At 55.0% G+C, this 86,754-nt stretch carries 67 protein-coding genes and 1 pseudogene; 25 read left to right on the top strand and 43 right to left on the bottom strand.

Going from position 1 to position 86,754, the window contains the following annotated elements:
• Positions 1–2,296 (bottom strand): Ig-like domain-containing protein (locus ABLU67_RS27715; RefSeq protein ID WP_348852618.1); only part of this gene is annotated, 2,296 nt, incomplete at its 3' end.
• Positions 2,297–2,898: 602 nt separating this feature from the next.
• Positions 2,899–3,312: a CoA-binding protein gene (locus ABLU67_RS27710; RefSeq protein WP_014228669.1), complete on the bottom strand. Its 414-nt coding sequence runs from the start codon at positions 3,310–3,312 to the stop codon at positions 2,899–2,901.
• A 154-nt stretch (positions 3,313–3,466) separates the two neighbouring features.
• On the opposite strand from ABLU67_RS27710, the gene mgsA reads away from it, so the two are divergent.
• Entirely contained in the window at positions 3,467–3,925 is a 459-nt protein-coding gene (mgsA, locus tag ABLU67_RS27705) for a methylglyoxal synthase (RefSeq protein WP_014228668.1), read from the top strand.
• A gap of 28 nt (positions 3,926–3,953) precedes the next feature.
• Here mgsA and helD read toward each other — a convergent pair whose 3' ends face one another.
• On the bottom strand, positions 3,954–6,008 hold the full coding sequence (gene helD, locus ABLU67_RS27700) for a DNA helicase IV (protein ID WP_032695058.1): 2,055 nt from the start codon (positions 6,006–6,008) through the stop codon (positions 3,954–3,956).
• Between the two features lie 122 nt (positions 6,009–6,130).
• Between helD and ABLU67_RS27695 the strand changes: the two genes are divergently transcribed.
• Together ABLU67_RS27695 and yccS are read left to right on the top strand one after the other, a co-directional pair.
• A complete protein-coding gene (locus tag ABLU67_RS27695; RefSeq protein ID WP_004849527.1) occupies positions 6,131–6,577 on the top strand; it encodes a YccF domain-containing protein in 447 nt (148 codons plus the stop codon).
• 17 nt (positions 6,578–6,594) lie between these two features.
• Positions 6,595–8,730, top strand: a complete 2,136-nt coding sequence (gene yccS / locus ABLU67_RS27690; RefSeq protein ID WP_046878166.1) for a YccS family putative transporter — start codon at positions 6,595–6,597, stop codon at positions 8,728–8,730.
• Here the strand turns inward: yccS and ABLU67_RS27685 are convergent.
• Complete coding sequence (locus ABLU67_RS27685; protein WP_046878167.1) at positions 8,718–9,341, bottom strand: TfoX/Sxy family DNA transformation protein; 624 nt, start codon at positions 9,339–9,341, stop codon at positions 8,718–8,720. The two genes, yccS and ABLU67_RS27685, sit on opposite strands and share 13 nt — an antisense overlap.
• 462 nt (positions 9,342–9,803) lie before the next feature.
• Here ABLU67_RS27685 and sulA point away from each other — a divergent pair, with 462 nt between their 5' ends.
• A complete protein-coding gene (gene sulA, locus ABLU67_RS27680; protein ID WP_032720963.1) occupies positions 9,804–10,313 on the top strand; it encodes an SOS-induced cell division inhibitor SulA in 510 nt (169 codons plus the stop codon).
• 353 nt (positions 10,314–10,666) lie between these two features.
• Entirely contained in the window at positions 10,667–11,737 is a 1,071-nt protein-coding gene (gene ompA / locus ABLU67_RS27675) for a porin OmpA (protein ID WP_004849520.1), read from the top strand.
• 103 nt (positions 11,738–11,840) lie between these two features.
• Here the strand turns inward: ompA and matP are convergent, their stop codons facing one another.
• Complete coding sequence (matP, locus tag ABLU67_RS27670; protein ID WP_014228663.1) at positions 11,841–12,293, bottom strand: macrodomain Ter protein MatP; 453 nt, start codon at positions 12,291–12,293, stop codon at positions 11,841–11,843.
• 185 nt (positions 12,294–12,478) lie between these two features.
• Between matP and ABLU67_RS27665 the strand changes: the two genes are divergently transcribed.
• Both ABLU67_RS27665 and fabA read left to right on the top strand, forming a co-directional pair.
• A complete protein-coding gene (locus ABLU67_RS27665) occupies positions 12,479–14,236 on the top strand; it encodes a Lon protease family protein (RefSeq protein ID WP_049082164.1) in 1,758 nt (585 codons plus the stop codon).
• A gap of 69 nt (positions 14,237–14,305) precedes the next feature.
• Positions 14,306–14,824, top strand: a complete 519-nt coding sequence (gene fabA, locus ABLU67_RS27660; protein ID WP_004849514.1) for a bifunctional 3-hydroxydecanoyl-ACP dehydratase/trans-2-decenoyl-ACP isomerase — start codon at positions 14,306–14,308, stop codon at positions 14,822–14,824.
• 64 nt (positions 14,825–14,888) lie between these two features.
• Here the strand turns inward: fabA and rmf are convergent, their stop codons facing one another.
• The 6 genes from rmf to rlmKL form a co-directional block, all read right to left on the bottom strand.
• A complete protein-coding gene (gene rmf, locus ABLU67_RS27655) occupies positions 14,889–15,056 on the bottom strand; it encodes a ribosome modulation factor (protein ID WP_004100764.1) in 168 nt (55 codons plus the stop codon).
• Positions 15,057–15,311: 255 nt separating this feature from the next.
• The gene (gene pqiC, locus ABLU67_RS27650) at positions 15,312–15,875 is read right to left on the bottom strand and encodes a membrane integrity-associated transporter subunit PqiC (protein WP_064377398.1); all 564 of its coding nucleotides are present in this window, start codon (positions 15,873–15,875) and stop codon (positions 15,312–15,314) included.
• Positions 15,875–17,512, bottom strand: coding sequence for an intermembrane transport protein PqiB (gene pqiB, locus ABLU67_RS27645; protein ID WP_025107496.1), 1,638 nt, complete (start codon positions 17,510–17,512; stop codon positions 15,875–15,877). The genes pqiC and pqiB overlap by 1 nt, the downstream gene beginning before the upstream one ends.
• Positions 17,502–18,770 (bottom strand): membrane integrity-associated transporter subunit PqiA, encoded by a 1,269-nt coding sequence (pqiA, locus tag ABLU67_RS27640; protein ID WP_049079884.1) that lies wholly within the window; start codon positions 18,768–18,770, stop codon positions 17,502–17,504. The genes pqiB and pqiA overlap by 11 nt, the downstream gene beginning before the upstream one ends.
• A gap of 14 nt (positions 18,771–18,784) precedes the next feature.
• Positions 18,785–20,692, bottom strand: a complete 1,908-nt coding sequence (locus tag ABLU67_RS27635) for an ABC transporter ATP-binding protein (RefSeq protein ID WP_004849507.1) — start codon at positions 20,690–20,692, stop codon at positions 18,785–18,787.
• Positions 20,693–20,704: 12 nt separating this feature from the next.
• Positions 20,705–22,810 carry a bifunctional 23S rRNA (guanine(2069)-N(7))-methyltransferase RlmK/23S rRNA (guanine(2445)-N(2))-methyltransferase RlmL gene (gene rlmKL, locus ABLU67_RS27630; protein WP_348852617.1) on the bottom strand — a complete coding sequence of 702 codons (2,106 nt, stop codon included), beginning with the start codon at positions 22,808–22,810 and terminating at the stop codon, positions 20,705–20,707.
• 98 nt (positions 22,811–22,908) lie between these two features.
• On the opposite strand from rlmKL, the gene ABLU67_RS27625 reads away from it, so the two are divergent.
• The gene (locus ABLU67_RS27625; RefSeq protein WP_348852616.1) at positions 22,909–24,018 is read left to right on the top strand and encodes a YcbX family protein; all 1,110 of its coding nucleotides are present in this window, start codon (positions 22,909–22,911) and stop codon (positions 24,016–24,018) included.
• Here ABLU67_RS27625 and zapC read toward each other — a convergent pair.
• Together zapC and pyrD are read right to left on the bottom strand one after the other, a co-directional pair.
• Positions 24,015–24,557 (bottom strand): cell division protein ZapC, encoded by a 543-nt coding sequence (gene zapC / locus ABLU67_RS27620; protein WP_004849504.1) that lies wholly within the window; start codon positions 24,555–24,557, stop codon positions 24,015–24,017. The two genes, ABLU67_RS27625 and zapC, sit on opposite strands and share 4 nt — an antisense overlap.
• Positions 24,558–24,725: 168 nt before the next feature.
• The gene (gene pyrD / locus ABLU67_RS27615; protein WP_004130996.1) at positions 24,726–25,736 is read right to left on the bottom strand and encodes a quinone-dependent dihydroorotate dehydrogenase; all 1,011 of its coding nucleotides are present in this window, start codon (positions 25,734–25,736) and stop codon (positions 24,726–24,728) included.
• Positions 25,737–25,984: 248 nt separating this feature from the next.
• Between pyrD and ssuE the strand changes: the two genes are divergently transcribed.
• From ssuE to ssuB, 3 genes are read left to right on the top strand one after another with little or no spacing between them, the layout of a single operon-like run.
• Positions 25,985–26,560, top strand: coding sequence for an NADPH-dependent FMN reductase (gene ssuE, locus ABLU67_RS27610; RefSeq protein WP_009653287.1), 576 nt, complete (start codon positions 25,985–25,987; stop codon positions 26,558–26,560).
• 56 nt (positions 26,561–26,616) lie between these two features.
• Positions 26,617–27,408 carry an aliphatic sulfonate ABC transporter permease SsuC gene (gene ssuC, locus ABLU67_RS27605; RefSeq protein ID WP_004849501.1) on the top strand — a complete coding sequence of 264 codons (792 nt, stop codon included), beginning with the start codon at positions 26,617–26,619 and terminating at the stop codon, positions 27,406–27,408.
• Entirely contained in the window at positions 27,405–28,178 is a 774-nt protein-coding gene (gene ssuB, locus ABLU67_RS27600; protein ID WP_014837971.1) for an aliphatic sulfonates ABC transporter ATP-binding protein, read from the top strand. The genes ssuC and ssuB overlap by 4 nt, the downstream gene beginning before the upstream one ends.
• A gap of 65 nt (positions 28,179–28,243) precedes the next feature.
• On the opposite strand, the gene pepN is transcribed toward ssuB, so the two are convergent.
• A complete protein-coding gene (gene pepN / locus ABLU67_RS27595) occupies positions 28,244–30,859 on the bottom strand; it encodes an aminopeptidase N (protein ID WP_014228655.1) in 2,616 nt (871 codons plus the stop codon).
• A gap of 327 nt (positions 30,860–31,186) precedes the next feature.
• Here pepN and pncB point away from each other — a divergent pair, with 327 nt between their 5' ends.
• The 4 genes from pncB to ABLU67_RS27575 all read left to right on the top strand — a co-directional run bounded on the left by pncB (position 31,187) and on the right by ABLU67_RS27575 (position 37,148).
• Positions 31,187–32,389 carry a nicotinate phosphoribosyltransferase gene (gene pncB / locus ABLU67_RS27590; RefSeq protein WP_025107499.1) on the top strand — a complete coding sequence of 401 codons (1,203 nt, stop codon included), beginning with the start codon at positions 31,187–31,189 and terminating at the stop codon, positions 32,387–32,389.
• A gap of 303 nt (positions 32,390–32,692) precedes the next feature.
• Positions 32,693–34,093 carry an asparagine--tRNA ligase gene (gene asnS, locus ABLU67_RS27585; RefSeq protein WP_004849497.1) on the top strand — a complete coding sequence of 467 codons (1,401 nt, stop codon included), beginning with the start codon at positions 32,693–32,695 and terminating at the stop codon, positions 34,091–34,093.
• A 591-nt stretch (positions 34,094–34,684) separates the two neighbouring features.
• A complete protein-coding gene (locus ABLU67_RS27580; protein WP_014228653.1) occupies positions 34,685–35,770 on the top strand; it encodes a porin in 1,086 nt (361 codons plus the stop codon).
• Positions 35,771–35,957: 187 nt separating this feature from the next.
• Complete coding sequence (locus ABLU67_RS27575) at positions 35,958–37,148, top strand: amino acid aminotransferase (protein ID WP_009653304.1); 1,191 nt, start codon at positions 35,958–35,960, stop codon at positions 37,146–37,148.
• Positions 37,149–37,207: 59 nt separating this feature from the next.
• Here the strand turns inward: ABLU67_RS27575 and ABLU67_RS27570 are convergent, their stop codons facing one another.
• The 7 genes and pseudogenes from ABLU67_RS27570 to cmoM all read right to left on the bottom strand — a co-directional run bounded on the left by ABLU67_RS27570 (position 37,208) and on the right by cmoM (position 47,936).
• Positions 37,208–37,855 (bottom strand): MBL fold metallo-hydrolase, encoded by a 648-nt coding sequence (locus ABLU67_RS27570; protein ID WP_196545791.1) that lies wholly within the window; start codon positions 37,853–37,855, stop codon positions 37,208–37,210.
• A gap of 13 nt (positions 37,856–37,868) precedes the next feature.
• A complete protein-coding gene (locus ABLU67_RS27565; RefSeq protein ID WP_004130967.1) occupies positions 37,869–38,420 on the bottom strand; it encodes a YcbK family protein in 552 nt (183 codons plus the stop codon).
• A gap of 300 nt (positions 38,421–38,720) precedes the next feature.
• Positions 38,721–40,514 carry a L,D-transpeptidase gene (gene ldtD, locus ABLU67_RS27560; RefSeq protein WP_200913736.1) on the bottom strand — a complete coding sequence of 598 codons (1,794 nt, stop codon included), beginning with the start codon at positions 40,512–40,514 and terminating at the stop codon, positions 38,721–38,723.
• A 183-nt stretch (positions 40,515–40,697) separates the two neighbouring features.
• The gene (gene mukB / locus ABLU67_RS27555; protein ID WP_048261061.1) at positions 40,698–45,146 is read right to left on the bottom strand and encodes a chromosome partition protein MukB; all 4,449 of its coding nucleotides are present in this window, start codon (positions 45,144–45,146) and stop codon (positions 40,698–40,700) included.
• Positions 45,146–45,850, bottom strand: coding sequence for a chromosome partition protein MukE (gene mukE, locus ABLU67_RS27550; RefSeq protein ID WP_004100725.1), 705 nt, complete (start codon positions 45,848–45,850; stop codon positions 45,146–45,148). Before mukE ends, mukB begins: the two co-directional genes overlap by 1 nt.
• A complete protein-coding gene (mukF, locus tag ABLU67_RS27545) occupies positions 45,831–47,153 on the bottom strand; it encodes a chromosome partition protein MukF (protein WP_014228648.1) in 1,323 nt (440 codons plus the stop codon). The genes mukE and mukF overlap by 20 nt, the downstream gene beginning before the upstream one ends.
• Positions 47,150–47,936, bottom strand: a pseudogene (gene cmoM / locus ABLU67_RS27540) (tRNA uridine 5-oxyacetic acid(34) methyltransferase CmoM). Before cmoM ends, mukF begins: the two are co-directional and overlap by 4 nt.
• A 121-nt stretch (positions 47,937–48,057) precedes the next feature.
• On the opposite strand from cmoM, the gene elyC reads away from it, so the two are divergent.
• A complete protein-coding gene (gene elyC / locus ABLU67_RS27535; RefSeq protein WP_032748912.1) occupies positions 48,058–48,837 on the top strand; it encodes an envelope biogenesis factor ElyC in 780 nt (259 codons plus the stop codon).
• Here elyC and ABLU67_RS27530 read toward each other — a convergent pair.
• From ABLU67_RS27530 to ABLU67_RS27470, 13 genes are all read right to left on the bottom strand, one after another.
• Positions 48,814–49,707 carry a YcbJ family phosphotransferase gene (locus ABLU67_RS27530; RefSeq protein WP_014228646.1) on the bottom strand — a complete coding sequence of 298 codons (894 nt, stop codon included), beginning with the start codon at positions 49,705–49,707 and terminating at the stop codon, positions 48,814–48,816. The genes elyC and ABLU67_RS27530 overlap by 24 nt on opposite strands.
• A 141-nt stretch (positions 49,708–49,848) precedes the next feature.
• Positions 49,849–50,595 carry a 3-deoxy-manno-octulosonate cytidylyltransferase gene (gene kdsB / locus ABLU67_RS27525; RefSeq protein WP_200913738.1) on the bottom strand — a complete coding sequence of 249 codons (747 nt, stop codon included), beginning with the start codon at positions 50,593–50,595 and terminating at the stop codon, positions 49,849–49,851.
• The gene (ycaR, locus tag ABLU67_RS27520; protein ID WP_004130952.1) at positions 50,592–50,774 is read right to left on the bottom strand and encodes a protein YcaR; all 183 of its coding nucleotides are present in this window, start codon (positions 50,772–50,774) and stop codon (positions 50,592–50,594) included. The genes kdsB and ycaR overlap by 4 nt, the downstream gene beginning before the upstream one ends.
• 52 nt (positions 50,775–50,826) lie before the next feature.
• Positions 50,827–52,056, bottom strand: a complete 1,230-nt coding sequence (locus ABLU67_RS27515; protein WP_187228818.1) for a winged helix-turn-helix domain-containing protein — start codon at positions 52,054–52,056, stop codon at positions 50,827–50,829.
• A gap of 45 nt (positions 52,057–52,101) precedes the next feature.
• A complete protein-coding gene (lpxK, locus tag ABLU67_RS27510) occupies positions 52,102–53,082 on the bottom strand; it encodes a tetraacyldisaccharide 4'-kinase (RefSeq protein WP_025107505.1) in 981 nt (326 codons plus the stop codon).
• A complete protein-coding gene (gene msbA, locus ABLU67_RS27505; RefSeq protein WP_004849478.1) occupies positions 53,079–54,827 on the bottom strand; it encodes a lipid A ABC transporter ATP-binding protein/permease MsbA in 1,749 nt (582 codons plus the stop codon). The genes lpxK and msbA overlap by 4 nt, the downstream gene beginning before the upstream one ends.
• 45 nt (positions 54,828–54,872) lie before the next feature.
• Complete coding sequence (locus ABLU67_RS27500; protein WP_348852615.1) at positions 54,873–57,128, bottom strand: ComEC family protein; 2,256 nt, start codon at positions 57,126–57,128, stop codon at positions 54,873–54,875.
• Positions 57,129–57,343: 215 nt separating this feature from the next.
• A complete protein-coding gene (gene ihfB / locus ABLU67_RS27495; RefSeq protein ID WP_004100704.1) occupies positions 57,344–57,631 on the bottom strand; it encodes an integration host factor subunit beta in 288 nt (95 codons plus the stop codon).
• 150 nt (positions 57,632–57,781) lie between these two features.
• Positions 57,782–59,455, bottom strand: a complete 1,674-nt coding sequence (rpsA, locus tag ABLU67_RS27490; protein WP_004100702.1) for a 30S ribosomal protein S1 — start codon at positions 59,453–59,455, stop codon at positions 57,782–57,784.
• Positions 59,456–59,592: 137 nt separating this feature from the next.
• Positions 59,593–60,276 carry a (d)CMP kinase gene (cmk, locus tag ABLU67_RS27485; protein ID WP_004849475.1) on the bottom strand — a complete coding sequence of 228 codons (684 nt, stop codon included), beginning with the start codon at positions 60,274–60,276 and terminating at the stop codon, positions 59,593–59,595.
• Positions 60,277–60,568: 292 nt separating this feature from the next.
• The gene (gene aroA, locus ABLU67_RS27480) at positions 60,569–61,852 is read right to left on the bottom strand and encodes a 3-phosphoshikimate 1-carboxyvinyltransferase (RefSeq protein WP_004849473.1); all 1,284 of its coding nucleotides are present in this window, start codon (positions 61,850–61,852) and stop codon (positions 60,569–60,571) included.
• Between the two features lie 73 nt (positions 61,853–61,925).
• Complete coding sequence (gene serC / locus ABLU67_RS27475; protein WP_004849472.1) at positions 61,926–63,014, bottom strand: 3-phosphoserine/phosphohydroxythreonine transaminase; 1,089 nt, start codon at positions 63,012–63,014, stop codon at positions 61,926–61,928.
• Between the two features lie 186 nt (positions 63,015–63,200).
• On the bottom strand, positions 63,201–63,893 hold the full coding sequence (locus ABLU67_RS27470) for a DUF421 domain-containing protein (protein ID WP_014228639.1): 693 nt from the start codon (positions 63,891–63,893) through the stop codon (positions 63,201–63,203).
• Between the two features lie 114 nt (positions 63,894–64,007).
• On the opposite strand from ABLU67_RS27470, the gene ycaO reads away from it, so the two are divergent.
• From ycaO to pflA, 4 genes are all read left to right on the top strand, one after another.
• The gene (gene ycaO / locus ABLU67_RS27465; RefSeq protein ID WP_014228638.1) at positions 64,008–65,768 is read left to right on the top strand and encodes a 30S ribosomal protein S12 methylthiotransferase accessory factor YcaO; all 1,761 of its coding nucleotides are present in this window, start codon (positions 64,008–64,010) and stop codon (positions 65,766–65,768) included.
• 385 nt (positions 65,769–66,153) lie between these two features.
• The gene (gene focA, locus ABLU67_RS27460) at positions 66,154–67,011 is read left to right on the top strand and encodes a formate transporter FocA (RefSeq protein WP_348852614.1); all 858 of its coding nucleotides are present in this window, start codon (positions 66,154–66,156) and stop codon (positions 67,009–67,011) included.
• A gap of 51 nt (positions 67,012–67,062) precedes the next feature.
• On the top strand, positions 67,063–69,345 hold the full coding sequence (gene pflB, locus ABLU67_RS27455; RefSeq protein ID WP_014228637.1) for a formate C-acetyltransferase: 2,283 nt from the start codon (positions 67,063–67,065) through the stop codon (positions 69,343–69,345).
• 203 nt (positions 69,346–69,548) lie between these two features.
• On the top strand, positions 69,549–70,289 hold the full coding sequence (gene pflA, locus ABLU67_RS27450) for a pyruvate formate lyase 1-activating protein (RefSeq protein ID WP_004871674.1): 741 nt from the start codon (positions 69,549–69,551) through the stop codon (positions 70,287–70,289).
• Positions 70,290–70,343: 54 nt separating this feature from the next.
• Here pflA and ABLU67_RS27445 read toward each other — a convergent pair whose 3' ends face one another.
• Positions 70,344–71,201: a MurR/RpiR family transcriptional regulator gene (locus tag ABLU67_RS27445; RefSeq protein WP_014837957.1), complete on the bottom strand. Its 858-nt coding sequence runs from the start codon at positions 71,199–71,201 to the stop codon at positions 70,344–70,346.
• 122 nt (positions 71,202–71,323) lie between these two features.
• Here ABLU67_RS27445 and ABLU67_RS27440 point away from each other — a divergent pair, with 122 nt between their 5' ends.
• The 5 genes from ABLU67_RS27440 to ABLU67_RS27420 are packed head-to-tail and all read left to right on the top strand — an operon-like array spanning position 71,324 to position 75,094.
• Positions 71,324–71,599, top strand: coding sequence for a PTS sugar transporter subunit IIB (locus ABLU67_RS27440; protein ID WP_014228635.1), 276 nt, complete (start codon positions 71,324–71,326; stop codon positions 71,597–71,599).
• A gap of 17 nt (positions 71,600–71,616) precedes the next feature.
• Complete coding sequence (locus ABLU67_RS27435) at positions 71,617–72,882, top strand: PTS ascorbate transporter subunit IIC (protein WP_014228634.1); 1,266 nt, start codon at positions 71,617–71,619, stop codon at positions 72,880–72,882.
• Between the two features lie 12 nt (positions 72,883–72,894).
• The gene (locus ABLU67_RS27430; protein WP_348852613.1) at positions 72,895–73,692 is read left to right on the top strand and encodes a transketolase; all 798 of its coding nucleotides are present in this window, start codon (positions 72,895–72,897) and stop codon (positions 73,690–73,692) included.
• Positions 73,692–74,603: a transketolase C-terminal domain-containing protein gene (locus tag ABLU67_RS27425; RefSeq protein ID WP_025107510.1), complete on the top strand. Its 912-nt coding sequence runs from the start codon at positions 73,692–73,694 to the stop codon at positions 74,601–74,603. Before ABLU67_RS27430 ends, ABLU67_RS27425 begins: the two co-directional genes overlap by 1 nt.
• Before the next feature lie 53 nt (positions 74,604–74,656).
• A complete protein-coding gene (locus ABLU67_RS27420; RefSeq protein ID WP_048261072.1) occupies positions 74,657–75,094 on the top strand; it encodes a PTS sugar transporter subunit IIA in 438 nt (145 codons plus the stop codon).
• A 39-nt stretch (positions 75,095–75,133) separates the two neighbouring features.
• Here ABLU67_RS27420 and ABLU67_RS27415 read toward each other — a convergent pair whose 3' ends face one another.
• The 8 genes from ABLU67_RS27415 to ftsK form a co-directional block, all read right to left on the bottom strand.
• The gene (locus tag ABLU67_RS27415) at positions 75,134–76,282 is read right to left on the bottom strand and encodes an MFS transporter (protein WP_009653261.1); all 1,149 of its coding nucleotides are present in this window, start codon (positions 76,280–76,282) and stop codon (positions 75,134–75,136) included.
• A 274-nt stretch (positions 76,283–76,556) separates the two neighbouring features.
• On the bottom strand, positions 76,557–77,420 hold the full coding sequence (locus ABLU67_RS27410; RefSeq protein ID WP_025107512.1) for a dimethyl sulfoxide reductase anchor subunit family protein: 864 nt from the start codon (positions 77,418–77,420) through the stop codon (positions 76,557–76,559).
• A gap of 1 nt (position 77,421) precedes the next feature.
• On the bottom strand, positions 77,422–78,039 hold the full coding sequence (locus tag ABLU67_RS27405) for a DMSO/selenate family reductase complex B subunit (RefSeq protein WP_009653301.1): 618 nt from the start codon (positions 78,037–78,039) through the stop codon (positions 77,422–77,424).
• A gap of 10 nt (positions 78,040–78,049) precedes the next feature.
• A complete protein-coding gene (gene dmsA / locus ABLU67_RS27400; protein WP_348852612.1) occupies positions 78,050–80,488 on the bottom strand; it encodes a dimethylsulfoxide reductase subunit A in 2,439 nt (812 codons plus the stop codon).
• Between the two features lie 200 nt (positions 80,489–80,688).
• Positions 80,689–81,981: a serine--tRNA ligase gene (gene serS, locus ABLU67_RS27395; protein WP_009653254.1), complete on the bottom strand. Its 1,293-nt coding sequence runs from the start codon at positions 81,979–81,981 to the stop codon at positions 80,689–80,691.
• A 91-nt stretch (positions 81,982–82,072) separates the two neighbouring features.
• On the bottom strand, positions 82,073–83,416 hold the full coding sequence (gene rarA / locus ABLU67_RS27390; protein WP_004849446.1) for a replication-associated recombination protein RarA: 1,344 nt from the start codon (positions 83,414–83,416) through the stop codon (positions 82,073–82,075).
• Between the two features lie 8 nt (positions 83,417–83,424).
• Positions 83,425–84,036, bottom strand: coding sequence for an outer membrane lipoprotein chaperone LolA (lolA, locus tag ABLU67_RS27385; RefSeq protein ID WP_004130911.1), 612 nt, complete (start codon positions 84,034–84,036; stop codon positions 83,425–83,427).
• A 121-nt stretch (positions 84,037–84,157) separates the two neighbouring features.
• The coding region (ftsK, locus tag ABLU67_RS27380) for a DNA translocase FtsK (RefSeq protein WP_348852611.1) at positions 84,158–86,754 on the bottom strand (2,597 nt) is incomplete at its 5' end.

Below are 86,754 nucleotides of genomic sequence, written 5' to 3'. Positions count from 1 at the left end.
CCGAATCGCTGTCAGAATCCGAATCACTGTCGGAATCGGCATCGCTGTCAGAGTCCGAATCGCTGTCCGAATCCGAATCACTGTCAGAGTCGGAATCGCTGTCGGAATCCGAGTCGCTGTCCGAGTCGGAGTCGCTGTCTGAATCCGAATCACTGTCACTATCCGAATCACTGTCGGAGTCGGAATCGCTGTCGGAGTCGGAATCGCTGTCCGAGTCCGAATCACTGTCAGAGTCGGAATCGCTGTCGGAATCAGAGTCGCTGTCAGAGTCGGAGTCGCTGTCGGAATCCGAGTCGCTGTCCGAGTCGGAGTCGGAATCGCTATCTGAATCCGAGTCGCTGTCGGAATCGGCATCGCTGTCTGAATCCGAGTCGCTGTCAGAGTCAGCATCGCTGTCTGAATCCGAGTCGCTGTCGGAATCGGAGTCGCTGTCCGAGTCGGAGTCACTGTCGGAGTCAGAATCGCTGTCCGAGTCAGCATCGCTGTCAGAGTCCGAGTCGCTGTCGGAGTCGGAATCACTGTCAGAATCCGAATCGCTGTCGGAATCCGAGTCGCTGTCAGAGTCCGAATCGCTGTCTGAATCCGAGTCACTGTCGGAGTCGGAGTCAGAATCGCTGTCAGAATCTGAGTCGCTGTCGGAATCCGAGTCGGAGTCACTGTCAGAGTCGGAGTCACTGTCTGAATCCGAGTCGCTGTCGGAGTCGGTGTCATCGCTAAGATCGACAGTTAATATAAATATCGGGGATCGTTCGCTGACGTTGCCGGCCAGATCGGTCACCGTGGTGCTCAGGCTATGGGATCCTTCAGCCAGGGCGTCAGGAGTAAAGCTCCAGCGTCCGTCCTCGTCCGCAATCGCGGTGCCCAGTACGGTATCACCGTCATAAATTGTGATCGTGGCGCCCGCTTCCGCCGTACCGCTCAAGGTTGGTGTATCATCATCCGTCACGCTACCGCTGTTCAGTGTACCCGTGTCTTCTCCTGCATTATCAGTTACCTGCAGATCGCTAACCGGGTTCACTATAGTGTCTACCGTCAGTTCAAACGCCGGCGAACGTTCGCTGACGTTCCCGGCTTTGTCCGTTACCGTAGTGCTCAGGCTGTGGGCGCCTTCCTCCAGACTAGCTGGCGTGAAGCTCCAGCGTCCATCCTCGCCGGCAACCACTGTGCCCAGCACGGTGTCGCAGTCATAGATCGTCACCGTGGATCCCGCTTCCGCCGTGCCGTTCAGGGTGGGCGTCGCATCGTTAGTCAGATCCCCGCTCTGCAGCTGGCCGGTGTGCTCTGCAACATTGTCGGTTACCTGCGGAATGCTGGCTGCCGGCGCAGTGGTATCGATGGTCAGTTCAAACGCCGGCGAACGCTCGCTGACGTTGCCGGCTTTGTCCGTCACCGTCGCGCTCAGGCTATGGGAACCCTCGCTCAGCTCCGGTAACGTGAAGCTCCAGTTGCCATTTTCATCCGCGACGACAGAACCCAGTTTGGTATCGCCGTCATAAATCGTTATCGTTGCCCCAGCCTCTGCTGTCCCTTTAATCTCCGGGGTCGTATCGTCAGTGACATCACCAGAATGCAGCACACCGGTGATGGGGCCCACATTGTCAATGACCGCTATGTTCTGTGCCGCGGTAGGTAGCTCGGTATCAGTATCGGAGTCACTGTCAGCATCAGAATCACTATCCGCGTCGCTGTCAGCATCCGAATCACTATCTGAATCTGAATCCGAGTCGGAATCACTGTCAGAATCGGAATCACTATCTGAATCAGAATCACTGTCTGAATCAGAGTCGCTATCGCTGTCAGTATCCGTATCACTGTCGGAGTCTGAATCACTGTCAGCATCAGAATCGCTTTCAGAAACCGAAGAGTGGTGGTCTTTGTTTGAGGTGCCGGCGAACATTGCCGCAATACCCAGCAAAGCCGCGCCAGCCATAACCCAACCGGCAATACTTTGTCCCGCGCCACCGGTCGCGATGACTTCTGAAAGATCGCTAATCAGCGAATAGTGTGCCCCATCGGTACCCGCACCTTCTAGCCACCATAGCGCGCCGGTCTCATCATCCATAAGAACCAAATCACTGTGCTGTCCATGCTCATCCACAACGAAAAAGTTTTTAATTGTAACGGTGTCACCGTTTTGGAGTTTTAGAACAAGATCATTACCTTGTCGGGTATATGAACGAATATCCTCACGCTTAACGTGCAGGAGGACCACTGACTGCGTATTGAGATTAACTTGATTGCCATCGACGGTGTATTCAGCACCAGTTTCTTTCACTGTCACATTTATATTTTTCATCAGGTTGCACCCTTGAGATGAAGACGCAGTCAGAGGTATGAGATAATTCTTAATTATGCATCTTATTAGATATACCACTTAACGGAGTCCCGCAAGGTGAAAGCAAAATAATCCAATTACATTCTGTAATAAATTAAATTACTTAAATTACAACAACTTAAAATAATAAACTTACATTTTGAGATGTTAATATAGACCATAAGAAAAATGATTGCTCACGGTTATTACAATGAAGATAAAATCATGGATAATACATTTCTTATATCACCAAACCTCCATTTTAACGCTACGCCAAAAATATCTGTGATATTAGTCATATAAATGACATGAGAAAAAACAATTATTTTTTTAAACTTTAAAATATTTTATAAGGATTCCCCATATATTTTCTATGGTTTATTTATAAGAAATAAATTATCCTCGCGAGGAAATTTTAAGTAATAAGGGAGATAAAACCTGGACGATATCCGTTAAATCCACAAAGACAATGGGTTTTATTTTAAAATAAAGAAACGTTTCGATGTAGTTTTAATTAAAATATTGACCATAAATAACTTAATCAATATTGATAATAAAAAACCCCGCCAGGCGGGGTTTTAGGTTTAACGGGCTAATCCTAATCGCGGGATCTCTATCGCCGGACAGCGATCCATCACCACGTTTAGACCGGCGTCTCGGGCGAGAACAGCCGCCTGTTCATTGATTACCCCCAGCTGTAGCCATAGCGTTTTCGCACCGATAGCCACTGCCTCCTGGGCGACGCCCCAGGCCGCTTCTGAGTTACGGAAAACATCGACCATATCCACTTTTTCCGGCACGTCAGCAAGCGTGGCATACCCTTTTTGCCCCAGCAGCGTGGTACCCGCAACCTTAGGAGAAACGGGAATGACGTGATACCCCTGCTCCAGAAGATACTTCATCACCCGATAGCTTGGGCGGTCAGGTTTGTCACTTGCCCCCACCAGGGCGATAGTCCGTGTCGAGGTCAAAATACCTGCGATATCGTTTTCTTTCATCATCATCCTCCTGCTATTTAGCCCAAGTGTATGCTAATCCGGATGAACCCGCATGAGTCCTGACCTGCAGATGCGTCAAATTTTTTCATCCCGACGCTTGCAGCAACAGTCACTTCCAGTAATCTGTCTACAGGCCAAAATGTGGAATGAAATGATGGAACTAACAACACGTACCTTGCCAGCACGCAAGCATATTGCGCTGGTTGCTCACGATCACTGTAAAGATATGCTGATGAAGTGGGTCGAGCGCCACCAGCCATTGCTGGCGCAACACACGCTCTCGGCGACAGGAACGACCGGAAATCTGGTGTCACGCGCAACCGGGCTGGAGGTGCATGCGATGCTGAGTGGTCCCATGGGCGGCGACCAGCAGGTGGGTGCGCTGATTTCAGAAGGTAAAATCGATGTATTGATTTTTTTCTGGGATCCGCTAAATGCCGTGCCGCATGACCCGGATGTTAAAGCGTTATTACGTTTGGCGACGGTATGGAATATTCCCGTCGCCACCAATGTCTCAACCGCCGACTTTATTATCCAGTCCCCGCACTTCAGCGACCCCGTTGATATCCTGATCCCTGATTATCAGCGCTACCTTGCAGAGCGTCTGAAATAAGCCCCGCTGGCGGCCACGCCGCCAGCCATCATGGCTTTCTTGCTACCGGCACATCCAGCGCCTCTAGCATTTCAACAAACGGCGAAGGTTGCTCTTTATTAAACAACAGCCATACGCGCAGGCGGGCGCGGGTGATGGCGACATACAGCAAACGCCTCTCTTCGGCATCGGGGAAATCCTCCGGCTGCGGTAAGAGCGCCTGCTCCATAATCGACTCACGCGCCGGTGCAGGAAACGCATCATCCCCCTCCTGAAGGCCAAGAATTATGACGTAATCAGCTTGTTGTCCTTTGCTGGCATGAATAGTCATAAAATCGAGCTGCAGATGCGGCCAGCGCGTGGCGGCTTTCTCCAGCGCCGCCGGCTTCAAATGATGATAGCGCGCTAGCAATAAAATCCGCTGCTCTCGTTTGACATAGCCGCTCATTTTATCAAGCAGATCGTCGAGTTTGTCCTCCGCCAATAACGTCACCGCTTTTTTGTCCCCTGCGACCAGGCTGTTTAGTGGTTTCGTTAACTGGTGCGGATTTTGCTGGATAAACCCGTTGGCTATCTCGCCTATCCGGCTATTAAATCGGTACGTCGTATCCAGCGCACAGCAATCCCCTTCGCCAAAATAGTGATTAAAGGCCGTTGTTAAAGAGAGCTGAGCACCGCTGAAACGGTAGATGGCCTGCCAGTCATCGCCAACGGCAAACAGCGTCGTCTGCGTGTTTTGCCGACGTAACGCGGCGAGTAGGGATGCCCGCTGCGGGGAGATATCCTGAAACTCATCCACCAGAATATGCTTCCACGGGCTGACGAACCGCCCTTTATCCAGAATATTGATCGCCTGATGAATCAGGCCGGAGAAATCGACGGCGTTTTCATCTTTTAACGCCGTTTTCCACGCTTTTAGCAGAGGGGCCATCAGCTTAACGCGCTTGCCAAAAAGGTCGCGTACCTCTTCAGGGGCCCCGGCAATCATCTCAGCCTGCGAGCCGCCATGCATACGCATCAAGCTAACCCAGCGGTCAAGGCGGCTGGCAACACGACGTTGCAGCTTTTTGTCCTGCCAGAAATCCCCTTCAGGGATCTGCCACCCCATTTCCTCCTCCAGCCACAATCGCCAGCCTTTCGCCTGCGCTTTTTTCTCCTGGCACTGCTGCTGCCAGCTCTGTACTAAAAGTTTTTGCCGTGCAGCGCTGTCGCTCTCCAGCTTGCTGATCGTCGGGGCTTTTTTACTGCCCTGCTGGATAATGTGCAGGGCAAGGGAGTGAAAAGTACGCGCAGAGATCTCTTCAGTGCCCAGGCGCTCGCGGATGCGCTCATCCATCTCCTGCGCGGCTTGCCGACCAAACGCCAGTAGCAGAATTTGCTCAGCCGCCGCCTCGCCACGGGTCAATAACCAGCCTGCGCGCGCCACTAACACGGAAGTTTTACCGCTTCCGGCACCCGCCAGAACTAATAACGAACGCTCGCCGTTTACGACTGCGCGTGCCTGAGCCGGATTCAACGGCGATGATTCCACTGCGGCAAAAAATCCGCGGTATTGCTCCAGCATGGATTCCGTAAAAGTTTGGTTATGCTCGAGCCTGGCTTTTTCCGTATTACTCAACCAACTCTGGCATTGCCGCCATAGCTCGCGGCAGTTATCAAAAGCATCAAGACGGACTGTCGGCACTGGTAATCCGCTCAGCGCATGGCGTATTTTGCGCTGAATATCGCTTACCTGCTGACGCGTCAACCATTTACCTTCCGCGCTGGAACGCGCCACTTCCGCCAGCTGCTGGCGAAGTACATCAGCGGCAATATCGCTCATTTCCGCGCTCCACTGCTGCCAGAGCGTGTTCAGATGATGGTAAAAACGCTGGGTTTCACTCCATTCGGTACCGTGCAAACGCACAACTTTCTCGCCCGGTAGGGTAAACTCCAGCTCCCCCCAAACCAGCCCACGCTTGCAATGAATTGATAATAACTGATTGAAAGGTATAAGATATTCATGGCTATCACCGGAAACCTTTACTCCGGCATTAAGAAGTTGCACCCTGTCATAAGGATGCTGAGCCATACGCTTGCCCAATGTTGTCGCTCTAAGTTCCATATAATGTCGAATTTCAATCAGGTTGGATGTTTTTAAGTTTAACCGCCAGCGACCGGGTGCTCCAGCGTAAAAAACGCTACAATGGCCGTGCCTTATTATCCACCGTATTAAGCAGAGGGTTTATGCGTACCGTTCTGAATATTTTAAACTTTATCCTTGGCGGATTCGCCACCACGCTCGGCTGGCTTCTGGCGACGCTGGTCAGCATTGTGCTGATCTTTACCCTGCCTCTCACCCGCTCCTGCTGGGAGATAACAAAACTCTCTCTTTTTCCCTATGGGAATGAGGCCGTTCATGTCGACGAACTCGATCCTCAGGGAAAGAACAGCCTGCTAAACGCGGGTGGGACACTATTGAATATTTTATGGTTTATTTTCTTTGGCTGGTGGCTGTGCCTGATGCATATCTTTTGTGGTATCGCCCAATGCCTGACTATCATTGGCATCCCGGTTGGTATCGCCAATTTTAAAATCGCCGCTATTGCTTTATGGCCAGTAGGCCGACGAGTCGTCTCCGTCGAGACCGCTCGCGCCGCGCGTGAAGCCAATGCGCGTCGCCGCTTTCAGTAATTGAATGGAATAGAGAAATGCTCACCCCCCTGCTACGCCGCTATACATGGAACAGTGCCTGGTTATATAACATCAGGATATTTATCGCACTCTGCGGCACGACCGCATTTCCCTGGTGGCTTGGCGAAGTAAAACTCACGATTCCTCTAACACTCGGGGTGGTGGCAGCGGCGCTGACCGACCTTGATGACCGCCTGACAGGACGTCTGCGTAATCTGGCCATTACCCTCGTGTGCTTTTTTATTGCTTCAGCCTCAGTGGAACTCCTTTTTCCCTGGCCGTGGTTATTTGCGGCGGGATTAACCGTTTCAACAATCGGTTTTATTTTGCTCGGCGGCCTGGGCCAACGCTATGCCACCATCGCCTTTGGTGCTTTGTTAATCGCCATCTATACCATGCTGGGCGTTACGCTTTACAGCCACTGGTATCTTCAGCCGCTGTTTTTGCTGGCTGGCGCGGTGTGGTACAACTTACTTACCCTCTCCGGACATCTGATTTTCCCTATCCGTCCTCTTCAGGACAATCTGGCACGCAGCTACGAGCAGTTAGCTCACTATCTGGAGCTTAAATCACGCCTGTTCGATCCGGATATTGAAGATGAAAGCCAGGCTCCGCTGTATGACCTGGCGATAGCCAATGGCCAGCTTGTGGCCACGCTGAATCAGACGAAAGTTTCCCTGCTGACTCGCCTGCGCGGCGATCGCGGGCAGCGCGGAACGCGTCGCACTTTGCAGTATTACTTCGTGGCGCAGGACATCCACGAACGCGCAAGCTCATCGCATATTCAATACCAAACGCTGCGCGATCATTTTCGCTACAGTGACGTGATGTTCCGCTTCCAGCGTATGCTGTCAATGCAGGCGCAGGCCTGCCAGAAACTGTCTCGTGCCATCCTGCTACGCGAACCCTACCTTCATGACACTCACTTTGAGCGCGCTTTTATGCATCTTGACGCCGCGCTCGATCGCGTAAAAGCCAGCGGCGCGCCGGCAGAACAGATTAAGGCGTTGGGATTTTTGCTTAATAACTTACGCGCCATTGACGCCCAGCTGGCGACAATTGAATCCGTCCAGACGACTGTACAGTCCAGTCACAACACGGAAAACCTGTTAGCCGACGACCAACCCGGCAGTTTCAGCGATATCTGGCTGCGCCTGCGCAGTAATATGACCCCAGAGTCAGCTCTGTTTCGCCATGCGGTTCGAATGTCATTAGTCCTGTGCGCAGGTTATGCATTTATCCAGTTAACCGGACTGAACCACGGTTACTGGATATTGCTGACCAGCCTGTTCGTATGCCAGCCAAACTATAACGCCACTCGTCACCGGCTGGCGTTAAGGATAATCGGTACGCTCATCGGCGTAGCGATAGGCCTGCCGGTGCTGCTTCTCGTCCCTTCCGTCGAAGGCCAGTTGCTTTTAATTGTCCTGACCGGCGTGCTGTTCTTCGCGTTCCGTAATGTACAGTACGCCCATGCGACCATGTTCATTACCCTTCTGGTTTTGCTGTGCTTTAACCTCCTGGGGGAAGGTTTTGAAGTCGCCCTACCGCGTATATTTGATACGCTGATCGGCTGCGCTATCGCCTGGGCCGCAGTCAGCTTTATTTGGCCAGACTGGAAATTCCGCAACCTGCCCCGAGTACTTGAACAAGCAATCAATGCCAACTGCCGATATTTAGACGCCATACTCGAGCAATATCATCAGGGGCGCGACAACCGTCTTGCCTATCGTATTGCGCGAAGAGCGGCGCACAGCAGGGACGGTGAGCTGGCATCCGTTGTATCAAACTTATCAACAGAACCCAGAGCGGGCTCGCAAATGCGGGAAACCGCTTTTCGGTTGTTATGCCTGAACCACACTTTTACCAGCTATATCTCCGCCCTGGGCGCACACAGGGAAAAGCTGACAACGCCAGATATCCTGGCGCTGCTGGACGATGCCGTTTGTTATGTTGATGACGCGCTGCACCACTCACCGGCCGATGAACAGCGGGTACAGCAAGCTCTAACAAGCCTGCAAACCCGGATACAGCATCTTGAACCTCGTGCCGATAGCAAAGAGCCGTTAGTGCTTCAACAAATCGGGCTGCTACTGGCGCTGCTGCCAGAGATTTGCCGGCTACAGCGACAGGTTGAGATTCAACCTGAATAGCTCTCACTCTCCCGCATCTGTTCCGTTGCCCACTTCTCAAGCTCCTGACGCTGCTGCGTCGGGAGCGTGGCCGCGTGGACGCCTTCAATAGCCCCCTGTAAGGAATAAAGAATATTCACCGTTAGCGCTTTATTTATTTTTCGTAACCTCAACCAGGCTTCTTTGGCCCCAATCTTACGCAGCATCAATTCATCCGTAATGCCTGAATTAATCAGCTGTAGTTCCATATGAAAACTGATATTTGGCAAATTTTTTAATCTTCCGGAATGTCGCTGCCGATGTTTTTCATGACGCGCGCTCTGTAATGACAGCGCCGATAAATGAAAAAGCATTTTGCTATCCCGCCAAAGTTCCTCATCAATATGATAATACTTCAGCGCGACCAGACGACCATTCTTCTGCATCTTCAACAGCGGGTTTTTATGCGCCACGCGGTACTCCGCGCTCTGCTCGCAAACCCGAAGATAGATCTCTCCCTCAGCCATCATGGCAAACACGGTATTATCTATCGCCAGGCTATAGCCACCAAATAAGGGCCGACAGCTTATTTTTCCTAATGGAGACAAACATGCCCGAAACTGATGGATCCTAAGACATATAAGTTTCTTCATGATTATTCCTTTGTTAATCATGTAAATAAGACATAAATGTGCTAACGGATCCGTTAAAAGAGAAAATAAGTGACTTCTCTTCATGCGGCAACATGAATTATCTGTTCATTTTAATCAGCGTGTTTTTTTGCGAGCCGCTTTCAGAAAATAGTCATTTGATGAAGTTAAACGCGGGAAAGATAAAATGCTTAATTAATATTCATCACAGTAGCGTACAGAGAGCAGGGCATCCCTGTTCGCTCATAGACCGTTAATGCCATCATTTATGAGAAGAATTTAGCCAGCAAGAAAGCGCGACAACCATGAATTCACATTGTGTACGCGCGGACATCCGATGCGACCGGTTCGGGTTCACTCCCGGCGACGTACAAATTTCATCCAGCAACAGAGAAAATAGGGTTGATCTTTCACCCGGCCGCATATACTGTATATGCATACAGTAACCCACAGGCGGGATAGACTATGTTTACATCAGCTCACGCAAATCGTTCACCACTGACTTCTACTTCAGTACGTCGTCGCTCTCATGACGCTGCCGAACAGCCAGCTAATGGGCTGATCAGTGAAATAGTCTATCGAGAAGACCAGCCCATGATGACGCAGCTGCTATTGCTTCCTTTATTACAACAGCTTGGCCAGCAATCGCGCTGGCAGCTCTGGCTGACGCCACAACAGAAGCTGAGTCGTGAATGGGTGCAGTCGTCCGGTTTGCCGCTGTCGAAGGTGATGCAGATCAGCCAGCTCTCCCCCGCTAACACCCTGGAATCCATGGTTCGCTCACTGCGCACGGGAAATTATAGCGTCGTTATTGGCTGGCTATCAGAAGAACTGAGCATTGAGGAACATGAACGCCTGGTTGCCGCTGCAGAAGAGGGTCACGCGATGGGCTTTATCATGCGCCCGGTAAGAAATACCGCTCAGCCTGGCAGACAACTTTCTGGGCTAAAAATTCACTCAAACCTGTATCATTAACCGAGTTTAGGATTAATCCTGGAATTTTTTTTGCCCTGGCGCGAGATGGGCTTTCTTGAACGGCATTTTTGTTAAAATGCTTGTCTGATGCGGCTTCGCGACTTTTTTTGCCTCGATTAAGTTCAACCGTATTGGTTAAACATAGCGTACACAACCCTTTTTTTTCATATGCCTGACGGAGTTCACACTTGTAAGTTTCGAACTAAGTTGTAGACTTTACATCGCCAGGGGTGATCGGCTTACGCTGCATGTATCAGCATAGTTAACAACAAGTCACGCCCCGGGTGAAGGATTTAACCGTGAGGTCTTCTGAACCTTCATGGCGAATTTTGGATGATAATGAGGCGCAAAAAATGAAAAAGACAGCTATCGCGATTGCAGTGGCACTGGCTGGCTTCGCTACCGTAGCGCAGGCCGCTCCGAAAGATAACACCTGGTACGCAGGTGCTAAACTGGGCTGGTCCCAGTATCACGACACCGGTTTCTACGGTAACGGTTTCCAGGGCAACAACGGCCCGACCCGTAACGATCAGCTGGGTGCTGGTGCGTTTGGTGGTTACCAGGTTAACCCGTACCTCGGTTTTGAAATGGGTTACGACTGGCTGGGCCGTATGGCTTACAAAGGCAGCGTTGACAACGGCGCTTTCAAAGCTCAGGGCGTTCAGCTGACTGCTAAACTGGGTTACCCGATCACTGACGATCTGGATATCTATACCCGTCTGGGTGGTATGGTTTGGCGCGCTGACTCCAAAGGTAACTACGCTTCTACCGGCGTTTCCCGTAGCGAACACGACACTGGCGTCTCCCCGGTATTCGCGGGCGGCTTAGAGTGGGCTGTTACTCGTGACATCGCAACCCGTCTGGAATACCAGTGGGTTAACAACATCGGCGACGCTGGCACCGTTGGTACCCGTCCTGATAACGGCATGCTGAGCCTGGGCGTATCCTACCGCTTCGGTCAGGACGACGTTGCTCCGGTTGTAGCTCCGGCGCCGGCTCCGGCTCCAGAAGTGACTACCAAGCACTTCACCCTGAAGTCTGACGTTCTGTTCAACTTCAACAAATCTACTCTGAAACCAGAAGGCCAGCAGGCTCTGGATCAGCTGTACACCCAGCTGAGCAACATGGACCCGAAAGACGGTTCCGCAGTTGTTCTGGGCTACACCGACCGTATCGGTTCTGATGCCTACAACCAGCAGCTGTCTGAGAAACGTGCTCAGTCCGTTGTTGATTACCTGGTATCCAAAGGTATCCCGGCTAGCAAAATCTCTGCTCGCGGTATGGGCGAATCCAACCCGGTTACTGGCAACACCTGTGACAACGTGAAAGCTCGCGCAGCTCTGATCGACTGCCTGGCGCCGGACCGTCGTGTAGAAATCGAAGTTAAAGGCTACAAAGACGTTGTAACTCAGCCGCAGGCTTAAGTTATCTCGTTAATAAAAAACCCCGCGATGCGGGGTTTTTTTTTACCTTAAATTCCGCTATCAAAAAGCAGCAACGCACCGATATATCCCGATGCTTGCATCACTACTCTTTACCTAACAGTACCTGCAAATCATGCTTCAGGCTGGACATCTTGCTGGCATACTTCTCTTTATGCTCAGCATCCTCAATCAACTGCACAATGGTTTCAGAAAGCGTTTTACCCCGTCTTTGCGCCAGACCTGCCAGACGCTGCCAGACCATGAACTCCAGATCGATAGACTTTTTACGCGTATGCTGATGCTCCGCGTTAAAATGACGCTTACGTCGGGCGCGGATAGTCTGCTTCATGCGGTTCACCAGCGCCGGATTGATATGCTGCTCAATCCAGGTATTCACCAGCACGGGTTCATTTTCGAGCGTCAGTAATAAATCGACGGCGGCTTGCGCAGCGCTGGCTTCAATGTAGCGGGTAATAAGCTCACCTTCCCGGTGCTTTTTTACCAGATAAGTCCATTTCCAGCCGCTTTCAAGATTTTCCAGTTGTTGATATTTCATTGCGATCTCAATGTGACCGTGTAACTCATTTCAGGATATCAGTTTTTTCCTGATGTGCTGAGAATAAATGATCTTTCGTGATGTTGGTAGATTCGTTATCACCGCGACAATCGCAATCCCTCGTGTGCTCGGACGCCGCATAATGTATAATCGCGCGTTTTACATCTGACTAAAAAACAGCGACTTTGACCATTACGAAACTTACCCGAAACGACCTCGCTCCTGATACGGAAAGTTATCAGGCGCTGTTTGCACAAGCCGACTTAGCTCACGCAGAGGCATCGCTCTCAGGCGAACTGCAACCCCGACTCTTCTATGGCCTGGAGCAGCTTCTGGTCACTCCAGCCATTTCGCCGTTTATGCTGGTTAAAATTCCGGAAGAGCCGGAGTACCTGCAGTGGCTGGCTAACGAAACCCGTACTTTACACCAACCGGCACAAACGCTCTGTGGCGTTCGCTATCAGGTTGATGGCGGAAAAATCTCGCTCTCCCCGGCGCAAACGGCTGAAGATAATTTCGCCAGCGTTGCGCCGGTTGAAGCCGCGGACTGGATCGAAGCAGAGCAGCTTTTTGGCTGCGTGCGCCAGTTTAATGGTGAAATCACGTTACAACCCGGTCTGGTCCATCGCGCTAACGGCGGGGTATTAATTCTCTCCCTCCGTGCATTACTGGCTCAGCCCCTGCTGTGGATGCGGCTAAAAAATATGGTAACCCGCCAGCGTTTTGACTGGTTATCATTCGATGAGTCTCGCCCTCTTCCGGTCAGCATTCCCTCTATGCCCCTGAGTTTGAAAGTTATCCTGGTCGGCGAGCGGGAATCTCTTGCTGATTTTCAGGAGATGGAACCCGAGCTTTCTGCGCAGGCTATCTACAGCGAATATGAAGATAATCTGCAAATCGCTGACGCCGATACGCTGAAGCAGTGGTGCCAGTGGGTCTGGCAAAATGCTCAGCTGCTCGAACTACCGGGGCTGTCAGCTAACGCCTGGCCGCTGCTGATCCAGGAAGGTGCGCGTTATACAGGCGATCAGGAAACCTTGCCGCTGTGCGTGCTCTGGATTGCTCGCCAGCTTCGCGAAGCCGCCGCGTTCTGTGAAGGTGAAGAGATTAGCGCTGAAGAGATGCAAACCATGCTGGAGCGTCGTTTGTGGCGCGAAGGCTACCTTGCTGAACGCATCCAGGATGAAATACTGCAGGAGCAAATCCTGATCGAGACCGAAGGCGAATGCGTCGGACAAATCAACGCACTCTCCGTCATTGAGTTTCCGGGCCATCCGCGTGCGTTTGGCGAGCCTTCACGTATTAGCTGCGTCGTACATATCGGCGACGGCGAATTTATTGACGTTGAGCGTAAGGCCGAGCTCGGTGGCAACATTCATGCAAAAGGCATGATGATCATGCAGGCGTTTCTGATGTCCGAGCTGGAGCTCGAACAACAGCTCCCCTTCACCGCCTCCCTGACCTTCGAGCAGTCCTACAGCGAAGTGGATGGCGATAGCGCCTCCATGGCCGAACTGTGCGCGCTGATCAGCTCGCTGGCCAATGTGCCGATTAATCAGAGCATCGCCATTACCGGTTCTGTCGATCAGTTTGGTCGCGTACAGCCGGTTGGCGGGCTTAACGAGAAAATTGAGGGCTTCTTTGCTATTTGCCAGCAGCGTGGGCTGACCGGTAAACAGGGAGTCATCATTCCCTCCGCCAACGTTCGTCACCTGAGCCTGGCGCAGGAACTGCAACAGGCCGTTGCGGATGAGCAGTTCTTTATCTGGGCAGTCGATGACGTGACGGAAGCGCTGCCCATTCTGACCCAGCTACTCTGGGACGGCGAAGGACAAACGTTACGGCAAACCATTCAGGAACGTATTGCGCAGGCGACACAGCAAGAGAGTCGTCATCGCTTTCCGTGGCCGCTACGCTGGTTAGGCGGTTCAGGTTCGAACTGATCGGACTTGTTCAGCGTACACGTGTTAGCTATCCTGCGTCCCGAACTCAAAATAAGGCTTACTGAAAACATGGTAGATAAACGCGAATCCTATACAAAAGAAGACCTTCTTGCCTCTGGTCGTGGTGAACTCTTTGGCGCCAAAGGCCCACAGCTGCCGGCGCCAAGTATGCTGATGATGGACCGCGTCATCAAAATGACCGAAACCGGTGGTAACTATGACAAAGGTTATGTTGAGGCAGAACTCGATATTAACCCGGACCTGTGGTTCTTCGGTTGCCATTTCATTGGTGACCCGGTGATGCCGGGCTGTCTGGGCCTGGATGCCATGTGGCAGCTGGTTGGCTTCTACCTGGGCTGGTTAGGCGGCGAAGGTAAAGGACGTGCATTAGGCGTGGGCGAAGTGAAGCTCACCGGCCAGATACTGCCAACGGCGAAGAAAGTGACCTACCGTATTCATTTCAAACGCGTGATAAACCGTCGTTTGATTATGGGGCTGGCGGATGGAGAAGTGCTGGTTGACGGTCGTTTGATTTACACCGCAACCGATCTGAAAGTGGGCCTGTTCCAGGACACTTCCGCGTTCTGATAAACATCACGCGTTAGAAAAGGCGAAGCCCCCGCGCAGCGGAGGCTTCTTTTTAAAGAGACAGTCAGGCAATTTGTACCCTGTCCTCCATGGCCTCTCGCCAGCCTCCTAGCCAATAAGACCTTTGGTTTAAGGTCTGGTAAGGACACATTTCCTTAGACCTTCCGGTAATACCGGCCTGGTACCCACGCTGATGTGCCCGCTCCAGGCGATCTCGTTTTTGTCTCTTCATGCCTCGTTTCCCTCATACTTTGATCTGGTGGAAAAGAAAACAATGGTCACTAAATACGCAACCACGGTTAACGAATACCGCGAATCGGGGATAGCGTCAATGCGCAAAATTCACGCCATTGTCATATTTGTGAGCTACATGAAACTTCGTTTGTACAAAAACTGTGAACCAGCACAAGTAACAAACTGATGAGACAAATAAAAAAGCCGCTGCGATTTTCACTGTCGCAGCGGCTTTTATTCTTATTAATTTTACTTATGGCAAGCGGTTAATCTCGCTGGCAATCGCCGTCGCTTCCTGGGTCCAGGCCTGCGCGAGCGTTTTCACCATCGCGTCGTAACCATCCTCTTGTTGCTTAAGCTCAATATGGAACGGCCGCTTAATCAGCTGCCCCTGATGCTTCAGCAGCCACTCGCCGCTAACGATGACCCGGCCATCGTAACGGCCGTGAAAACCGCTGACGGACACGTTCAGCGTATCCTGCTCGCTCCCCAGCGGTTGAGAGGCAATCACCCAACCCGGAAGCTGGTTGCTAAGGTTCGCCACCAGCGTCGTTTTCAGCTGCTGATCGAGCGGGCTCGCCCACAGATTGTTATTCGCAATCACATACTGAACATCGGTGGTCTGATAGACCACCCCGTTACCGGCAAGATAATCCGGAATGCTCACCTGCTCGACCCAAAGCAAGTTTTTGCTTTGGTGGGCGGCGCTTTGCGCGCCACCCTGCGCCACGGGAAGCTGATAGTAAGTTTTACTCTCACCGCCGCTACTGCATGCCGTCAGCGCGCATACCGCCGCCGCTATTAGCCATTTCTTCATTATTTCGCTCCCTTCGGCTGCGGATCTTTTTTATCCTTCGCCTCAAATACCAGCGCATTGCTCTTATCATTGAGCGTTTTCAGTACCGGCTGCAGTTCACGAAGAACCTGATCGAGACGCTGCATATCCGCAACCATCTTATTGTATGCCGCAGATCCCGGCTGGAAGCCCTGCATACTACGATTAAGCTCGCGCAACGTATTCTGCATATCGCCCGGTAGCTGCTGCATCGACTGACTTGACGTTATCTTGTTCAGACTGTCCAGCGTCGCCTGTACGTGCTGCATCGTTTTTTCACTTTGCGCCAGCGTACTGGTTGCCTGCTCCAGCAGCGGGTTAATTGGCAGATTGTTAATTTTATCCAGCGCGTCCATCAGGCGCTGCTGGATCTGCGCCAGGCCACCGCTCACGGTTGGAATAATCGGATAACCGCCAAACTCCTGAATCTTGCCGCGCGGAGGGGCTTTCGGGTAGAAGTCGAGATCGATATACAGCGCGCCGGTCACCAGGTTTCCGGTTTTAAGCGAACCGCGCAGCCCGCGATTCATTAGATCATCGATATGCTTACGAATGTCAGGATTAGCGCCTAACTGATTGATCAGACGTTCCGGTTCAATTCGCACTTCTACCGGGATACGGTAATCGTCGTTGATGTTCTGCTTCAGCCCAGGAACAAAGAACGGCACCTTGCCGACGGTCCCCAGACGGATACCGCGGAACTCAACCGGCGCGCCGGGCTGCAGACCACGAATCGAATCTTTAAAGAACATCACGTAGTCAATATGCTGGGTAAACACCGAATCCTGGATGCTGCGTTGATCGTCAAACAGATGATATTCTGTTTTATTCGCCACCGGCTCACCTAACGGTAGCCCTTCGGGAATATCAAAGCTGACGCCGCCGCCAAACAGGGTCGACAGCGATCCCATCTCAACGCGCATACCCGCAGCGGTCAGATCCACCGCAATACCGCTATCTTTCCAGAAGCGCACGTTATTGGTCACCAACCGATCGTTAGGCGCGCTAATAAACAGCTGATAGGTAATATTGCGTTTTTGCGCATCGAAGGTGCTGGTTTCAACTGAACCTACGCGGTAGCCGCGGAAAAGCACCGGATCGCCGGGTGAAAGCTGCCCCGCTTTGCTGCTTTCCAGCAGAATGCGAATACCTTTAGCATCAGGGGAGGCCAGCGGCGGTGAATCCAGCAGCGGATACTGCGCAGGAACAGAGCCTTTGCTTCCCGGCTGCAGTTCGATATAGGCGCCGGATAACAGCGTTCCCAGACCGCTAATCCCTTCACGGCCGACCTGCGGTTTAACCACCCAAAAAACCGAATCCTGGTGCAGCAGTTTTTCCATACCTGAATTCAGCCGCGCTTTAATCTCCACGTGGGTCAGGTCGTCCGTCAGCGTCGCGCTTTCAATCACGCCGACGTCAACGCTGCGGCTTTTTATCCGGGTTTTGCCCCCTTCAATACCTTCTGCGTTAGTGGTTATCAGGGTCACTTCCGGCCCCTGGTGGCTATAGTGATAAAAGAGAATCCATGCGCCAATCAGCGCCGTGACTATCGGGAAGATCCACACCGGTGACCAGTTCTTCACCTTTTGCACTTTCGCTTCTCCGCTCTTATTTTCCATGCTGCAGTCTTTCCTCATGGCTTGAATCTGGCTCACGATCCCACAATAAACGCGGGTCAAAGGTCATGGCCGAAAACATTGTCATTACTACGACCAGCGCAAACATCACTGCTCCTATCGCCGGATAGATATTCATTAATCCACCGATGCGAACCAGAGCGGAGAGGACTGCGATAACAAACACATCAATCATTGACCAGCGGCCAACAAACTCGACGACTTCATAAATCAGATGCATGCGCTCCGAGTCGCGCGCTCCCTTGCCGCTGGCGTTCCAGCATAGCCAGCCAATGGCGATCATTTTTAACGTCGGCACCATAATACTGGCAATAAATATCACCATCGCCACCGGATACGATCCTTCGCTCCACAGCAGGATCACCCCCGCCATAATCGTGGAAGGCATTTTATCGCCCAGCAGGTCGGTAATCATGATTGGCAGAATATTGGCGGGCATATAGAGGATCAGCGAAGTCACCAACAGCGCCAGCGTCCACTGCAGGCTGTTTTTACGCCGGGCGGTTCCCCTTGTCCGACAGCGCGGACAAACGGCCTCATCGACGGGCAAAACCGCCGTGCAGCATGAGCACGAGCGTAGCCCCTGACGCAGGCCGGAGACGCCGACTTTCAGCGGCTGTGTAATCGGCGGCATTGGTGCAATATCATCCCATAACCAGCGGCGATCCACGCACTGGAACGTCCTCAGCTGTAACAGGCAGAACATACACCAGGGAACGAAGCTCAGGCCGATGCCGATATCGCCGTAGGCCATCAGCTTAACGAAGCTGACCAGCACCCCGGCGAGAAAGATTTCCGCCATCCCCCAGGTTTTAAGGTGAAACAGGATCCGCGCCAGAAACGCCTTTAGCCCGGAAGGCATGCTCACCCGATTGACCAGCAGCAGTATGGTGACCAGGCAGAAAGCCGGCACCAGCTGGACGAAAAGTAAAAAGAAGGTACCGAGGCTGGCGTAATCCTCGCTAAACAGCACGTTCGGAATTTCCAGCAGCTCGATTTCGCTGCTGATCCCTCCAACCTTCATATAGATGAAGGGGAACAGATTGGCCAGCAGCAGCATGAACAACGCGACCAACGCGTAGGCTGTGGGACGCTGCCGGGGCGCGTCCCATGACGTTGTCAATGTCGTTCCGCAACGCGGACACGTAGCTTTCTGGCGATGCTCCAGCTGCGGCAAAGCCACCAGCAGATCACATTGTCGACACAGGATATGCCGCGCAGCATGATGATGATCGCACATGAAAACTCCTCAGCTTATGCGCCGTTTTTTAAACCTTCGAGATATTCCCAGCGTTCGAAGGCGGTTTCCAGCGCCTGCTCCGCTTCACTCAGCTGTGCGAGCACCTGCTGCGTATGGTCATGCGACTGACCAAAGAAAGAAGGGTCGGCAACCTGTTCCTGCAAATTCTGCAGCTGGGCTTCCAGTTCTTCCAGTTTTTGCGGCAGCTGTTCCAGCTCGCGCTGCAGGTTATAGCTTAGTTTGCTGGCAGCGCGTTTGACACTTTCTGCTTTCGGTTGAGCAACTTCAACTGTCTTTTTAGAAACCGGCTGTTTTTTCGCCAGATACTGCGCCTGCTGACCGCGTGCGTCATGATAGCCGCCCACGTATTGGCCAATTTGCCCCGCGCCTTCGAAGATCCAACACTCCGTTACCGTGTTATCCACAAACTGACGGTCGTGGCTAACCAGCATCACGGTTCCCTGATAACCGTCGACAAGCTCTTCCAGCAGCTCCAGGGTTTCGACATCCAGATCGTTTGTCGGTTCATCGAGTATCAACAGGTTGCTGGGCTTGAGGAACAGGCGCGCCAGCAGCAGGCGGTTACGCTCCCCGCCCGACAGTGCCCGCACCGGCGTCATCGCGCGTTTCGGATGGAACATAAAGTCCTGCAGATAGCCCAGGACGTGGCGCGGCTTGCCGTTCACCATCACTTCCTGTTTACCTTCCGCGAGGTTGTCCATCACCGTTTTATCCGGATCAAGTTCCGCGCGGTGCTGGTCGAAGTAAGCCACTTCCAGCTTGGTACCCACATGAATACGTCCGCTATCCGCCTGCAGCTGACCGAGCATCAGCTTCAGCAGCGTAGTTTTGCCGCAGCCGTTCGGGCCAATCAGCGCAATTTTGTCGCCGCGCTGGATTTGGGCGGTGAAGTCTTTAACCAGCACCTTGCCATCAACCTGGTAGTTGACGTTCTCCATTTCGAACACAATCTTGCCCGAACGCGCGGCCTCTTCCACCTGCATCTTCGCGCTGCCCATCACTTCACGGCGCTCACCGCGCTCGCGGCGCATGGCTTTCAACGCCCGCACGCGCCCTTCGTTACGGGTGCGACGCGCTTTGATCCCCTGACGGATCCACACTTCTTCCTGCGCCAGCTTGCGATCGAACTCCGCGTTCTGTAACTCTTCCACGCGCAGCGCTTCTTCTTTATCCAGCAGATATTGATCGTAGTTCCCCGGATAGGTCACCAGCTTACCGCGATCGAGATCGACAATTCGCGTCGCCATGTTGCGAATAAAGGAACGGTCGTGCGAAATAAAAATAATGGTGCCTTTGAACATCTTCAGGAAACCTTCCAGCCAGTCGATAGTTTCAATATCGAGGTGGTTGGTCGGTTCATCGAGCAGCAGCACGCGCGGCCCGCTGACCAGCGCGCGGCCGAGGGCCGCTTTACGCAGCCAGCCGCCGGACAGCGAGGAAAGCTCGGCGTTAGGATCCAGATTCAGCTGTTCCAGCACTTCATTAATGCGGCTATCGAGCTGCCACAGCCCTAAATTATCCAGTTGTTCCTGAAGGCGCGCCAGTTCGTTCAGATTCTTGTCGCTCGGGTCGGTCATCACCAGCTGCGAAACATCGTGATAACCCTTGAGGTATGCCGCTTGTTCAGCAATACCTTCCGCCACAAAGTCATAGACGGTTCCGGTAACATTACGCGGCGGATCCTGCTGTAGACGCGCCACAACCAGATCCAGTTCATAGATAATGCGCCCGTCATCAAGACCCTGTTCACGATTGAGGATCTTCATCAGGGTCGATTTACCCGCACCGTTGCGCCCTACCAGGCAGACGCGTTCGTTATCTTCGATATGCAGTTCAGCATTATCCAGCAGCGGCGCATCGCTGAAAGAGAGCCAGGCGCCGTGCATACTAATTAAAGACATTCTTTATTCCTTTCAGGCTGCGGTAATCAGCCAGCAGTTGTGAATCTGACGGTTGCGGGCAAAATCCTGAGACAGCGTTTTTTGCGTGATCTCCTGCGCCTTCAGGCCCAGCTGCGCCAGCCCGTCATGATCCATACGGAAACCGCGTTTGTTGTTCGAGAACATAATCGTGCCGCCTTTACGCAGCAGACGTTTTAAATCGGTCATCAGGCGCAAATGATCGCGCTGTACGTCAAACGCATCATCCATACGCTTTGAGTTGGAGAAGGTTGGCGGATCGATAAAGATCAGATCAAACTGTTCGGTGGTCTCCCGCAGCCAGCCCAGCACATCAGCCTGCATCAGGCGATGCGCGCGGCCGGTTAAGCCATTGAGGCGCAGGTTACGTTCAGCCCATTCAAGATAGGTACGTGACATATCGACCGTCGTCGTGGAACGCGCGCCGCCAAGGCCGGCGTGGACGCTGGCGCTACCGGTGTAGGAGAAAAGGTTGAGGAAATCTTTGCCTTTGCTCATCTGGCCCAGCATGCGGCGAGCAATACGGTGGTCGAGGAACAGCCCGGTATCCAGGTAGTCGGTCAGGTTTACCCACAGACGTGCGTTATACTCCTGCACCTCAATGAACTCACCTTTTTCACCCATTTTCTGATACTGGTTTTTCCCTTTCTGCCGTTCGCGGGTTTTCAGCACCAGCTTGTTCGGCGCAATCCCCAGTACGGCAATGGTGGCGGCGATAATATCAAACAGGCGCTGGCGGGCCTTGTGCGCGTCAACGGTTTTCGGCGGCGCATACTCCTGCACCACCACCCAGTCGGCGTAGCGGTCGATAGCGACGTTGTACTCCGGGAGGTCGGCATCATACAGGCGATAGCATTCAATGCCTTCCTGACGCGCCCACTTCTCATATTTTTTCAGGTTCTTACGCAGACGGTTGGCGAAATCTTCCGCCAGCATCGCGGTTTTGCCGCCTTCGTTTTCTGCAAGATGATAGTTCTTCTGGACGCAGTCGAGCGGTCCATTTTTCGCTTTAAACTGCTTATCAGCGCGCAGCTGCAGGCAGCTCAGCAGATCCGGCGAGGCGCTAAACAGCGACAGGTTCCAGCCGCCAAACTGATTTTTCATGATCCGCCCCAGCAGGCTATGCAGGGCAATCAGCGCCGGTTCACTCTCCAGACGCTCGCCGTACGGCGGGTTGCTTATCACCGTGCCGTAAGGGCCCTTCGGCAGTGGGTTGCTAAGCTGGGCAACGTCTTTCACTTCGAAGGTAATCAGTTCGCCAATACCGGCGCGGCGGGCGTTGCGCTGCGCGCGTTCGATGACGCGGGCGTCAACGTCGGAACCGTAAAAGCGCGACTCATACACCGCCAGCCCCTGACGGGCGCGGGTTTGTGCTTCGGACTTCACCTCTTTCCAGATAGCATCGTCATGCTGCGCCCAGCCGCCGAAACCCCAATGGCCGCGGTGTAAACCCGGCGCACGATCGGTAGCGAGCATCGCCGCTTCAATCAGCAGCGTACCGGAACCGCACATGGGATCGAGCAGCGGCGTACCGGCAGCCCAGCCGGAACGCATCACTATCGCCGCAGCCAGGTTTTCTTTGATGGGCGCCATACCGGTACCGTCGCGGTAGCCGCGCAGGTGCAGCCCCTCGCCGCTAAGATCCAGGGAGATATGCGCGGTCTCTTTATTCAGCCAGACGTTAATACGCAGATCGGGATTTTCGCGATCGACGTTGGGACGCGGCAGATTCTTACGCGTAAAGCTGTCGACGATGGCGTCTTTCACCTTCAACGCCCCGTACTGGCTGTTGCGGATCTCTTCGTTCAGCCCGCTAAAGTGCACGGCAAAAGTGGCATTCTGAGTGAAAATCTCCGTCCATGGAATGGCCTGTACGCCAAGGTACAGATCCAGGTCGCTGTATACGCTGCACTGCCCCAGCGGCAGCATAATCCGCGAAGCCAGCCGGCTCCACATCAGGCTTTGATACAGCAGCCGCGTATCTCCCTGAAAATGGACCCCGCCCTGGACCAACTGGCAGTCCACCGCGCCCAGCCCTTCCAGTTCAGTTTTTAACAGCTCTTCCAGCCCACGAGCCGTACTGGCAAACAGAGAATTCATATCGTCACTTTTACTAAAAGAAAATTGGTGCGCATTATAGCCAATATGCGCCCCATGTCATAAAGTTAAAGGCTTATTTTTAAAGCCAGGGGCAGCGTATGGTAACCCTTTCGCGACTTTTTATTCATCCCGTCAAATCGATGCGGGGAATGGGGCTCAGCCACGCTTATGCAGACAGCAGCGGGCTGGCCTTCGATCGTATATTTATGGTGACGGAAACCGATGGCACCTTCATTACCGCCCGTCAGTTTCCGCAAATGGTCAAATTTATTCCCGCGCCGCTCCATGATGGTCTGCATCTGACCGCGCCGGACGGCAGCAGCGCGATGGTGCGCTTCAGCGATTTCTCCGTACAGCAGGAGCCGACCGAAGTCTGGGGCAACCATTTTACCGCCCTGATTGCCCCGGACCGGGTGAACAAGTGGCTAAGCGGGTTCTTCAACCGCAGCGTTCAGCTCCGCTGGCTGGGGCCAGCGCTTAGCCGCAGGGTAAAACGTCACGATGCCGTCCCCCTCTCTTTTGCCGACGGTTTTCCCTATCTGCTGGCCAATGAGGCCTCGCTGCGCGATCTGCAAAATCGCTGTCCGGCCAGCGTAAGCATAGAACAATTTCGCCCAAATCTGCTGGTGACCGGCGCGGCCGCCTGGGAAGAAGATACGTGGAAAGTGGTGCGCATTGGCGAGGTCATTTTTGATGTCGTCAAACCGTGCAGCCGCTGCGTATTGACCACCGTCAGCCCGGAGCGCGGGCAAAAGCATCCTTCCGGGGAGCCCTTAAGCACGCTGCAGCGTTTCCGCACGGCGCTGGATAACGGCGATGTCGATTTTGGCCAGAACCTGATCGCGCGAAATAGCGGCGTAATCCGCGTGGGCGATGCGTTAGAAGTGCTGGCCAGCGGCCCGGCGAAGGCCTACGGCGCAGGCGAGAGTGATACTACGCCGGCACCTGAAGCGCAGGAGAACGCGACGGTAGAAATAGCGTGGCAGGGAGTGAGTTTTACCGGTAATAATCAGCAAATCTTGCTGGAGCAGCTGGAACAACAGGGAATTCGTATTCCTTACTCCTGCCGGGCTGGGATTTGCGGCAGCTGCCGCATCCGGCTGGAAGAAGGAGAAGTCAGCGCGCTGAAGAAAAACGCGGTCGCCGCAGATGGCACCATTTTATGCTGTAGCTGCGTGCCGAAAACCGCGGTGAGGCTGGCGCCTTAAACCGCCTGACCCAGGCTGTAGCTGGCGACGCCTGGCGCTGGCTGCAGCCTGTCGTTCATAATTTTAATCACGTCGCCGAGCTGCATCACCCGCCCGGCAAGCGTCAGACCGGGCTGGGCTAACAGGCACAGCGCGGCGTTTTCTCCGGGCTCAACCACCAGCAGATTCACCTGCTGGCCGGTATCGCTGAGCCATGCGCTGGCGGCATCGCCAACGCCGGGCTGCCAGCTCTCTTCATGCGTGTTGAAATGCCAGCTTTTCGGCATTTGCGGCTTGAGAAAACGAATCGCAACCAGCGCATTGAGTACTAATTCAGCGCGCTGTTCTTTTGATAATTCGAGATCGCGGCACTTTTCTTCAAATGAAAAATAGAGCGCTGCGTCATCAACGCAAAATCCGGAAGGCGCGAAGGCGTCGGGCGTCAACATGCGGCGAGCAAAACGCGATCTGAATAACATGCCATTAGCCAGATCGAGCATCATGCGGTCATGCTCTTCATCGTAATACCAGCGCCAGTTATCGTCAGGTTTGATCCGCATTTCTACCCCCGTCCTCTTCCACTTCCGTCTGTAATAAACAGGTAAACTGCTACAGAATATTTCAAAAATTAAGAAAAGACTAAAATGTCTAAATAAGCAACAATGAAGGAATATAAAACAACCAGGGCTATAAATAAAGCCCTGGTGGAGTATCAGAGGGGGAAAAGATTAGATATGGGTAACAATTTCTTTAATCAGCGGCGGGCCTTTAAAAATAAATCCGGAATAAATCTGCACCAGCGTCGCTCCGGCGGCTATCTTTTCCCGGGCGGCAATCACCGAGTCAATACCGCCGACTCCGATAATTGGCAGGCGGCCATTTAATTCCGCAGACAGCATGCGGATAATTTCCGTACTCTTCAGCTGCAATGGACGTCCGCTAAGGCCACCGGTTTCATCACAATGTTTCATCCCCTGCACCAGCGATCGATCCAGAGTGGTATTGGTGGCAATGACGCCATCTATATTATGCCGGACTAAACTGTCCGCTACCTGGATCAATTCTTCGACGGAAAGATCCGGAGCGATCTTTACGGCCACAGGAACATATTTTTGATGTTTCTCTTGTAGCTCGCGTTGCTTATTTTTAATACCAGAAAGCAAATCGTCCAGCGCATCTCCGTATTGTAAAGTACGCAAGCCTGGGGTATTCGGCGAGGAGATATTAATGGCGATATAGCCGGCATAAGCATAGATTTTTTCCATACAAATCAGATAATCATCTTTGCCTTGTTCTACCGGTGTATCTTTATTCTTGCCAATATTAATACCCAGAATGCCGTCAAAATGCGCCTTTTTTACGTTCTCCACGAGGTTATCAACACCGTGGTTATTAAAGCCCATGCGGTTGATCAAACCTTCGGCATCGACCAGGCGGAAGATCCTTGGCTTATCGTTGCCCGGCTGTGGACGTGGCGTCACGGTACCAATTTCAATGGAACCAAAACCCATCGCCCCGAGCGCATCAATGCACTCGCCGTTTTTATCCAGCCCGGCGGCCAGGCCCAGCGGGTTCTTAAATGTGAGCCCCATACAGGTTACCGGCTTTGTCGGTACCTTCTGGCGAACCAACATTTCCAGCGGGGTACCCGAAACACGGCGTAATTGTTGAAAAGTGACTTCATGAGCGCGCTCAGGATCGAGCTGAAAAAGGGCTTTACGAACGAAGGGGTAGTACATGAACTCTCCTGGATTCCCGGTGTGCAAACCGGGGGCGTATTATGTGCGATCCACCCCGGAAAGGGAATTGACCTACGACAAAAAATCTTACTTCCGACGCAAACGTTTACTTTTCTCCCGCTCGTTATGCACTTTCTGACAATCCAACGCCGGATAAATCATTTAGGGAAATAAAAGCGCTCTGTCACACTGCGGCTAAATGTTATCAATTATAGATAAATGCAAATATTTAGTTATAAGGAGAGAGTATGCGAGTCATCACACTTGCGGGCAGCCCGCGCTACCCTTCCCGCTCCAGCGCGCTTCTGGAATACGCCAGAGAGACGCTCTCGGCGGCGGATATCGAGGTCTGCCACTGGCATCTGCAGAATTTCGCTCCGGAAGACCTGCTCTACGCTCGCTTTGATAACCCAGCCCTCCATGCGTTAAATGAACAGCTTGCCGGCGCCGATGGGCTGATCATCGCGACGCCCGTCTATAAGGCCTCTTTTTCCGGCGCGTTAAAGACGCTTCTGGACCTGCTGCCGGAGCGCGCGCTGGAGGGCAAAATCGTTCTGCCGTTGGCTACCGGCGGAACCATCGCCCATATGCTGGCGGTGGATTACGCCTTAAAACCGGTACTCAACGCGCTGAAAGCCCAGGAGATCCTCCACGGCGTTTTCGCTGACGATAGCCAGGTTACGGATTATCAGCATAAACCGCAGTTTACCCCGAATCTGCAGGGCCGCCTCGACCAGGCGCTGGAAACCTTCTGGCAGGCGCTGCATCGCCCCAGCAGCCGCGCGCCGGCGCTGAAAACCTTACAGCGGGTTGAGCACGTTTAAAGTTCAGCGTTGATGCCCATCACCAGGCAAAACGCTAAAGAATAAAGGAACACTGTATGGCGACGCTTTCGCAAAAACTCCTGATCCGCATAGCCCCCTGGCTTTTGCCGGTTGGCAGCGTGATTGTATGGCAATTCGCCTCTTCCGTTGGTTGGCTCTCTACCCGTATTTTGCCGTCACCGGAAGGGGTGCTCAAAGCCTTCTGGACGCTCTCCGCCAGCGGCGAGCTTTGGCAACATCTGGCCATCAGCTCATGGCGGGCGCTTATTGGTTTCAGCATCGGCGGTTCCATTGGCCTGGTTCTCGGGCTTATCAGCGGCCTGTCGCGCTGGGGCGAACGCCTGCTGGACACCTCCATTCAGATGCTGCGCAACGTACCGCACCTCGCGCTGATTCCGCTGGTGATTTTATGGTTCGGCATCGATGAAAGCGCCAAAATTTTCCTCGTGGCGCTGGGGACGATGTTCCCGATTTATATCAACACCTGGCACGGTATTCGAAACATTGACCGGGGTCTGGTGGAGATGGCCCGCAGCTATGGCTTATCGGGTTTTGCTCTGTTCCGTCACGTGATCCTGCCGGGCGCCCTGCCCTCCATTATGGTCGGCATCCGGTTTGCGCTCGGCCTGATGTGGTTAACGCTGATCGTGGCTGAAACCATCTCGGCTAACGCCGGTATCGGCTATCTGGCGATGAATGCCCGCGAATTTCTGCAGACCGATGTCGTGGTCGTCGCCATTATTCTTTACGCTATTCTCGGCAAACTGGCCGACTTCAGCGCACAGCTTCTTGAACGCGTCTGGCTGCGCTGGAATCCGGCTTACCACCTTCAGGAGGCCAACGCATGACAACCGCGCGTCTTAATCCGGGGATCCCGCTACTGCTAAACGGCGTAAGCAAGCGTTACGGCAGCAAAACGATTCTGAATGAACTCGATCTGCATATTCCCACCGGGCAATTTGTCGCGGTGGTCGGACGCAGCGGCGGCGGTAAAAGCACCCTGCTGCGGCTGCTCGCCGGGCTGGAAAAACCCAACGCCGGGCAGCTGCTGGCGGGTTCGACGCCGCTGGCGCAAATCCAGGAGGATACCCGGATGATGTTCCAGGATTCCCGCCTGCTGCCGTGGAAAACGGTGATCGACAATGTCGGCCTCGGGCTGAAGGGGCAGTGGCGCGAGGCGGCGCTCAAGGCGCTGGCGAGCGTCGGCCTTGAAGACCGCGCCGGTGAATGGCCCGCGGCGCTTTCCGGCGGGCAAAAGCAGCGCGTGGCGCTGGCTCGCGCGTTAATTCATCGCCCCGGATTATTACTGCTTGATGAACCGCTGGGCGCGCTGGACGCCCTCACTCGCCTGGAGATGCAGGATCTGATTGTCTCGCTGTGGCAGGAGCACGGATTTACCGTTCTGCTGGTCACCCACGACGTCAGCGAGGCGGTGGCGATGGCCGATCGCGTTTTGCTGATTGAAGAGGGGAAGATAGGGCTGGATCTGCTGGTGGACATTCCCCGTCCGCGACGCACGGGTTCAGCGAAGCTGGCCGAACTGGAAGCGGAAGTACTGAATCGGGTGATGCAGCGCGGCAAGAACGAATCCTCGCCACGCTTAGTGAGCCACGGTTAACGACTGCGACGTTCCCCCGCTCGCGCTGCGCTTAGCGGGGCTACAGGTTTGGACTCGCGCTGGCGTTACGCCAGCGCTTTACTGATTTTCTCGAACAGATCCCCGGAAAGATTCTCCAGCCCCTTCAGCTGCTCCAGCGCCCCGCGCATCAGCGCCTGACGTTTCTCGTCATAGCGTTTCAGACGAATCAGCGGCTCAATCAGACGCGAAGCCACCTGCGGGTTGCGGCTGTTCAGCTCAGTCAGCATCTCGACCAGGAACTGATAGCCGCTGCCGTCTTCTGCATGGAACGCCGCCGGGTTGCTGCCGGCAAAGGCGCCGATCAGAGAACGGACGCGGTTCGGGTTACCCATGCTGAACGAGCGATGATGCAACAGGCCGCGAACCGTCTCCAGGACGTTATCCGCCGGGCTGGTGGACTGCAGGATAAACCATTTATCCATGACCAGTCCGTCCTGGTGCCACTTGTCGTCATATTCCTGCATCAGCGCATCGCGGCACGGCAGCTGGGCCGCTACGGCCGCCGCCAGCGCCGCCAGCGCGTCGGTCATATTGTCCGCATGGTGATACTGCGCGCTAATCAGTTTATCCGCCAGCTCGGTATCGCCAAACGCCAGGTAGCGCAGGCAGGTATTACGCAGAGAACGCTTACCGATATCGGCATGCTCAACGCGGTAGCCGTCGAGCTTGTTGGCGTTGTAAACCGCCAGGAACTCGTCAGCCAGCTCTTTCGCCAGCGTGCGGGTCAGCGCTTCGCGCACCGCCGCGATGGCAAGCGGATCGATAATCGCAAACAGCTCCGCCATTTCATTCGCTGAAGGCAGCGTCAGGATCTCCGCCGCCAGCGCCGGATCGATCTTCTCATCCAGCAGAATCGCGCGGAACGCATCGGCGACGTGAATCGGCAGAGACAGCGGCTGCCCCTGCTGGTGACGGTTGACGTTGAGTTTGATATAGGTCGCCAGCAGGCTCTGCGCCGCGTCCCAGCGGGAGAAATCATTCCGCGCGTGGCGCATCAGGAAGGTCAGCTGCTGATCGCTCCATTTGTACTCCAGCTTCACCGGCGCGGAAAACTCGCAAAGCAGCGCCGGGACAGGCTGGAAGTAAACGTTGTCGAAAACAAAAGTCTGCTCCGCCTGGGTGACGTTCAGCACGTGATGCACCGGGTGACCGCCCTTCTGCAGCGGGATTACCTTGCCTTCGTTATCGTACAGCTCGATGTCGAACGGAATATGCAGCGGCAGCTTCTCCGCCTGCTCAGCGGTCGGCGGCGTGCGCTGGCTGATGGTCAGCGTGTACTGCTCCGTTTCCGGATTGTAGTCATCATGGACGGTGACAATTGGCGTACCGGACTGGCTATACCAGCGGCGGAAGTGGGACAGATCGACGTTGGAAGCGTCTTCCATCGCCTGGACAAAGTCGTCGCAGGTCGCGGCGCTGCCGTCGTGGCGCTCAAAATAGAGCTGCATGCCTTTCTGGAAATTCTCTTCCCCCAGCAGGGTATGCAGCATGCGGATCACTTCCGCTCCCTTCTCATACACCGTCAGGGTATAGAAGTTGTTCATCTCAATCACGCTATCCGGGCGAATCGGATGCGCCATCGGGCTGGCGTCTTCGGCAAACTGCAGGCCGCGCATGGTGCGTACGTTATTGATGCGGTTCACCGCGCGCGAGCCGAGGTCGGAGCTGAATTCCTGATCGCGGAAAACGGTCAACCCCTCTTTCAGACTGAGCTGGAACCAGTCGCGGCAGGTCACGCGATTGCCGGTCCAGTTATGGAAATATTCATGACCAATCACGCGCTCGATATCCAGGTAATCTTTATCGGTCGCGGTATCGGTACGCGCCAGTACGTATTTGGAGTTAAAGACGTTAAGGCCTTTGTTCTCCATGGCGCCCATGTTGAAGAAGTCGACGGCGACAATCATATAGATGTCGAGGTCGTACTCGAGACCAAAGCGGGTTTCGTCCCACTTCATGGAATTTTGCAGCGAAGTCATCGCCCACGGCGCGCGGTCAAGGTTACCGCGGTCAACGTAGAGCTCCAGCGCCACTTCACGCCCCGAACGGGTTTTGAAGGTATCGCGCAGGACGTCAAAATCACCGGCCACCAGCGCAAACAGGTAGCACGGTTTTGGGAACGGGTCCTGCCACTGGATCCAGTGACGGCCATTTTCCAGCTCGCCCTGGGCCACGCGGTTACCGTTGGAGAGCAGAAACGGGTATTTTGCTTTATCGGCGATGATTTTGGTGGTGAAGCGCGCCAGAACGTCCGGGCGGTCCGGATACCAGGTAATGTGGCGGAAGCCTTCCGCCTCGCACTGGGTACACAGCGCTTCGCCGGACTGATATAGCCCTTCCAGCGCGGTATTCGCCGCCGGGCTGATTTCATTGACGATGGTCAGAGTGAAATGTTCCGGCAACCCGCTAATCACCAGCTGGTTATTTTCTTCCTTGTAGTCGCTCCACGGCTGACCATCAATCCGCAGAGAGACCAACGTCAGGTCTTCGCCATCCAGACGCAATGGCACATCAGACGTAGCCGCATGGCGGGAGACCTTGCTCTCAGCCGTCACAACGGTTTTCGCGGCATCCAGGTCAAAGGTCAAATCGATATCGCTAATCAGATACTCCGGCTCACGGTAGTCGTGGCGGTATTTGGCTTGGGGCTGTTGTGTCATAAAAAACCTTTAGCGTGTCCTGTAAAGTGTCGACTCAGTCTATTCCTGTTGCGCAAATCTCGCTATGCAGAATCTTCATCTTTTCAATGCTAAACATGAAAATTGCTACATTTTGATAACACAAGAGGCACGAAATGCGCTCGACCAGGCGCAAAGCTTGTGGTGTGATGCGTGTTCAATATATTAAACTAGGCCTCGCAAATGACCGTCAGCGTCGCCATCAGCCGTCACCGCGGGACAGCGTCGGGTATTACAGGTATACTCCGCCTCCTTTTACCGCTTTGGTTTTGATGGAAACGCTCCAGTGAGAGGATGCTACTGCGCACCATGACCCAATTCACTTCTCCTGTACTGCACTCGTTGCTTGATACGGATGCCTACAAGCTGCACATGCAGCAGGCTGTCTTCCACCGCTACAATGATGTACAGGTTGCGGCGGAGTTCCGCTGCCGCGGGGACGATCTGCTCGGCATCTACGCCGATGCGATTCGCGAGCAGGTTGAGACGATGCGCGACCTGAGACTGCAGGACGATGAATATCACTGGTTGTCGAGCCTGCCCTTCTTTGCGCCAGACTATCTCGAGTGGCTACGCGGCTTCCGCTACGACCCGCGCCAGGTCACGGTCATCAATGACAACGGCAAGTTGAATATTCGCCTTTCCGGCCCCTGGCTTGAAGTTATTATGTGGGAAGTTCCGCTGCTGGCGGTGATAAGCGAGCTGGTACATCGCTATCGCTCGCCGGAAATCAGCGTCGATCTCGCGCTGGACACCCTTGAGCATAAGCTGACTGACTTTAACCGCCTCACTGCTGATATCGATATGTCGGGCTTCCGCCTGATGGATTTCGGTACCCGCCGCCGCTTCTCCCGCGAGGTGCAGCAGGCGATTGTTCAGCGTCTTCAGCAAGAATCCTGGTTCACCGGTACCAGCAATTACGATCTGGCGCGGCGTTTGAATTTGACCCCAATGGGGACCCAGGCTCACGAATGGTTCCAGGCGCATCAGCAGATCAGCCCGAACCTGGCGAGCAGCCAGCGCGCGGCTCTCGCTGCCTGGCTGGAAGAGTATCCCGATCGGCTGGGGATTGCGCTGACCGACTGCATTACGATGGACGCTTTTCTGCGCGATTTCGGGCCGGAGTTTGCGACCCGCTATCAGGGGCTGCGCCACGACTCCGGCGACCCGGTGGAATGGGGCGAGAAGGCTATCGCCCACTACAAAAAGCTGGGCATCGACCCGCTGAGCAAAGTGCTGGTATTTTCCGACAATCTCGACCTGACAAAAGCGGTTGATCTCTATCGCCACTTCTCATCGCGGGTGAATCTGAGCTTCGGTATTGGCACGCGTTTAACCTGCGATATTCCCCAGGTGAAGCCGCTCAATATTGTTATCAAGCTGGTGGAGTGCAACGGTAAACCGGTGGCGAAACTTTCGGATAGCCCGGGTAAAACGATTTGTCACGATAAAGCTTTCGTCCGCGCGCTGCGCAAAGCCTTCGATCTACCGCCGGTTAAAAAAGCCAGCTAGGTCATATAAAGACAAAATGCGTCCGCCAAAACGGGCGCATTTTTATTCGCCTCCGCTTATCACCCCGAGACGTTATCAAGCATTAAGAACCCCGGTCGCCCTGCATGGGATAATCGCAATGAACGAATCTCTCTGAATATCAGGCTCTCACGCAGCAAAGTAGGCTATCTCCTTATTTATTTCCTAAAACCCCCCTTTCTTGTGCGAAATCTACTTGTCTGATGGAAGATGACAGGTAACATAGATATCCCCCTGTTGCAGGGGAATACAGATTTTTCTATTGGACTAACAAGAGAGACTATTATGAGCGTTGTGCCTGTAGCCGACGTACTCCAGGGCCGCGTTGCCGTTGACAGCGAAGTCACCGTGCGCGGATGGGTGCGTACCCGCCGAGATTCTAAAGCTGGCTTTTCTTTCCTCGCCGTCTATGACGGTTCCTGCTTTGATCCTGTACAGGCCGTTATTAGTAATTCTCTTCCCAATTACAATCAGGAAGTGCTGCGCCTGACCACCGGCTGCTCGGTCGTGGTGACCGGTAAAGTCGTGGCATCTCAGGGCCAGGGCCAGAGTTTTGAAATCCAGGCCAGCCACGTGGAAGTCAGCGGCTGGGTGGAAGATCCGGATACTTATCCGATGGCGGCTAAACGCCATAGCATCGAGTACCTGCGTGAAGTTGCCCACCTGCGCCCGCGCACCAACCTGATTGGCGCGGTGGCGCGCGTTCGCCATACCCTGGCGCAGGCGCTGCACCGTTTCTTCGACGAGCAGGGTTTCTTCTGGGTTTCGACTCCGCTGATTACCGCTTCCGACACTGAAGGCGCCGGCGAGATGTTCCGCGTGTCAACGCTGGATCTGGAAAACCTGCCGCGCAACGAACAGGGCAAAGTCGATTTCGATAAAGACTTCTTCGGCAAAGAGTCGTTCCTGACCGTTTCCGGCCAGCTGAACGGCGAAACCTACGCCTGCGCGCTGTCCAAAATCTACACTTTTGGCCCGACCTTCCGTGCGGAAAACTCCAACACCAGCCGTCACCTGGCGGAGTTCTGGATGCTGGAACCGGAAGTCGCCTTTGCTAACCTGAACGATGTGGCAGGTCTGGCGGAAGCGATGCTGAAGTACGTCTTCAAAGCCGTTCTCGAAGAGCGCGCAGACGACATGCAGTTCTTTGCCGAACGCGTTGATAAAGACGCTATCGACCGCCTGCAGCGTTTCGTTTCCGCTGATTTTGCCCAGGTTGATTACACTGACGCGGTCACCATTCTGGAAAACTGCGGTAAGTCGTTCGAAAACCCGGTCTACTGGGGCGTGGATCTCTCCTCCGAGCACGAACGCTATCTGGCGGAAGAGCACTTTAAAGCTCCGGTGGTGGTGAAAAACTACCCGAAAGACATCAAGGCGTTCTATATGCGCCTTAACGAAGACGGTAAAACCGTCGCCGCAATGGACGTTCTGGCGCCGGGCATCGGTGAAATTATCGGTGGCTCCCAGCGTGAAGAGCGCCTGGACGTGCTTGACGCGCGTATGGCGGAAATGGGTCTTAATAAAGAAGACTACTGGTGGTATCGCGACCTGCGCCGTTACGGCACCGTACCGCACTCCGGTTTCGGTCTGGGCTTTGAGCGTCTTATCGCCTACGTGACCGGCGTGCAGAACGTTCGCGACGTCATTCCGTTCCCGCGGACCCCGCGTAACGCGACTTTCTGATTTTTTTCTGCAATTTTCATCCAGGGCCAGCGCAAGCTGGCCTTTTTTTATGTCAATTTACGTTAACGAATATCAGGAAACTTAAACATCAACCATCCTGATTCACAATTATGTTACGCACTATTTCATTAGCGACCGCTAATTAAAACCGCACCTTATGTTCATAAATTGGCAAACATGCTGATTATATTGCTCGTTTTTTAACCAGTCACAGCACAACTTGCAACGACAAGATTTGAATAAAAATAAAGCAAAATGCTGACGTAAAATGCACAAACCCTCTCTTATCTAAATTAATCATAATTAATTCATATAGATATATAAAGACAGGTGATTTAATCGGCGAACAGGTGCGGAATGTTGATTGAGTTCACAAAGTTCCCAAAAATACATATTTAGTTACATAGAATTTCTTTTTGTTACTCATATGCGATATTGGTAGCATTTTCAGGCTAGCGAAACGTTGTTCTGAATGGAAAGATGCCTCCAGACACCAAACTATCATCAATAGTTCTGTAAATTTTTATTGACGAAACTTATTGACGGCAGTGGCAAGTGTTCATAAAAAAATATAAATGAGGGTAATAAATAATGATGAAGCGCAAAATTCTGGCAGCGGTAATTCCTGCCCTGCTGGTAGCCGGTGCAGCTAACGCTGCAGAAATCTATAACAAAAACGGCAACAAACTGGACTTCTACGGAAAAATGGTTGGCGAGCACGTCTGGACCACCAACGGCGACACCAGCAGCGATGATACCACCTACGCCCGTATCGGTCTGAAAGGCGAAACCCAGATCAACGATCAGCTGGTCGGCTACGGTCAGTGGGAATACAACATGGATGCGTCCAATGTTGAAGGTAAACAGACCACCAAAACTCGTCTGGCTTTCGCAGGCTTAAAAGCCGGTGAATACGGTTCATTCGACTACGGTCGTAACTACGGCGCCATCTACGACGTTGAAGCGGCAACCGATATGCTGGTTGAATGGGGCGGCGACGGCTGGAGCTACACCGACAACTTCATGACCGCGCGTACCAACGGCGTAGCCACCTACCGTAACTCTGACTTCTTCGGTCTGGTTGACGGCCTGAGCTTCGCGCTGCAGTACCAGGGTAAAAACGACGCTTCTAGCCGTGATGTTAAGAAACAAAACGGCGACGGCTTCAGCACCGCGGCAACCTACGCGTTTGACAACGGCATTGCGCTGTCTGCAGGCTATGCGAACTCCAACCGTAGCGGCGATCAGAAAGCTGACCGTCAGGGCGAAAAAGCTGAAGCATGGGCAACCTCCGCTAAGTATGACGCGAACAACGTCTATGCTGCGGTCATGTACTCTCAGACTTACAACATGACGCCGGAAAACGAAGGCAACTACTTCGCTAACAAAACTCAGAACTTCGAAGCCGTTGTTCAGTATCAGTTCGACTTCGGCCTGCGTCCGTCCATCGGCTACGTACAGACTAAAGGTAAAGACCTGCGCTCTCGCGCTGGCTTCTCCGGCGGCGATGCTGACCTGGTTAAATACGTCGAAGTGGGTACCTGGTACTACTTCAACAAAAACATGAACGTCTACGCTGCGTATAAATTCAACCAGCTGAACGACAACGATTACACCAAAGCCGCTGGCGTTGCGACCGACGACCAGGCCGCAGTGGGTATCGTTTACCAGTTCTAATCTGCAGTACACCCCTTCGTGATATGCCTAAAAAGCAGGACTTCGGTCCTGCTTTTCTGCTTTCCTGAGAGGAAGATCGTAACTTTCAAAAACCTTCTCGCTTTTTGTAGCAAACGGTTGGCAATTAACATAACTCCCGTTAACCTGATAGCGGATTTCCCTTCAGTAATCACAATGGAACCTCGTCATGTTTGAGAACATTACCGCCGCCCCTGCCGACCCAATTCTGGGCCTGGCCGATCTGTTTCGTGCCGATGACCGCCCAACAAAAATTAATCTTGGAATTGGTGTTTATAAAGATGAAACGGGTAAAACACCGGTCCTGACTAGCGTGAAAAAAGCAGAGCAGTATCTGCTGGAAAATGAAACCACTAAAAATTATCTGGGTATCGATGGTATTCCGGAATTTGGCCGCTGCACCCAGGAGCTTCTGTTCGGGAAAGGAAGCGCAATTATCAATGATAAACGCGCCCGCACCGCGCAAACGCCCGGCGGTACTGGTGGCCTGCGCGTTGCCGCCGATTTTCTGGCGAAGAACACCGACGTTAAACGTATTTGGGTGAGCAACCCCAGCTGGCCGAACCATAAAAGCGTGTTCAATTCAGCCGGGCTGGAAGTTCGCGAATACACCTACTACGATGCCGCTAATCACAAACTCGACTTCGACGGGCTGCTGGCCAGCCTGAACGAAGCGCAGGCCGGCGACGTGGTTCTGTTCCACGGCTGCTGCCATAACCCAACCGGTATCGATCCGACGCTGGAGCAGTGGCAACAGCTGGCGCAGCTCTCCGTAGAGAAAGGCTGGCTGCCGCTGTTTGACTTTGCCTACCAGGGCTTTGCCCGCGGCCTGGAAGAAGATGCTGAAGGCCTGCGCGCTTTCGCCGCGCTGCATAAAGAGCTGCTGGTTGCCAGCTCCTACTCGAAAAACTTCGGCCTGTACAACGAGCGCGTGGGCGCCTGTACGCTGGTCGCTGCTGACCAGGAAGCGGTAGACCGCGCTTTCAGCCAGATGAAGTCGGTTATCCGCGCGAACTACTCAAATCCGCCCGCTCACGGCGCCTCGGTAGTGGCGACCATTCTCAGCAATGACGCGCTGCGCGCCATCTGGGAGCAAGAGTTGACCGACATGCGTCAACGCATCCAGCGTATGCGTCTGCTGTTCGTTAATACCCTGCAGGAAAAAGGCGCCAGCCGCGATTTCTCTTTCATCATTCAGCAAAACGGGATGTTCTCGTTCAGCGGCCTGACCAAAGAGCAGGTACTGCGTCTGCGCGAAGAGTTCGGAATTTACGCGGTGGCGTCCGGACGTATAAACGTCGCCGGTATGACGCCCGACAACATGGCGCCGCTGTGCGAAGCGATTGTTGCCGTACTGTAATCTCAGGGCAGGGCAAACAAAAGGCCGCATTTGCGGCCTTTTTTATATGCTGGCTTCGGTCACCAGACCGGCATTTCATCCTGCAGGAATGGGTTGTGCAGACGCTCATAGCCAAGGGTCGACATCGGTCCATGACCCGGAATAAACGACACGTCATCGCCCAGCGGCAACAGCTTGCGCTTAATCGCATCGATCAGTTGGCTATGGTCGCCGCGAGGGAAGTCGCTACGCCCTACTCCGCCTTTAAAAATCACATCGCCAGAAATCAACAGTCGGGAAGCAGGATCGAAGAAGACCACGTGCCCCGGCGTATGGCCTGGGCAGTGCAGCACCTGCAGGGAAATATTCCCCACGCTGACCGTATCGCCTTCGTTCAGCCAGCGATCCGGCTGCAGCGGCTGGCAATCTTCCAGACCGAACATCCGGCTCTGCGCCGGTAATCCTTCCAGCCAGAACTCATCTTCTTTTTCCGGCCCAATAATCGGCACGCCATAATGTTGCGCCAGCTCCGCTGCCGCACCAACGTGATCGAGATGACCGTGCGTAAGCAGAATCTGCATCAGGCTAACGCCTACCGCCGCGACTTCCTGTTTGATTCGCTCAGCATCACCGCCGGGATCGACCAGCGCCGCCAGTTTGGTTTGTTCACACCAGATTAAAGAACAGTTCTGCGCGAACGCGGTAACCGGAATAATACGATAGTTCATGAGGCTCCTTTCGTTACCAGTGCCGTACTGGCCCGGTATCAATATGCACAAAGTTGCTACGTGGGTAGTATCCTACACCACCTGTGCGCATAGATAACGCGGCTTTGCGAACATTGCTTAACGAAATGCCTTCAATATGAAAATCCATGGCCTGGCCTTTAGTGTGGTAGCTGTGTTTTGCCACACCCCGGCTACGCGCGCGAAGCTCATTATTGGTATCAACAGAACGATAACCGGAAATAAGCTGGACAGGCTTGTTGGTACCAAGTAATCCCTGCAAACGATAGAGTTGATCGAACAAACCGGGATCGATGGACTTAATCTTATTCGCGCGATAATCACGGAAAAAATGATTAAGTCTTGCTAATTCATCCTGAATATAGCCTCTGCCATCGAAAAACTCCGCCTTGAGTGATTCACCGGTATGCAGGTTGTTCAGCGTCAAAATACGCGGTCGGGGGGTCGAGAGGGTGGCAAATGCCGGCGCAGGCAGAATGGCAGCAGCACCGAGCGCCGCTCCACCTAACGCCAGCAGTTTGCGGCGATTAGCGTCAAATTTGTCCATGATAATCAGGTCTACAGGTAAATGAATCGTAATATACTTTTCCCGCAATGCGCCCGTTAGCCGCCAGCACGCGCTCGCTCCCCTACGGCTAATAAATATCAGCTATGGAGAACGGGCTGCTTACTGCCACAGCGCCTTTGCAGGATTATATGTATATGCACTTCTGGCGCACGAAAGGCACCTTACCGGGCATTATTGCCAACGTCAAGGTAGCCTAACCCCAGTAAACTCGGGCCTTGCAGCGTGCAAGGCCCGTTTTCACACAGAGGTAGGACAACCAAATCCGTTGAACTACTTCATTTATCTGATTAATTGTTCAGCTTTAGGTAGAATTTGTGCGCTGGATCGCGCGGTGAGATCGTAATTGTAAATATCTGTTCGATATTGTGTACGTCCATCAGCGCCGACGAACGCGGTCAAATAATAGAGATTAACCGGGATATTCTGGCGAATATTAACGTAGCGGGTATTCCCCTGTTTAAGCGCATCTGAAATACGTGCATCATTCCAGCCAGCATCCTGAAGCAGCATATTGGCCAGTTCTGAGGCTTTATTCACGCGCACGCACCCGGAGCTCAGCGCGCGTCCATCACGCTGGAACAGATTGTGATTGGGCGTATCGTGCAAATATATCGCATCTGAACTTGGCATATTGAATTTATAGCGCCCCAGCGAATTGCGCGCGCCGGGAGCCTGCTGGAAGCGGAACGGCAGATTCGATGCGGTTATCGTTTCCCAGTCCACCTGATACGGGTCGATAGTCTCTTTGCTATTCCAGCCGCGCATCATCGTATAGCCGTGCTGCTCAAGATAGCCTGGGTTATTGCGCACCTTCGGCAGAATATCGTTGCGCGCCAGCGTCGGCGGAACGTTCCACGGCGGGTTGACCACAACGTTGTTCAGCGCACTGCTCATCATAGGGGTTTTGCGGTCCGGACGGCCAACGATAACCCGCGATGCCAGCACCTGGCTACCGTCCTGGTAATAGACCAGCGAAAAGGCGGGAATATTCACCATAATTCCGGTCGCCAGATTACCCGGCAGCAGGCGCAAACGCTGGATATTCAATGCCAGCACGCCGGCGCGCTGCGCAGGAGAAACGTTGAGCCAGTCGCGGGTCGCCTGACCAATCACGCCGTCTGCGCCCAGTCCCTGCCACGCCTGGAAGCGCTTAACGCCCTCCACTAACTGGCGATCGTAAACGCCACGGCCGCTGCTTTTGGCCTTTTTCCCGGCGGACGGACTCACCACCTCATCGCCGGGCAACGAAATTTTTGCCGCGTCATCCAGCATACCGGTGCGCTGTAAAATTTCGCGCAGCGCGCCGGCATCGTTGCTCCATTCCCCCGGGCGCAGCGACGTCTTACCGGTGAGCTGCGGCCAGGGACGGGAATCGGCAACCTGAGCTAATAGCGCCTGATGCATTGCGGCATACTGCGGATGCTGCGGAGCCAGACTCGAAATAAACTGCGGCAGCGAACCGTTATCCAGCGCCACCTGCCACTGGTTAATCACCGACAGAGGCGGCGTCGACATGGCATACGGTTTCGTGCCATACAGCCAGCGGTTGCCCTGAGTCGGAATACCGCTAATAAAATGCAGATAGCCCATCATGGCGTCAGACAGAACGACATCCCGCGCCAGACCGTTCACTGCCGGGTCGGTCAACAGCTCAACCCAGGTGGTGAACTGCGGCTGAAAACCGGCGATAGCGACCTCAGCCAGCTGTTGTTGAAACGCCTGCACCGCCTCGCGGTTATCCCACATCGGTTTCATATCCCTGGCCGCATACAGCGATACCAGCGGATTCATAAATACGGGTTGATAACCGGACGGCAGTACCGCCTGAATCCCGGCGCGGCTCTTCGCTGCCGCATCGGCAGAAAGCGCCTGCTCGCCGGCCATTTGAGCGACCGCCGCGGATTGGTTTGCGCTTTGGCTTAGCGCGGAAGAGAGCTCGCTGATGGTGGCAGAGCTATCCGATGGTACCACTTCAGGCTCTTCAGCCTGGACATTGAACAGTGGAGCAAATGCAAACGCCAGGCTCAGGCTGAGCGCAGACAATTGACGACCATACCGTTTCTTTAGCAACATCCCTTGCCCCCTGTTAACACATTGCTGCCCGCTAAAATGGGGCTTACTTTCAGTATATGAAGACGAAAACGCTTTTGCCTTCCCAAATGTAAAGAAGTTAAAAGATTATACAATCCTAAAGTACAGGAACGGATAACAAAAAGGGCGACATCGCGTCGCCCTTTGGCTGGTTATTGTACCATCCTATGAAGCATTTGCCGTTCCCGGCAGCGTTTCGGGCAGCTGCGGTGCGAAGCCACGCAGCCCGACGACGTGCACGTGCTCGTGATTATTCACGACCTTACGCACCAGCTTATAGGTGGTACCTTTTTCCGGGCTGATATTTTCCGGCGCCGCGATAATCAGCTGCATCTCCAGACGATCGCAGAGCTCGAACAGCGTCGCGATAGAGCGAGCATCCAGACGCGCCGCTTCATCAAGGAACAGCAGACGACACGGCGAAATGTCCTTACCGCGCAGGCGCATGGATTCATCTTCCCAGCTCTGTACTACCATCACCAGAATCGACATCCCGGTACCGATAGCCTCACCGGTCGATAGCGCACCGGATTCCGCGCGCAGCCAGCCGTCGGAACCACGGTTAACTTCCACTTCCATCTCCAGATAGTTGCGGTAGTCCAGCAGCTCTTCACCAATGGTCTGCGGCGTACGCTGCCCCATATCAATCTGCGGATTGAGGCGCTGATACAGCTTCGCCAGCGCTTCCGAGAAGGTCAGACGATTGCTGTTAAACAGGTCCTGATGCTGTTCATGCTGTTCTGACAGCACGTCCAGCAGCATCGAGTGGGTTTCCCGCACGTTGACGTTCAGACGCACGCTGTTGACCTGGCCGAAGGAGACGCTCTGCAGCCCCTGGTTGAGCATACGAATACGGTTTTGCTCGCGCTGGATAGTCTTGCGGATAATATTGGCCACGCTGCGGGAGCTGATGGCCAGCTTCTGCTCGCGGTTGGTCAGCTCTTCCGTCAGACGGCTGAGTTCGATCTCCATCTGCTCAATCGCTTCCACCGGATCGTCGGTGCGGATGATATCCTGGCGAATACGCTCGCGCAGATGCTGATAAACGGCGACAAAGAACTGGATTTTACGCTCCGGGCGTTTCGGATCTTCAGAAATACGCAGTACATCGCGCAGGTGTTCGTTATCCGAGACCGCCAGACGCAGCGCGCCGAGCGCCTTATCCGACATCGAGCGCAGTTCATCTGCCGAAAGGTAGGCCAGCTCGCGACGATGCAGGCGACGCTCCACGCCGTTGTCTTTCACCAGGCGCATGACCGCACACCAGCCGGCTTTAGCGCTGACCACCTGTTCGCGCATTTCGCAGTAATCGCGCTCCAGCTTGCGCAGCCTGCGGGTCAGGTTATCCATTTCCGCTTCGCAGAAGGTCAATGCTTTTTCGAGCTGGTTCCGCCGCGCGCGGTTGTTGCTGAGCTGAGCATGAAGCTCATCGCGGCGCAGACGAGCGCGCTCTTCGGCGCCGGCGTCGGCGCGCACGCCAATGTCCTGAAGCTCTTTATGCAGGTCGTTGAGCAGCTCTTTCTTGGTGTCGTAGGAGCTTTTCAGCGATGCCAGCACCTGGTTGTACTGGTTGAGCTGCGCGGCGTGGGTACGCAGCGCTTCGCGAGTACGGGCGCGCTCCGCCTCAGCCTGCTCCAGACGCTGGCGCAGCTTCTCGTTCAGATCGCTATTACCGCTCAGCATCTCTGCGGAATCGGAGTAGCTAAAGTGGGCGCGACGCTGCACCACTTCGGTCAGCGCAAATGCCTGCTGACGCGCGTCGCGCTGAGTCTGCTGCGAATATGCGTAATCTTCTTTCAGCTGTTCAAACTGCTCCGGGTCGCTTTGAAGCACGGAAACGATCGGCTCCAGTTTTGCCAGCTGATTCCCATGCTGCTGGACGAAGCGCGCGGCTTCCTGCGCTTCGTCAAGGCGTTCCTGGATCTCATCCACGCGATCGGCCAGCGAGTCATCGGCCAGCAAATTCAGACGCGGCAGCAGGCGGTTGAGTGCGGATACGCCCTCTTTTGCCTGCTCATACTGCACCCGGTTCTGCTGGTTATCGCTCTCATGGGCGGTCAGCGCCCGCTCCAGTTCGCCGCGACGCGTATTCAGTTTACGGATTTCTTCTTCCGGGTCGTCCTCAAAGGCTACCGCAAGATGGTTACCGATAAAGCGGCTGAACGCCTGATGGAGGCGCTGGGTTTTCTGCACATCAAACGACAGGGTCGCAAAGCGCTCGGACAGGCTTTCGCGCTCGGCGTGCAGCGTTTCAACGCGGCTTTCACGCGCGGCGCGGCCAAACAGCGGCAGCGTCGGGAAGCGTGAATAGCGCCACTGACGATCGGCAATCTTAACGACCACCGCCTTTTCCAGCTCATCGACGCTGAATACGCTGTCATCGAACGACTGCGGATCGCCCTCGATCAGGTAGAGATCTTCGGGACAATCTTCGAGACCTTCCAGCTGATCGGCAATCAGCGACAGATCGGGTACCACAATGGCGTGGCGGGAAGGACCGTAGAGCGCGGAGTAATACGGCGCATCATCGAGGCTCACGTCATCGTAGATTTCCGACAGCAGTACGCCGCCAAAACGTTCCGCCAGCGCGTTCAGGCGCTGATCTTCCGAACCGCCCGGCTGGCTAAGACGCTCAATTTCATCGTCGATAGCGCGCTTGCGGGCCCCGACTTCATCGCGCTCCACGATAGCTTCGCGTTCACGCTCCAGCAGCTGCTGGAGATATTCGGTGACGTCCTGGCTTGACTCAAACTGCTCGCCGCTCTGCTCGCACAGCTGATTGAGGCTGTTCTGCGCCGCCAGCCAGATGGGCGCGCGGCGCATCAGCGTTTGCGTCCGCGACTGCAGCTGTTCCAGCTCCTGACGCAGGGTCATCCGCCGTTCGCTGGCGGTGGAAACGCTGTCGGAAAGGGATGCGATGCGGGCTTCCAGCTCCTGGTGCAGGGCTTCCAGCTCGTCGATATCGTAGCGTTTGCCCTGGCGCTTACAGAACTCATTGAGCTGGCGTTCGGCATCCTGCTGTTCACGCAGACGCTGTTCAAGCTCCGTCAGACGACTGCGCAGCCCGTGCGCCTGTTCGGCCTGATGACGTTGATTAACGCCTTCGCGCAGCAGCTCGCGCGCCACGCTCCAGGCTTCATTACGCGCCAGCGGGCCGTTGATCTCCACCACCAGCTGGTAAGCCTGTTCAAACTGGCTGTGCGCGGTTTGCGCCACGCTCATCTTCTGTTCCAGCGACAGCATTTTCTCCGTCGCTTCCTGCTCTTTCGCCTGGAAAGTTTCCAGCCACTCGTCGGCGCTCTCCGGCGTTAAATCCGGCAGATGGCAGAGGGCTTTTGCCCGCTCCAGCGCCTGCAGCGCCTGGGTGTACTGAATCGCGCGAGTCTGCTGCACGTCCAGCGCCTGCTGGTAGTCGGCAAGCTGGTTTTTCAGCTCATCCACTTCCAGCTCGGCGGCTTCGGCGCGGGCTTCGTTCTCTTCCTGCTGGTCAACCGCTTCCGCGACAACTTCATTTTGCTCTTCGAGGCGAATCTGCAGTTCATCAAGATCCGCTTCATAGCGCTCGATTTTTTCCTGCTGGCGCAGAGCGGTCTGCACCAGGTTCAGATGGTCGCTGGCGGCCTGATAATCGGCTTCCAGATCGCCTTCCGCGCCGTTATGTTCCTGCAGCTCGCGGGCCATATCGACGTGCTTATACTGTTCCGCCGCGAGCTGAGCGCGGGAGGTGAACAGATCGCGACGATACTCCAGCGCCTTGTCGAGATGAATGCGTCGCTCGTTAGCGTGACGCATATAGTCGGCGGCAACGTAGTTGGTGGCTTCGCTGATCAGATGCTTGAACAGATCGCGGTCCGACTGCGTCACGCGGATAGCTTCCAGCGTCATGCGGTTTTCACGCAGCGCCGCTTCCATATCCTGGAACGCCTTACGCACGCCGCCGTTTTCCGGCAACAGGTAGTCGCGCAGCGAGCGGGTAATGGTGCTCGAAATACCGCCGTACAGCGAGGCTTCGATCAGGCGATAGTATTTGCTACGGTCCGAAGCCGAACGCAGGCGGCGAGCCACCACGCCCAGGTCGAACATCAGCGAGTGATACTCGGTAATAGAGTTAAACTGCTTGAACTGCACCCCTTCCATCGCTTCGAGCTTATCTTTCAGCTCGTTGAGCGTCACCACGCGCGCCTGGCGTTCGTTAAGGGTTTCGGTCAGCAGCTGAGTTGGCTGGATGGAGGTTGGCAGGCCCTGGATCGCAAAAGGCTTGATATCGACTTTACGATCGCGACCGGCGACCTGCTGTAGACGAACGCCGACCACCACGCGCTGGTGGCGGGAGTTGATCACGTCCAGCACGGAGTAGCAGACGCCAGCGCGCAGCTTACCGTGCAGGCCTTTATCGCGCGAGCCGCTGGTCGCCCCCGCTTCCGTAGTGTTACGAAAGTGCAGCAGCGTCAGGTCCGGGATCAGTGCGGTGACGAAGGCGGCCATGGTCGTGGATTTACCGGCACCGTTACCACCGGAAAGCGTGGTCACTAATTCATCGAGATCAAAAGTACGGGCAAAAAAACCGTTCCAGTTAACCAGCGTCAGCGAGCGAAACTTACCGCGTTCAATCATTACTCTTCCTCCCCGCTATCCGGCTGATTCTCTTCATTCTCATCATTAAGCTGCAGGCGATTTTCCAGCGCCATCGCTTCACCGTCGCGGATCATACGCAGCTGGGCTTCGCGCGGATCGTCACCGGCGCGCACGTCGGCGCCGAAGCGAAACACCGATTCGGTAATGCGGAATTTGCTGCTGTCATGGCCCATAAACCACACCATGCCGAGGCGGCGCAGGCGGTTGAGCGAAGCGCGCATTTTTTCCTGCAGCTTCTGGCGGTCAAGGTCGGACCCGGTAGAACGGTTATTGACCAGCTTGAGCAGCTTGGCTTCGTCTGCGAGGGTCAGCAGCTCGTCGTAAAGCTCCTGCTGAGTGAAGATGCCCTCGTTGGCCAGACGCTCCGGGCTGAGGTAGAGATAGCAGAGAATTTTACCCACCATCATATCCAGCTCGGAGAGCACCGAGCGCGGGATCAGCGTGGTCGACCGCGGGCGCAGATAGAAAAAACCCTCCGGCGCGCGAATCAGCTCGACGTTGTAGCGAGCATAAAACTCTTCCAGGTAATCCTGAAAATCCATTAAAAATGCGTGATTATCCAGCTCGTCAAGGCCGATATGACGGCCCGCGCGCAGGGCGCTATCCAGCGCCGGAAATAACGGATTAGCCAACGCTTGCGCCAGTTTAACCGGCATCACTTGTTCAATATTTGTCGATGACATGCGCCTGTACCTTGGCTCCGTAATCATTAATCGGCTGCCATTTTGCCGGCAGTCCGGTGAAATCTGCTTGCGCTACGCCCAAACGTACCGCCTGGTCGACCACAATACGCGCGACGTCAAAGTGGCGCGCGCGCGGATACTGCGACAGATATTCGCGTACCACCAGGCCAAGATCCAGCGGCAGTCCCTTCTCTTTATAGACCACCAGCTGTCCTTCAATCAGCGCCGCCAGCTGTTCGCGAATTTCGTTAAACTCTTCGTACTCCAGATCCGTTGGAAGTTCCCCGGTAACCTCTTCATCATGCAGCGCCATCTCTTCATCGCGCATATCAAGCAGACGATCGGCATTCGCATGGGTGAGCGCCCAGGGGGCGTCGAAGTAGGTTTGCACCGACTGACGCAAACGCTGTGCGAAGACGCGGTTTTTATCCATATCAATGGCGGTACGGATAAATTTATGCACGTGGCGATCGTAGCCGATCCACAGGTCAATCGCCTGCTGCCCCCAGCTGACGATACGGTCCAGCTTGCTTTGCAGATCGAACACCAGACGATCGATAAAATTCAGATCGTCGCGCGCCATGGTCGAATCCTGGATACGCAGCAGGTTTGCCTGCAGCTTATCGCCCGCCGCGTCCAGGGTATCCTGCAGTTCCCGCAGGGTGCCGGACGTTTCCGACAGCAGCAGCTCGCAGCTGGAGATCGCCGCCCGCCAGTCTTTGTTCAGCAGCTGGGCAATATCATCTTTCACCAGCTGCTGCTGCTCATCCATGATTCGCTGAGTCAGGTCAATGCTGTCAAAGATTTCCGCTACCGAGTACTTCAGCGGAGCGAAAACGTTACGATGCCAGTGGAACTCATCGCCGCCCTCTTCTGCCGAGTCGGCGGCGCGCTTGAGTTCGCTGGCAACGATGGAGAGCTGCATCGACAGTCGCAGGGTGGAGAACTCGCGCTGGCGAATATAGTAGTCGGTGATCCCAATGCCCAGCGGCGTCAGGCGATAAATAGCGTTACCCTCGGTGATTTCGCTGGTAAAGCGGTTCAGCAGACGCTGGCGCACCATATCGTTAATGGCATTATTGGCGCGCTGGCTGATGGTTTCGCTGGTCTGCTCAAACGCATCACTCACGTGGCGGAACGCATCCACCAGTTCTCCCTCGGTCATTTCCCCTTCCATCCGCTCGCCGTTCAGCGTGGCAATCGCCAGCAGAAAAGAGAGTCTGTCGACCGGCAGCGAAATAGAAAAATCATTTTTCCTGGCCCAGGCAACCAGTTCGGGGACTGTCTGGGAAAATTCACTCATAGTTTATCCTTGCATCTGCGGCTTAAGCGCGGTGACGTGAATATAACGGCCTAAGCTAATATACGGCTCCTGGCGACAGTAGCGCGTTTCCAGCTCCAGCAGCGCCGCAAATTTATCGTGCTGTTGGTGTTTTTCACGCAGATAATCATGAAACACCCGCACGCCGGTCTTGCCGGTAATCTGCCAGCCAATCTCTTCCAGCCAGCCGTAAACCTGCTGCGGATCGCGCGGATAGTCCGGCGACAGCGTGCGTTTTTTCTTTTTCGGCATGCCGATTTGCACATAGTCGAGATTTCCGGCGACCATATTGTGCATCAACAGACCGTTAGCATTGTAGAACATCAGCGACAACGCGCCGCCGGGGCGCAGCATCGACCACAGGGTACGCAACATCGCCTGTGGTTCGGCTATCCACTCCAGCACCGCATGAAACAGTATCAGATCGACCGGACTTTCCAAATGCTGCTCAATATCCTGAGCCGCGCATTGTACAAAATGCATGTTGTCGATCACACCTTTATCGGCAGCCGCCTGCCGGGCACGAGCCACCATTTCACCAGAGAGATCGCATAACGTGACGTGATGCCCCATTTCCGCCACTTTGATCGCCGTCTGCCCTTCGCCGCCGCCCGCGTCAAGAACTCGCAATGGCCCAGGCCCCAGCCGGTCCAGCAGCGGTTGCAGATCCTGCCAGAGGATCGCCTGCCGCAGCTGGCCTTTGGTGGTGCCGTATATATTGCGCGAAAACTTTTCAGCAATATCATCGAAATTACGATCCTGCACGGGTGACTCCACACGCCAACACAAAGCCGCTATTTTGTCATACCCGCGCGGAGAATGAAGCGATCTGTTGTAAGATCCGGGCATATCTTTGGTTATATGGTTAAAAAAGGAACCGTACGGCATGCTTTTTACGCTGAAAAAGGTTTTAGGCGGTATGATGCTGCCGCTTCCCCTGCTGCTGCTGCTCATTGCGTTCGGCATAGCCCTGCTGTGGTTTAGCCGTTTCCAGCGTACCGGCAAGCTCTGCGTCAGCCTCGGCTGGCTGCTGTTGCTGCTGTTGAGCCTGCAACCGGTCGCCGATAGCCTGCTCAAGCCAATTGAAGATAAGTACCCGACGTGGCGAGGTGAAAAGCGCGTGCAGTACGTGGTCGTGCTTGGCGGAGGCTACACCTGGAACCCGGACTGGGCGCCCAGTTCCAATCTCATCAATAATAGCCTGCCGCGGCTGACGGAGGGGATCCGCCTGTGGTATGAAAATCCGGGCTCGAAACTCATCTTTACCGGCGCAGCGGCAAAAACAAATCCGGTCAGTACGGCAGAAGCCGGGGCCAGAGTGGCAGAGAGCCTGGGCATACCGCGCAGCGAAATCCTTGTCCTGGATAAACCCAAAGATACCGAAGAGGAAGCCGCTGCGGTGAAGATGGCGATAGGCGATGCGCCGTTCCTGCTGGTCACCTCCGCCTCTCATCTGCCGCGGGCGATGATTTTCTTTCGCCGCGCCGGGCTAACTCCCCTGCCCGCGCCGGCCAACCAGCTGGCGATTGAGTCACCGCTTAACCCGTGGGAGCGGGCTATTCCCTCGCCCGTCTGGCTCATGCATAGCGATCGGGTGGGTTACGAAACGTTAGGCCGCATCTGGCAGTGGCTAAAAGGTTCTTCAGGCGAGCCAGGGCAGGATTGATTTTGCCGCCAGGTCAAACCGGACGCGGTCAAAGCGTCCGGTATTCACCAGATTATCCACTTCGTCCCACAGCAGATACAGCCAGCGCCGCCAGAGAAACGCTTCCGCCACCGGCGCCCGGCGCAGATAGTGCCACAGCAGCTCCTCTTCCTGACCGCTCTCGGCCAGACGGAAAAGCTCGTATTCCCGCGGCGCCCAGAGCATCATGCCCGGCCCCACCATCGCCAGCAGCTGATCGCTGCGCGGATCTTTAAGCATGCTGCGCAGCGTGAAGCTACCGTGTACCAGCACGCAGTTATCATTGAAACCTTTAAACAAATCCATAAGGCATTCGCGCGTGCGGAACAGGATGCGTTTGTCCTGCATCGTCAGGCCGGTATCCTGATAAAGATTCAGCGTACTCCATAGCACCTCCACGCGCTGGCGGTACCAGTAGGGCCAGAGATTTTCCTGAGTGCTATCGACCATCCCGACGCAGCCGCCGCTATCCTGACGATGCCAGGCCAGCAGCGCTTCCACGATCTGCTCCTGCAGCTGCTCCCAGCGCTCCGGCGTGCGGGCGGGGGCTTCAACCGAGACGCCGCGCAGTCGTTCAATCAGCAGTACATCGGGACCCGGATGCTCGTCGTGCGTCATCACGCCGTAGACAACCGGCATACGGACGGTGCCGCTTCGCGCCAGGGTTGATATCTTCCACGCCAGCTGACGCGCCACGCCCGGCGTCGTAAAGCTGCGCGCCAGCAGCGGCATTGGGTTTCCCTGCGCATCATATAGCGACCACAGCGCCGACGACGGTTTCTCGCTGACGCACTCCACGCGGCTTAGTTTTTCACCCAGCAGGTGGCTCAGCTCGGTACGCAACTGTTCCATTTCTGATTACCCCTATGAATACTACCGGTTTCATAATGAGCGCCTGGGCCGGGGTTGTCATCGGGTGAGATCAAAATTGACGTAAAAAAGTATGGAATAACAGCCTGGGGATATCCCCTCCTGGCGGAGGGGATGGGGGGATTAACGCAGCTCCGCGCGAACGCGCTCCAGATCTTCCGGCGTATCGACACCTGTACCGGGAACCACTTCCGCCACCGCGACATGGATTTTCTCGCCATACCACAGCACGCGCAGCTGCTCGAGCATCTCTATTTGCTCCAGCGGGCTCGGCGCCCAGCTCACATAGCGACGAATAAAACCGGCGCGATAGCCATAAATACCGATATGACGCAGCAGCGAATCACCGATAGCCTCGCGGGATTTAGCGAAACGATCGCGATCCCACGGAATGGTGGCGCGGGAAAAATAGAGCGCGTAGCCCTCAGCATCCATGACGACCTTCACCGCATTTGGATTAAACGCCTCTTCCGCATTGTGGATTGGCACCGCTAAGGTTGCCATACCACTGGTGCTGGCAGCCAGATTCTCGGCTACCTGGCGCACGATCGCGGGCGGGATCATCGGCTCATCGCCCTGAATATTCACAATGATGGTGTCATCGCTGAAGGCGCATTTTTCAACCACCTCGGCCAGGCGTTCGGTACCAGACTGATGATCTTCACGGGTCATGCAGACTTCACCGCCGGCGGCTTCCACCGCGCGGGCCACGTCTGGATGGTCGGTAGCAACGATAATCCGCTCGGCCCCGGATTCGCGAGCGCGTTCCAGAACATGGACAATCATCGGCTTGCCGTTGATATCCTGGAGCGGTTTCCCTGGCAGGCGGGTAGAAGCAAAGCGCGCGGGGATAATAACCACGAAACTCATGACTGGCTCTCTTCTACAGGAAGCGGGCGGGCTTCGGTTTCCAGTAGTACGGGAATGCCTTCACGCAGCGGAAAAGCCAGGCGATCAAGTTTGCAGATCAGTTCTTGCTTATCCTGGCTGTAATACAGCTTACCGTTACAAACCGGACAGGCGATAATTTCAAGTAAACGGTGATCCATGATTCCTCCAGATGGACCGAATAGATTCTTCAGCAGCATATCACACGTGGACTCAGGCAGCGTCAATTTCCCAACCCTGTTGCCGCCCGGTAAAAAGTTCCGCCGGCAGCTTCCCGCAGCTCACCCGCGTGGCGCCCTGCCAGAGGGCAAAATCATCAATGGCGCGTTTTAGCCCGCTCTCCAGACCCGACGTCACCTTGACGCCCTCCTCCAGCCACAGGGCGATAATTTCCAGAACGCCGGTTTTGCGGTGCATTTTGCTATCCATTCTGCCAACCAGTCTCCCCTGGTGCAGCAGCGGTAATACGAAATAGCCATACTGCCGTTTCGGCGCGGGCGTGTAGCACTCCAGGCGATAGGTAAAGTTAAAAAGCTGTTCCGCTCGTTTGCGATCCCAGACTACCGGATCGAAAGGCGAAAGCACCGCGCTGCGGCTGGCGGCGAGCCTACCGCCGGGAGAAGATTCCAGCAGCGCCAGAGCATCACGGTGGAGCCACATTTCGCCCAGCGCTTCAACGTTAACCGGCACCACCAGCCCCTCCTCCTGCCAGCTCGCCAGCAGTAGCGGCAGCGGGGGCTGACGCAGACGATAATAATCCGCCAGCCACTGCGCGCGAAAAACCCCCAGGCTGCGAGCACTATTACGTAACATCATGGCTTCAGCCTGCTCCTGAGAGAGCCCGTCGCGCTCATCGTCCCAGTCCGGCATGACCCGCTGCGTCAGATCGTAAACGCGCTGAAAATTACGCCGCTCGATAACCATCACTTCACCGGCGGTGAATAAGCCTTCAAGATGGCGCTTATGCGGTTTCCACTCCCACCATCCGCTGGCGCCTTTGCGCGGATGCTCGAAGTCGGCCGAGCGAACCGGGCCATTTTCGGCTATATGCGCCAACAGCGCCTGAATGCCCTCGGCGTGTTCGGTCATCCACGCTTTGTGATATTTCCAGCCCATTTTATCCGGCGTCAGCATGCGGTGACGCACCAGTGAAAAGTCGCTGCGCGGTAAAAAGCAGGCTTCGTGCGCCCAGTACTCCATCAGCTCGCCGGCGCGGAGCGCCTCGTCCAGCCAGCGCTGCGGATAGTGGCCGAGGCGGCTGAACAGCACCAGATAAGGACTGCGCGCAACAACGTTGATGGTATCGATTTGCAGCAGGGACATCTGCTTAATGGTTTGCAGAATATCCCCGGGCTTTGCGCGGCGACGGGGCTTTTTTAGCAGCCCCTGAGCGGCAAGGTGAAGATGGCGGGCTTCTTTAAGCGAGAGGGACAATACCGGCATGCAGCTTCTCCGTTAAGGGTTCCGGCGCAAGCGGTGATACGACGATTAGCGTTGCGCCAGGGTAACTAAGTCCGTGAGCAACCGCTGCGCGCGTTGGTCAGTCATTATCGCGTCGACCGGAAGATACCACCAGTTTGCCTGAGCAAATTCGCGGCACTTCACCGCATCTTTTTCGGTCATCAGCAGGGTTTGCTGCGGCGTCGCCAGCGCGGCGACTGCGCTCTGCGCCAATGCCTGATGATCGGCTAAGGCGACGGTTTTTACCGGACTGACGCCGCAGCTTTCAAGGGTGGCGAAGAAGCGCGGCGGGTGGCCGATTCCGGCCATCGCCACCACGTTGTCCAACGCCGCCGCATCCCGGCGTTCGCCGGTCAGCAGATTTACCGCCTGCCCGGGGCGAAGCTGCATCGGGATCTCTCCCGGACGGGCGAGACCGCCGTTAACGATAACCGCATCCACGCTGCGTAAACGCGAAGCGCGCTCGCGCATGGGGCCGGCAGGCAGCCACCAGCCGTTGCCAAAACGGCGCACGCCGTCAATCACCACAATTTCTTTGTCGCGCGCCAGCTTATAGTGCTGCAGGCCATCATCTGTGACGATAAGCTGAAGATCGTGGGCGGCGAGCAGGGCCTGTACCGCATCGCTGCGTACCGGCGAGACGGCAACCGGCGCGCCGGTACGCTGGTAAATCAGCACCGGCTCATCGCCCGCTTCCGCTGTGGGGGTAGCCGTATTCAGCAGCAGCGGATAGCTCACCGCTTTACCGCCGTAGCCGCGTGAAACGACGCCAACGCGAATACCGCGCTGCTGGAGCTGTTCCACCAGCCAGACGACAACCGGCGTTTTACCATTACCGCCCGCGGTCAGATTACCCACCACCACCACCGGCACCGGCGCTCGCCAGGCTTTTTGCCAACCGAGTTTATAGCTCAGCCGTATCAACCCGCTCACCAGGCCATAGAGCCAGGAGAGCGGAAGCAGCAGCCGCCATAAGGGCGACTCACCGGACCAGATGCGTGCAATCATGCGCCGAACTGCATCTTATGCAGCTGGGCGTAAACGCCCTTGTGCTCAAGCAGGTCGGTATGGCTGCCGCGTTCAACGATCTGGCCATCTTCCACCACCACGATCTCGTCGGCCTGCTCAATCGTCGACAGACGGTGGGCAATCACCAGCGAGGTGCGGTTTTTCTGCAGTTCGTCCAGCGCCGCCTGAATAGCGCGTTCCGATTCGGTATCCAGCGCCGACGTGGCTTCGTCGAGGATCAGTATCGGGCTGTTACGCAGCAGGGCGCGAGCGATAGCGATACGCTGGCGCTGACCGCCGGAAAGCATAACGCCGTTTTCCCCGATAATCGTATCCAGGCCATTGTCCATTTTGTTGATAAAGTCCATGGCATAAGCCATACGAGCGGCTTCTTCTATCTGCTCGCGGCTGTACTCTTCGGTACGCGCGTAGGCGATGTTATTCGCTACGGTATCGTTAAAGAGATGAACGTTTTGCGACACCAGCGCAACCTGATCGCGCAGGGAGCTCAGGGTGTATTCACGCAGATCGTGGCCGTCAAGTAAGATCTGCCCATCATCGACATCGTAGAACCGCGTAATCAGGCTGGCGATGGTCGACTTACCCGAACCCGAGCGCCCTACCAGCGCCACGGTTTTCCCTTCCGGAATATTCAGGTCTATATTGCGCAGCGCGGCGACTTCACGTCCCGGGTATCTGAAGGTGACGTTTTTAAATTCGAGGTTGCCCTTCGCGCGTTCGATAACCCGCGTGCCTTCATCTTTCTCCTGCTCGGAGTCAAGGATAGCGAAAAGCGTCTGGCAAGCGGCCATCCCGCGCTGGAACTGCGCGTTGACGTTAGTCAGTGATTTCAGCGGGCGCATCAGGGCGATCATTGAAGAGAAGACAACGGTGATGGTACCCGCCGTCAGCGTCTCCATTACGCTCGGGAAGCTGGCAGCATAAAGCACGAAAGCCAGGGCCAGAGAGGCGATCAGCTGAATAATCGGGTCAGAAATTGACGACGCAGAGACCATTTTCATCCCCTGCAGGCGCATTTTATTGCTGACTTTATCAAAACGTTTGGTTTCGACGGCCTGACCGCCAAACATCAGCACTTCTTTATGCCCTTTCAGCATCTGCTCTGCGCTGGTCGTCACCTGGCCCATGGTGTTCTGCATATTCTTGCTGATATTACGAAAACGCTTCGAGACCACGCGAATCGCAATAGACACGATCGGCGCCAGCACGATCAGAATCAATGACAGCTGCCAGCTGTAATAAAACATCATCGCGAAGAGGCCAATAATCGACGCGCCTTCGCGCACAACGGTAATCAGCGCGCTGGAGGAAGAAGACGCGACCTGCTCGGAATCATAGGTAATACGCGATAGCAGCGTCCCTGTGGACTGTTTGTCAAAGAAGGCAACCGGCATCCCCATCATGTGGCTGAATAAACGACGGCGCATCGTCATCACGACCTTGCCGGAAACCCAGGAGATACAGTAGCTCGAAACGTAGCTGGTAATGCCGCGCAGAACCATCAACCCGATCACCACCAGCGGCATCCATATCAGCACCGAGCGATCCGTTTTACCAAAACCATCATCCAATAACGGTTTAAGAAGCGATAGCATGAAGGTATCACTAGCCGCGTTAAGCACTAACGCTACCGCTGCCACGATTAGCCCGGGTTTAAACGGCGCTATAATCGGCCAGAGTCGGCGGAAGGTCTGCCACGTGGAGAGATCTTTATCGTTCTGCATTCAATAAACCAGCTTGTGTTGAAATAGCCGCATATTCTACCCGTTCTACGCCTTCCCGCCAAACCACTGATGATACCATCGCGGTAAAACTTGATCCCGTAAGCCATGGATTTGCCAGCTATCCGGAGAAAAAACCACCGTAATTTGCCCCTGATGCGGCGTGTCGAACCACTGATAGCTCTGTTTTCGGTAGCGCTGAATCACTTTGGTTGATGGCATGCGCCATGCGTTATAGCGCGAAGCGGAAGCCAGCGCAGCTTCTCCGCCAACGCTCCGCAGCAGGGCGATTCCCGACGAGGTATTACTGCCGTGGTGGGGGACCTGGATAAGTGTAGACGTAAGATGCTGCCAGTAGCGGCTAATCATCGCCCGTTCCGCGGGCGTTTCGATATCCCCGGTCAGCAGAATACTGTGTTTACCGTCATCAATACGCACCACGCACGAGCGATTATTCCCCTGCGCTGTCGCTCCGGGCAGCGGCCAGAGCGCGCGAAAGGTTAAACCCCGCCACTGCCAGGTTTCTCCGCGCTGGCAGGCTAAATGACCCGCCCAGCCTAAAGGGCTTCGCACCCATATCCGGGGCCACGCCTTTAACACCGAATTTAGCCCGCCGCGGTGATCGAGATGCTCGTGGCTGAGAACGACGCCTTCAAGCTGCAAATGATGCCAGCGTAGCCAGGGAATAATGATCTGCTGACCGCTGTCTCCCTCGGGCCAGGCCAGGCCGGTATCATAGAGAAGCGCCGCGCCCTCGCGTTCAATCACCATTGCCAGCCCCTGCCCGACATCCAGCATGGTGACTCGCCATTCGTTAGCAGCCGTGCTCCGCCAGAAGGGCCAGCTCAATAGCCCGAGCAATGCTAAACAAAACGCGGGCAACGTGCGCCACGCATGAAAACGCCAGACGATTAACGCCAGCCACGGCAGCAAGCTTATCCCAAGCCAGCGCGCATCCAGCGCCAGCCAGCCGGGCGGTAGCTGTCGTAAGAACCAGAATAGCGCGGCCAGAACACGGTCCGCCGATTGCCAGACCGCCATCTCAATGATAAACGGCGCGCAGAGGTGTAAAAACATCGCGGTCAGAATTAGCGGGACAACGACAAAGGTCACCAGCGGCACGGCAATCAAGTTGGCCAGTACGGACGTCAGGCTGATACCGTGAAAAAGTGCGATCTGTAGAGGAGCAAGTAAAAACATTAAACCGATCTGCAGATGACATAACGCGAGGCTTTGACGCAGTAGCCCGCTCCTTTTGCCGCCCGGCAGCGGCGCCAGCTGATACCAGAAGATAAGCGCCGCAACGGCAAACGCGGAAAGCCAGAGGCTTTCGGACAACACCGCCAGCGGATCGGCAAACAGTATTGCGCCAATGCAGCAGACCCATAGCTGCGATGGCGACCAGCGTTTTCCGGATAGCCGCAGCGCGCAGCCGGCGGCCAGCGCGACGCAGGTGCGCAACGCGGGTGGCTGCATGCCGGTCAGCCCGGCGTAAAAAATCGCGCTCGCCAGGCCAACGAGCAGCGGCGCCCGCCAGCCAAGCCAGCGGCACGGGAGAAAAAACTGCACACCTCTGAGCAGCAACCAGCCCAATGAAGCCCCTAGCGCGATATGTAAGCCAGAAATCGCCATCAGGTGCGATGTCCCGGTTTCCTGCATCAGGGTCTTTATCTCGCGCGGTATCGCCAGACGCTCCCCCATGCCTAACCCTAGCATCACCGATTGCCACGGCAACGCGTTCAGCGTTTGATTCAGCGAAGCAAGATAACGCGCCCGCAAACTACAGGTCCGCACCCGAACGTCAGCGGTGATAAAGAGTCCGGTTAACGGACGATGCTGCGACAATGCATGACGCTGGCTATCAAACCCGCCATCGTTGAGCTGTCCGTGTACCGGACGCGCGCGCAGCGTCATTGCCCAAATCTGACCTGCGCAGGGCGTTTCTGGCAGGTAGCTGCCGTAGAGGCTAATCCCTGGCGCAGGAAACAGCCGTCGCCCATCCAGACGGATAATCTTCCCCTGATGCGTTGTCTGCCCGTCCGTTGCGGTTAGCTCAACGTCAACCTGGCGATTCCTGTCCGTTAACCTCTCCGTCGGCCACAGCACCTCGCCTGCGCTGAGGGCTCCCCAGACAAAAAACAGCGTTATCAATGCCGCATATTGCGCAGGTCTGCGTCGACATTGCGCAATGAGTAGCGCCAGGGCCATGAGCCCCCAGATAACCCACCGCCCGGGCAGCACTGGCAGCCAGAGCAGTGGCAGAATACCGATAATCACACAGCCGGCAAGTTGTGGTAAACGCATTAGCACCTCCCTGTCAGAGGGAGTGTTACGCTAAACGGGGAGTGTGTCGCCAGGCAAGGAAAGGAACTGCGCCGCGCCATCCGCAAAATCTACCGCGTTAACGCAACAGAACCCGCGTTTTGTGAGGTCACTTCAAAGAGAGATTTAAAGGCATAAAAAAAGCACCCGAAGGTGCTTTTTTAACGTTTAAGTATGTTGTCGCCGATCGGCGAAACTTACTCTTCGTAAATATTGGCGCGGTCGCGTAATTCTTTGCCCGGCTTAAAGTGGGGAACGTATTTACCTTCCAGTTCAACTTTATCGCCAGTCTTTGGGTTACGCCCGGTGCGGGGTGCTCGATAATGCAGAGAGAAGCTGCCGAAACCGCGGATTTCAATGCGCTCGCCTTGAGCAAGCGTTGAGGCCATATGCTCCAGCATTTCTTTAACAGCATCTTCCACTGCTTTCGCAGGAATGTGAGATTGCTGGCTGGCAAGTCTTTCTATCAATTCTGACTTGGTCATTATTCCTCCGGTTTCCTTCAAGGCAAAATTAGCTAACAGCTTAAACAAGGGCGGCCGTAGCCGCCCTTTGTGCTTGATTACAGGACGAATCCTGCAATCTGTCAAGTAAACTCGTCGTAATTCAGGTTGTTGTAACCCGAAAGACTAAGATTACTCGCCTTTAGCTGCTTTGAAAGCTTCAGCCATTGCGTTGTTGGAGAAGTTTGCATCTTCCTGTTTGTTAACAGTTGCGATTGCATCTTTCTCGTCAGCTTCGTCTTTCGCACGAACAGACAGGCTGATTGCGCGGTTTTTACGATCAACGCCGGTGAATTTAGCTTCAACGTCGTCGCCAACGCTCAGAACCAGAGTTGCATCTTCAACGCGGTCACGGGAAGCTTCAGAAGCGCGCAGGTAACCTTCAACGCCGTCAGCCAGCTCTACGGTTGCGCCTTTAGCGTCAACTGCAGTGACTTTACCGTTTACGATTGCGCCTTTCTTGTTCAGTGCAACCCAGTTGTTGAACGGATCTTCTGCGAGCTGTTTAACGCCCAGAGAGATACGCTCGCGCTCTGCGTCAACCTGCAGAACAACTGCTGCGATTTCGTCGCCTTTTTTGTATTCACGAACTGCTTCTTCGCCTGCAACGTTCCAGGAGATGTCAGACAGGTGAACCAGGCCATCGATGCCGCCGTCCAGGCCGATGAAGATACCGAAGTCAGTGATAGACTTGATTTTACCTTCAACACGGTCGCCCTTGTTGTGGGTTTCCGCGAACTGCTGCCATGGGTTGTTTTTGCACTGCTTCAGGCCCAGGGAGATACGGCGACGTTCTTCGTCGATATCCAGAACCATAACTTCCACTACATCGCCAACGTTAACAACTTTGGACGGGTGGATGTTTTTGTTGGTCCAGTCCATTTCGGAAACGTGAACCAGGCCTTCAACGCCTTCTTCGATTTCAACGAAGCAGCCGTAGTCGGTCAGGTTGGTCACGCGACCGGTCAGTTTGGTACCTTCCGGATAACGCTTAGCGATAGCTACCCACGGATCTTCGCCCAGCTGTTTCAGGCCAAGAGATACACGAGTACGTTCGCGGTCGAACTTCAGCACTTTAACAGTGATTTCGTCGCCAACGTTTACGATTTCGCTCGGATGCTTAACGCGTTTCCATGCCATATCGGTAATGTGCAGCAGGCCGTCAACGCCGCCCAGATCAACGAATGCACCGTAGTCAGTGAGGTTCTTAACGATACCTTTAACTTCCATGCCTTCCTGCAGGTTTTCCAGCAGCTGATCGCGCTCTGCGCTGTTTTCGGATTCGATAACGGCACGACGAGAAACAACAACGTTGTTACGTTTCTGGTCCAGCTTGATGACTTTGAATTCAAGCTCTTTGCCTTCCAGGTGCAGCGTATCGCGCACCGGACGAACGTCTACCAGGGAGCCCGGCAGGAACGCACGAATACCATTCAGCTCAACAGTGAAGCCACCTTTAACTTTGCCGTTGATAATACCGACTACAGTTTCAGCGTCTTCGTAAGCTTTTTCCAGCGTGATCCAAGCTTCGTGACGTTTAGCTTTCTCACGGGACAGCAGGGTTTCACCGAAGCCGTCTTCTACTGCATCCAGAGCAACGTCAACTTCGTCACCAACCTGGATTTCCAGCTCGCCCTGGGCGTTTTTGAACTGCTCTGCCGGAATGGCAGACTCAGATTTCAGACCGGCGTCAACCAGTACTACGTCTTTGTCGATAGCAACAACAACACCACGAACGATGGAACCCGGACGGGTTTCGATTGTTTTTAAGGATTCTTCAAATAGTTGAGCAAAAGATTCAGTCATGTTTAATCTTCAGGTTTCATATTTAACGTCCACCTGGCTCCATGCCGGATGGGGTTGTTTAACATACCCGCTAACACTCCATTGCTGCGGGGGTACTGCTATAATTCGGAGGCTGTTGTGCTTTATCGATAAGACGATTAAGCGGAAGCCAGTTTTTCGCGCGCATAGTGTAGCGCTTTTTCAATCACTTGCTCAATGTTTAGTTCTGTTGAATCAAGAACTAAAGCATCGGCAGCCGGGATCAGCGGCGCGACTGTACGATTGCGATCGCGATCGTCGCGCTCTTTTATCTCGGATAAAAGGCGATCAAAGTTAACACTAAAGCCCTTCTCCTGCAACTGAAGCATGCGGCGATGAGCACGTTCCTCCGCGGAGGCGTCAAGGAAAATTTTCACCTGCGCATCAGGGAATACGACGGTGCCCATATCGCGTCCGTCGGCGATCAGGCCTGGCAATTCGCGAAAGGCCCGCTGGCGGCGCAGCAACGCTTCACGCACGCGGGGAAAAGCCGCCACTTTAGAGGCCGTGTTGGCAACATCCTGAGTGCGAATCTCAGCGCTAACGTCCTCCCCCTCCAGCACCACTTCCAGGCTACCGTTAGTGGAGACAAAACGAACATCCAGGTGCGCAGCCAGCGGCACCAGCGCCTCTTCGGATTCAACATCCACATGATGATGTAGCGCAGCGAGAGCAAGCACGCGATAAATCGCCCCAGAGTCGAGCAGATGCCAGCCCAGCGTTTCTGCCATTGCCTTGCATAAGGTGCCTTTGCCCGCACCGCCAGGCCCATCAATGGTGATTACCGGAACTGTTGCCGTCATCTTTTTCTCCTTCAGCAAGGCGCATCAATATATAAACGCCGCGCATTATACGCATCTCTTCGACGGAAAGTGAGCATTGCTTGTAAATTACGGATAACAGGAAATCTCCTGTGGAAGAATTGTGCAATTATAGCGGGCTGACAGAGCAACAGCCCGGAAGATGATGCCGTTTTACCGTTAATCTGCGGCGATGCCAGCGCGAATGTACTGCGCCAGGGCATGCCGGTTTAACACGCGGGCATAAAAAAACGCCGGCACGATGGCCGGCGTTTTTACCTTAAACGCGCGTTATTCAGGCCAGCGTACTGATTCGCGCCAGCTGCTCGAAGTAGTCCGGGAACGTTTTCGCCGTACACTTCGGATCAAGGATGGTGACCGGCGTATCGGAAAGCGCCACCAGCGAGAAGCACATTGCCATACGGTGGTCGTTATAGGTGCCGATCTCAGCAAACTGGAGCTTCGCGGGCGGAGTAATGCGGATGTAATCCTCCCCCTCTTCCACCTCTGCCCCCACTTTACGCAGCTCCGTGGCCATCGCAAACAGGCGATCGGTCTCTTTGACACGCCAGTTATAGATGTTGCGCAGCGTCGTGGTGCCCTTCGCGAACAGGGCCGCCGTGGCGATGGTCATCGCCGCATCCGGAATATGATTCATATCCATATCGATGGCGTTCAGTTCACCATGGGTGCAGGCAATGAAGTCATCGCCCCAGGTGACGGTTGCGCCCATTTTTTCCAGCACATCGGCAAAACGGATATCGCCCTGGACGCTGTTGCGGCCGATACCGGTGACTTTCACCGTTCCGCCCTTAATCGCGCCGGCGGCGAGGAAGTAGGATGCCGAGGAGGCATCGCCTTCAACCAGGTAGTCGCCCGGCGAGCGGTAGTGTTGATTGCCGCGTACGATAAAACGCTGGTAAGACTGATTTTCAACCTCAACGCCAAAGGTTTTCATCAGGTGCAGCGTAATATCAATATAAGGTTTGGAAACCAGATCGCCTTTAATCGCGATGACGGTATCCTGAGGCGCCAGCGGGGCGGTCATCAGGAGCGCGGTCAGAAACTGGCTGGAAACGCTGCCGTCCACTTCAACCTGGCCGCCGCTGAAACCGCCGCGCAGGCGCAGCGGCGGGTAGTTTTCCTGCTCCAGGTAATCAATCTGCGCCCCGCCCTGACGCAGCGCGTCAACCAGGTGGCCAATCGGCCGCTCTTTCATTCGCGGCTCGCCGGTCAGCACAATATCGTTACGGCCTAAACATAACGCCGCCGCCAGCGGACGCATCGCCGTTCCGGCATTACCGAGGAACAGTTCTAATGCTTCAGCCGCCTGCAGAGGGCCGCCGTTGCCGGTGACTTCACAGCGGGTACGATCGGAAGACAGGGTGTAATGAACTCCCAGCGCGCTCAGGGCATTCAGCATGTGGCGTACATCGTCGCTATCCAGCAGGTTGGTCAGCACCGTCGTGCCGCGGGCCAAAGCCGCCAGCAGCAAGGCACGGTTAGAGACACTCTTGGACCCGGGCAGGTTAATCGTGCCATCTACGCGTGCGATGGGTTGTAACGTCAGGGATTCCATTAAACTCAACTCTCAAACAAACAGAATAAAAACCCCGCAGACCGGCTGCGGGGATGAAAAAACGCGGCGGCGATTAACCGTGACGGCGTTCGAAGTCCTGCATAAAATCGGTCAGCGCCTTCACGCCCGCCAGCGGCATGGCGTTATAAATGGAAGCGCGCATGCCGCCCACGACGCGGTGGCCCTTCAGCGCATGCAGACCTGCGGCAAAGGACTCTTCGAGGAACAGTTTATCAAGCGCGCTGTCCGCCAGTTGGAACGGCACGTTCATCCGCGAGCGGTTCGCCGCAGCGACATCGTTGCGATAGAAACCGCTGTTATCGATGGTGCTATACAGCAGGTCGGCTTTCTGCTGGTTGATTTTATCCATAGCGGCAACGCCGCCCTGCTCTTTCAGCCATTTAAACACCAGACCTGACAGGTACCAGGCAAACGTCGGCGGCGTGTTAAACATGGAGTCATTGGCGGATAGGATGGAGTAATCAAGAATCGACGGGCAGGCTACGCTGGCTTTACCCAGCAGATCTTCGCGCACAATAATCAGCGTCAGACCTGCGGGACCGATGTTTTTCTGCGCGCCCGCGTAGATTACGCCATAGCGGCTGACGTCAATTTCACGGGATAAAATCGTCGATGACAAATCCGCCGTGACGACCACATCGTCGCCAAAGTTTGGCGCTTCTTCAATGGCAATACCGTCAATGGTTTCGTTCGGGCAGTAGTGCAGGTAGGCCGCGCCAGGGGTCAGCTGCCATTCGCTCATCGGCTTAACCGCGCGCAGGCCGTCAACGGTGATTTTGGCGTCGATCACGTTGGGCGTGCAGTATTTATGCGCTTCTTTTACCGCGCTGGCCGCCCAGTAGCCGGCATCGACGTAGTCGGCAACGGTTTTATCGCCAAGCAGGTTCAGCGGGATACCGGCAAACTGTCCGCGACCGCCGCCGTGGCAGAATAAAACTTTATAGTTGGAAGGAATATTGAGCAGGGAGCGAAAATCCTGTTCCGCTTCTTCAGCCACCTTAATGAACTCTTTACCACGGTGGCTGATTTCCATCACCGACGTCCCCAAACCGTTCCAGTCGCACAGTTCCTTTTGTGCCAGTTTGAGTACTTCCGCCGGCAGCATTGCCGGGCCTGAACTGAAGTTATAGACCTGAGCCATTTCCCCTCACCACTTGCTATGTTATTTACCCGCGAACCGTCTCGGGCATAAGTTATTCCTGTGGCTATCGGTTTTATCATTCAGTGACACGCACCGCAATGGCTAAAACTGAGCGTCGGGGAAATGCGGCCTCGCTCACACAAAAGAATCTGCCAGCTTGACGTCATAAAACCGACATAATTGCTGTCAGGTGACTCTTTTTGCCCGGCTGACCTTCGACCATTCTGCATTTGCGCAGCGAGGGCATAATTGTTTATCCCCGGCTCGTAGCGTAAGGATTGCGCTACAGCGAACGCAGGCATACTCGTCGTCCCGGGGTATCGTGGTAAAACGATCGGTAAAGCGGGAAGGAAGAATGGAGAGTCCGGCTTTAACATCGTCATCCTCATAGAAATAGAGGCTGATCTGGCCGTTGGTTTCCAGAATAGCCAGCCGCACCTGCCCCAGTTGCTCAACCCCGCTGATTCGCAGCTCCATAAAAAACTCAAATTCGGTCATGTTTTCCGCCTGCAGTTTCTCCCAGGCCAGCTCGCCGTTTTCCACAACAATAATCGGCTTACCCTCCAGCAGATCCTCCAGTTTTTCGCTATGCCCCATCAGCCACATAATCAATCGGTACAGCAGGGCCAGAGTGATAAAAACCGCCAGTACCGGCAGCATCGGAACGTCATCATAGAATGCGACGTCGCCCGCGGCCGAACCGAGGGTCAAAATGATGAGCACTTCGAACAGTGACATCTGACGAACGCCCCGCCGCCCGGTTATCTTGAGAAAAATAAATACCAGTACGAAGGTGTAGAGGCTCCGTAATGCCACCTCGGCCAGAAATTCCACGGGCACTTTATCCAGTGCCATACGATGCCAGTCAAATGTCTTCATGATTAACGCCTGAACAGTTATTGAGTGACATAAGCATAGCCAGACGATGGAGATAGCACCCGTCATCTAAAACCCGTATCATTGCGCGCTTTACGTACGATAAAAGTGACTGCCATGACTCAAACATTTATTCCCGGCAAAGATGCCGCCCTGGAAGATTCCATCGCTCGCTTCCAGCAGAAGTTGCACGACCTCGGATTCGATATTGAAGAGGCCTCATGGCTCAACCCGGTTCCGCACGTTTGGTCAGTGCATATCCGCGATAAAGAGTGCGCCCTGTGCTTCACCAACGGCAAAGGCGCCACCAAAAAAGCCGCGCTGGCCTCCGCGCTCGGAGAGTACTTTGAGCGCCTCTCGACCAACTATTTCTTTGCCGACTTCTGGCTGGGCGAGACTATCGCCAACGGTCCCTTCGTTCACTATCCGAATGAAAAATGGTTCCCGTTAACCGACGATGACGAAGTACCGGAAGGCCTGCTGGATACCCGCCTGCGCGCGTTCTACGATCCTGACGATCAGTTAACCGCCAGCATGCTGGTCGATCTGCAGTCAGGGAATGACGATCGCGGCGTCTGCGGTCTGCCGTTCACCCGCCAGTCTGATGGTGAAACGGTCTATATTCCGATGAATATTGTCGGCAACCTGTACGTTTCTAACGGGATGTCCGCGGGCAACACCCGCAACGAAGCCCGCGTTCAGGGCCTCTCAGAAGTGTTCGAACGGCATATTAAAAACCGCATTATCGCCGAAAGCATCAGTCTGCCGGAGATCCCGGCGGAGGTGATGGCGCGCTATCCGGGCGTAGTTGAATCGATCAATAAGCTGGAGGCCGAAGGTTTCCCGATTTTCGCTTATGACGGTTCGCTCGGCGGCAAATATCCGGTTATCTGCGTCGTGCTGTTTAACCCAGCTAACGGCACCTGTTTCGCCTCTTTCGGCGCGCATCCCGATTTCGGCGTGGCGCTGGAACGTACCGTTACCGAACTGCTCCAGGGCCGCAGCCTGAAAGATCTCGACGTCTTCACGCCGCCCACCTTCGACGATGAAGAAGTTGCCGAACATGCGAACCTTGAAACGCACTTTATCGATTCCAGCGGCCTGATCTCCTGGGATATGTTTAAGCAGGATGCCGACTACCCGTTCGTGGACTGGAGCTTCTCCGGAACCACGGAGGAAGAGTTCGCCACCCTGATGGCTATCTTTAAACAAGAAGATAAAGAAGTTTACATCGCCGATTACGAACACCTGAGCGTCTACGCCTGCCGAATCATTGTCCCGGGCATGTCTGATATTTATCCGGCGGAAGACCTCTGGCTGGCAAATAACAGCATGGGCGCGCCTCTGCGGGAAACGATTCTTTCCCTGCCGGAAAGCGAGTGGGAAAAAGAAGATTATCTGGCGCTTATCGAACAAATGGATGATGAAGGCCTTGATGACTTCACCCGCGTGCGCGAACTGCTGGGTCTGGCGACCGGCAAAGACAACGGCTGGTATACGCTGCGCATTGGCGAGCTGAAAGCCATGCTCGCGCTGGCGGGCGGCGATCTCGAGCAGGCGCTAATCTGGACCGAGTGGACCATGGAGTTCAACGCTTCAATCTTTAGCGCCGAGCGCGCTAATTACTACCGCTGCCTGCAAACCCTGCTGCTGCTGAGCCAGGAAGAGGAGCGCCAGCCGCTGCAGTATCTGAACGCTTTTGTACGCATGTACGGCGCCGATGCCGTAGAAGCCGCCAGCGCCGCGCTGAGCGGAGAAGCGCCGTTCTACGGCCTGCAGGCAGTAGACAGCGACCTGCTCGCGTTCCCGGCTCATCAGTCGCTGCTGAAAGCCTACGAAAAGCTGCAGCGCGCAAAAGCAGCATTCTGGGGTAAATAAGCGCGCTTTACTGCCTGAATAACCCTATGATGGGGGCCGGCGAAGGCCCCCATTTTTATGTTTTCCGCAACCCCAAAGCCCGATTGTAGCCATAAAGTTAATTAGTGGTGAGAAATAATAAAATCCCACCGCAAATATTGTTAATTTTAATAAAAATACCCCATTTTAATTAACCGAAAAACGGGGGTAAAATGAAAATAATCAACATTATTTGTAAATTTTAAAATTTATTTTTTTATTAAAAAACAACAATTTAAACCAACATTAAGGCAAATCCACACACTCAAAAGGCCTATAGTTCCGGTAGGATATGATCTACATCAAATTCCCTTCTATAATGCTTTGTTAGTATCTCACCGCCAACTTACATAAAGAGAGAGTTAGTGTGAAAGCTGACAACCCTTTTGATCTTTTACTCCCTGCTGCCATGGCGAAAGTCGCCGAAGAAGCGGGTGTCTATAAAGCGACAAAACATCCGATAAAGACGTTTTATCTGGCGATCACCGCAGGTGTCTTCATCTCTATCGCTTTTGTTTTCTATATTACCGCGACAACCGGCACGGCCGGGATGCCATTCGGGGTTGCCAAACTGATTGGAGGCATCTGCTTCTCACTAGGTTTGATTCTCTGCGTTATTTGCGGTGCCGACCTGTTTACCTCAACCGTTCTTATCGTTGTCGCGAAAGCCAGCGGAAGAATCACATGGGGTCAACTGGCGAAAAACTGGCTCAACGTCTATGTTGGTAACCTGATTGGTTGCTTACTCTTTGTATTGCTGATGTGGCTTTCAGGCGAATATATGACTGCCAACGGTCAATGGGGACTTAACGTTCTGCAAACCGCCGACCACAAAATGCACCATACTTTTGTTGAAGCCGTGTGCCTGGGTATCCTGGCAAACCTGATGGTCTGCCTTGCGGTATGGATGAGCTACTCCGGCCGCAGCCTGATGGATAAAGCCATGATTATGGTTTTACCGGTGGCAATGTTTGTTGCCAGCGGGTTTGAGCATAGTATCGCGAACATGTTTATGATCCCGCTGGGTATCGTTATCCGCGACTTTGCAAGCCCGGAATTCTGGACCGCTGTCGGTTCAACTCCGGAAAGTTTCTCTCACCTGACCGTCATGAACTTCATCACTGATAACCTGATTCCGGTAACTATCGGGAACATCATCGGCGGTGGTCTGCTGATTGGGTTGACATACTGGGTCATTTACCTGCGTGGCGACGACCATCACTAAGGGTTGTTTCAGGCAGTAAATAAAAAATCCACTTAAGAAGGTAGGTGTTACATGTCCGAGCTTAATGAAAAGTTAGCCACAGCCTGGGAAGGTTTTGCGAAAGGTGACTGGCAGAACGAAGTCAACGTCCGCGACTTCATCCAGAAAAACTATACCCCGTACGAAGGTGACGAGTCCTTCCTGGCTGGCGCAACTGACGCGACCACCAAGCTGTGGGACACCGTAATGGAAGGCGTTAAACAGGAAAACCGCACTCACGCGCCTGTTGATTTTGATACTTCCCTTGCATCCACCATCACTTCTCATGACGCTGGCTACATCGAGAAAGGTCTCGAGAAAATCGTTGGTCTGCAGACTGAAGCTCCGCTGAAACGCGCGATTATCCCGTTCGGCGGCATCAAAATGGTAGAAGGTTCCTGCAAAGCGTACAATCGCGAGCTGGACCCGATGCTGAAGAAAATCTTCACTGAATACCGCAAAACTCACAACCAGGGCGTGTTTGACGTTTACACCAAAGACATCCTGAACTGCCGTAAATCTGGCGTTCTGACCGGTCTGCCGGATGCCTATGGCCGTGGTCGTATCATCGGTGACTACCGTCGCGTTGCGCTGTACGGTATCGACTTCCTGATGAAAGACAAATACGCTCAGTTCGTCTCTCTGCAAGAGAAACTGGAAAACGGCGAAGATCTGGAAGGAACTATTCGTCTGCGCGAAGAAATCTCTGAACAGCACCGTGCGCTGGGTCAGATCAAAGAAATGGCGGCAAAATACGGCTGCGATATCTCTGGTCCGGCAACCACCGCTCAGGAAGCTATCCAGTGGACCTACTTCGGCTACCTGGCTGCCGTTAAATCTCAGAACGGCGCGGCAATGTCCTTCGGTCGTACCTCCAGCTTCCTGGACATCTTCATCGAACGTGACCTGAAAGCCGGTAAAATCACCGAGCAAGACGCACAGGAAATGATTGACCACCTGGTCATGAAACTGCGTATGGTTCGTTTCCTGCGTACCCCTGAATATGATGAACTGTTCTCTGGCGACCCGATTTGGGCAACCGAATCTATCGGCGGTATGGGCGTTGACGGCCGTACTCTGGTCACCAAAAACAGCTTCCGTTTCCTGAACACCCTGTACACCATGGGGCCGTCTCCGGAGCCGAACATCACCATTCTGTGGTCTGAAAAACTGCCGCTGAGCTTCAAAAAATACGCCGCGAAAGTGTCCATCGATACCTCTTCTCTGCAGTACGAGAACGATGACCTGATGCGTCCTGACTTCAACAACGATGACTACGCTATCGCTTGCTGCGTAAGCCCGATGGTTGTTGGTAAGCAAATGCAGTTCTTCGGCGCGCGTGCTAACCTGGCGAAAACCATGCTGTACGCAATCAACGGCGGCGTTGATGAAAAACTGAAAATGCAGGTTGGTCCTAAATCTGAACCGATCAAAGGCGACGTTCTGAACTTCGACGAAGTGATGGACCGCATGGATCACTTCATGGACTGGCTGGCTAAACAGTACGTCACTGCGCTGAACATCATCCACTACATGCACGACAAGTACAGCTACGAAGCTTCCCTGATGGCGCTGCACGACCGTGATGTTATCCGCACCATGGCATGTGGTATCGCAGGTCTGTCCGTTGCGGCTGACTCCCTGTCTGCAATCAAATATGCGAAAGTTAAACCGATTCGTGACGAAAACGGTCTGGCTGTCGACTTCGAAATCGAAGGCGAATACCCGCAGTTTGGTAACAACGACTCTCGCGTCGATGATATGGCCGTTGACCTGGTTGAACGTTTCATGAAGAAAATTCAGAAACTGCACACCTACCGCAACGCTATCCCGACTCAGTCCGTTCTGACCATCACCTCTAACGTTGTGTATGGTAAGAAAACCGGTAACACCCCTGACGGTCGTCGCGCTGGCGCTCCGTTCGGACCGGGTGCTAACCCGATGCACGGCCGTGACCAGAAAGGTGCTGTTGCCTCTCTGACCTCCGTTGCGAAACTGCCGTTTGCTTACGCGAAAGATGGTATTTCTTACACCTTCTCTATCGTGCCGAACGCGCTGGGTAAAGACGACGAAGTTCGTAAAACTAACCTCGCCGGCCTGATGGATGGTTACTTCCACCACGAAGCGTCCATCGAAGGCGGTCAGCATCTGAACGTCAACGTCATGAACCGCGAAATGCTGCTCGACGCGATGGAAAACCCGGAAAAATATCCGCAGCTGACCATCCGCGTATCCGGCTACGCAGTACGTTTTAACTCCCTGACGAAAGAGCAGCAGCAGGACGTTATTACTCGTACCTTCACTCAGACCATGTAATGGTATTGACTGAAATCGTACAGTAAAAAGCGTACAATAAAGGCTCCACGCAAGTGGGGCCTTTTTAGCAATATCATCCTGCCCCAGTCTCTTTTGTCTGCTGTCTATACTTTATGGATAACAGCCAAAACAGACTCGACATAGCCTTTGAGCTGTGCATCTACATAGGCCCCGGATGGGCCAAATTCGGAGATATCACCGCAATGTCAACAATTGGTCGCATTCACTCCTTTGAATCCTGTGGCACCGTCGATGGCCCGGGGATCCGCTTTATCACCTTCTTCCAGGGCTGCCTGATGCGCTGCCTCTATTGCCACAACCGCGATACCTGGGATACCCACGGCGGCAAAGAGATTACCGTTGAAGAGCTGATGAAAGAGGTGGTGACCTATCGCCACTTTATGAACGCTTCCGGCGGCGGCGTGACGGCATCCGGCGGCGAGGCTATCCTGCAGGCCGAATTTGTTCGCGACTGGTTCCGCGCCTGTAAGAAAGAAGGTATTCATACCTGTCTCGATACCAACGGCTTTGTGCGCCGCTACGACCCGGTTATTGATGAACTGCTGGAAGTCACCGATCTGGTGATGCTCGACCTCAAGCAAATGAATGATGAAATTCACCAGAATCTGGTTGGTGTCTCTAACCATCGGACGCTGGAGTTTGCCCGTTACCTGTCAAACAAAAACATCAACGTCTGGATCCGCTACGTTGTGGTTCCGGGCTGGTCCGACGATGATGATTCCGCGCATCGCCTGGGTGAGTTTACTCGTGACATGGGCAACGTCGAGAAAATCGAACTGCTGCCGTACCACGAGCTGGGCAAGCACAAATGGGTAGCCATGGGCGAAGAGTACAAGCTGGACGGCGTCCATCCGCCAAAGAAAGAGACCATGGAACGCGTGAAGGGCATTCTGGAACAGTACGGTCATAAAGTGATGTACTAAAATCCCCGCCCGGTAGAGATTGCGCTACCGGGTGTTTCCCCAACAAAATCAGCGTCAGGACATAAAATATTCCGACAGCTTATTCGCCACGCTCTCAATCGAGAAAATGCGCTTCTGATGCGCTTTTCGGTATTCCGCATAGCGTTCATCCTGCTCTTCCAGCGCGCTGAGGATCCGGTCGGCCACCATCATTGCGCCGGCGATTTCCGCAAATCCCGACTCCCCTTCCCCCTGTAAAGCCACCGCCGCCTGAAGATTCCAGTCAGATAAACGGGCCAGCGGCGCAAACGTCCCGCGGGTCAGCGATAAAATTTTAACGCCCTGCTGCTTTGCCAGCGACAGGGCCTGCATCATATCCGCCGATGCCTGTTCGCTGTGAACGACGATGATGCCGGTTTTTTGACTGTCAGCCAGCAGCGGCATCGCCGCCGGATAGGAGCGATCGATAAAGCTGGCCGCCTTACCCATATTGATTAAATTCATCTGCAGGAACAACGCCACCGGCACCGCCGTGCCCACGGCATAAATAGCAATGCTGTTCAGGGTGTTAAGCCAGTCGGCCGCGGCTTTCAGCTCCTGGTTATCGACAATGGCATTACTGTCGCGAATGCTCGCCAGCACCGGCGCAATCTCTTCGCTCTCGTTGATACCGTGGTCTTCCGAGCGCGCGGCGCCCTGCTCCATCGCCAGCGCGGTTCTGAAATCCGAGAAACCTTTAAAACCAAAGGCCCGACAAAAACGGGTGATACTCCCCTCACTGGTATCAATGGAGTCGGCCAGTTCTGAAATCGTGTGACGCATCACAAAGTCAGGATTTTCCGTAATAAAACGGCCAACTTTCTCCAGTATCGGGCTTAGCCCTGAAGCTCCGTTTCTTATGCTTATCAACAAGTTATTGTCTATCTGGCTCATATTTTGCCTTATTTGCTCAAAATGCAAACACAGTCACATCTTTCGTCCTGCCGCAAAGATAATAATTATTATCTCACACAAATAAATAAAAATAATTATTTTTACAAACAGGAGAACATCGAATGAAAGGTCTCATAGTCTGTCGTACCGGTATGGGCAGCTCCTTAATGCTCAAAATCAAAGCACAAAAAATCATCGACAAGCACGGCTGGAATATCGAGCTGGAGCACGATGTCCTCTCAGGGTTACGCACCTGGCGAGATATTGATTTTGTCATCACTATGCGCGATCTCACCGACGAAGTCGAAGCCGCCGGATTCAGAGCGGTCGGCATCACCGACCTGATGAACAGTGAAGAGATGGAGTCTGCGCTCACCGACATCGTTCAAAGCAACTAACCTCTCCCGGAGGCAATATGGATTTCCTCAGATTTATTGTATTCGACATTCTGGGCGTAACCCCACTTTTAGTTGGCTTTATTGCATTAATCGGCCTGTTAATCCAACGCAAGCCGATTGAAAAAGTCCTTTCCGGCACCTTCAAAACCATCGTCGGCTTTCTGGTTTTTGCCGGTGGCGCCGGTCTGGCAGTCACTTCCCTGGGTAACTTTCAGACCTTATTCAGCGATGGCTTTGGCCTGAAGGGCGTCATGCCGCTGGCAGAAGCGCTAACCGGACTGGCGCAAACCAAATTCGCCATGTGCGTGTCGCTGATCATGGTGATTGGTTTTGGCTGGAACCTGTTTTTTGCCCGCGTGACGCCGTTTAAATACATCTTTCTTACCGGGCAACATAATCTTTATCTCTCCGCGCTGCTTACCGTAACGCTGAAGGCGCTGGGCTACAGCGACATGACGACCATCATTGTCGGCTCCGTGCTGCTGGGTCTCGCCGCCTGCCTCTATCCGGCCATTGCGCAGCCGTGGATGCGAAAAATTACCGGTAATGATGAGATAGCGATGGGGCACTACGTCACCCTGGCCTACGCCGCCTCCGGCTGGATTGGCGCAAAGGTCGGCGATCCGAAACAATCCACCGAAAAGCTGAATCTTCCCGGCTGGCTGGGGATCTTTAAAGATTACATCGTCTCGGTGTCGATCTCGGTGAGCATCTTCTACTACATCGCCGCGCTCGCTGCCGGAAAAGCCGCGGTCACCGCAGCGGCAGGCGGGATGCACTGGCTGGTTTATCCGCTCTTTCAGTCTCTGACCTTTACCGCTTCGCTGTACATCATCATTACCGGCGTACGCCTGCTGCTGTCAGAAATTGTTCCGGCCTTCCTCGGCATCTCGGAGAAGTTTATTCCTAACGCCAAACCCGCGCTCGACTGCCCGGTGGTCTTCCCCTACGCCCCGACCGCCACCGTGCTGGGGTTTATCTCTTCATTTGTCGGCGGGCTGGTGGTGATGGGCTTTCTGGCGATCCTTGGCCAAACCGTGATTATCCCGGTAGCCATTCCCTACTTCTTCATTGGCGCGACCGCAGCGGTATTTGGTAATGCCTCCGGCGGCTGGAAAGGCGCGATTGCCGGAAGCTTTATCACCGGGATCCTGATCGGCATCGGCCCGGCGCTGATTTACCCGATTATGGAATCCGTCGGTCTTTCAGGCACCAGCTTCCCGGAAACCGACTTCGTCGCTCTGGGTCTGGTCGTGTACTACATCGGTAAAATGCTGCCCTAAGAAGGAATGAACATGAACATTGATGAACTGAAATCCCACGCGCTTGCCGCCCGCCGCGAGATCGTCACCATGATTTACGAGTCCGGAATTGGCCATCCGGGCGGGGCGCTGTCGATAATCGACGTGCTTACCTGGCTCTATTACCAGGAAGTCGATCTGGCCGCCTCCCCCCGCTCGCGCGTGGTGATGAGTAAAGGCCACGCCGTCGCCGCGCAGTACGCCATGCTGTATCAACAAGGCAAGATCGAGCGCAGCGAGTTCAATACGTTCCGACAGATCAACTCGCGCCTGCAGGGGCACCCGAGCATTAAGTCGCTGCCGGAAGTCGATGCGACAACCGGACTGCTTGGCCAGGGGCTGTCGATTGCTTTTGGTATGGCGGCCGCCAAAAAGCGGCGCAACGATCCGCGCCGGGTATTTGCCATCGTTGGCGATGGTGAAATGCATGAAGGCCAAATCTGGGAAACCCTACAGCAGGCCGGGCATATGAAAATGGATAATCTGGTCGCCATCATCGATTACAACGGCTTCTCTTCCCACGATCCGGTCAATGACGTCGTTAATCTCGAGCCGCTGGCGGACAAAATCCGCAGCTTTGGCTGGCATGTACTGGAACTGCACAACGGCAATGATATGCATCAGGTTGCCGATACCCTGATGCTATCCCGTCACCTGAAAGGTAAACCTGTCGCCATCGTGGCGCGCACCACCAAAGGTTCCGGCGTCAGCTATATGGAAAACAACGGCGACTGGCACTCAAAAACCCCGAGCAAAGAACAATTTCAGCAGGCGATGGAGGAGTTACAGTGATGAAAGCACCCCGTGATGAGATCGGGCATGCCCTGATTGCGCTAAAAGAAAAGGGCTATCCCGTTGTTGTTATCGACAGCGATTTAGCCAGCTCTACCCGTACCGACCAGTTTCAGGCCGTCTATCCTGAGGCCTTTTTCGAAATGGGCATTGCGGAAGGTTCCGCCATGAGCTTCGCGGTCGGCCAGGCGCTGGAAGGCTTTATGCCCTTCTATGTTAACTTTGCGATGTTCGTCACCGGCACCGCCTGGACCCAGCTGCGGCAGGCCTGCTATGCCAAAGCCAATATTAAACTCGTCGGTAGCCACCCCGGTATGGATGATGGCCCGGACGGCGCTTCGCACCATGCGCTGGAGGATTTAGCGCTGACCCGCGTCCTTCCGGGATTAACCGTCCTGACCCCGGCAGATGCGGAAGAAATCGCCGAGGCCTTCGAGCAGGCGGCAAAAATAAAGGGACCCGTTTATATTCGCGTGGCGCGCGAGCCGATGCCGGTTCGCGACAAAAGCGTCGTTCCCCGGGTCAGCGATATCGCCGCCATCGCCGACAGCGGCACGGATTTTGCGATTCTGTTTGAAGGAACGGTACTGGAACAGGCTACCGACGGCTATGAAAAGCTGCTCGCCAGCGGCAAAAAGGGCAAGCTTATTCACGTTGCAACCGTCAAACCCTTCAACCAGCAGGCGTTTTATCGGCTGGTCGAAGGCTGCCCGCTTATCGCTACGCTTGAAAATCACACCGTCAACGGCGGCCTCGGCGGCCTGATCGCGGAAACCCTGGCGCAAAAGGCACATCCGGCGCGCCTTACGCGTCTGGGAACGCAGGACACATTTACCGAATCGGGTAATAGCAGGCAGCTAAAAGCGAAATATGGCATCTCGGGAGACGCGCTGTTTAACGCGCTACGCTAACCACCAGGCGAGCCGGTCAGTTGGCGGTCGGCTCGCGCGTAAAGGGAACGTTTATGGAAGAGAGGCTATTTTCCGCCTGTCAGTTCACCAGCGACTGCCTGAGCTGGCGCAGCGCCGTTCATCTCGCCTGCCGCCCGCTTGAGGAGCAGGGAAAAATCACCGGGAGCTATGCCAGGGCTATTATCAGCGCCACGGAGCAGGATGGCCCCTGGTATATATTGAGCCCGGCGTTTGCGCTACCGCACGCGCGTCCAGAAGCCGGCGTGCTGAGCAGAAACAGCGCGCTTTCGCTGCTTTGCTGTAGCGAGGCCGTTGATTTTCCGGAGCATCCCGGCATTCGGCTGATAGTCGTACTGGCGGCGGCCGATAGTGAACAGCATATCCAGACCATCCAGCGGTTAGTCTGCTGGCTGGATGAGGGGGAGAGACTTCAGCGATACAGCACGGTGCAAAACCGGGCACAGTTTATTGCGCTTCTTGCGTCGCATTAATCCATAGCCAGGGACGTGCCCTGGCTATGTTCTGAAAAATCAGGCGTGCGCCACCGGCGTAGGATGGTGCCCCGCTTTGCGCAGCAGCGTCAGCAGGTAGATGAATGACACGCTGGCAATCATGATAAACAACAGATTGTCAGAGAAGTTCTGCATCAGCATGGCGGTCAGCGTCGGCCCAAGCAGGCTGCCCACGGTATAGCTCATTAACAGCGCCTGGTTCATCGCCACCAGCTGATGACGCTCAACTTTTTCGCAGGCCCAGGCCATAGCCACCGGATAGAGCGTGAAGCCGGAAGCGCCCAGCACGAACAGCGCGGGCGCCATTGCGGCCTGGCTTAACATCGCCAGACAGCCGAGAATCACCACAAACACCTGAACGCGCAGGACCAGCAGACGGCCGTAGCGATCGGCGAGCCGGCCAATCGGCCACTGCCCCACGATACCCGCGCTCACCATCACCGCCATCCAGAAGCCAATGCCGGAATCGCTAACGCCCTGGTGGTTGAGCCACAGCGGCATCAGGCCATACAGCGAACCGAGCACAATGCCGGAAATAATGCAGCCGTTGACGCCATGACGGGCCTGACGCAGCCTTAACATTGGCCAGATACGCGCCGGTTCGTGCGGCTCATCGGCCTGAGTCGCCACGCGAGCAAACAGCAGCGGCAGAATGGCCGCCAGCGCCAGCGCCGTCACCCACGGCAGAACGCTCATCAGATCCGTCGGCAGCTTGCTGACCATTAACTGGCCCAGCACCGTGCCGACGTAATAAATCATCATATACGCCGCCAGCAGGCGACCCCGGCTCCGCGAAGTGCCGCTACAGACCAGCGCGCTCTCCACCACCACCCAAATCATCGCGCAGCCGACGCCGGCGATAAAGCGCCAGCTGAACCAGCTCCAGAAACCCAGCGTAATACCAAGACCCACGCAGCCCACGGCAAAAATAACCGATGCCAGGTAATAGCTGCGGTTAAAGCCCAGACGCTTAATTACCCATCCGGCAAGCAATGTTCCCACCAGATTACCGGTAAAATAGGACGAGCCCACCATCCCGACCTGCCAGGTCGGCATATTTTCATGGGCGAGCCAAAGCGGGACGAGCGTATTTAAAACCGCTATCGCCAGGGTCAACAAAAGCAGGCCACAGAGCAGCATTTGCACTGGCCGGGTGTAGATGGTCATGGATATAAACCGTGATGGAGTTCAGATTTCGTGCGCATCATGCCACTGCTGCAAACATTGTCAATCCGCCTGAAATCAGGCGTGACGCGGTTTGCGGGGGAACGATAGAAGTTTTTTATCCAGCGGATCGACAACAGAATAGCTATTTATATTATTCCATTGTTTTTATTACTTTATTGGAAAATAGCGGTGGGAATATCGGTAGAAATATTTCATGAATCGACCGCACTTTTTATCGCGCCAGAATAAGGGTTTCTGGCGCGATAAAGGGCGATTAGCTGGCGATTGCCATTCCAACGGTCATATGCAGGCCGTAGAAGACGCCGCGGCCGATCGTCTCGCCGATCAGCACCAGCACAAAAGCCAGCCCCAGCATCGGCAGCGCAGGCTGGTAGCCTTTGAGCTGGGGGGCAATCCAGCAGACCAGCGCCAACGCCAGCGCAACCAGGCGCCACGCCATCAGCGAGCCGTAGGCTGGCACCAGCGCCGAGGCCTGCTGAATAGAGCTATGGATTGTCGCCAGCTCGCTGCCTTGCATCAGCACCACGATGGCGCTAATCACCAGCGCCAGGAGGGTCACCGCTGGCAGCAGGCGCATCGCCCAGCCGTTGACATCGGCAACGCGCAGCAGCAGATATCCCAGCAGCGGACCGCCGATAAACATCGTCAGGAAGAAGCTAAGCGGCGTCCAGACCGTATACCAGGTGGGTACCGTATCAATAGTGTTATAGACGCGGACCATCATCCAGACGAAGATAATCCCCAGCACCATGGTAATGACCAGCCAGAGATGACGCAGCCCCGCCGGTAGCTTATTGACCACCGCCAGCAGCCAGCCAATGCCGCCAACGGCGAAGAAAAGCGCCCCGCTGGCGATTTCGTTACTGAGCGACGAGGCGCCTACGCGATTAAGCGAGTTAAACGCGCGCATGGGCGACCCAAGATGCAGGGTTGAGGCAATAAAGCCCACGCCCATCAGCACCCACAGGCCAAACATGCTCCACACGACGCGCTGTTGCTGTTCACGCGATAAGTCGCCTTTCATTAGCGCCAGAGCCAGCACAATAAAGCCGCCCACCACGCACTGACCAAAGACCGTGAAAACAATCAGCGGCCATTCATGCCATCCACTCCCCATCTCACACCTCCTTCGGGTTGGCCAGGTAGCCGGTGGTATCTCCACACGGTCGGCTGTTGGCGTTAGGTTTAATCACGATACTCGGTTTAGTGAAGTGGGCCGAAGGCAGCGGCGCAACGGCGGCCAGCTGGCCGTGTTTTTGGCGCAGCTCTTCAATCGGGCCGAAATCTAACGCGCGCAGCGGGCAAGATTCCACGCAAATCGGCTTTTTGCCGTCGGCGACGCGCTCGTGGCAGCCGTCGCATTTGGTCATATGACCTTTTGTCGCATTGTACTGCGGCGCGCCGTACGGGCAGGCCATATGGCAATAGCGACAGCCGATACAGACATCTTCATCGACAACGACAAAGCCATCTTCACGTTTATGCATCGCCCCGCTCGGGCAAACTTTGGTGCAGGCCGGATCCTCACAATGGTTGCAGGCAATAGAGAGGTAATAGGCAAAGACGTTTTGCTGCCAGACGCCGTTATCCTCCTGCCAGTCGCCGCCGGCGTATTCGTAGATACGACGGAAGCTCACTTCCGGCGTGAGGTTTTTATAGTCTTTACAAGCCAGTTCGCAGGTTTTGCAACCGGTGCAACGGGCGGAATCAATAAAAAATCCATATTGAGTTGTCATCGGTTACTCCTTACAGCTTTTCAACCTGGACGAGGTTGCTATGCGATGGATTGCCTTTCGCCAGCGGCGACGGGCGTTGGGTGGTCAGCACGTTAATGCAGCCAGCCTGATCCACGCGGCCTGCGTCCGGGTTATACCAGGCCCCCTCACCCAGCGCGACCACGCCCGGTATCATGCGCGGGGTCACTTTGGCCTCGATATGCACTTCACCGCGATCGTTAAAAATGCGGATCCGATCGCCATTGGCGATACCGCGCTTCTGTGCATCAAGCGGGTTGATCCACATCTCCTGACGGCAGGCGGCTTTCAGTACGTCAACGTTGCCGTAGGTGGAGTGTGTGCGGGCTTTATAGTGAAAACCGGTCAGCTGCAGCGGATACTTTTTCGCCAGCGGATCGTCATAGTTTTCAAACCCAGGGCTGTATATCGGCAGCGGGTCGATAACATCCTCTTCTTTCAGCTCCCAGGTCGCGGCAATTTCCGCCAGCTGCGCAGAGTAGATTTCAATTTTCCCTGACGGCGTCGTGAGCGGACTGGCGGCGGGATCTTCGCGGAAAGCTTTATAGGCAACGTGGTGGCCTTCCGGATCGCGCTGTTTGAAGATTCCCTGCTTGCGGAATTCATCAAACGGCAGCAGCGCCGGGATCGCTTTACGGGATTGCTCATAGAGGTGACGCAGCCACTCTTCCTGAGTGCGGCCTTCGGTGAAACGTTGCTCAACGCCCATGCGCTTCGCCAGCTCCGTGGTCATCTCATAGATGGTTTTGCATTCAAAACGCGGCTTGATGGCCCGATCGGCAAAAATCACGTATGACATGTTGCCGCAGGAGGCATCGAGGGCAAAATCCATCTGCTCCGAAGCCGTACAGTCCGGCAGCAGAATATCGGCATATTTCGCCGAGGAGGTCATATGGCAATCAATGACCACAATCATCTCGCACTTCTTGTCATCCTGAAGGATGTCATGGGTACGGTTAATCTCTGAATGCTGGTTGACCAGGCAGTTACCGGCATAGTTCCAGACCATTTTAATAGGCACGTCGAGCTTATCTTTGCCGCGCACGCCGTCGCGCAGCGCGGTCATTTCCGTCCCGCGCTCAATCGCATCGGTCCACATAAACATGGAAATACTGGTTTCCACCGGATTATCCAGCGTCGGCATACGTTCAAAAGGCAGGGAGTAAGAACCTTCACGCGCGCCGGTATTGCCGCCGTTAATCCCGACGTTGCCGGTTAAGATTGCCAGCATGGAAATCGCGCGGGAAACCAGCTCACCGTTGGCATGGCGCTGTGGGCCCCACCCCTGAGAAATATAGGCAGGTTTAGCGCTGGCGATTTCGCGCGCCAGCTGCACGATACGCGCCTGGGGAATGCCGGTAATCGTCGACGCCCACTCAGGGGTCTTCGCGATACCGTCTTTGCCCTGACCGAGAATATAGGCCTTATAGTGGCCATTGGTCGGCGCCCCTTCCGGCAGCGTTTTCTCGTCATAGCCTACGCAGTACTTGTCGAGGAAAGGCTGGTCAACGAGGTTCTCGTTAATCATCACCCACGCCAGCGCGGAGACCAGCGCGGCATCGGTTCCCGGGCGGATAGGGATCCACTCGTCTTCGCGTCCGGCGCCGGTGTCGGTATAGCGTGGATCGATAATAATCAGCCTGGCGTTGGATTTCTCCCGCGCCTGTTCCAGGTAGTAGGTCACTCCGCCGCCGCTCATGCGGGTTTCCCCGGGGTTATTGCCAAACAGCACCACCAGCTTGCTGTTTTCGATATCCGACGGGCTATTGCCATCGGCCCAGCCGCCGTAGGTGTAGTTCAGTCCCGCGGCAATTTGCGCGGTGGAGTAGTCGCCATAATGGTTGAGATAGCCGCCGCAGCAGTTCATCAGGCGGGCAATCAGGGTTTTCCCCGGTGGCCATGAGCGAGTCAAGGTTCCGCCGAGGGTTCCCGTTCCGTAGTTCAGATAGATGGACTCATTACCGTACTCTTTTATCAGACGCTGCATATTGCTGGCGATAGTATCGAACGCTTCTTCCCAGCTGATTTGCTCGAATTTGCCCTCGCCGCGTTTGCCCACGCGCTTCATCGGATATTTCAGGCGGTCCGGGTTGTAGACGCGTCGACGCATCGAGCGGCCGCGCAGACAGGCGCGAACCTGATGCAGACCGTCGTAGCTATCGTCGCCGGTATTGTCCGTTTCAACATATTTTATCTCACCACCCACCACATGCATCCGCAGCGGGCAGCGGCTGCCGCAGTTCACCGTACAGGCGCTCCAGGTGACCGTTTCGCTGGCGGGGTTGAGGTTGTCTGCGGCTTGGGCAATGCGCGTGAAGGGTAAGGTAAAAGCGCTGCTGGCCATCGCCAGCCCGCCAATCGCCGTGGTTTTCATTAAACCACGCCGGCTCACCTCAGCAGCCAGTAAAGCATCGGAGGTTTTGGTTTTCATAGATACTCGCTTTGGTTGCTCACAATTAACTTAATGCCGTTATATAGTTACATATACAACGAAATTAACCTTTATTAGTTTTTTATCCTGTTTAATCCAAAGGGAGTATCTTCGTAATCGCGAAGGCGATTATTGCCCGGTATCAAGAAGGGGGTAAAAAAAAAGCGCCCGCAGGCGCTTTTGAGAAGAGCGTTGAAAAATCAACCGATAAATTCAAGGCCGCGCATATACGGGCGCAGAACTTCCGGGATCTCGATGCGACCATCCGCCTGCTGATAGTTTTCCATCACCGCGACCAGCGTACGTCCAACCGCCAGGCCAGAACCGTTCAGCGTGTGTACGAGGCGAGTTTTCTTGTCAGATTTGCTGCGGCAGCGTGCCTGCATGCGACGCGCCTGAAAATCCCAGACGTTGGAGCAGGAAGAGATCTCACGATAGGTATTCTGCGCCGGCACCCACACTTCCAGATCGTAGGTTTTGCATGCGCTGAAGCCCATATCGCCCGTGCACAGAGCCACTTTACGATACGGCAGACCCAGCAGCTGCAGCACTTTCTCGGCGTGGCCGGTCATCTCTTCCAGCGCCGCCATGGAATCTTCCGGACGTACAATCTGCACCATCTCGACTTTGTCGAACTGGTGCATACGGATCAGACCGCGGGTATCGCGGCCGTAAGATCCGGCTTCAGAGCGGAAGCACGGCGTATGCGCGGTCATTTTGATCGGCAGATCGTCTTCATCAATGATTTCATCGCGAACCAGGTTGGTCAGCGGAACTTCCGCCGTCGGGATCAGCGCGTAGTTGCTGCTGTCGGCTTCTTCTTCCAGCGGACGGGTATGGAACAGGTCGCCGGCGAATTTCGGCAGCTGACCGGTACCGTACAGCGTGTCCTGGTTAACCAGATACGGGACGTAGTTTTCGCTGTAGCCGTGCTGTTCGGTATGCAGATCCAGCATAAACTGCGCCAGCGCGCGGTGCAGGCGTGCCAGCTGGCCCTTCATGACCACAAAGCGAGAACCGGTCAGCTTCACGGCGGCGGCAAAATCCAGCCCTCCGTGCATTTCGCCCAGCGTGACGTGATCGCGAACGTCAAAATCGAACTCGCGCGGGGTTCCCCAGCGGCTGACTTCAACGTTGTCGTTTTCGTCGCGACCGGCCGGAACGTCGTCGTGCGGGATATTAGGGATAGCCAGCGCGATATCGCGGATCTCCGCCAGCAGCGCGTCCAGCTCGGTCTTAGCGGCATCAAGCTGCTCGCCGAGTTTGTTCACTTCCAGGCGTAATGGCTCAATATCTTCCCCGCGCGCTTTCGCCTGGCCAATGGATTTCGATCGGGAGTTGCGCTCCGCCTGCAGGTTTTCAGTTTGAACCTGCAGAACTTTACGACGCTCTTCCAGAGCGCGAAGTTTATCTACATCCAGCTTAAAGCCCCGGCGTGCCAGTTTTTCTGCGACTGCGTCTGGCTCGGTACGCAGCAGATTGGGATCGAGCATGCTTATCCTGTGCTTATCGAATTAATAAAAGAAAAATGGCCGCAGAGCGCGACCACGGAAATAGTGTGACAACCTTACCGCAACGCCTCAATTATCGGTAGCGTTTTATCGGGCTATTTTGATCCTGTTCGGTTAACCAGGCGAGCTTTTCGCCTATTTTGCCCTCCAGCCCCCGGTTTGTCGGCTTATAATAGCGCGTTTGCGCCATTTCCTGCGGGAAGTACTGCTCCCCGGCGGCATAAGCATTCGGTTCATCGTGAGCATAGCGATACTCTTGCCCGTAGCCCATCTCTTTCATCAGCTTCGTTGGGGCATTGCGCAAATGAACCGGGACGTCGTAATCGGGACGTTCGCGGGCGTCGGCCATCGCCGCTTTAAACGCGGTGTAAACCGCGTTGCTTTTGGGCGCACAGGCAAGATAGACAATGGCCTGAGCAATCGCCCGTTCGCCTTCCGCCGGTCCGACACGGGTAAAGCAGTCCCATGCGGAGATCGCAACCTGCATCGCGCGCGGATCGGCGTTGCCGACATCTTCCGAGGCAATCGCCAGGCAGCGGCGGGCAACGTAGAGCGGATCGCCGCCGGCGGTAATAATCCGCGCGTACCAGTAGAGGGCGGCGTCCGGGGCGCTGCCGCGAACCGATTTGTGCAGCGCGGAGATTAAATCGTAAAAGCGATCGCCTTTGTTGTCGAAACGCGCGCTGCGCTCACCGGCAATTTCAGTCAGCAGCTCAACTTTCAGCACGCGATTGCCGGAGGCGTCGGCTTCGGCCATATCGGCCATCATTTCCAGCGTATTCAGCGCCCGGCGCGCATCGCCGTTGACAAGGTCGGCGATGGCCTTGCGCGTCTCGTCCGGCAGGACGATATTTTGCCCGCCGTAGCCGCGCGTTTTGTCGCTCATCGCCTGGTTGAGCACCTGCTCGATGTCGTCGCTGGTCAGCGACTTGAGCAGATAAACGCGCGCGCGGGATAACAGCGCGGAATTGAGTTCAAAGGAGGGATTTTCCGTCGTCGCGCCGATAAAGGTGATGGTCCCGTCTTCAATATGCGGCAGAAAGGCGTCCTGCTGGCTTTTATTGAAACGGTGCACTTCGTCGACAAACAGGATCGTGCGGCGACCCGCGTTGCGGTTTTGGCGCGCGCGTTCAATGGCCTCGCGGATCTCTTTCACCCCGGAGGTCACCGCTGAGATACGTTCAACGTCGGCGCTGGCATAGCGCGCAATCACTTCGGCCAGGGTGGTTTTTCCTGTCCCGGGCGGCCCCCAGAGGATCATCGAGTGTAGATGCCCGGCTTCAATCGCCCTCGGTAAGGGTTTACCCGGCGCCAGCAGGTGCTGCTGGCCAATGTACTGCGCTAAATTTTCTGGCCGCATACGGGCGGCCAGAGGTTGAAACGCGTTATCGGAAAAATCGAGCGACAGGTTGCTCACGTTCGCCTCTATTTACGTTGATCGTCCACCGTAACCCCTTGCGGCGGCGTAAAGGTGAACTTAGATGCATCCACGGCACCATTTTGTTGCGATTTCAGCTGATAGCTGCTGCGTTGATCGTCCTGTTCCACGGCGCTGAACTGATGAATCGTACCGTCGCGACCCACGTTGATGGTGAACTGCTTCAGATTACCGCTGCCGTTTTTCGGCGTCAGAACAAAATCATCACCGTTCTGCTTAATGTTGTAGTTCTGCCAGTCGCTGGCCTGATTGCGGGCAATCAGCATAAACGGCGTGTTGCTGGTCGCATCTTTCAGCCAGGTAGCGGTAGCCTGCTCAACAAACGGGTTGTAAAACCACAGCGTTTTGCCGTCGGACACCAGCACGCTTTCATCCGGCTGGGTCATATGCCAGTTGAACAGATTAGGCCGCTTGACCCACAGGTCTCCCTGCCCGTCCTGCACGGCATTACCGCTGCCGTCCGTCACTTTCTGCGTAAAGCTGGAGTGGAAGCTGCTCACTTTATCAAGGCGGCTTTTTAAATCGCTGGCGGCATCCGCCCATACCTGACTGACGACAAAACTGGACAGTAATGCACAGGTGATTGCGAGTTTTTTCATTGTTATTCCTTAATGTGCGTCACTCCCGACGCGGGAGCCTGGTCTGCTGCTAATGTAGAACGGCCAACGGCCGTAAAACAGCAGAACAGGCTGATTTTCACTTATTTACCCAACTTTGCGGTTACTCAAAAGGCGGCGGCGCCAGCACTTCACGGTTACCGTTATGCCCCTGCTCGCTCACGATCCCCTGAGCCTCCATTTGCTCAATGATACGCGCGGCGCGGTTATAGCCAATGCGGAACTGACGCTGTACCCCAGATATGGAGGCTTTGCGTTTTTCCGTCACAAAGTTGACGGCCTGATCGAACAGCGGATCGAGCTCTTCACCGCCCTCGTAGCCACCGCCGCCTCCTTCGCTTTCGCTATCGGAGGTGATGCCATCGACATACTGCGGACGCCCGCGCGCCTTCCAGTCCTGAACGACGGCGTGAACTTCCTCGTCGCGTACAAAAGCGCCGTGTACGCGCACAGGGATCGTCGAGTTAGGCGCGGAGTAGAGCATATCGCCCATTCCCAGCAGTGATTCCGCACCGCCCTGGTCAAGGATAGTACGTGAGTCAATTTTACTCGATACGGTAAAGGCGATACGCGTCGGGATGTTGGCTTTAATCAGGCCGGTGATAACGTCAACCGACGGTCGCTGGGTCGCCAGCACCAGGTGGATCCCCGCGGCGCGCGCTTTCTGCGCCAGGCGCGCAATCAGCTCTTCCACTTTCTTGCCGACGGTCATCATCAGGTCGGCAAACTCGTCGACCAGCACCACGATGTAAGGCTCTTTTTTCAGTACCGGATGCGTCGCATCCATACTGTCGCCAGGCTTCCAGTAAGGATCCGGAATGGGCCGTCCCATACGTGCGGCTTCAGCAATCTTCTCGTTATAACCCGCGAGATTACGTACGCCCAGCGCAGACATGAGTTTATACCGGCGCTCCATCTCGTTGACGCTCCAGCGCAAAGCATTGGCCGCGTCTTTCATATCCGTCACGACTTCCGTTAACAGATGCGGTATTCCCTCATAGACCGACAGCTCGAGCATTTTCGGGTCAATCATGATGAATTTCACGTCTTCCGGCTGCGCTTTATAGAGCATGCTGAGGATCATGGCGTTGACCCCAACGGATTTACCGGAACCGGTGGTACCCGCTACCAGCAGGTGCGGCATCTTCGCCAGATCGGCAGTGACAGGTTCGCCCGCAATGTCTTTCCCGAGGACCACCGTGAGCGGTGAAGGATTATCGCGGAATTTCGCATTATCCAGCACTTCGCGCAGGTAAACGGTCTGGCGCTTTTTGTTAGGCAGCTCCAGGCCAACGTAGGGTTTACCCGGAATCACTTCCACCACGCGAACCGCCGCAGTGGACAGAGAACGGGCCAGATCGCGCGACAGGTTGGAAATGCGCGCCGCTTTCACGCCCGGCGCCAGGTTAAGCTCAAAGCGGGTAATAACCGGGCCAGGTGAGTAGTTCACCACATCGGCTTTAATGCGGAAATCGGCCAGACGAGCTTCAACCAGACGCGCCATTTGCTCAAGCGCAAAGGTATCGATCGGCTCAACTTCAGCCGGTGGCGGCGTGAGCAGGTCAAGCGAGGGCAGCAGCGTTGTCGGCTTCTGTAACGGGCGACTGTCGCCATTGCGCATCAACAGCGGGTGAATGAGACTTTCCTGCGGCTGCGGGATCGGCTGCTGCGGAGCCTGCTGCTGCGGATAGCTGCCAGGAGCCTGCTGCGGCATCGGCTGATGGTGAACCGGCTGCTGCGGCGCGGGTTGATAAGACTGCTGCTGCGCATGTTGCGGCGGCTGAGGCATCTGCTGGTGCGGCATCGGCTGCTGTACGGGCTGCGAATGCTGGGCCGGCTGCTGATTCTGCGGGGCAGGCTGCTGTACTTCCGGCAACGGCGTGAAGACAGGCTCGCTCGGCGTATCATCAACTAACGTTTTCATTGGCGAGAATTCATAATCCGCCGCAGAGAACGGATGCGATCCCGGCGGCTGCTCGCTGGCGTAGCGCTGCTGCTGGGAAGCGGCAAACTGACGGGCAAGTTCGGCTTCAGCGGCAGAATCCTCGTCTACATCAGCCTCTTCCGCAGCGTAGCTATCGCCATAGCGCTGATTTTGCGCAGCCGCGAACTGACGCGCCAGCTCACCCTGCTCAAGCTCTGCAACTTCCTCGTCCGTCAGCGCATCGTCATCATAGTGCTGATGCTCTGCCTGACGCGCACGTTCTTCAGCCAACCGCTGCGAAGGCAACTTAATGCCATAGGAAGCCAGCTCACGGCGCGTGGGCACGCGAACGCGGTTTGGACGCGGCAATTTCGGGCCTATGCCCTCTTTTACCTGCGCACGCGGGCCGCCCGACACCGGGCTAAACAGCGGCGCGGCGCTGGATGCGGCAGATGCGACGGAGGCCGCCCCGGTGGCCTGATGGACGCCAGACGCCAGCGCGCTCACCGCGGCAACATCAGCCGCCGGAGCAGGCGGAGGCGAGATCGGTTTTGTCGCAACCGGACTGACCGGCTCCGGAATCGGCTGATACCATGCGGCAAGCTGCTCGCGTTCACGCGCGCGTTTCTCTTCCACTTCTTCGAAGTAGTACATCGGCGGACGCTGAGGCTTCACCTCCTCTTGCGGAGGCTCAGGCTCAACGGAGGCGGCGTAAGGCTCAGGCTGCTGTACCGGGGCCTGTTCCGGCTGGTACGCATGCTGCGGCTGGTAAGCCG

This window comes from Klebsiella sp. GN_Kp190 (genome assembly GCF_040061795.1).
GTDB lineage: Bacteria > Pseudomonadota > Gammaproteobacteria > Enterobacterales > Enterobacteriaceae > Klebsiella > Klebsiella michiganensis.
This window is presented reverse-complemented; position numbering and strand designations above follow the sequence as displayed.

Bases quoted from the DNA above. Each gene is read 5' to 3' on its own strand.
- pflB (WP_014228637.1), top strand. From the start codon at position 67,063: ATGTCCGAGCTTAATGAAAAGTTAGCCACAGCCTGGGAAGGTTTTGCG.
- aroA (WP_004849473.1), bottom strand. From the start codon at position 61,852: ATGGAATCCCTGACGTTACAACCCATCGCACGCGTAGATGGCACGATT.
- ABLU67_RS27575 (WP_009653304.1), top strand. From the start codon at position 35,958: ATGTTTGAGAACATTACCGCCGCCCCTGCCGACCCAATTCTGGGCCTG.
- ABLU67_RS27430 (WP_348852613.1), top strand. From the start codon at position 72,895: ATGAACATTGATGAACTGAAATCCCACGCGCTTGCCGCCCGCCGCGAG.
- ABLU67_RS27515 (WP_187228818.1), bottom strand. From the start codon at position 52,056: ATGCCGGTATTGTCCCTCTCGCTTAAAGAAGCCCGCCATCTTCACCTT.
- ABLU67_RS27635 (WP_004849507.1), bottom strand. From the start codon at position 20,692: ATGTCTTTAATTAGTATGCACGGCGCCTGGCTCTCTTTCAGCGATGCG.
- rpsA (WP_004100702.1), bottom strand. From the start codon at position 59,455: ATGACTGAATCTTTTGCTCAACTATTTGAAGAATCCTTAAAAACAATC.
- serS (WP_009653254.1), bottom strand. From the start codon at position 81,981: ATGCTCGATCCCAATCTGCTGCGTACCGAGCCAGACGCAGTCGCAGAA.
- asnS (WP_004849497.1), top strand. From the start codon at position 32,693: ATGAGCGTTGTGCCTGTAGCCGACGTACTCCAGGGCCGCGTTGCCGTT.
- pflA (WP_004871674.1), top strand. From the start codon at position 69,549: ATGTCAACAATTGGTCGCATTCACTCCTTTGAATCCTGTGGCACCGTC.
- ompA (WP_004849520.1), top strand. From the start codon at position 10,667: ATGAAAAAGACAGCTATCGCGATTGCAGTGGCACTGGCTGGCTTCGCT.
- rlmKL (WP_348852617.1), bottom strand. From the start codon at position 22,810: ATGAATTCTCTGTTTGCCAGTACGGCTCGTGGGCTGGAAGAGCTGTTA.
- ABLU67_RS27625 (WP_348852616.1), top strand. From the start codon at position 22,909: ATGGTAACCCTTTCGCGACTTTTTATTCATCCCGTCAAATCGATGCGG.
- ABLU67_RS27440 (WP_014228635.1), top strand. From the start codon at position 71,324: ATGAAAGGTCTCATAGTCTGTCGTACCGGTATGGGCAGCTCCTTAATG.
- pqiB (WP_025107496.1), bottom strand. From the start codon at position 17,512: ATGGAAAATAAGAGCGGAGAAGCGAAAGTGCAAAAGGTGAAGAACTGG.
- ycaR (WP_004130952.1), bottom strand. From the start codon at position 50,774: ATGGATCACCGTTTACTTGAAATTATCGCCTGTCCGGTTTGTAACGGT.
- sulA (WP_032720963.1), top strand. From the start codon at position 9,804: ATGTTTACATCAGCTCACGCAAATCGTTCACCACTGACTTCTACTTCA.
- ycaO (WP_014228638.1), top strand. From the start codon at position 64,008: ATGACTCAAACATTTATTCCCGGCAAAGATGCCGCCCTGGAAGATTCC.
- helD (WP_032695058.1), bottom strand. From the start codon at position 6,008: ATGGAACTTAGAGCGACAACATTGGGCAAGCGTATGGCTCAGCATCCT.
- ABLU67_RS27410 (WP_025107512.1), bottom strand. From the start codon at position 77,420: ATGGGGAGTGGATGGCATGAATGGCCGCTGATTGTTTTCACGGTCTTT.
- ABLU67_RS27470 (WP_014228639.1), bottom strand. From the start codon at position 63,893: ATGAAGACATTTGACTGGCATCGTATGGCACTGGATAAAGTGCCCGTG.
- rmf (WP_004100764.1), bottom strand. From the start codon at position 15,056: ATGAAGAGACAAAAACGAGATCGCCTGGAGCGGGCACATCAGCGTGGG.
- ABLU67_RS27530 (WP_014228646.1), bottom strand. From the start codon at position 49,707: ATGGAACAGTTGCGTACCGAGCTGAGCCACCTGCTGGGTGAAAAACTA.
- ABLU67_RS27500 (WP_348852615.1), bottom strand. From the start codon at position 57,128: ATGCGTTTACCACAACTTGCCGGCTGTGTGATTATCGGTATTCTGCCA.
- ABLU67_RS27415 (WP_009653261.1), bottom strand. From the start codon at position 76,282: ATGACCATCTACACCCGGCCAGTGCAAATGCTGCTCTGTGGCCTGCTT.
- ssuB (WP_014837971.1), top strand. From the start codon at position 27,405: ATGACAACCGCGCGTCTTAATCCGGGGATCCCGCTACTGCTAAACGGC.
- ABLU67_RS27580 (WP_014228653.1), top strand. From the start codon at position 34,685: ATGATGAAGCGCAAAATTCTGGCAGCGGTAATTCCTGCCCTGCTGGTA.
- mgsA (WP_014228668.1), top strand. From the start codon at position 3,467: ATGGAACTAACAACACGTACCTTGCCAGCACGCAAGCATATTGCGCTG.
- pncB (WP_025107499.1), top strand. From the start codon at position 31,187: ATGACCCAATTCACTTCTCCTGTACTGCACTCGTTGCTTGATACGGAT.
- mukF (WP_014228648.1), bottom strand. From the start codon at position 47,153: ATGAGTGAATTTTCCCAGACAGTCCCCGAACTGGTTGCCTGGGCCAGG.
- serC (WP_004849472.1), bottom strand. From the start codon at position 63,014: ATGGCTCAGGTCTATAACTTCAGTTCAGGCCCGGCAATGCTGCCGGCG.
- ABLU67_RS27710 (WP_014228669.1), bottom strand. From the start codon at position 3,312: ATGAAAGAAAACGATATCGCAGGTATTTTGACCTCGACACGGACTATC.
- ssuE (WP_009653287.1), top strand. From the start codon at position 25,985: ATGCGAGTCATCACACTTGCGGGCAGCCCGCGCTACCCTTCCCGCTCC.
- ABLU67_RS27435 (WP_014228634.1), top strand. From the start codon at position 71,617: ATGGATTTCCTCAGATTTATTGTATTCGACATTCTGGGCGTAACCCCA.
- ABLU67_RS27420 (WP_048261072.1), top strand. From the start codon at position 74,657: ATGGAAGAGAGGCTATTTTCCGCCTGTCAGTTCACCAGCGACTGCCTG.
- mukB (WP_048261061.1), bottom strand. From the start codon at position 45,146: ATGATTGAACGCGGTAAGTTTCGCTCGCTGACGCTGGTTAACTGGAAC.
- msbA (WP_004849478.1), bottom strand. From the start codon at position 54,827: ATGCAGAACGATAAAGATCTCTCCACGTGGCAGACCTTCCGCCGACTC.
- zapC (WP_004849504.1), bottom strand. From the start codon at position 24,557: ATGCGGATCAAACCTGACGATAACTGGCGCTGGTATTACGATGAAGAG.
- yccS (WP_046878166.1), top strand. From the start codon at position 6,595: ATGCTCACCCCCCTGCTACGCCGCTATACATGGAACAGTGCCTGGTTA.
- ABLU67_RS27565 (WP_004130967.1), bottom strand. From the start codon at position 38,420: ATGGACAAATTTGACGCTAATCGCCGCAAACTGCTGGCGTTAGGTGGA.
- pqiC (WP_064377398.1), bottom strand. From the start codon at position 15,875: ATGAAGAAATGGCTAATAGCGGCGGCGGTATGCGCGCTGACGGCATGC.
- ldtD (WP_200913736.1), bottom strand. From the start codon at position 40,514: ATGTTGCTAAAGAAACGGTATGGTCGTCAATTGTCTGCGCTCAGCCTG.
- pepN (WP_014228655.1), bottom strand. From the start codon at position 30,859: ATGACACAACAGCCCCAAGCCAAATACCGCCACGACTACCGTGAGCCG.
- mukE (WP_004100725.1), bottom strand. From the start codon at position 45,850: ATGTCATCGACAAATATTGAACAAGTGATGCCGGTTAAACTGGCGCAA.
- pyrD (WP_004130996.1), bottom strand. From the start codon at position 25,736: ATGTACTACCCCTTCGTTCGTAAAGCCCTTTTTCAGCTCGATCCTGAG.
- ssuC (WP_004849501.1), top strand. From the start codon at position 26,617: ATGGCGACGCTTTCGCAAAAACTCCTGATCCGCATAGCCCCCTGGCTT.
- ABLU67_RS27445 (WP_014837957.1), bottom strand. From the start codon at position 71,201: ATGAGCCAGATAGACAATAACTTGTTGATAAGCATAAGAAACGGAGCT.
- ABLU67_RS27685 (WP_046878167.1), bottom strand. From the start codon at position 9,341: ATGAAGAAACTTATATGTCTTAGGATCCATCAGTTTCGGGCATGTTTG.
- matP (WP_014228663.1), bottom strand. From the start codon at position 12,293: ATGAAATATCAACAACTGGAAAATCTTGAAAGCGGCTGGAAATGGACT.
- fabA (WP_004849514.1), top strand. From the start codon at position 14,306: ATGGTAGATAAACGCGAATCCTATACAAAAGAAGACCTTCTTGCCTCT.
- ABLU67_RS27570 (WP_196545791.1), bottom strand. From the start codon at position 37,855: ATGAACTATCGTATTATTCCGGTTACCGCGTTCGCGCAGAACTGTTCT.
- ABLU67_RS27425 (WP_025107510.1), top strand. From the start codon at position 73,692: ATGAAAGCACCCCGTGATGAGATCGGGCATGCCCTGATTGCGCTAAAA.
- kdsB (WP_200913738.1), bottom strand. From the start codon at position 50,595: ATGAGTTTCGTGGTTATTATCCCCGCGCGCTTTGCTTCTACCCGCCTG.
- elyC (WP_032748912.1), top strand. From the start codon at position 48,058: ATGCTTTTTACGCTGAAAAAGGTTTTAGGCGGTATGATGCTGCCGCTT.
- ABLU67_RS27405 (WP_009653301.1), bottom strand. From the start codon at position 78,039: ATGACAACTCAATATGGATTTTTTATTGATTCCGCCCGTTGCACCGGT.
- cmk (WP_004849475.1), bottom strand. From the start codon at position 60,276: ATGACGGCAACAGTTCCGGTAATCACCATTGATGGGCCTGGCGGTGCG.
- dmsA (WP_348852612.1), bottom strand. From the start codon at position 80,488: ATGAAAACCAAAACCTCCGATGCTTTACTGGCTGCTGAGGTGAGCCGG.
- pqiA (WP_049079884.1), bottom strand. From the start codon at position 18,770: ATGTGCGATCATCATCATGCTGCGCGGCATATCCTGTGTCGACAATGT.
- lpxK (WP_025107505.1), bottom strand. From the start codon at position 53,082: ATGATTGCACGCATCTGGTCCGGTGAGTCGCCCTTATGGCGGCTGCTG.
- ABLU67_RS27695 (WP_004849527.1), top strand. From the start codon at position 6,131: ATGCGTACCGTTCTGAATATTTTAAACTTTATCCTTGGCGGATTCGCC.
- lolA (WP_004130911.1), bottom strand. From the start codon at position 84,036: ATGAAAAAACTCGCAATCACCTGTGCATTACTGTCCAGTTTTGTCGTC.
- ihfB (WP_004100704.1), bottom strand. From the start codon at position 57,631: ATGACCAAGTCAGAATTGATAGAAAGACTTGCCAGCCAGCAATCTCAC.